Annotated in this window: 104 protein-coding genes and 1 pseudogene (1 of these 105 running past the window's edge); 47 read left to right on the plus strand and 58 right to left on the minus strand. The window is 40.9% G+C overall.

Translation table 11 applies throughout. The features are described 5' to 3' along the window. From C4F40_RS08010 to C4F40_RS08055, 10 genes are all read right to left on the minus strand, one after another. Nucleotides 1-1,082: the 5' portion of a RagB/SusD family nutrient uptake outer membrane protein gene (locus C4F40_RS08010; RefSeq protein ID WP_196938816.1), read on the minus strand. 535 nt of this gene lie to the left of the window's left edge; the window shows 1,082 of its 1,617 coding nt (coding positions 1-1,082); its start codon is at nt 1,080-1,082; its stop codon lies off the left edge, out of view. 60 nt (nt 1,083-1,142) lie between these two features. Then, a complete protein-coding gene (locus tag C4F40_RS08015; protein WP_196938817.1) occupies nt 1,143-4,088 on the minus strand; it encodes a SusC/RagA family TonB-linked outer membrane protein in 2,946 nt (981 codons plus the stop codon). A 1,070-nt stretch (nt 4,089-5,158) separates the two neighbouring features. Further along, nucleotides 5,159-7,393: a S9 family peptidase gene (locus C4F40_RS08020; RefSeq protein ID WP_196938818.1), complete on the minus strand. Its 2,235-nt coding sequence runs from the start codon at nt 7,391-7,393 to the stop codon at nt 5,159-5,161. Nucleotides 7,394-7,531: 138 nt separating this feature from the next. After that, nucleotides 7,532-8,950, minus strand: coding sequence for an APC family permease (locus tag C4F40_RS08025; protein WP_196938819.1), 1,419 nt, complete (start codon nt 8,948-8,950; stop codon nt 7,532-7,534). Between the two features lie 18 nt (nt 8,951-8,968). Further along, nucleotides 8,969-10,741 (minus strand): DUF885 family protein, encoded by a 1,773-nt coding sequence (locus tag C4F40_RS08030; RefSeq protein ID WP_231389963.1) that lies wholly within the window; start codon nt 10,739-10,741, stop codon nt 8,969-8,971. An 18-nt stretch (nt 10,742-10,759) separates the two neighbouring features. Beyond that, nucleotides 10,760-12,022 carry an NAD(P)/FAD-dependent oxidoreductase gene (locus C4F40_RS08035; RefSeq protein ID WP_196938820.1) on the minus strand — a complete coding sequence of 421 codons (1,263 nt, stop codon included), beginning with the start codon at nt 12,020-12,022 and terminating at the stop codon, nt 10,760-10,762. A gap of 18 nt (nt 12,023-12,040) precedes the next feature. Further along, complete coding sequence (locus C4F40_RS08040) at nt 12,041-13,042, minus strand: 4-hydroxyproline epimerase (RefSeq protein WP_196938821.1); 1,002 nt, start codon at nt 13,040-13,042, stop codon at nt 12,041-12,043. Between the two features lie 24 nt (nt 13,043-13,066). Next, complete coding sequence (locus tag C4F40_RS08045; RefSeq protein ID WP_196938822.1) at nt 13,067-14,551, minus strand: aldehyde dehydrogenase (NADP(+)); 1,485 nt, start codon at nt 14,549-14,551, stop codon at nt 13,067-13,069. A gap of 88 nt (nt 14,552-14,639) precedes the next feature. Then, entirely contained in the window at nt 14,640-15,542 is a 903-nt protein-coding gene (locus C4F40_RS08050) for a dihydrodipicolinate synthase family protein (protein WP_196938823.1), read from the minus strand. A gap of 127 nt (nt 15,543-15,669) precedes the next feature. Continuing rightward, complete coding sequence (locus C4F40_RS08055) at nt 15,670-16,533, minus strand: AraC family transcriptional regulator (protein WP_196938824.1); 864 nt, start codon at nt 16,531-16,533, stop codon at nt 15,670-15,672. Between the two features lie 287 nt (nt 16,534-16,820). Between C4F40_RS08055 and C4F40_RS08060 the strand changes: the two genes are divergently transcribed. The 9 genes from C4F40_RS08060 to rodA all read left to right on the plus strand — a co-directional run bounded on the left by C4F40_RS08060 (nt 16,821) and on the right by rodA (nt 30,725). After that, nucleotides 16,821-19,550 (plus strand): DUF5695 domain-containing protein, encoded by a 2,730-nt coding sequence (locus tag C4F40_RS08060; protein ID WP_196938825.1) that lies wholly within the window; start codon nt 16,821-16,823, stop codon nt 19,548-19,550. 89 nt (nt 19,551-19,639) lie between these two features. Further along, on the plus strand, nt 19,640-21,022 hold the full coding sequence (locus C4F40_RS08065) for an aminopeptidase P family protein (protein WP_196938826.1): 1,383 nt from the start codon (nt 19,640-19,642) through the stop codon (nt 21,020-21,022). A gap of 4 nt (nt 21,023-21,026) precedes the next feature. After that, nucleotides 21,027-23,195, plus strand: a complete 2,169-nt coding sequence (locus tag C4F40_RS08070; RefSeq protein WP_196938827.1) for a S9 family peptidase — start codon at nt 21,027-21,029, stop codon at nt 23,193-23,195. A gap of 5 nt (nt 23,196-23,200) precedes the next feature. Then, complete coding sequence (locus C4F40_RS08075) at nt 23,201-24,865, plus strand: M1 family metallopeptidase (RefSeq protein WP_196938828.1); 1,665 nt, start codon at nt 23,201-23,203, stop codon at nt 24,863-24,865. 147 nt (nt 24,866-25,012) lie between these two features. Next, complete coding sequence (locus C4F40_RS08080; RefSeq protein ID WP_196938829.1) at nt 25,013-26,035, plus strand: rod shape-determining protein; 1,023 nt, start codon at nt 25,013-25,015, stop codon at nt 26,033-26,035. 97 nt (nt 26,036-26,132) lie between these two features. After that, nucleotides 26,133-26,972, plus strand: coding sequence for a rod shape-determining protein MreC (gene mreC / locus C4F40_RS08085; protein ID WP_196938830.1), 840 nt, complete (start codon nt 26,133-26,135; stop codon nt 26,970-26,972). Nucleotides 26,973-27,000: 28 nt separating this feature from the next. Continuing rightward, nucleotides 27,001-27,489: a rod shape-determining protein MreD gene (mreD, locus tag C4F40_RS08090; protein WP_231389964.1), complete on the plus strand. Its 489-nt coding sequence runs from the start codon at nt 27,001-27,003 to the stop codon at nt 27,487-27,489. A gap of 7 nt (nt 27,490-27,496) precedes the next feature. Further along, a complete protein-coding gene (mrdA, locus tag C4F40_RS08095; protein WP_196938832.1) occupies nt 27,497-29,458 on the plus strand; it encodes a penicillin-binding protein 2 in 1,962 nt (653 codons plus the stop codon). Then, entirely contained in the window at nt 29,451-30,725 is a 1,275-nt protein-coding gene (gene rodA / locus C4F40_RS08100) for a rod shape-determining protein RodA (RefSeq protein WP_196938833.1), read from the plus strand. Before mrdA ends, rodA begins: the two co-directional genes overlap by 8 nt. Nucleotides 30,726-30,797: 72 nt before the next feature. Here the strand turns inward: rodA and C4F40_RS08105 are convergent, their stop codons facing one another. Further along, nucleotides 30,798-31,415, minus strand: a complete 618-nt coding sequence (locus tag C4F40_RS08105; protein WP_196938834.1) for an IMPACT family protein — start codon at nt 31,413-31,415, stop codon at nt 30,798-30,800. Continuing rightward, nucleotides 31,412-32,269: a DMT family transporter gene (locus tag C4F40_RS08110; RefSeq protein ID WP_196938835.1), complete on the minus strand. Its 858-nt coding sequence runs from the start codon at nt 32,267-32,269 to the stop codon at nt 31,412-31,414. The genes C4F40_RS08105 and C4F40_RS08110 overlap by 4 nt, the downstream gene beginning before the upstream one ends. Nucleotides 32,270-32,869: 600 nt before the next feature. Between C4F40_RS08110 and C4F40_RS08115 the strand changes: the two genes are divergently transcribed. From C4F40_RS08115 to C4F40_RS08135, 5 genes are all read left to right on the plus strand, one after another. After that, entirely contained in the window at nt 32,870-33,694 is an 825-nt protein-coding gene (locus C4F40_RS08115; RefSeq protein ID WP_196938836.1) for a prephenate dehydratase, read from the plus strand. Nucleotides 33,695-33,732: 38 nt separating this feature from the next. Continuing rightward, the gene (locus tag C4F40_RS08120; protein ID WP_196938837.1) at nt 33,733-34,839 is read left to right on the plus strand and encodes a chorismate mutase; all 1,107 of its coding nucleotides are present in this window, start codon (nt 33,733-33,735) and stop codon (nt 34,837-34,839) included. Then, nucleotides 34,839-36,089, plus strand: a complete 1,251-nt coding sequence (gene aroA, locus C4F40_RS08125) for a 3-phosphoshikimate 1-carboxyvinyltransferase (RefSeq protein WP_196938838.1) — start codon at nt 34,839-34,841, stop codon at nt 36,087-36,089. Before C4F40_RS08120 ends, aroA begins: the two co-directional genes overlap by 1 nt. A gap of 220 nt (nt 36,090-36,309) precedes the next feature. Continuing rightward, nucleotides 36,310-37,401, plus strand: coding sequence for a chorismate synthase (aroC, locus tag C4F40_RS08130; RefSeq protein WP_196938839.1), 1,092 nt, complete (start codon nt 36,310-36,312; stop codon nt 37,399-37,401). Beyond that, entirely contained in the window at nt 37,394-38,248 is an 855-nt protein-coding gene (locus C4F40_RS08135) for an ROK family protein (RefSeq protein WP_196938840.1), read from the plus strand. The genes aroC and C4F40_RS08135 overlap by 8 nt, the downstream gene beginning before the upstream one ends. 15 nt (nt 38,249-38,263) lie before the next feature. Here C4F40_RS08135 and C4F40_RS08140 read toward each other — a convergent pair whose 3' ends face one another. Beyond that, on the minus strand, nt 38,264-40,681 hold the full coding sequence (locus C4F40_RS08140) for an alpha-ketoacid dehydrogenase subunit alpha/beta (protein WP_196938841.1): 2,418 nt from the start codon (nt 40,679-40,681) through the stop codon (nt 38,264-38,266). A 122-nt stretch (nt 40,682-40,803) separates the two neighbouring features. Between C4F40_RS08140 and C4F40_RS08145 the strand changes: the two genes are divergently transcribed. Genes C4F40_RS08145 through C4F40_RS08155 form a run of 3 tightly spaced genes read left to right on the plus strand, consistent with a single transcriptional unit; the run spans nt 40,804 to nt 42,814 of the window. After that, nucleotides 40,804-41,544 carry a hypothetical protein gene (locus C4F40_RS08145; RefSeq protein ID WP_196938842.1) on the plus strand — a complete coding sequence of 247 codons (741 nt, stop codon included), beginning with the start codon at nt 40,804-40,806 and terminating at the stop codon, nt 41,542-41,544. A gap of 6 nt (nt 41,545-41,550) precedes the next feature. Continuing rightward, on the plus strand, nt 41,551-42,360 hold the full coding sequence (locus C4F40_RS08150; RefSeq protein ID WP_196938843.1) for a 3-keto-disaccharide hydrolase: 810 nt from the start codon (nt 41,551-41,553) through the stop codon (nt 42,358-42,360). Between the two features lie 4 nt (nt 42,361-42,364). Then, nucleotides 42,365-42,814 (plus strand): NUDIX domain-containing protein, encoded by a 450-nt coding sequence (locus C4F40_RS08155; RefSeq protein ID WP_196938844.1) that lies wholly within the window; start codon nt 42,365-42,367, stop codon nt 42,812-42,814. Nucleotides 42,815-43,013: 199 nt separating this feature from the next. Here C4F40_RS08155 and C4F40_RS21690 read toward each other — a convergent pair whose 3' ends face one another. Beyond that, nucleotides 43,014-43,142 (minus strand): hypothetical protein, encoded by a 129-nt coding sequence (locus tag C4F40_RS21690; protein WP_262894811.1) that lies wholly within the window; start codon nt 43,140-43,142, stop codon nt 43,014-43,016. A 55-nt stretch (nt 43,143-43,197) separates the two neighbouring features. Continuing rightward, nucleotides 43,198-43,671: a 23S rRNA (pseudouridine(1915)-N(3))-methyltransferase RlmH gene (rlmH, locus tag C4F40_RS08165; protein ID WP_196938846.1), complete on the minus strand. Its 474-nt coding sequence runs from the start codon at nt 43,669-43,671 to the stop codon at nt 43,198-43,200. Nucleotides 43,672-43,842: 171 nt separating this feature from the next. On the opposite strand from rlmH, the gene C4F40_RS08170 reads away from it, so the two are divergent. After that, the gene (locus C4F40_RS08170) at nt 43,843-44,730 is read left to right on the plus strand and encodes a DUF3078 domain-containing protein (RefSeq protein WP_196938847.1); all 888 of its coding nucleotides are present in this window, start codon (nt 43,843-43,845) and stop codon (nt 44,728-44,730) included. Between the two features lie 79 nt (nt 44,731-44,809). Here C4F40_RS08170 and C4F40_RS08175 read toward each other — a convergent pair whose 3' ends face one another. The 4 genes from C4F40_RS08175 to C4F40_RS08190 form a co-directional block, all read right to left on the minus strand. After that, nucleotides 44,810-45,439 carry a YceI family protein gene (locus tag C4F40_RS08175; RefSeq protein ID WP_196938848.1) on the minus strand — a complete coding sequence of 210 codons (630 nt, stop codon included), beginning with the start codon at nt 45,437-45,439 and terminating at the stop codon, nt 44,810-44,812. Between the two features lie 106 nt (nt 45,440-45,545). Then, nucleotides 45,546-46,871 carry a UDP-N-acetylglucosamine 1-carboxyvinyltransferase gene (murA, locus tag C4F40_RS08180; protein ID WP_196938849.1) on the minus strand — a complete coding sequence of 442 codons (1,326 nt, stop codon included), beginning with the start codon at nt 46,869-46,871 and terminating at the stop codon, nt 45,546-45,548. 171 nt (nt 46,872-47,042) lie between these two features. Beyond that, nucleotides 47,043-47,780, minus strand: coding sequence for a DUF4290 domain-containing protein (locus C4F40_RS08185; protein WP_196938850.1), 738 nt, complete (start codon nt 47,778-47,780; stop codon nt 47,043-47,045). A gap of 58 nt (nt 47,781-47,838) precedes the next feature. After that, nucleotides 47,839-50,106: an ATP-dependent helicase gene (locus C4F40_RS08190; protein WP_196938851.1), complete on the minus strand. Its 2,268-nt coding sequence runs from the start codon at nt 50,104-50,106 to the stop codon at nt 47,839-47,841. A 123-nt stretch (nt 50,107-50,229) separates the two neighbouring features. Here C4F40_RS08190 and C4F40_RS08195 point away from each other — a divergent pair, with 123 nt between their 5' ends. Beyond that, nucleotides 50,230-50,910 (plus strand): M15 family metallopeptidase, encoded by a 681-nt coding sequence (locus C4F40_RS08195; protein WP_196938852.1) that lies wholly within the window; start codon nt 50,230-50,232, stop codon nt 50,908-50,910. A 55-nt stretch (nt 50,911-50,965) separates the two neighbouring features. Here the strand turns inward: C4F40_RS08195 and dnaB are convergent, their stop codons facing one another. Continuing rightward, nucleotides 50,966-52,564, minus strand: coding sequence for a replicative DNA helicase (gene dnaB, locus C4F40_RS08200; protein ID WP_196938853.1), 1,599 nt, complete (start codon nt 52,562-52,564; stop codon nt 50,966-50,968). A gap of 689 nt (nt 52,565-53,253) precedes the next feature. Here dnaB and ubiE point away from each other — a divergent pair. The 5 genes from ubiE to C4F40_RS08225 all read left to right on the plus strand — a co-directional run bounded on the left by ubiE (nt 53,254) and on the right by C4F40_RS08225 (nt 56,588). Beyond that, entirely contained in the window at nt 53,254-53,994 is a 741-nt protein-coding gene (gene ubiE, locus C4F40_RS08205; protein ID WP_196938854.1) for a bifunctional demethylmenaquinone methyltransferase/2-methoxy-6-polyprenyl-1,4-benzoquinol methylase UbiE, read from the plus strand. Further along, nucleotides 53,991-54,812 (plus strand): PorT, encoded by an 822-nt coding sequence (locus C4F40_RS08210; RefSeq protein WP_196938855.1) that lies wholly within the window; start codon nt 53,991-53,993, stop codon nt 54,810-54,812. Before ubiE ends, C4F40_RS08210 begins: the two co-directional genes overlap by 4 nt. A gap of 13 nt (nt 54,813-54,825) precedes the next feature. Next, a complete protein-coding gene (locus tag C4F40_RS08215; protein ID WP_196938856.1) occupies nt 54,826-55,587 on the plus strand; it encodes an SDR family NAD(P)-dependent oxidoreductase in 762 nt (253 codons plus the stop codon). Between the two features lie 96 nt (nt 55,588-55,683). Then, nucleotides 55,684-56,133, plus strand: a complete 450-nt coding sequence (locus C4F40_RS08220) for a GatB/YqeY domain-containing protein (protein ID WP_196938857.1) — start codon at nt 55,684-55,686, stop codon at nt 56,131-56,133. Beyond that, entirely contained in the window at nt 56,133-56,588 is a 456-nt protein-coding gene (locus tag C4F40_RS08225; protein ID WP_196938858.1) for a GNAT family N-acetyltransferase, read from the plus strand. The genes C4F40_RS08220 and C4F40_RS08225 overlap by 1 nt, the downstream gene beginning before the upstream one ends. 4 nt (nt 56,589-56,592) lie before the next feature. Here the strand turns inward: C4F40_RS08225 and C4F40_RS08230 are convergent, their stop codons facing one another. Together C4F40_RS08230 and C4F40_RS08235 are read right to left on the minus strand one after the other, a co-directional pair. Continuing rightward, complete coding sequence (locus tag C4F40_RS08230) at nt 56,593-57,567, minus strand: GNAT family N-acetyltransferase (protein WP_196938859.1); 975 nt, start codon at nt 57,565-57,567, stop codon at nt 56,593-56,595. 3 nt (nt 57,568-57,570) lie between these two features. Further along, entirely contained in the window at nt 57,571-58,401 is an 831-nt protein-coding gene (locus C4F40_RS08235) for a 1-acyl-sn-glycerol-3-phosphate acyltransferase (RefSeq protein WP_196938860.1), read from the minus strand. Nucleotides 58,402-58,610: 209 nt separating this feature from the next. On the opposite strand from C4F40_RS08235, the gene C4F40_RS08240 reads away from it, so the two are divergent. The 7 genes from C4F40_RS08240 to C4F40_RS08270 all read left to right on the plus strand — a co-directional run bounded on the left by C4F40_RS08240 (nt 58,611) and on the right by C4F40_RS08270 (nt 65,882). Continuing rightward, on the plus strand, nt 58,611-59,270 hold the full coding sequence (locus tag C4F40_RS08240) for a CBS domain-containing protein (protein WP_196938861.1): 660 nt from the start codon (nt 58,611-58,613) through the stop codon (nt 59,268-59,270). 58 nt (nt 59,271-59,328) lie between these two features. Next, nucleotides 59,329-60,222, plus strand: coding sequence for an NAD kinase (locus C4F40_RS08245; RefSeq protein ID WP_313785235.1), 894 nt, complete (start codon nt 59,329-59,331; stop codon nt 60,220-60,222). Nucleotides 60,223-60,312: 90 nt separating this feature from the next. After that, nucleotides 60,313-61,122 carry a type IX secretion system protein PorG gene (gene porG, locus C4F40_RS08250; RefSeq protein ID WP_196938862.1) on the plus strand — a complete coding sequence of 270 codons (810 nt, stop codon included), beginning with the start codon at nt 60,313-60,315 and terminating at the stop codon, nt 61,120-61,122. A gap of 26 nt (nt 61,123-61,148) precedes the next feature. After that, on the plus strand, nt 61,149-61,886 hold the full coding sequence (locus tag C4F40_RS08255) for an isoprenyl transferase (RefSeq protein ID WP_196939296.1): 738 nt from the start codon (nt 61,149-61,151) through the stop codon (nt 61,884-61,886). A gap of 203 nt (nt 61,887-62,089) precedes the next feature. After that, nucleotides 62,090-64,669 carry an outer membrane protein assembly factor BamA gene (gene bamA, locus C4F40_RS08260; RefSeq protein WP_196938863.1) on the plus strand — a complete coding sequence of 860 codons (2,580 nt, stop codon included), beginning with the start codon at nt 62,090-62,092 and terminating at the stop codon, nt 64,667-64,669. 49 nt (nt 64,670-64,718) lie between these two features. Further along, a complete protein-coding gene (locus tag C4F40_RS08265; RefSeq protein ID WP_196938864.1) occupies nt 64,719-65,252 on the plus strand; it encodes an OmpH/Skp family outer membrane protein in 534 nt (177 codons plus the stop codon). 96 nt (nt 65,253-65,348) lie between these two features. After that, nucleotides 65,349-65,882, plus strand: a complete 534-nt coding sequence (locus C4F40_RS08270) for an OmpH/Skp family outer membrane protein (RefSeq protein WP_196938865.1) — start codon at nt 65,349-65,351, stop codon at nt 65,880-65,882. 116 nt (nt 65,883-65,998) lie between these two features. Here the strand turns inward: C4F40_RS08270 and C4F40_RS08275 are convergent, their stop codons facing one another. Then, nucleotides 65,999-66,220, minus strand: coding sequence for a hypothetical protein (locus C4F40_RS08275; protein WP_196938866.1), 222 nt, complete (start codon nt 66,218-66,220; stop codon nt 65,999-66,001). Between the two features lie 238 nt (nt 66,221-66,458). On the opposite strand from C4F40_RS08275, the gene C4F40_RS08280 reads away from it, so the two are divergent. Together C4F40_RS08280 and C4F40_RS08285 are read left to right on the plus strand one after the other, a co-directional pair. After that, nucleotides 66,459-67,091, plus strand: coding sequence for a hypothetical protein (locus C4F40_RS08280; RefSeq protein ID WP_196938867.1), 633 nt, complete (start codon nt 66,459-66,461; stop codon nt 67,089-67,091). Beyond that, on the plus strand, nt 67,084-67,740 hold the full coding sequence (locus C4F40_RS08285; protein ID WP_196938868.1) for a DUF6766 family protein: 657 nt from the start codon (nt 67,084-67,086) through the stop codon (nt 67,738-67,740). Before C4F40_RS08280 ends, C4F40_RS08285 begins: the two co-directional genes overlap by 8 nt. A 47-nt stretch (nt 67,741-67,787) precedes the next feature. On the opposite strand, the gene C4F40_RS08290 is transcribed toward C4F40_RS08285, so the two are convergent. After that, a complete protein-coding gene (locus tag C4F40_RS08290) occupies nt 67,788-68,375 on the minus strand; it encodes a DUF4142 domain-containing protein (protein WP_196938869.1) in 588 nt (195 codons plus the stop codon). A gap of 516 nt (nt 68,376-68,891) precedes the next feature. Here C4F40_RS08290 and C4F40_RS08295 point away from each other — a divergent pair. Continuing rightward, entirely contained in the window at nt 68,892-69,317 is a 426-nt protein-coding gene (locus tag C4F40_RS08295) for a hypothetical protein (RefSeq protein ID WP_196938870.1), read from the plus strand. A gap of 105 nt (nt 69,318-69,422) precedes the next feature. Here the strand turns inward: C4F40_RS08295 and C4F40_RS08300 are convergent, their stop codons facing one another. The 7 genes from C4F40_RS08300 to C4F40_RS08330 all read right to left on the minus strand — a co-directional run bounded on the left by C4F40_RS08300 (nt 69,423) and on the right by C4F40_RS08330 (nt 74,081). After that, nucleotides 69,423-70,211 carry an SDR family NAD(P)-dependent oxidoreductase gene (locus tag C4F40_RS08300; RefSeq protein ID WP_196938871.1) on the minus strand — a complete coding sequence of 263 codons (789 nt, stop codon included), beginning with the start codon at nt 70,209-70,211 and terminating at the stop codon, nt 69,423-69,425. A gap of 35 nt (nt 70,212-70,246) precedes the next feature. Further along, on the minus strand, nt 70,247-70,705 hold the full coding sequence (locus C4F40_RS08305) for a hypothetical protein (protein ID WP_196938872.1): 459 nt from the start codon (nt 70,703-70,705) through the stop codon (nt 70,247-70,249). Nucleotides 70,706-70,720: 15 nt separating this feature from the next. Then, entirely contained in the window at nt 70,721-71,209 is a 489-nt protein-coding gene (locus tag C4F40_RS08310) for a hypothetical protein (protein WP_231389965.1), read from the minus strand. A gap of 18 nt (nt 71,210-71,227) precedes the next feature. Beyond that, nucleotides 71,228-72,367 (minus strand): zinc-dependent alcohol dehydrogenase, encoded by a 1,140-nt coding sequence (locus tag C4F40_RS08315; RefSeq protein WP_231389966.1) that lies wholly within the window; start codon nt 72,365-72,367, stop codon nt 71,228-71,230. Between the two features lie 103 nt (nt 72,368-72,470). Next, nucleotides 72,471-72,839 carry an SPW repeat domain-containing protein gene (locus C4F40_RS08320; protein WP_196938874.1) on the minus strand — a complete coding sequence of 123 codons (369 nt, stop codon included), beginning with the start codon at nt 72,837-72,839 and terminating at the stop codon, nt 72,471-72,473. A 221-nt stretch (nt 72,840-73,060) separates the two neighbouring features. Next, nucleotides 73,061-73,744: a DUF421 domain-containing protein gene (locus C4F40_RS08325; RefSeq protein ID WP_196938875.1), complete on the minus strand. Its 684-nt coding sequence runs from the start codon at nt 73,742-73,744 to the stop codon at nt 73,061-73,063. 82 nt (nt 73,745-73,826) lie between these two features. Continuing rightward, nucleotides 73,827-74,081, minus strand: coding sequence for a hypothetical protein (locus tag C4F40_RS08330; protein ID WP_196938876.1), 255 nt, complete (start codon nt 74,079-74,081; stop codon nt 73,827-73,829). Nucleotides 74,082-74,303: 222 nt separating this feature from the next. On the opposite strand from C4F40_RS08330, the gene C4F40_RS08335 reads away from it, so the two are divergent. Continuing rightward, entirely contained in the window at nt 74,304-75,323 is a 1,020-nt protein-coding gene (locus C4F40_RS08335) for an ATP-grasp domain-containing protein (RefSeq protein ID WP_196938877.1), read from the plus strand. A 105-nt stretch (nt 75,324-75,428) separates the two neighbouring features. On the opposite strand, the gene C4F40_RS08340 is transcribed toward C4F40_RS08335, so the two are convergent. The 4 genes from C4F40_RS08340 to C4F40_RS08355 all read right to left on the minus strand — a co-directional run bounded on the left by C4F40_RS08340 (nt 75,429) and on the right by C4F40_RS08355 (nt 77,238). Next, nucleotides 75,429-75,665: a hypothetical protein gene (locus C4F40_RS08340; RefSeq protein WP_196938878.1), complete on the minus strand. Its 237-nt coding sequence runs from the start codon at nt 75,663-75,665 to the stop codon at nt 75,429-75,431. A gap of 187 nt (nt 75,666-75,852) precedes the next feature. Further along, entirely contained in the window at nt 75,853-76,251 is a 399-nt protein-coding gene (locus C4F40_RS08345; RefSeq protein ID WP_196938879.1) for a hypothetical protein, read from the minus strand. Between the two features lie 19 nt (nt 76,252-76,270). Continuing rightward, nucleotides 76,271-76,717, minus strand: a complete 447-nt coding sequence (locus tag C4F40_RS08350) for an adenylyltransferase/cytidyltransferase family protein (RefSeq protein ID WP_196938880.1) — start codon at nt 76,715-76,717, stop codon at nt 76,271-76,273. A 41-nt stretch (nt 76,718-76,758) separates the two neighbouring features. Continuing rightward, nucleotides 76,759-77,238: an adenylyltransferase/cytidyltransferase family protein gene (locus C4F40_RS08355; RefSeq protein ID WP_196938881.1), complete on the minus strand. Its 480-nt coding sequence runs from the start codon at nt 77,236-77,238 to the stop codon at nt 76,759-76,761. A gap of 342 nt (nt 77,239-77,580) precedes the next feature. Between C4F40_RS08355 and treY the strand changes: the two genes are divergently transcribed. From treY to C4F40_RS08375, 4 genes are all read left to right on the plus strand, one after another. Next, nucleotides 77,581-81,768 carry a malto-oligosyltrehalose synthase gene (gene treY / locus C4F40_RS08360; protein ID WP_196938882.1) on the plus strand — a complete coding sequence of 1,396 codons (4,188 nt, stop codon included), beginning with the start codon at nt 77,581-77,583 and terminating at the stop codon, nt 81,766-81,768. Between the two features lie 101 nt (nt 81,769-81,869). Beyond that, the gene (gene glgX / locus C4F40_RS08365) at nt 81,870-83,990 is read left to right on the plus strand and encodes a glycogen debranching protein GlgX (protein ID WP_196938883.1); all 2,121 of its coding nucleotides are present in this window, start codon (nt 81,870-81,872) and stop codon (nt 83,988-83,990) included. A gap of 38 nt (nt 83,991-84,028) precedes the next feature. After that, on the plus strand, nt 84,029-85,852 hold the full coding sequence (gene treZ, locus C4F40_RS08370) for a malto-oligosyltrehalose trehalohydrolase (RefSeq protein ID WP_196938884.1): 1,824 nt from the start codon (nt 84,029-84,031) through the stop codon (nt 85,850-85,852). A 134-nt stretch (nt 85,853-85,986) separates the two neighbouring features. After that, nucleotides 85,987-86,178: a cold-shock protein gene (locus tag C4F40_RS08375; RefSeq protein WP_196938885.1), complete on the plus strand. Its 192-nt coding sequence runs from the start codon at nt 85,987-85,989 to the stop codon at nt 86,176-86,178. 327 nt (nt 86,179-86,505) lie between these two features. Here C4F40_RS08375 and C4F40_RS08380 read toward each other — a convergent pair whose 3' ends face one another. The 14 genes from C4F40_RS08380 to C4F40_RS08445 all read right to left on the minus strand — a co-directional run bounded on the left by C4F40_RS08380 (nt 86,506) and on the right by C4F40_RS08445 (nt 101,059). Further along, nucleotides 86,506-88,533: a phosphodiester glycosidase family protein gene (locus C4F40_RS08380; protein ID WP_196938886.1), complete on the minus strand. Its 2,028-nt coding sequence runs from the start codon at nt 88,531-88,533 to the stop codon at nt 86,506-86,508. A gap of 17 nt (nt 88,534-88,550) precedes the next feature. Next, nucleotides 88,551-90,290, minus strand: coding sequence for a RagB/SusD family nutrient uptake outer membrane protein (locus tag C4F40_RS08385; protein ID WP_231389967.1), 1,740 nt, complete (start codon nt 90,288-90,290; stop codon nt 88,551-88,553). Between the two features lie 11 nt (nt 90,291-90,301). Then, the gene (locus C4F40_RS08390) at nt 90,302-93,826 is read right to left on the minus strand and encodes a SusC/RagA family TonB-linked outer membrane protein (RefSeq protein ID WP_196938887.1); all 3,525 of its coding nucleotides are present in this window, start codon (nt 93,824-93,826) and stop codon (nt 90,302-90,304) included. 185 nt (nt 93,827-94,011) lie between these two features. Continuing rightward, the gene (locus tag C4F40_RS08395; protein ID WP_196938888.1) at nt 94,012-95,220 is read right to left on the minus strand and encodes a FecR family protein; all 1,209 of its coding nucleotides are present in this window, start codon (nt 95,218-95,220) and stop codon (nt 94,012-94,014) included. Between the two features lie 54 nt (nt 95,221-95,274). Further along, the gene (locus C4F40_RS08400; RefSeq protein ID WP_196938889.1) at nt 95,275-95,859 is read right to left on the minus strand and encodes an RNA polymerase sigma factor; all 585 of its coding nucleotides are present in this window, start codon (nt 95,857-95,859) and stop codon (nt 95,275-95,277) included. A 370-nt stretch (nt 95,860-96,229) separates the two neighbouring features. Continuing rightward, nucleotides 96,230-96,490, minus strand: coding sequence for a hypothetical protein (locus tag C4F40_RS08405; protein WP_196938890.1), 261 nt, complete (start codon nt 96,488-96,490; stop codon nt 96,230-96,232). Between the two features lie 2 nt (nt 96,491-96,492). Further along, nucleotides 96,493-96,930, minus strand: coding sequence for a DUF5675 family protein (locus C4F40_RS08410; RefSeq protein ID WP_196938891.1), 438 nt, complete (start codon nt 96,928-96,930; stop codon nt 96,493-96,495). A gap of 177 nt (nt 96,931-97,107) precedes the next feature. After that, nucleotides 97,108-97,698: a hypothetical protein gene (locus C4F40_RS08415; protein ID WP_196938892.1), complete on the minus strand. Its 591-nt coding sequence runs from the start codon at nt 97,696-97,698 to the stop codon at nt 97,108-97,110. A gap of 496 nt (nt 97,699-98,194) precedes the next feature. Further along, on the minus strand, nt 98,195-98,515 hold the full coding sequence (locus C4F40_RS08420; RefSeq protein ID WP_196938893.1) for a hypothetical protein: 321 nt from the start codon (nt 98,513-98,515) through the stop codon (nt 98,195-98,197). 284 nt (nt 98,516-98,799) lie between these two features. Continuing rightward, entirely contained in the window at nt 98,800-99,141 is a 342-nt protein-coding gene (locus C4F40_RS08425; protein ID WP_196938894.1) for a hypothetical protein, read from the minus strand. Beyond that, entirely contained in the window at nt 99,134-99,319 is a 186-nt protein-coding gene (locus C4F40_RS08430; RefSeq protein ID WP_196938895.1) for a hypothetical protein, read from the minus strand. The genes C4F40_RS08425 and C4F40_RS08430 overlap by 8 nt, the downstream gene beginning before the upstream one ends. Before the next feature lie 233 nt (nt 99,320-99,552). Next, complete coding sequence (locus tag C4F40_RS08435) at nt 99,553-100,428, minus strand: IS3 family transposase (protein ID WP_313785378.1); 876 nt, start codon at nt 100,426-100,428, stop codon at nt 99,553-99,555. Next, nucleotides 100,413-100,703 (minus strand): transposase, encoded by a 291-nt coding sequence (locus C4F40_RS08440; RefSeq protein WP_196938896.1) that lies wholly within the window; start codon nt 100,701-100,703, stop codon nt 100,413-100,415. Before C4F40_RS08440 ends, C4F40_RS08435 begins: the two co-directional genes overlap by 16 nt. A 47-nt stretch (nt 100,704-100,750) precedes the next feature. Next, nucleotides 100,751-101,059 (minus strand): DUF6597 domain-containing transcriptional factor, encoded by a 309-nt coding sequence (locus tag C4F40_RS08445; RefSeq protein ID WP_196938897.1) that lies wholly within the window; start codon nt 101,057-101,059, stop codon nt 100,751-100,753. 277 nt (nt 101,060-101,336) lie between these two features. Here C4F40_RS08445 and mobC point away from each other — a divergent pair. The 6 genes and pseudogenes from mobC (at nt 101,337) to C4F40_RS08475 (ending at nt 107,098) form a co-directional block, all read left to right on the plus strand. Then, nucleotides 101,337-103,336: pseudogene (gene mobC / locus C4F40_RS08450) on the plus strand (conjugal transfer protein MobC). Nucleotides 103,337-103,553: 217 nt separating this feature from the next. Continuing rightward, nucleotides 103,554-104,333 (plus strand): phytanoyl-CoA dioxygenase family protein, encoded by a 780-nt coding sequence (locus tag C4F40_RS08455; protein ID WP_196938898.1) that lies wholly within the window; start codon nt 103,554-103,556, stop codon nt 104,331-104,333. A gap of 90 nt (nt 104,334-104,423) precedes the next feature. After that, entirely contained in the window at nt 104,424-105,206 is a 783-nt protein-coding gene (locus tag C4F40_RS08460) for a helix-turn-helix transcriptional regulator (protein WP_059136918.1), read from the plus strand. Nucleotides 105,207-105,275: 69 nt separating this feature from the next. Then, complete coding sequence (locus C4F40_RS08465; protein WP_059136919.1) at nt 105,276-105,641, plus strand: VOC family protein; 366 nt, start codon at nt 105,276-105,278, stop codon at nt 105,639-105,641. A gap of 15 nt (nt 105,642-105,656) precedes the next feature. Beyond that, complete coding sequence (locus tag C4F40_RS08470; protein WP_196938900.1) at nt 105,657-106,511, plus strand: SDR family oxidoreductase; 855 nt, start codon at nt 105,657-105,659, stop codon at nt 106,509-106,511. A gap of 2 nt (nt 106,512-106,513) precedes the next feature. Then, on the plus strand, nt 106,514-107,098 hold the full coding sequence (locus C4F40_RS08475) for an ASCH domain-containing protein (RefSeq protein WP_196938901.1): 585 nt from the start codon (nt 106,514-106,516) through the stop codon (nt 107,096-107,098). A 35-nt stretch (nt 107,099-107,133) separates the two neighbouring features. Here the strand turns inward: C4F40_RS08475 and C4F40_RS08480 are convergent, their stop codons facing one another. The 7 genes from C4F40_RS08480 to C4F40_RS08510 form a co-directional block, all read right to left on the minus strand. Then, nucleotides 107,134-107,565 (minus strand): GNAT family N-acetyltransferase, encoded by a 432-nt coding sequence (locus C4F40_RS08480; protein ID WP_196938902.1) that lies wholly within the window; start codon nt 107,563-107,565, stop codon nt 107,134-107,136. A 99-nt stretch (nt 107,566-107,664) separates the two neighbouring features. Continuing rightward, entirely contained in the window at nt 107,665-108,132 is a 468-nt protein-coding gene (locus tag C4F40_RS08485; protein ID WP_196938903.1) for an OsmC family protein, read from the minus strand. Nucleotides 108,133-108,158: 26 nt separating this feature from the next. After that, nucleotides 108,159-108,527 (minus strand): DUF4180 domain-containing protein, encoded by a 369-nt coding sequence (locus C4F40_RS08490; RefSeq protein WP_196938904.1) that lies wholly within the window; start codon nt 108,525-108,527, stop codon nt 108,159-108,161. Between the two features lie 88 nt (nt 108,528-108,615). Next, entirely contained in the window at nt 108,616-109,497 is an 882-nt protein-coding gene (locus tag C4F40_RS08495) for an SRPBCC family protein (protein WP_196938905.1), read from the minus strand. Next, nucleotides 109,487-109,927, minus strand: a complete 441-nt coding sequence (locus C4F40_RS08500) for a hypothetical protein (RefSeq protein ID WP_196938906.1) — start codon at nt 109,925-109,927, stop codon at nt 109,487-109,489. Before C4F40_RS08500 ends, C4F40_RS08495 begins: the two co-directional genes overlap by 11 nt. 4 nt (nt 109,928-109,931) lie before the next feature. Continuing rightward, entirely contained in the window at nt 109,932-110,426 is a 495-nt protein-coding gene (locus C4F40_RS08505) for a transposase (RefSeq protein ID WP_196938907.1), read from the minus strand. Between the two features lie 172 nt (nt 110,427-110,598). Then, nucleotides 110,599-111,084: a hypothetical protein gene (locus C4F40_RS08510; protein WP_196938908.1), complete on the minus strand. Its 486-nt coding sequence runs from the start codon at nt 111,082-111,084 to the stop codon at nt 110,599-110,601. A gap of 454 nt (nt 111,085-111,538) precedes the next feature. Between C4F40_RS08510 and C4F40_RS08515 the strand changes: the two genes are divergently transcribed. Together C4F40_RS08515 and C4F40_RS08520 are read left to right on the plus strand one after the other, a co-directional pair. After that, entirely contained in the window at nt 111,539-112,165 is a 627-nt protein-coding gene (locus C4F40_RS08515; RefSeq protein WP_196938909.1) for a CGNR zinc finger domain-containing protein, read from the plus strand. A 62-nt stretch (nt 112,166-112,227) separates the two neighbouring features. Continuing rightward, complete coding sequence (locus C4F40_RS08520; protein WP_449325341.1) at nt 112,228-113,028, plus strand: RteC domain-containing protein; 801 nt, start codon at nt 112,228-112,230, stop codon at nt 113,026-113,028. A gap of 12 nt (nt 113,029-113,040) precedes the next feature. Here C4F40_RS08520 and C4F40_RS08525 read toward each other — a convergent pair whose 3' ends face one another. Both C4F40_RS08525 and C4F40_RS08530 read right to left on the minus strand, forming a co-directional pair. Then, complete coding sequence (locus tag C4F40_RS08525; RefSeq protein WP_449325342.1) at nt 113,041-114,864, minus strand: helicase-related protein; 1,824 nt, start codon at nt 114,862-114,864, stop codon at nt 113,041-113,043. A gap of 22 nt (nt 114,865-114,886) precedes the next feature. After that, complete coding sequence (locus tag C4F40_RS08530) at nt 114,887-115,240, minus strand: helix-turn-helix domain-containing protein (protein ID WP_196938910.1); 354 nt, start codon at nt 115,238-115,240, stop codon at nt 114,887-114,889. Between the last annotated feature and the right edge of the window lie 103 nt (nt 115,241-115,343).

Raw genomic sequence — 115,343 nt, forward strand, 5'->3', positions numbered from 1 at the left:
ATACCTGGCACATGTTTCAAATAGTTGATTACTTCCACACCTGTGGACGCGTGGTATTGAGGTCCTTGTAGCCAGGAGTCATGCAATCGGCTATCGTCAGTATCGTACGTATCGATGAATTGAGGAACAGCACAGTTACCTCCCCAAGGTCCCGCCGCCATAGCATAAACCAATCGGCTCAGTGGGTCTAATGATTTCATGTGTAACTGATTGCCATGTCCATATATCTCATCATAGGGAACAGCAAATATAATTTCCGAAGAATTTTGATTGGTCGACGAAAAAACACTGCGGTAATTGTCGTCCAACCGATAATTGTTCGTCTTGATAATATCATCTGCTTCATCAATCACTTTCTGCCATTGGGCTGTCCCTGTATACACCTCTGCATTTAAGTATATTTTTGCTAACAAGGCCTTTGCTCCCCAACGGTTCAACCTACCGTACATCGAGGTTCCTACCTCTTCGGAAAGATTGGGTAAAACTTCCGTCAGCTCTTTGACGACAAAATCGTAAAGTTCCTTTCTTGTCTTCTGGTCAGGCAAACTATCATCACGGTAATCTGTCACAATCGGCACGTTGCCATGATTATCCAACAACAAATAATAAGCTAAAGCCCGTGCGGTTCTCAGCTCTGCCAAAGCCGCCTGCCCCACTTCCTCAGGCAAATTAAGTGTCCCATCCTCAATCTGCATAATCACCATATTGGCCTTCGTAATACTGGCATACGCCTGTTGCCAGGTGTTATAAGGTTGCCATTCCTCAGATGTCCACGTATGCTGGTGCATTCGTCGATACGTACCCGCATCGTCCCATCCATTAGGCCTTACCGGGGTAATGATATGGTCTGCGCTTTCTTCCTGCAGATCAAAATAACCTTGCCAACCAAACATCAATGACCGGAAAGATGCATAGGCCGGAGCCAAGATAAAAGGCAGATCCTTCTCTGTGGGATTGATCGAACTTCCCAACGCCTCCGAATAAACCTGCTCATGCAGGTCTGTACAACTTTGAAAAGAAAAAGTTGTCGTTCCTAAGAACGCACTTAATAATGCTATATGTTTAATTTTTCTTGTATTCATGACAAATTTGTTTTGCTTAGACAATTAGCTATGCTTTAGTTTCCTATTAGAATCTCTTCCTTAAAAAGTAACATTTAAACCACAAGTAAACGTACGTGTCGTAGGATAACGATCACGATGTTCAATACCTGGTGCAAACAGAAAATCTCCTTGATAGCTCGTGGCTTCCGGATCCAGACCTTTGTATCCGGTAATTGTCAACAAGTTCAATCCCGACATATAAAGTCGTAAGTAATTAATTCCTTTGACAAAATTCGGCTTAAATGTATATCCTAACGTCACATTGTCCAATTTCATAAAATCTCCATTTTCAATATAATGTGACACGTACACCAAATCATTATTCAAGGTCTTGCCATACACAGGATCGTAAGCTGTCTTCAACACATTGTATGCTTTATTTACGGGATTCTCATAATACAGTCTTGACATATTCAATATCTTATGGCCAAACGCCCCTCTGAAACTGAAACTAAAATCAATATTCTTGTACTGTATAGCATTATTCCATCCCAGATTAAAGTCCGGAATGCCGTTACCATAAAACTTTCTGTCCTCAACAGTAGCATCTTGGATAGGGATAATATCTCCATTTCTATCTTCTACAAGCCATTTACCATCATCGTCCAAACCCACCGTTTTTAACACATAAAAGTCTCCAATGCTACGCCCTACTTGAACACGATGTGTAAATGTCTGGATCGGCTCACCTGTGTAACCTGCGTCGAAGAATTCACGAGTCACCCCAAACTTATCATTGGAAAGATTAACCAACTTGTTTTTGTTTGTTGATAGTGTAAAACCTGTCTTCCATGAAAAGACCTCCTTCTTGACCACATCGGCATTGATCAATACTTCAAAACCTTGATTACTTAGTTCTCCGGCATTGATCATCATGTTACTGACCAGATAGGGCGGAACAGGCACCTCAAAATAGTACAAGAGATCCTTTACATTTCTGGTGTAGTAATCCAATGAACCGTAAATACGATTATTCGCCAGACTAAAATCTAAACCAACATTGAGCTCTTCTTTACGCTCCCAGCGCAAGTCCGGATTGAAATTTCTTGCCGGCACCAGCCCTGGTACCCAAGTACCGTTGATATAAGCACCTTGCTCCCGTAAATAGTTGTAACTGATCTGCGAGTTATATGGTGATCCGGCGATCGTACCGGTAACGCCAAATCCTGCACGTAACTTTAACTGGTTAATAGCTGGTACTTCTTGCAGAAATTCTTCTTTGGCCACATCCCATCCAACAGACACTGCCGGAAAACTTCCCCACTTGTTATTCTCACCAAATGTACTTGATCCTTCCCGGCGCAAACTCGCCATAGCCATATATTTATCTTTATAGCTATACGTAACACGTCCAAAAAAACCGATCAAGGTCTGCTCCTGCTTATGGCTTTCCATAACTGCCAACCCGCGCTGTAAAGCAGCTCCGGATTGCAAAAAGTTGTAACTATACTCGTCTGTAGGAAAATCAAAATTGTAGGCATAAAAATTCTCAAAACTATTCCTTTGCCAGCTGTACCCTGCTAATCCCGTAAATTTATGTCCATCGAATGATTTATTGTAATTTACCGTCAGTTCCATCAGATTTTCGACATTCGCTTGTGTCCATCTGCTCGCCGTTCCGTTCAAATTGTTTTTTGTCGTATTGACATGGTCAAATGAAGTTGATAATCCGTTCAAATCATTGGACTGCACACGCGAGAACAAGCCTTTTACACTGAGATCATCTATGGGACGATAGTCCAAAGAACCATTCATCCGTGTTTCGCGGAATATCCGGTCATTGACCGACTCATGTATCATACCCAATGGATTGTCATACATATAGGCATCGCTTTCCTGCCACTTTCCCTGGTCGTTCCTGATACGATCCGTCGGATTCCGTATCATCGCTTGTCTCCACATATATTCAGAACTACCTCCTTGAAGTGCTTTGATACTGCTATTGATAACCTGAACATGGCTTCTTAACTTTCCGTCAAACATCTCGTGATTCAGATCTGCTCTGATATTCAACCGATCTTGTCCACTTTTCAACAAGATACCATCCCAATCACGGTAATTGACAGATCCTGTAAAATTTGTTCGGGAATTCCCGCCAAATAACGTGAGGTTATGATTGTGGCTAAACGGATTTTGAGTCACCTCATCGATCCAGTCGGTAGCGTTTCCCAAATCTTCATAATTCTCGCCATCGGCTATCAAGCGTTGATAATCGGATGCAGTCATCAGATCAGGTTTGCGGAGTATCGTCTGAATACTTGCATAATTATTGTACTCTAACGTAGTACGGCTCTCTGCCGAACGATTTTGCCGTGTCGTAATAAAGATAACACCGCCGGTAGCCCGTGTTCCGTAGATTGCTGCCGCAGAACCATCTTTCATCACATCGATGGACTCAATATCCTCCGGAGCGACTGACGTCAATTGCCCCGGAATACCATCGATAATAACCAATGGATTGGTAGCCCCTTGTATTGAATTGAGACCACGTAGGTTAATCTGCGTCGAACTGTTTGGGTCTCCACTCGGTGTCGTCACCCGTAGACCGGCCACTTTGCCTTGGATCAGCTGCCCAGCATCTTTCACCGCTCCTTTGGTGAACTCTTCTGCCTTTACACTGGCCACAGAACTGGTGATTTCTCCTTTCTTTTGGGTTCCATAACCGACGACGACAACCTCGTTCAATTGTTCTACGGCCTCCTCTAACAATACGGTTATCGTTCGTTGATTTGTAATCGATAACGTAGTGGTTTTATAACGCAAAGAGGATACCGTCAACGTTATATCTCCTGTGTATTTCAATAAAAAAACACCGTTTTCATCTGTTGAATATTTCGAGGACTGATTACTGACTGAAACCGTAGCTCCGACAACAGGAGTGCCGTTAGCTTCCACCACTTTTCCGCTTAACTCAATTTGCTCTTGCGCGTGCAAAGTCCACATTGCACACCAAAATAGGATTAGTAAAAAATAGTTTTTGTTCATATGTGTTCAATTATTCATTGTTTATAAGATTGTAAAGACGCCGTATGGACGCTACCCATCACCCCGATTGCTAATAAAGGCGCTGTCATGACCTTCGTCATATCCATTAAGTTTATATGTACTAAATTAGTGACATACGACTTTACATTTAACACAGATATTGCCTAATGTTAACCAATTATTAACCTCAATATCGACTAAGAATGAGATCCGCTTTTGCCTTCATCGGTTAATTCAGCGTCTTGCAATGGCTATGCTTTAAATTGAGCTATCCGCTAAAGAAGCGATTTCGTTGAGACAGGTATACTTCTATATGTAAAACTGTCTATTGTATACCTCCTAAACACTCCGAAAAATGTGAACCCTTTTCGGGTAAAAGGGTTCACATTTTTTCCAAAAGGGTACCCTTTTGGAAAAAATGGGTTCACAGTTGGAATAAATACATATCACTTTAGAACAGAAGACTCCCCAGTTCGAATAAACTGACACCATTTTGGAACAAATGGATACAGAGCTGGGACAAACAGATATCAAGTTGGGTCAGAAGGGTTCGCAGTTCGACTAAAATGATACCATTTTGGAACAGATGGATACACAGTTGGATCAGAAGGGTTCACAGTTCGAATAAACTGACACCATTTTGGAACAGATGGATACACAATTGGATCAGATGTGTCCCCTTTTGGGACAAAGGCATCCCCTTTTACTCCAAAAGGGGATACAGTTCCCCAAAAAATGGTTCCTTTTTAACACAAACATAAGGACTAAATTACTTGGCTTGACGTTGTCATACCGGTGCTTGCCGAAATATCTGTTTGCCATATTGAGACGACATAGTTTACAGATCGTTATTCATTCGTGTTTGTTCTTAACGGTATGAATGAATGCTTCGCAATTCCGTTCGTCAGGATGACAAACGACGCTAACTTAACGACATTGGGCGCTGGTTCAATGTTGTTAAGTTAAGCCGATTTATACTGCAATTTTTCCCGCCGATGCTTGAAACGCTTTGACCTGGGGAAATGCACAATCAGAAAGTTAACATAACAAAAGGTATGGGTGTAACTGTGTCAATACTGATTCCAAGCCGGCGGATCCACACCTAGCAGATGTTTCACAAAGAAATCCCTGCGTTTCTTTTCGCCAAAGTCTCCTCCAGACGAATGCCCCATTCCCGGCACCATAATAAATTCGTGATCCTTTCCGTTTTTGATCAATTGGTTAACCAATTGATACGTTGACGAAGGATCTACGTTATCATCAAGCTCACCTACGATCAACATCAACTTACCTTCTAAGCGGGAAGCATTTTCCACATTTGAGCATTCTTCGTAGTGTTTATCAACAGTCCCCATCCATTGTTCATTCCACCAGATCTTATCCATACGATTATCATGGCAGCCACAAGATGAAACACCGACCTTATAGAACTCGGGGTGAAAAAGCAATGCTCCCGTAGAAGACTGTCCTCCTGCCGAAGTGCCGTAAATACCTACACGATCAATATCCATATAGGGATACACTTTAGCTGCTGCTTTCATCCAGGCTATTCGATCCGGAAAACCCGCATCTTTCAGATTTTTCCAAGCCACATCATGAAAAGCTTTCGAGCGATTAGACGTCCCCATCCCGTCGATCTGTACAACCACAAAACCTAACTCTGCCAATTCATACATACCCGACGGATTCGCATTAAAAGATTTCGGAACAAATGAACTGTGCGGACCGGCATAGATATATTCGATAACCGGGTACTTCTTTTCGGGATCGAAATTCTTTGGACGGATGATAATACCCCAAATATCCGTTTTACCATCCCTACCGGTAGAGGCAAATACTTCCGGTGCTTTCCAACCTGTAGCTTCTAAATCAGCAATGTCTGCACGTTCAAGATTCATGATCGTACGGCCATCTGTCGCCCGCAAAACCGCTTGAGGAGCTTGATCGATACGTGAAAATACATCGACAAAACGTGTATGATTTTTATTAAAGGTAGCTTGATGATTGGCAGCCTCGGGAGTCAATTCTTTCAGTCCTTTTCCATCAAGCCCTATCGTATAATAACGAATCAAGTAAGGATCTTCTCCTTTTTTCATACCGCTGGCTTCAAAAATTATCTTTCGATTTTCTTCATCGACATGTATGACCTTACGGACGACCCAATTTCCTTTTGTAACCTGATTTTTTAGTACGCCTGTACCCGCGTCAAAAAGATACAGATGATTCCAACCGTCGCGTTCGGATGCCCAAATGATTTCCGCTGTTTTATCCAGATCATTCCGGTATTTCTTCCCACTGTAGTCAATAAAAGTCGTGCTCACTTCGGAAATTATGGATTTGGTCTGTCCATTGATGGCATTAAGCTCCAGAATGTCGTAACGTTGGTGGCCACGTTGATTATATTCGAAGGTTATGGCGCTGTTATCCGAGCGCCAGGCTAAATTCGATAATGAAAATTGATTAGACACCTGCGCCCGATCGACCCGAATTACCCGTCCGTCCTCCACATGAATAACTACAGGATAGTACTGCGGTAGTGCATCTCCGGGTTTTACATAATCTCTTGTCTGCAACTTAGGCTGTAATTGGTCTATTGGAGAGGACTCTAACAGCGTCAGTTGTCTGATCTCGGTTTTACGGACTTTAGATACCGCGATTTTTTTAGAATCACCCGACCATTGGATACGGGCTGTATAATATTCTCCAGGACTTCCGTCAAAGGTCAATTGCTTTTCACTTTTGGGATCTCCTTTCTTAGCCATATATACGTTACTATTTTTGATATATGCTGTATATAATTTATCCGGCGATTCTACAGGTTCTCCTTTGCTATCATCGCCGCGCCCACCCCAGTATCCTCCTCTACGGTCAAAATTTTGACCAGTTGCGTCCCCGATTTTGGTAAGCTTGTTTTCTATTGTATTCCACTTCCACTTGCTGTTTCGCTCAACGAATTCTAATTCATTTGCATCCAACACATTCAGACCGCGATCCGGAACAGCTTGGAGCTTGACTTCTTCAGCTAGAATAGCAGACATTTGCTTAGCGACCTCCACCACGTCGACAGCTGTCTTGTTCTTGGCTACCGCATCGATCAAATACAAAACATCCTTATCTTCTTTAGAAGAGATACGATACGAAAAACTATTCCCGTCTTCAGACCAAACAATTTGTCGCGGTACTTGATATAACTGATTGAATGTGCTGCGGATTTCCTTTGCCCGCTTATAATCTTCTATGGTTCCTTGTGCCATGCCCGACAACTGGAAAAGCACCAATAGAACTCCCGTAAATCTTAACTTCATTTATTTTCTTTTTAATCGTTGATGAGCGCTCGATATAAATAATTATTGTCCAGTGTGTCAATTTATTTACATCTCGTTTTCATATCAACTTCGCTTTTATGGTGTAATTGTTTGTTCCAATAATTTGCACAGAGAACCTTATTCCTGGACATTTCTTTGTTTCACGAAATAATACAAGGGAATCCCCATCAGCGTGATAATAATCCCAGGCCAGGTAAACTGTGGTTTATATACGACTAGTAATACGATAAAAGATACCGCCGTCAAAATATATAGAGCCGGTATAATCGGATATCCGAAAGCCTTATATGGACGAGGTACATTTGGACGCTTGACCCGAAGAATAAATATACCTATTACACACAGCACATAAAATATAACGACTACACAGGTAATCATATCGAGCAAATCGCCATACCGCCCCGTTAAGCACCAGAGGGAGGCAATTATTCCCTGCAGCCACAATGCGTATCCCGGCACGGCATTCTTATTTAGATTTGCTGTTTTCTTAAAGAACAGCCCGTCTTGCGCCATTGAATAATAAATCCGTGCGCCGGCTAATATTAATCCATTATTACAACCGAAGGTACTGACCATAATCATGACGGCTAAAATACCAATCCCAAACGGACCAAAAATCTCCTGTGCCGCTACCATGGCTACACGATCTTTGGGTGCACTGGCCATGTCTTGCATGGTCAGCACACCGGTATACATTAAATTGGTCAACAGATAGATCACCGTAACGATAATAGTTCCCAACGCCAGACTTAATCCGATATTTCTTTGCGGATTTTTGATCTCTCCCGCTACAGCGGCAGATGCGTGCCACGAATCACTGCTAAATAACGCACCTACCAGAGCAGCCGATACAGCGCCCATAGCACCCAGAAAATGATAGTTATCTGTGGTACCATCTGCATTTAACCGTAAAAGACTCCACCTGTTTTCCACAGACCAATTCTGGTTCCAGACCGTACTGTCAAAAGCATAAAAACCGAATAATACCAACAGCACTAAACTCAAAATCTTGATTAAGGTCAATGCGGTTTGCAGTGTTTTACCATTTTGGACACCTCTTGTATTAATAAAAGTTAACAAAAGAATAACCGCAATAGCCAGTACTTGTGCAGAAGATATATGATAATCACCGACGGTCAATAAAAATACATCTTCATCCAATGAGGGAAATAAATAAGCGGTAAATTTAGAAAACGCAACCCCCACCGCTGCAATAGTAGCCGTCTGTATAACAGCAAAAAAAGTCCAGCCGAACGTAAAGCTAATCAAAGGGCCATAGGCCTCCTTTAGGTAAATATATTGACCTCCGGCTCGCGGGAACATCGCGCTTAGTTCTCCATAACTCAACGCCGCCGCCAAGGTCATAAAACCACTAATAAGCCACACGACCATCAACCATCCGGCTGACCCGGTATTACGAGCGATATCAGCCGAAACGATAAATATCCCGGATCCTATCATACTACCTGCCACTAGCATCGTGGCATCAAGTAAACCCAGCGATTTTTTAAATTCTTGATTATTAACCTTGTTCATAATTTAGGGTAATCTGAGTTAGTTAAAGTTGTAAAATTTCCATTTTGCCTGATGATTCGGTTCCAATTTTTGGTCGGTTAGGATTGCTCTCAGCATTTCCATCGGCATGTAATTTTCTTTAATTACACGGTCATGAAACTCCTCGTAAGTCATCTTCCCACTACCTACCAATTCGTCGCTGATACTCAACAATTGTAAACCGCCAATCATATACGCCAATTGGTACAATGGATCATAAGAGCCTTCGAACGAACGCTTAACTTCCCCGTGCGCATTCGCAGGTTCATGACCTACCTGGTCGACCAAATAATCTATACATTGTTGGGGTGTCCATTCCCCGGAATGGAACTTGATACTGAATATAATCCGTGCACAACGATGCATACGCCAGAATAGAACACCAATACGTTCTTCAGGTGTCTTTGCAAACCCCATCCTGTACAATAACAACTCCCAGTACAGCGTCCATCCCTCCGTCCAAAACGGTGTATTGAAGTTTTGTTCGCGGTATGGCTTATAACGCTGATTCATAAAATATTGTAGGTGATGCCCCGGATTTAGTTCATGTTGCACCGTTCCTAACGAAAAATGAGGATTATTACCACGCATACTCATCATCTTCTGATCGTAGGTCATCGTATTTGTCGGATATGAAATACTGATTTCACGCCCCCCTGTAAAGAAAGGATTCACCAGTTGTCGCTCTGGTGTCATCATGATCATGCCCCATGTCTCGTCGGCCAGAGATGGGATATTCATCAACCTATTGGCTTTGATAAAAGATTGTGCGCGGTCATAAAGTTCATTAATCAAGTCCGGTTGTTTTCCTTCGGGAACATAACTATTTTTCACGTTCTCCTGAGCCGCTTTCCAATCATCACCAAACCCCATCTCACGCGAGGCCTTTAACAACTCGGAAACACACCATTGCCATTCTTTATCAGCTATTTTCAACAGTTCATCTGTGTTGTATGCGATCATTTCATCACGCAGCATACTGTTCATGGCCTCCTTACCGATCGGCTGTCCACCTATATTACTTCCGTCATCAAACACTTTCCAGTTACTTTTCGCCTCAATAGCTGCTTTATATTGCACCAGATTTTCTTGAAGAGCCTCATAAGATGAGGGTACCCACCAAGTAAACATCGGATCGTAACCATTGTAAAAATCAAAGGAACTCGTTAATCGCTTTTGAAGTGATACAAGGAAATCAGCCAGATAGACTACATCATTTGCATCTATAGCAGGTTTTCCTTCCAAACCTGCTAATTCGCGTTTGATCAAAGCACTGGCCTGCTCGAATGAAGTGGCGACCTCTTTCCCTACTACAGCGTGACCTCTTCGACGTGTCTGCTCGAGTTTCAGAATAATTCCAGCAAAGGGCAGATAAGACTCCAGTCTATTGTAGGTGGCTAAGCTCTTTTTAAGCTCCTCCTGGTCTTTTTTTATTTTTCGGTTCAACAAGATGAAATCAACTTGTCCGTTTGTATGGAGCTTTTCATAATCAAATTCCTTTAATTTGGATATGTAGTCTTCGTTAACAGCTAATAACCGGTCGATCTGCTCGGGTGATGGTGTTGCATTTTCGCGAAAGTTCCAGCCCTTTGGCATAGGACCATAAAAATAATTAACAGCTTTCAGGTCACTAGCATACCTGATAATATAGGGCTCGATCGGTGTAGTGTGTTCGTATAAATCCATGTTTTGTCCGTTGGAAATTGAAGTCACCAAACAAAGTGTTCCAATTCCGATAAATGTCTTTACTTTTTGGTGTATACTATTCTTCATAATTTGGTTTCCTTTTGCTTATTGAAAACGGTCAGGGCTGTACTGCGAGATATCGACGGATATTTTTTGTTCGCTTGCAATCTCAGCAACGGTACGCCCGGCGACAGGGCCTAAGCTCAATCCCATCATACCGGTACCACCGGCGATGATTAAATTATTTAGTTTTTTTGTTGCTCCCAAATAGGGCAATCCATCCGGAGAACAAGGTCTATAACCATACCATATATTTTCGACCTTGGGAATATCCATCTTGAAATCGGGCAAGTAATCCGGGATAGCACGAACGATGCCTTCCACACGGTTTAGATTTACTTTATTGTTGAATGGTGCTAATTCCATGGTGCCCCCGAAGCGGATCTGTCCGTTCATCGGTGTGACTGCAACACGTGCTTCCAACAATAATGCCGAGTGAACCAGACCTTTTCTACTATCAACAGGTGTATGCATAAACGAATAACCCTTGCCCGGCATCAATGAAATACGTAGCCCCGCTTTCTTTGCCAATTGTGGCAACCAAGAACCGCCTGTCATAACAAACTTGTCGGCGGTAAACTTCTTGCCATTCGCAACAAGTGCTTTCACCTGACGATTAGCAACCTCTATCGCAGACACTGCATGTTGGGTATGAATCACCACGCCTTTGTTTTGTAAATACTGAATGAGATTAGCCATCAATTTTTGCGGATATAGGTGTCCGTCACATTTATAATGAACGGCGCCTAACACATCCAGTTCAGCATTGGGTTCTAAAGCTTGAGCGGCTTTTCGGTCCAACACCTCCACATCCAACCCCAATGCTTGCGCAGTATGGGCCAACTCAGCTTCTTCATGACCTAATTTCTCCGTTTTGAAAAACATCAAAATACCTTTTTGAGTCAATTCGAAATCAAAACCATCTAATGTAGCCCATTGGTTAAATAATTTGCTACTCGCCAGGTGCAAATCACGTAAATTTGCAGCGGAACGATCTACATGGGCCTGATTAGAGTGTTTTAAGAATTTCAGTCCCCAAGAGATACTGGCCAACGTAGGCCTGACGTAAAATGGGCTTTTGCTATCAAACATCCAACGGATACCTTGCACTACCACTCCCGGCGCCGCCAATGGCGTAAAATGACTAGGAACGATCATACCTGCATTGCCGTATGAAGTACTATTTCCTAAGTCATTTTGCTCTAGTATCTCTACTTGCCAGCCATCATTTACCAGGTAAAATGCCGAACTAAGTCCTGCAATACCTGCACCGATGACAATAATTTTTCCTTTGTTCTGTGTTGACACGTTGTCTTATGTTATAATTTACATCACTTGAAACCCTAACCAATAGGGGTCTTCATCGTCAATAATGATATGATTGTATCCGGTAATCCTTGCCCAGCCCTCAACCGAAGGAATAATTGCAGGCGTACCATTCACCTCACCTGCTGCAGATTCCACACGGCCAATGAACTGCGATCCGATATAGCTTTCGTGAATAAATTCCTCACCTTCTTTTAATTTCCCTTTGGCATACCACTGCGCCATACGCGCCGATGTACCTGTACCACAGGGTGACCGATCGAGTGCATTCTCGCCAACCAATACCGCATTTCTGCCGGTAGAATTTGCCTTTGCAGGCTTACCTGTCCATTGGATATGGCTCAGACCGTGGATATTCTCGTTTTCGGGATGAACAAACTCATACTTCTCATTCAATAAGGTGCGGATAAACTTTCCGCAATGAATGAGTTGACCGGCCGTAAGTTGACTAATGTCTTCAAAGTTTTTTTGCGGATCGATAATGGCGTAAAAATTTCCGCCATAGGCCACGTCGGCAATAATTTCACCCAGATCCGGACAGTTTACCGTCAGTCCCTCTTTATATAAAAAGGATTTGACGTTTGTTAATTTCACGGTTTTGACCTTCTGATTTTCTTGCACATAATCGATCAATACCAGCCCTGCTGGTGTCTCCAAACGAAGTTTACCCGGTACTTTCGGTATGACCAGCCCCTCTTCGATAGCAATGGTTACTGTGCCTATGGTACCATGACCACACATCGGGAGGCATCCACTTGTTTCAATATATAGTACCCCGGTGTCATTATTTGGATCCGTAGGTGGGTAAAGGATACTTCCGCTCATCATATCATGACCTCGAGGCTCAAACATCAGCCCTTTTCGAATCCAGTCGTACTCGGCCATAAAATGCAGACGGCGCTCCATCATGCTGTTACCGTTCAATACCGGACCTCCTCCTGCCACCAACCTTACGGGGCATCCGCAGGTGTGCGAGTCTATACAAAAAAATGTTTTCTTCATTTATTAATTGATGTACATAATCGATTAAATACTTTTAGTTGCAGAAACACCATCTACCATACGTGCTATACCGAGCGTATTCTCGTTTTTCAATTCTTCTGGCAAGAACTCATCTGGATAGTTTTGGAATGCCAAAGGGCGTACAAAACGCTTTACCGCATCAGGACCAACCGAAGTAAATCTCGGATCAGTACATGCTGGAAAAGGTCCTCCGTGTTGCATAGCATGCACCACTTCAACACCTGTAGGCATTCCGTTGAACAAAAGACGACCTGCTTTATCTTTAATAACATTGAAAATATCCTGATGCGCGCGCGCATCTTCTTTCGTACAGGCCATCGTAATCGTCAATTGTCCTTTCAGCTGTTGAGCAACAGCCAATACTTCCTCATAGTTTTCTGCTTCTACCACTACGCCAAACGGTCCGAAAACCTCTTCGCCCAATATAGGGTTAGCAATAAAGTTTTCTGCCGAAGTCGTGACAACTTTAGGACGACCCTGGCCATTGACGGCTTCCGTCACTGATTCTGAAAGAACGGCAACTTGATCCTGTGTACTTAATGTTGCTTTATTTTTTTCAAAAGCCGCGTAGATACCTGGATTCAGCATCGTTGCAGGTGCAATGTCAAAAATCTCTGCTTCTAATGCGTTTTTAAAACGGTCCATATCTTCGCTTTTGACACCGATAAAAATACCTGGATTTGTACAGAATTGCCCTACACCCATCGTCAGCGAAGTGGCATATTCCTTCGCCAATATTTCCGCCTTCTCCTTCAACACGTTTGTAAAAGCAAATACCGGATTGATACTTCCCATTTCTGCAAAGACCGGAATAGGCTCTTCACGTTGATTGGCAATATCAAACAACGCCTTTCCTCCCCTATATGACCCAGTAAAACCTACCGCCTTCACTGCCGGATGCGCTACCAGATAAGCCCCGACCTGGGTATCCGTACCTTCTACGTTATTGCCTAGAAAATGGCTAAATACGCCTTCGGGCCAACCAAAATCCTTTATCGTCGATATGATCGCATCTGCCATAATCGTCGATGTCTTTGTATGACCGGGATGTCCTTTGACGATTACGGAACAGCCGGCACCTATTGCGCTAGCGGTATCACCACCTGCTGTCGAAAAAGCAAAAGGAAAATTACTGGCACCAAAAACCACAACGGGTCCAATGCCTATACTTAATTTACGTATATCACTTTTGCCTTTTTCGAGATTCGGCAGATCGATGCGGGCTTCAATATAAGTTCCCGAAGCTACTGCATTGGCATAAGATCGCCACTGTCCTACTGTACGTGCCTTTTCGCCCGTAAGACGAGCAAACGGCAATGCTGTTTCGCGATGTGCGGCATCCAGTAAATCTTGTCCTAATCCTTCAATTTTATTCGCCACGGCATGCATAAAAGAAGCACGTTCGGCTATAGTTGTAGATTTTAAAAATTGAAACGCCTCACTGGCTAAGTTGACCAATCCTTCTAAATATGCTTTTGGTTGATTCATTATTATTTAGTTTATATTTAAAACGAGCTGTAGGCGACAAGTATCTACCAATCGCCTACAGCACCACAGATTATAGACCGTTAAGATCTTAACCTAATTTCGGGCGAGTGGCGATACCGTCAGCAATTATTTTATTAATCCGATCGGCCTCTTCACCGATCAACGGAAGGCGTGGCGCACGCACATGTGGTGTGCTTATGCCTTCAGCAGTAGCTGCCAACTTAATGTATTGGATCAACTTTGGATGAATATCTAGTTCAAGCAAAGGCATGAACCAACGGTAAATCTCGACAGCTTTGTCAATGTTCCCTGATTTGGAGTAATTATACAATGCAACGGTCTCATTCGGAAATGCATCTACTAAACCTGCAACCAAACCATCCGCACCTAAAAACAATGTTTCTAAACAAATGGTATCTACACCACCCAGTATCTTAAAACGGTTGCCGAAACGATTCTTCATACGGGTTACATTTGCCAGGTCGCGAGTAGATTCTTTTACAGCCTGAATGGTAGGGCATGATTTCATTTCTTCGAACATATCCAACGACACTAATGTACCGTAATCAACTGGATTGTTATAAATCAGAATAGGCAAATCAGTGGCGGCTGCAACAGACTTAAAATAAGCTACTACCTCGCGGTCATCTGCCCTATATCGCATTGGAGGCAGTAACATCAAACCATCAGCACCGAGCTCTTTTGCTTTCAAGGCAAAACTAACCGCATTTTTAGTGGTATTCTCTGCAATATTCAAAATCACCGGAACCCTGCCACCGGCTAGCTCTACTGCATAAGACAACAACTCAAATTTCTCTTCTGTCTCCAATACTGCTGCATCGCCTAACGAACCTGCTATGATAATACCGTGAATTCCTGCCGCAATCTGTGCTTCTGTATTTTTGGCAAACATTTCGTAATCAATATCACCATTCGCTGTAAAAGGGGTCAAAACAGCAGGATAAATTCCATTCCAGTCTAGTTTTTTCATATTTATTGTCAATTGTAATTTATAATTCAAATATAAATACAATCAAAACCATCATCTAACCACCTTTTAATAAGTAACAACAGTATTTTAACCTATTGCGCATCGTTCGAACCGCAAAACACCATACTTATTGGTACAACAATGTGATATACTTATTTATATATTCTTTGGGAGATTCACCAATTACGTTACGAAACACCCGATTAAAGTTAGTTATACTATTGAAACCACATAAGTATGCCACCGTAGATATACAGTCATGTGTACCCGTCCCCAAGAGACGACATGCCTCCCGAACGCGTATATCATTTAAATAGGACACAAAGGTTTTACCTGTACTTTTTTTAAAGAATCTACAAAATGCCTGGGGCGTCAGATGAGCCTGTTCAGCAACCTCACTCAGGGCGATATTATCTTTAAAATGTTCATCGATATACCGGCATAGTTTATTGATACGAATAGTGGCATGGGGTTCATTCTCTGAGAATGAAGCTCCGGAAAGCGGTTTCAGATGAGCTGACACGCTATTCAATGCCTTTAGTAAATAGAAAAAATTGATTAACTGATCCATATGATCAGATTTTTTCAAGATCTCAATCCTTCTTCGCACTTGGCTCAAGTAGGTATTGGGCACACGAAAACCCCTCTGACTATTACTAATAAAATCTAACAACACCCCTAGCTCCGGTAAATCAAGCATACCTGCCAGGCGCCCCTTCACATTGAAGAAAACAGACACAGACCGCACTAAACCACCAACTTGCTCATTCTTAAAAACGTGAGGCTGATTAGAGCCCAATAAAAAAATATCGTCTTTTCTAAAATTGTGCAAACTGTCGTCTACCATTAACTGACCGGTCCCCTCCACAATCCAGATCAACTGATATTCCTCATGTCTGTGCATGTGAGGGTAAAATCGCTCTAGAATATCTTCTTGTACAAACAGCGTCCTATCTTTAGGAACGGGTACATTATAATGAATAGGCTTCATAGTGTCGTCATTAGGTTTTATACAAATAGATCAAAATCTATGTCCAATATAATAATTAAATCGCGTCATATGCAAGACAAAATCAAAACATGCTAAAAAATGCACGTCTCTTGTTAAAATTGGGTAAATAAACTTTAGGTAATAAAAGCATCTTTGTAAAGTAACGACTAGTTGTTCATTATTCTTTTTCGCGCTACGGAACAACTAATGGTCTGATTGGAAGTCTTTCCAATTGGAAAAAATATGTAAATTAAACTATAACTAATCCGAGAAAAATTGTAACAGTTATGAAGAGACGAAGCAAGCTATCTATTATTTTACTGAGTGCCATCCTGTGTTGTACTTTTCACGTTGCCGCTCAACAAAATGAGCATCCGGTATGGACTGCGACAAAGAAGCAACCTGCAACCTTAGGCATCAATAAAGGAAAAAAAACCTTTAACCTGAATAGCCTAAAAATTGAAGTATTAAACAGTTCCCAAACGTTGGCATCATTTAAGCCGCTTAACGGAGACGATACATTCGACTATTCTGTTACCGAACTATTAGACAAAAGAGACCGAAATAAATTTTTCCATTTTGGAGATATTAATATACACATCAGGCCGACTTCATCCGAGAAATGGACGTTGTACTCTTCCGCGGAAAACCGACAAGATGTAACCGCGATCATCCCTAAAGGAAATACACTTTACTCGGCAGATATCACATCCACCATGAACGGAGCTCCTTTGCAAATTTTACGCTCCTGGGAAAATGAAAAAGGAGACCTAATCCTGAAATTTCAATTGGTCAACACGACTAATGAAGTTTACGAAATTGGTTCATTGGGTATCCCTTTACCTTTCAACAATAATATGGACTGGAAAAACCTGGAACAGGCGCACGCCCAAAACGTGTTTTATGACCCTTATATCGGTAAGGATGCCGGATATCTGCAAGTCAACCACCTACACGGCACAGGACCTAGTTTACTCGTATTACCAGAAAAAAACAGTGGTTTCGAAGCCTATAACCCTCTCCTTACGGATCCTACCCCGAAGAGCATCACGTTTGAAGGATTTCACGAATGGATGATCCACAGTAAGACCTATGCCGAGACGGACTGGAAAGGCGTAGAACAATGGAATACACCAACTTCCACAACACTAAAACCCGGAGAAACTAAAACCTATGCACTACGCTTCGTATTAGCACCGAGCATCAAAGAAATCGAACAGACCTTACTTGCACAAAACAGACCTGTAGCAATCGGAGCTCCCGGCTATTTGGTTCCTTTAGACGCTCCGGCCAAATTGTTCTTAAAACACACGCAAAAAATCACAAAAATATCTGTCTATCCCGACGGAGCCCTCACCATCAACAAGGGTAAAAGCACCAAAAACAAATGGTCTGCCTTTGAAGTAACAGGCAACAAATGGGGGCGTGCTCGCCTCACGCTAACCTACAAGGATGGTAGCGAACAGACCATTCACTACAAAGTAATCCAACCGGAAAAAGATGTGGTCAACAACCTAGGTAATTTTTTAACAACAGTACAGTGGTTTGATGATAAAAAAGATCCTTTTCATCGTGCTCCATCTGTAATCTCGTATGATTATGAGACAAAACAGCACCTTACCCAATCGCAAAATGCTTGGTTTTCGGGCTTGAGTGACGAAGCTGGAGCTGCCAGTTGGCTCGCTGCTATGATGAAGCAGATCATCCAACCTAACAAGGAAGAGGTAGATAAAATGAAGCGCTTTGTGCACGAGACCATGTATGGAAAGATCCAAAAAACAGAGGGTGACGCAAAATATGGTGTTGTTAAGAGTCTATTCTATTACGAACCCGATTCTATGCCTAAGGGAACATATAGTGATCGTATTAATTATAAAACTTGGGCAGCATGGCCTAAAAAAGAGGCCGATAATTTGGGGCGTTCTTATAATTACCCTCATGTGGCAGCAGCACACTGGGTAATGTATAGACTAGCTAGAAACTACAATCAACTGGTACAGGAAGAAAGCTGGCAAACTTACTTGGACAGGGCATTCCGAACGACCATAGCTATGATAGAAAAAGCGCCATATTACGCACAGTTCGGACAAATGGAAGGAAGTATATTTCTCCTTATTTTACAAGATCTAAAAAGAGAAGGTTTGACAAATGCAGCCTCACATTTAGAGGCAGAGATGTTAAAACGTGCACAACACTGGAAGGCTTTGAAATATCCATTCGGCAGCGAAATGCCTTGGGACTCCACAGGACAGGAAGAGGTATACATGTGGTCAAGGTACTTTGGAATTGATGAAAAAGCGGAAGTAACCTTAAATGCGATACTTGCATACGATCCGACGGTCCCGCATTGGGGTTACAATGGCAGTGCACGCCGTTATTGGGACTTCGTATACGGAGGTAAACTATCCCGTATTGAAAGACAGTTGCATCACTATGGCTCCGCTCTCAACGCGATCCCGGTACTGACAGCCTATCGCGACGCACCGACGGATTTTCATCTATTAAGGGTGGGTCATGCAGGCACTTTGGGTGCTTTAGCCAATGTCACCGAAGATGGATTTGCTCCGGGCGCATTTCATTCTTTCCCTTCGACATTGGCCAATGATGGTATATCGGGCGACTATGGCTGCGGATTCTACGGTTATGCGGTCAATTCGGGAACTTATATCATCAAACACCCTGAATTTGATTGGTTGGCTTTTAGCGGAAACCTCAAAAAGGTTAAAAATAAAATTGGAGTAGAAGTAAAAACAGCTTCCCGTGGACGTATATTCCTAGCAGAAGAGAACCTGTACACTACTTTGGACGCGGGAGAAATCACATATTTTTCTTATGACACCAAATCTAGAATGGTAGAATTGACCCTGAGTGACCAACAAGCAGAAATAGCTCCTTATACACTTATCAACCTCAATGAAGAAAGTGGGTATATCATAGAAGGATTTGAAAAAGACCAACTGGGACGGTACAAAATTCCGAGTTCTACCTTAAAAGTAATATTGAGTAAAAAAACATAATCGATCATCATAAATTGGTTTAATGTGGAGTTGATTTTCAACTTCGCATTTTTTTATTTAGCTTCAATCAGAAAATAAAATATAAAAAAATGTTTCCGTCACAAACTTATACTGAACGTCGAAATTTACTGAGCAGCTCAATAGAAAATGGCATGATTCTCCTCTTGGGAAATATTGAGAATCCGATCAATTTTGAGCACAATACCTATCCATTCAGACAAGACAGTACATTTTTGTACTATATCGGCATTCAGGCTCCGCGATTAGCTGCTATAATTGACATCGATGAGCGCAAGACCATCTTATTTGGCGATGAAATGACTATCGACGACATTGTATGGATGGGAAGACTGGCGACACTGCGAGAAAAGGCTGAGTTATCCGATATCACCGAAATTCAGCCTTTTGACAAACTGTATAGTCACATCCAAAAATCAAATCGCAGCATACATTACTTGCCTCCTTATCAATCGCATAACAAAATATTGCTACAAGACCTCTTGGGTATTCCTATACAACAATTAACTCCCTCTACAGTATTGTTGCGCACAGTTGCAACACAAAGAAACATCAAGCAGGATTTTGAACTTCAAGAGATTGAAAAAGCAGTAAATATAGCTGTAGACATGCACAGGATGGCGATAGAAATCACAAAGCCGGGTTTCAAAGAGTATGAAATCACCAATGCTATCCAATATTATGCACAAAATCAAGACACTATTTTTGCCTATCCACCGATCGTAACCAAACGGGGCGAGATATTGCACAATCATTATCAGCAAAACACCTTACAAATCGGGGATATGGTACTCAACGATTCGGGTGTTGAAACCCGACTTGGCTATTGTTCGGATTTAACACGGACTTACCCCGTTGATCGGCGATTTACAACCCTTCAGGAGGACATGTATCATATCGTATTAAATGCGCTAAAAAAAGGTGAAAGTTTACTCCAACCCGGTAAAAAGTTTATAGACATCTATTACGAGACCTGTGAAGAATTGGTGGACGGGCTGATACAACTTGGATTTATGAAAGGAAATCCAAAAGAAGCTGTTGCCAACAATGCACATACGTTGTTCTTCCAGTGCGGCCTAGGTCATATGATGGGACTGGATGTGCACGACATGGAAGACTTAGGTGAACAATACGTAGGCTATACAGACGACGAACCAAAGAATACAACGCTATTTGGATTAAAATCATTGCGTCTGGGCAAAGCCCTCGAACCCGGCAATGTACTTACAGTAGAACCGGGCATCTATATCATACCCGAACTGATCGATCAATGCAAAGCCAATAAAATGTTTACAGATTTTGTGAACTACGACAAATTAACGCAGCACCAAGATTTCGGAGGGATACGGATTGAAGACAACTACGTCATCACGCCTACCGGATACCGTAGAATAGGTAACTACCTGGAACGAGAAGTAAAAGAAATCTACACCCTTAGACAAAAATCCCTTTAAGAAAATGATAAAAGTCTCCCTATTTACATATATAGTATATCTTTTCATCGTTCCGCTTTCAACGATCGCACAGTTGCAATGGACCGAAGATGGAAACGGCATCTATCAGTTCTCCGAAGATAATGGCATTCAGGTATATGATGTCCGGTCAAAAAAGATAACAGATACTTTTTTGCCTGCTACATCATTAGTTCCACGAGGCGCTAACAAACCTTTGGACGTACAAAGTTTTCAGGTTTCGTCCGACGGAAAAAAAATATTGCTATTCACCAACACACAGCGTGTGTGGCGAGAGAATACGCGAGGAGATTATTGGATATTCGACAGAGGTGAAAAACAATTAAGCCAATTAGGGAGAGGACTTCCCACAGCTTCACTGATGTTTGCTAAATTTTCTCCTGATGGCACAAAGGTAGCCTATGTTTCCAAAAACAACATTTACATTGAAGATATTTCGTCATGGCAATACGAACAAGTCACAGATGATGGCACAGATCGTCTTATCAATGGCACCTTTGACTGGGTTTACGAAGAAGAATTCGGTACGAAGGACGGTTTTCGATGGTCTCCCGATGGGCAAAAAATTGCATATTGGAAACAAGACGCCCGCAAGACGCGTAATTTTTTGATGATCAACAATACAGACAGCCTGTATTCGTACACCATTCCCGTAGAATATCCCAAAGTAGGCCTTGATCCCTCGGGGACTACCATATGGCTTTACGATATCACACAGAAACGCGCAGTCAAAGCGAAGATAGAAGGCGACGAAGTTCAACATTATATTCCCCGAATGGAATGGGTATTAGATTCAAAATCGATCATACTCCAACAATTAAACCGAAAACAAAATAGCAGCAAGATTATTCTTGCAGACGCAACGACTGGAAAGGGCCATACGATACATACCGAAGAAGATCCGACCTGGATCGATATCAAGGCTAGATGGAATAATGGCGATCCAAGCGGATGGGATTGGATTGAGGACGGAAAATCATTTATATGGGTATCGGAAAAAGGTGGATATAGACAATTATACAAAATCAACCTAGAAGGAAAGGAAACATTGCTCAGCAAAGATGCTTTTGATCTTATTCAAATAGATTTTTTAGATGTTAAAAACAAAATGGTTTACTTTTCTGCGTCACCCGATAACGCTACACAGAAGTATTTATACCGGATAAACCTAAATGGCGGAAAAGCCTTCCGTGTTACACCAGCATCCTTTTCCGGAACAATGAGCTACGATATTTCGCCAAATGGAAAAATTGCACTATTTCAAAGTAGTTGCACGGCCTATATGACTACCGGTGCTGTCGTATCCTTACCTGAACACAACGAGATCGTACCCTCACAAAGATCTTTTGCTGCAGATCCCTTGGAATCTCAGGCGGAATTTTTCCGTGTTACGACTAGCGATGGTGTGGAACTGGATGGTTGGGTAGTGAAACCTAAAAACTTTGATCCAACAAAAAAATATCCCATTGTATTCTTTGTATACGGAGAACCGGCGATGCAGACTGTAACTGACAATTTCTATACCGGCAAAAATCGCCTGTACAGCGGAAGTATGCCAGATGACGGTTATCTATATGTGTCATTGGAAAATAGAGGTACACCTGCTCCCAAAGGACGCGAATGGCGTAAGTCTATTTACAAAAAGGTAGGCATCATCAATATCCGGGATCAGGCTATGGGCGCCAAGGAAGTATTCAAATGGGGCTATGTAGACACCACCCGTGTTGCTGTATGGGGATGGAGCGGAGGGGGAGCATCTACGCTTAACCTCTTGGGGCAGTATCCAGAAATTTATCAAACAGGTATATCTATTGCACCAGTTACCAACCAACTGCTTTATGACAATATCTATCAAGAGCGTTATATGGGGTTACCTCAAGAGAATAAAGCGGATTTCATAAACGGGTCTGCCCTTACCTATGCAAAAAATATCCAAGGAAATCTGTTATTAATCCACGGTACAGGAGATGACAACGTGCATTACCAAAACGCAGAAGTATATATTAATGAGCTCATCAAATACAACATCCCATTCCAGATGATGGCCTATCCTAATCGGAGCCATTCCATTAGTGAAGGAGAAGGTACCAGCGCGCATTTAAGTAACCTATTTACGACTTTCTTAAAACAACACTGCCCTCCAGGCGCTAGATAAAAACCATGAAGAGATTATTATACCTTACCCTGTCACTATGGATCTGCTACCTGGCTCCTGGTCAAGCGCAGTTTATGAAAGCGAAAGAAATCTTCAGCCGGGCCGATTCCTTGCGTGGTGAACTAACACCGCTACGTACCTGCTATGATATTCAATATTACCACTTAGATGTGAAGGTCGATATCGACAATAAATTCATTTCGGGTTCGAATTTATTCCAGTTTCGGGCAGTAGATGATTTCACCAAACTTCAGTTTGATTTGTTCGACAACTTGTCCGTTGATAAAGTAGAATATAAGGGGAAAGCACTACCTTTTAGTAGAGCATTCAATGCTGTATTTATAGAATTCCCAAGTACCATAGAAAAAGGTAAAGTAGACTCCTTTACCGTTTACTATTCCGGAAATCCCATTCAAGCCACGAGGGCACCCTGGGATGGCGGCTTTGACTGGAAAAAAGACAGCAACGGCAAGCCTTTCGTTGCTACAGCTTGCCAAGGCTTGGGAGCGAGTGTATGGTGGCCCAACAAGGATCATCAATCGGATGAAGTAGATAGCATGTTGATCTCGGTATCGGTACCAAAAGATCTTATCAATGTTTCAAATGGACGGTTGGTTGGCGTTGAAAACAGCTCCGATGGTTACAAAACGTATCACTGGAAAGTAATCAATCCCATCAACAATTATAATATTGCATTAAACATTGGCGATTATATACATTTCAGCGAAGTCTACACAGGTGAAAAGGGCAATTTGGATGTAGGCTATTATATTTTAAGAGAAAACAATCAAAAGGAAAAGATAGATCATCTGAAAAAGAATGTAAGAGAAACATTGCAGGCATTCGAGCATTGGTTTGGCCCCTACCCCTTTTACGAAGATGGGTATAAGATTGTCGAAACAGCACATTTGGGAATGGAGCATCAGAGTGCAATAGCGTATGGCAACAAATATCAAAATGGATATCTGGGACGCGACGGTTCAAATACAGGTTGGGGAAATAAATGGGATTTTATCGTTGTACATGAGTCGGGACACGAATGGTTTGGTAATAATATAACCTCGACAGATTTGGCGGACATGTGGATTCATGAAAGCTTCACAAATTATGCTGAAGCATTATTTATTGACTATTTTTACGGGAAAGAAGCTAGTCAGGCCTATGTACACGGCAATAGACCTGGAATACGAAATGACAAGCCTTTGCAAGGCCCGTATCATGTCAACAAAGAAGGTTCCGGAGATATGTACATTAAAGGAGGTGTATTGCATAACATGATTCGCACCATTGTCGATGACGACGAAAAATGGCGTAATATCCTAAGAGGTTTAAATAAGACCTTTTACCACAGTCAAGTCGACTATCAGGATATCGTAACCTACATTTCAACTGAAGCGGGTTTTGATTTTACGTCCGTATACGAGCAATACGTCAAAAAAACGGGTATCCCTACTTTAGAGATTGCTTTCGACCGTTCTGGTCAACCTCTAGGGCGGTGGATCAGCGAGGTCGAAGCGTTTAATATGCCGGTTCACATCGGTACAAAAGGGAATAAAAAGCAGCTGGTAAAACTCACGAATTCGTTCAAACCCATAAATGTCCCCGGTCTAACAAGGGAAAACGTAGAAATAGACACCTACAATTATTATATCGGTATTTTGATGCAATAAATAACCACGAAAAGCGTTATCAAACACAACCTGCAACCTGCTAAATAATTAGATAATTTATGTTGTTTTTTGTAGAGATACGCTATCATAAACGATTTTTTTTCATTAGGTTTGCATTAAATTACAATATAGAACAATTCTTAACAGATGGGATTATTTAACTGGTTTACGCAAGAAGTTGCAATCGACTTAGGGACGGCGAATACCTTAATTATTCATAATGATAAAGTAGTAGTGGATGAACCATCCATCGTTGCTTTTGATCGCACCACTAACAAAGTAATTGCGATAGGAAGGCAAGCCATGCAAATGGAAGGTAAAACACACGACAATATAAAAACAGTAAGGCCATTGCGCGATGGTGTGATTGCTGATTTTACCGCAGCAGAACATTTGATCCGTGGAATGGTTAAATTGGTAAATGGCGGTAAATCTTGGTTTTTTCCATCTCTTCGTATGGTGGTATGTATTCCTTCTGGAATTACGGAAGTGGAAAAACGTGCAGTGCGTGATTCCGCCGAAATTGCAGGAGCGAAAGAAGTTTATCTGATACATGAACCCATGGCAGCCGCGGTCGGTATTGGTATTGATGTAGAAGAGCCCGTAGGTAACATGATTATTGATATAGGTGGGGGAACAACCGAAATCGCGGTTATTGCTTTATCCGGTATCGTTTGTGATCAATCTATTCGCGTAGCTGGAGACAATTTTGACTCAGATATCGTTCAATATATTCGTCGTCAGCATAATATCATGATCGGTGACCGTACGGCAGAGAAGATTAAAATCGAAGTAGGCGCTGCTCTTCCTGAATTACAAGAACCACCTGAAGATTTTGCAGTTCAGGGCCGTGACTTAATGACGGGTATTCCAAAGCAAATAACCGTATCCTATACTGAAATTGCGCATTGTCTGGACAAATCAATTTCTAAAATTGAAGAAGCGATTTTGAAAGCTTTAGAAATAACTCCGCCGGAACTCTCAGCCGACATCTATCAAACTGGCATCTATTTGACTGGAGGAGGGGCTTTATTACGCGGATTAGATAGGCGTATACAGGCCAAAACAAAACTACCTGTTCACGTTGCTGAAGACCCTCTGCGCGCTGTAGTACGTGGCACTGGTATTGCATTAAAAAATATCGGCAGATTCAAATTTTTGATGCAATAATAGACTGAAGAATATAAATATGAGCGCGATATAGAAAAGCATTACTTCTTCTATATCGCGTACTTGTTAAATAACATAACGAAGTAGTAAACGAAACATGAGAAACCTATGGCTTTTCCTAGTTAGATATAATGCCTTTTTTTGGTTCATATTGTTTTTTGTGCTTTCCATTTTTTTAGTCGTCCGAAATAACAATTTTCAACGCACCTCCTTCGTAAATTCATCTAACGTGGTCATCGGTTCTTTTTATGAAAAAGTAAATTCTTGGAAAGGTTATCTCGCATTATCTTCAACCAACGAAGAATTAGCATCAGAGAACGCTAAATTACGCCAACAGTTAGAAAATTATATCGGTAAGGATACGCTGGATAGTGTACATTTGGTTGATGCTATAGATATCGGCAGATATGAATTTATCGTCGCCGCTGTTGTCAACAACAGCATTCATCAGAAAAGTAATTTTTTGACCTTGAACAAAGGCAGTAATGACGGCGTGGCACTTGGGATGGGAGTCATTACCTCTAACGGTGTTGTCGGATCAGTGTTAAATGTCTCAGCCCATTTTAGCACCGTGAAATCGCTCCTGCATCCAGACACAAAAATATCCGTCACCTTGGATAGCACTGCAGATGCTTTCGGTTCTTTGGTTTGGGGCAATAATACAGACCCGCGCTATGCAATGATCCGAGACATACCTAATCACATTAAAGTTCATACAGGACAGCCAGTCTTTACCTCTGGGTATTCTACATTATTTCCCAAAGGCATCAAAGTAGGTCATATTATTGAATCTGGCATTACATCTGGAGAAAGCTTTAAGGACATACGTATTTTATTAACAACAAAATTTTCAAACCTTAGTCATGTGTACATCGTAAAAGACAGGCTAGCCGTTGAGAAAATTGAGCTTGAAGCCGCAAACGAGGACAATGGGTAAAATTATAATTAATAATTTAATACGTTTTATGATATTAATAGTGCTACAGATAGCGCTGTTTAAAAACATGGGCTACTATAGCCTAGCAACACCGTTCCCTTATATTTTAATCCTATTTCTTCTTCCTATTGGCACGTCCAACCTCCTATTGTATATTTTTGCTTTCCTTACCGGGCTTACTATAGACGCATTTTACGATACGATCGGCGTCCACGCGGCAGCTTGTGTAGCACTTATATGGTTTAGGATATTTTTTCATAAGATTACCCTAGAAACGGATGTTATAAATTCATTCGAGACACCGACCTGGAGTGAGATGGGATTCAAATGGTACAGTACCTACGTCTTACTTGGAACCTTAGTACATCACCTTGTGCTGTATATCGTCGAAGTTTTCTCTTTCCAGAATATACTTTATACTTTAGCGAGTGTTGGGTTAAGTAGTATATTTACTATCGTAATAATTTTTATAATAGGCGTACTTACATACAAGCGCAGATCGCGTTTGGGAAATTAACAAATTCATGAATAGTTTTTTTGAGCGAAAATTTGTCATACAAGGAATATTTATTGCAATAGCATTAGTTATTGTCGCTCGACTATTTTATTTGCAAATTATTGATGACTCCTATTTGCTATCCGCAAACAATAATGTGTTACGTAAAGTAACCGTCTATCCCGCACGTGGTATTATTTTAGATAGAAATGGTAAGGTCATCGTTCAAAACGAGCCTGTATATGATCTTTTAGTCACTCCAAGAGAAGTAAAAGATATTGACACCGCATTATTATGCCAACTCATCAATATCGACATGGACGGTTTTAAAAGTCGTATGGCAAAAGCGCGCGCCCATTCTCCTTATCGTGCATCCCAGTTTGAGAAGCTAATTTCTTCCGAGACCTATGCACGTCTACAAGAACATTTGCACAAGTTTAGAGGCTTTTATGTCCAGAACCGGACGGTCCGAAGTTATCCAGACAGCATTGCTGCTCAATTTTTGGGGTACATCCAGGAAGTAAATGACAGGGATATCGAACGATCTAACGGTTTTTATAAACCAGGCGATTACATTGGAGCAAGTGGTGTTGAACGCTCATATGAAGAGTTGCTAAGAGGGAATCGAGGTGTCAAGAACCTGATGGTCGATGCGTTGAACAGACCTAAGGGTGTATTTATGGAAGGTAAATACGACACATTAGCTGTTACTGGAGATGGACTTGTATCCTCCTTAGATATTGATCTCCAAATATTAGCCGAGCAACTGATGAAAAACAAGCTCGGATCCGTAGTAGCTATCGAACCATCCACTGGAGAGATCCTGACATTCGTTAGTAGCCCTTCTTATGATCCTAACTTAATGGTGGGAAAGGATCGTGGCAACAACTACATGGACATGCTCAACGATCAGAACAAGCCTATGTTCATCCGGCCCATCCAGGCTTCCTACCCTCCAGGATCTGTTTTTAAGGTCGTAGCAGCCCTTACTGCCCAACAAGCCGGACTAATCGACCAACACACCATATTCAATTGCCCTGGTGGATATCGATATGGGAGAAACGCGATAATGAGATGCACGCATGTGGATGGCCCTACTAATCTGGTCAAATCCATACAGATGTCGTGTAACACCTATTATGGTTACGTTTACGCGAAGATGATCGATTCTAGAGGCCTCCCTGGACCAAAAGCGTATGATTTATGGCGCGAGGGGCTTTTAAAATTTGGTTTGGGACAGAGGCTCGGTATTGATCTCCCCGGTGAAAAAGGGGGGTTCGTTCCTGAGTCGAGCTTCTATACAAAAGGATACGGCAATGAGAAATGGAGATCCAGCTACAACATTTCCTTGTCTATCGGGCAAGGAGAATTAGGCATCACCCCATTACAGATGGCTAATGTTATGGCTATCGTAGCCAATAGAGGTTTTTACTATAGACCTCATTTGATAAAGGGTATTGGAGAAAAGAAAATCGTCAAAAAAGAGTTTACCGAAAAAATATCCGCCGGAGTTGATGCTAAATACTATGAGCCGGTGGTAGAGGGCATGAGTCGGGCTGTAAATATGGGAGGAACCGCAGCAAGTGTACGCATTCCTGGAATTGAGATGTGTGGAAAAACCGGAACAGTTCAGAATCCGCACGGTCAAAATCACGCTGTCTTTTTTGCATTCGCTCCTCGAGAAAATCCAAAGATAGCGATTGCCGTGTTCGTCGAAAACGCAGGATATGGCGGTACTTGGGCAGGCCCAATTGCCAGTATGCTCGTTGAAAAATACCTAAATGATACGATCACGTTGCCAAAGTATATCCAAGACCGCATATACAATGCCAACTTGCTGCCCAAGGTGGAGAAAAAAGTATCAGCAATAAAAAAGAATCCCACAATCATCAAAAAAGATACAATTAAAAGGCAAAAACAAATTGCACAAACCGTGGAAAAACAAGGCCTTTTAGTACACCATAGTCAGGTTAGAAGAACGCATGAATAAACTACAGAACAACAGCTTTCTTGGTCGAATAGATTGGATTACAATCGGTCTGTGGTTTCTATTATGTCTGATCGGGTGGTTTAACATTCATGCGGCTGTATTTGACCCCGAACATCCAGGTCTCTTCAACTTGGAGACAAATTATGGAAAACAGTCTCTTTTTATTTTCACAGCCGTCATTATCGGGTTTTGTGTTCTTATTATAGACTCCCGGTTCTTTATTTCCGTCACGCCTATACTTTACATCATCGTTATCCTATTATTGGTTACTGTATTAATTATTGGTCGAAATGTGGGCGGTAATCAAGCTTGGATAGCCATCGGAAGTTTTAGATTGCAACCCTCCGAATTTGGAAAATTAGTTACCTGCTTATTGTTGGCTTATTATCTAAATACACAGGCTAATAAAACACCAAATAAAAAAACATTATTCGTAGGCGCTTGTATCGTTCTATTTCCCGTCGCTTTGGTCATGCTCCAACCAGACACAGGCTCAGCACTAGCCTTTTTCTCGTTAATATTTGTCTTTTATAGAGAAGGCTTCGTTAGTAACCTTTTCTTAATTCTAGCTGCTCTAGCCATTCTACTTTTTGTATTAGCTCTACTGATAAATCAGTGGATATTGATCGGAATTATAGCATTAACGGCTGCTTTTTTTATTTTTTTATTCCGCAAACGACGAAAGAATATAATTAACATTGCTGTGTTATTTATCGCATCGTCCGTTTATATTCTGGGAGTCGATTTTGCGTATGAGCAAATACTGCAGCCACATCAACGGAATCGTATCGACATTATTTTGGGTAAAATGGATGATCCAAGAGGGCAAGGTTACAATTTAAACCAATCGAAGATAGCGATCGGATCAGGACAACTTTTCGGAAAAGGCTATCTGCAAGGAACGCAGACAAAATACAACTTCGTACCTGAACAAAGTACCGATTTCATTTTTTGTACGGTAGGCGAAGAATGGGGTTTTGCGGGATCTGTAGTTCTCATTTGCATTTATCTTATTCTTTTGCTTCGGATTGTCAACATTGCTGAAAGGCAGCGCACCAATTTTGCACGAATATACGCGTATGGTGTCGCCTCTATATTATTCTTCCACTTTTTCATCAACATAGGTATGACAATAGGCATAGTACCTGTAATCGGCATTCCCCTCCCCTTCATAAGTTATGGAGGATCGTCATTGTGGAGCTTCACCATACTATTATTTATTCTGCTCCGTTTCGATTCGACACGAAAGGGGCTCGGACAAATCTAACCCCTACTCAAGACCAAATGAATCGTATTAATACGCCCAGTCCCATTTAAAATATCAATTCTGAATCAGCTGTCATATCGTATACAAATAATTAGCTTTAACACCTTGCAAATTTGCTATTTTCTCCATCACGGTACCAACCTGCAATTTACGGATTTCTATATTTATCACACAACTATTATCGAAATCCTGTGCTAAAATCGTAAGCTGCTCTTCTTTTAAAACACGCATTACCTCATTCATCTGCGAATATTCGAACGACAGCTTGTACACATCATTAACCCTCTTCTCCACGATCTGGGAATTGGTCAACGCTTCTAACGTAGCCGTCTTATAGGCGTTTATCAGTCCGGGCACGCCCAATAGCGTACCACCAAAATAGCGCACGACCACAACCAAAATATTCGTAATATCTTTTGAAAGCAATACATTCAGTATCGGCCGCCCTGCTGTACCGGAAGGCTCACCATCATCATTTACGCGGAATACATTCCGATCAGGCGTAAGTCGATAGGCCCAGCAATGATGACGAGCTCTCGGGTGCAATGCTTTAAGTTCAGCTATGATGTCCTTCAACTTAGAAGCATCTTTGAAGGGATAAGCATACGCAATAAACTTACTTCCTTTGTCTCTAAATACGCCTTCATTCCTTGTTTCGATCGTATGGTACGTGTCTTCAAATAAACTCACAGATATGCAATTAACAAAACAGATATGACAGCTAAAAATAACCCAATTTGATTGATTTTACTTAATTTTTCTTTAAAAATCATCACTCCTACTACGCCACCTAATACAATAACGCCAATATTCATAGCGGTGAATACGATAGATGGATTATCTGGCAGCGCACGATGTGCCCTCATATAAAGATATATATTTCCAAAATTGAATACCCCCAACAGTAATCCCCATCCTATGGCATTTCTATCGAGGTTTCTCTTCAGGATTCTTACCTGATAACACAAGATTCCAAAAGCGACCAACATCGCAAGCACAAATACGATAAACATAGATGTAAGGTAAGGCACCTCCGTGTGCTGCGCTATTTGTTTAAACAGGACATCTATAATTCCCATCCCAACAAATACGACGAAGGGATAAATCCATACATTCTTCTGAGATTCTTCTACTTTTTTATTCCAGCTGATCGAACATATAATTGCGACTAACCCCACCCCGATTCCAATCATTTTAGTCCATACCATTTCTTCCCGAAATATGAGGAAAGAGGCAATCAAAGGAATGAATAAAGACAATCTCTGTGCGATATCAGTCTTGACAATACCACTGCTTCGAATAGCTAAAGCAATAAAAATAAACAAGGTTGGCAGTAATATCGCCAAAGGAATATAGATCACAAAAGGCCACTGCTGTGCCATACTATTTGATAAATCCGGTTTGAGGAGAAAGTAAGTCATTAAAACAGCGATGGGATAATTCCATAGTACCAATTGTTGCGTATCCACTTGTTTGGATCGGGCTACTTTGATTACAATAGAAACGGCTACGCTAAAAAGTACACTTAAGAATACGTATATCATCTACAAAATTATTAGGTTTCAATAGTACAAAAATTCTACAAATTAAGGAGGTTAATTATCCAATATCCCTTCTTTTTTCACGGATATATGTATTGCCGGCTTATCTAGTTAGTCACATCACCGCAAATAAACACATATATATACATAAAAATTGAACTAAAAAACAACGTATTTTTAGTTCAATTTTTAACAAAAAATAGCAACAAAAAAGTATAAAAAATACATATAAAACATAAAACAAAAACACAAATAAAATTATAATTTACTAATATTCAAATATTTAAAAAAAATAAATAAAACAAAAGACAACGAACAAATCAATAAAAAAAACATCAATTAAACACTAAAATTAAAGTAAAAAAAACAACATAAAACAACAAAATAATTAAATAAAAAAGTAAAAAAATTTGCATAATAATTTTATTGATACTACCTTTGGATTATCAAAAAATTAGAGACATGCATAACGCGACAACATATACATTCTTTTATTTCTTTTATCCTAGATAAAAGCAGGGACGAATATAATATTGTGAAAGCGCAAATATAGAAAGTCCCGAAATGAAGCGGGACTTTTCTTTTTTAAAGAACACACAGAAAATGAGTATAAAAATTGCAATCCAAGGCGTAAAAGCATCTTTTCATGAAGAGGCTGCATTTAAATATTTCGGACAAGACATCGAAACCATTGAATGCGAATCGTTCAAGAAAACCTGTGAGATGCTTAAACATGGGAAAGCAGATTATGTAGTGATGGCTATTGAAAATTCGATCGCTGGAAGTATCCTCCCAAATTACAACTTATTAAGAGATTATAGGTTTCATATTATCGGAGAAGTACACTTGAATATCCAGCAGAATCTGTTAGCCTTACCTGGAGTAAAACTCAGCGATATCAGAACCGTTGAATCCCATCCTATCGCTATCCGCCAATGCGATGAGTTCTTAAGCGACCACCCTGATTGGGCAATCCGTGAAGGAATGGATACTGCAGGTTGTGCAAAGCGGATAAAGGAAGAGAAATTAACAACCACTGCCGCCATTGCAAGCGAATTTGCGGCTAAAATTTACGGGTTAACTATTTTAGAAAAGCGTGTAGAGACGCACAAGAAAAATGCGACTCGCTTCCTCGTATTATCCAACGAAGTCGTCGAACAAAAGAATGTAAATAAAGCATCTTTATCATTCCAGACTGGAAACTCTGTAGGCTCATTGGCGAGTGTTTTACAGTGTTTTGCAGAGCAGAATGTAAATTTAAGCAAAATTCAATCGATGCCTGTTGTTGGCCGTCGAAACGAGTACGACTTCTATGTCGATGTAGAATGGAAAAAACAAGCCGATTATGATGCTGCTATCCGTAAAGTGCTTAAGCACACGGTAAATTTCAGCATAATGGGCGAATACATTAAAAACGAAAAGGTATAAGTAATTCATCATATTGTAAACAAAAAAACTCCAAATAAATGAAACATTCATTAGACATCCTTCCTTTAAAATCATGGATTGATACGGGTGACAAACCTTTAATCATTGCAGGACCTTGTAGCGCAGAAACTGAAGAACAATTGGTTTCCACTGCACACTTGTTAGCAAACACGGGCAAAGTAAATGTACTACGTGCAGGTATTTGGAAACCGCGTACGCGTCCTGGAGAATTTGAGGGTATCGGAAGTATCGGTTTAGAATGGTTAAAGAGGGCAAAAGAAGAAACGGGTTTGTTAACGGCTACAGAAGTCGCTACTGCAAAACATGTGGAAGAAGCGCTAGCAGCAGGTGTTGATATTTTATGGATCGGAGCACGTTCTACAGCCAATCCGTTCACCGTTCAAGAAATTGCTGATGCATTAAAAGGTGTTGACGTCCCTGTATTGATCAAGAACCCAGTTAATCCAGATTTATCGCTATGGTTAGGTGCCTTAGAACGCGTGAACCGTGCTGGTATTAAAAAAATTGGAGCTATTCACAGGGGCTTCTCTTCCTATGAAAAAACAGCTTTCCGTAATGAACCAATGTGGGATTTAGCCATTCAACTGAAAACCATTGCACCTGATCTTCCTATCATCAATGATCCAAGCCATATTTGTGGTAACCGTGAACTCATCCCATACATCACGCAAAAAGCCCTGGATATGGACATGCAAGGACTGATTATTGAATCACATATCGATCCGTCGGTAGCTTGGACAGATGCCAAACAACAAGTTACACCTGCGGCATTAGCAGATTTATTAGATCATGTCGCTGTACGTCGCGCAGAATCCAACAACCCTGCTTTTGAGGACAAACTAGCCGAATTACGTCAACAAATAGATAAATTGGATGACCAAATCATCAAACAGATTGGGGATCGTATGAAAATTGCGGAGAAAATTGGCGAATTCAAGCGTGATAATAATGTAACTATCTTACAAGTAAATCGCTGGGATGAAATCGTTCAAAAACGTGTCCAATTAGCAAAAGCATTAAGCATAAGTGAAGATTTCGCCGTAAAATACCTCGAATTACTTCACAATGAATCTATTCGTAAACAAAACGAAATTATGAACGCTAATTCACCAGCAGAGGCATAATGAATGAGATAAGCATTAAGCTTTCCCATCCAACAAAACAAGTAAGTGGCACGGTTCAACTCACTGGTTCTAAATCAGAGAGCAACCGTGCTCTTATTATACGGGCATTGAGTGAAAGCAAAGTAAAAGTTAAAAACCTTTCTGAAGCTGCTGATACAGTTATTTTGGAAAAGGTGTTAACACAAGCTCATGGAGAGGGATCAGGACAAAAAATTATAGACATCGGACCAGCAGGTACAGCGATGCGCTTTTTAACTTCATACCTTAATCTTCTCGAAGGAAATTTTATCCTTACGGGTACAGAACGTATGCAGCAACGTCCGATTGGTATCTTGGTAGATGCGTTAAAAAGTATAGGAGCAGAGATACATTACAAAAATAAGTCAGGCTTCCCTCCTCTTCATATTGAAGGGAAAATGTTTCAGGGCAAAGATAAAGTAACTATCAGGGGCAATGTAAGTAGTCAATATATTTCTTCTCTTCTTTTGGTTGCCTCTGCATTAAAAAAAGGACTAACCATTGAAATTGAAGGGGAACTAACATCCCGTCCCTATGTAACGATGACACTGGATATGTTAAAAGAAGCCGGTATATCGCACGAATGGACAGGTAATACGATTCGCATTGCCGCCCAAGAGCATCAAGAATCTGTACTGTATGTAGAACCTGATTGGAGTGCAGCTTCCTATTGGTATGCAATAGTAGCACTTTCCGAAAATGGCGAGGTCGTTCTTCCCGGTCTAAAACAGCACAGTTTACAGGGGGATATTGCGATTGCTGAAATCATGCGTCATTTCGGTGTTCAAACGACATTCACAGCCAAAGGCATACATCTTAAAAAAGTAGCAGTCGATTCAGAGAAGCAATTATTTGATTTTAAAGAGTGTCCGGATTTAGCACAAACTGTTGTTGTTGTAGCTGCTGCATTAAAGAGAGACGTTTCTTTTACGGGACTTGAAACATTAAAAATTAAAGAAACAGATCGTATTGTAGCACTTCAAAAAGAAATTTCAAAATTTGGAGCGAAGTTAATAGCAGAAGACGAAATCTACCATCTGATTACAGAATATGTTAAAGATCCAGGATCCGTATCATTCTCAACCTATGAAGATCACCGTATGGCAATGGCATTTGCTCCCCTTGCGTTGGTCTTCGATGAAATTACGATATTAGAACCTCAGGTTGTAGAGAAATCATATCCCGCATATTGGGAGCATCTTTCAAAGCAGGGTTTCCAAATTACGGATTAGCATAAATAGGCGATAACGCGGTAACTCATGCTGGTTTCCGCTACAAAAGTCCTTTAAGGATGGTAGAGGTCGCAAACTGCGAAGCGTTCATTCACACAGTAGAGCAGACAATCGTGAATGATTTGGTTTGCATATAAAAGCAAATTACGAGTCCATTTTTTTTCAATATGGTATTCGTGAATTCAAAGCATTTTATCTAAGTTTACGCAATATTTAAATTATGGCAGGAAATTCATTTGGTGACATCTTTAAAATCACGACTTTTGGCGAATCCCACGGGGCAGCTATCGGTGTTATTTTAGATGGTTGCCCTCCAAATATTGAGATTGATGAAGAATTCATTCAGTCAGAACTTGACAAGAGAAAACCAGGTCAATCCAAAATAACCACACAACGGAAAGAAAGCGATACAGCCCAATTTCTATCTGGCGTTTTCGAAGGAAAATCGACTGGGACCCCTATAGCAATTGTTATCCCGAACGAAGATCAGCGTTCAAAAGATTACTCGCATATTATGGATAAGTTTCGTCCATCGCATGCAGATTATACCTATCAAATGAAATACGGTATCCGTGATTATCGCGGAGGCGGCCGTTCTTCGGCACGCGAAACCGCAGCAAGGGTAGCCGCGGGTGCAATTGCAAAACTGTTCTTAAAGCAATACGGGATTAAAATTTTTGCCCACGTTTCCGGTGTCGGTACGATCGAGGCGCCTAATCTCGATAGCAAAGATTTAAAGACATTGCTCGAATTACGCGAAAGCAATATTGTCCGCTGTGCCGATCCCGCTACCGCCAATGAAATGATAGATTTTATTGACGGTGTCCGCAAGGATGGTGATACAGTAGGGGGACGAATTTCTACCATCATTCGCCACGTACCTGTGGGATTGGGTGAACCGGTGTTCGATAAATTGCATGCCGACCTAGCGAAGGCAATGATGGGAATTAATGCGGTACATGGATTTGAATATGGGTCAGGATTCAAAGGATCTCAGCTTAAAGGCTCGGAACATAATGATATATTTGCTCGCGAGAATGATAAAATTATCACGCAATCCAATTATTCCGGGGGTATACAGGGAGGCATTTCAAATGGCATGGATATTACGTTTAAAGTAGCGTTTAAACCTGTAGCAACGATCATGCGTGATCAACCTACATTGAATCACTCGCAAGAAGAAGCGACTATTTCCGGAAAAGGAAGACATGATCCGTGTGTCGTGCCACGTGCCGTTATTATCGTAGAGGCAATGGCTGCCTTAGTTATTGCGGACCACTTACTAAAGCAAAGATCATATAAGAATGTCTGATAATAAAAATTATATATTAGCATGCGATATCGGAGGTACACATATTACCTCCGCTATTGTAGTCGAGGGTACATGGGAAATCTTATCTAGTACAATCAAACGGGTATCTTTTAATTCGCAAGAAAATGCTAAATCGATTTTCCAGTATTGGGCAGATAACATACAGAATTGCCTTAACGAATTTAACGATGAAATAACACAAATAGGTATCGCTATGCCTGGCCCTTTTGATTATGAAAATGGGATCGCGTTGATGAAGGGACAAAACAAGTATGATAGCATTTATAAACTAAATACAACAGAAGGTATTTTAAATGCCCTGAAAGACAAGCACATGGAAATTCGCTATATCAACGACGCAGCTGCCTTTCTTCAAGGAGAAATATTTGCTTCTAAACGAAATAATGAAGACCGAATTTTAGGGATTACATTGGGAACCGGACTAGGAAGTGCCGTGTGGTCTAATAACGAAAAAGCTTACGATGCAGATCTTTGGAACAGCCCTTATAAACGTACAATTTTTGAAGAATATCTAGTTACGCGTTGGTTTGTCAATCGCTTTCTAGCATTATCGGGATCTAAAGAGCCTGGTTTCAAGGAGATTACTCAACATCACGAGAATACCGAAGCACTTGAACAATTGCTAGCCGAATACAGGAAAAATTTAAAAGATTTTCTTCATTTTTTTAGTGAAAAATACGAAAGTAAAAAATTTATTATTGGCGGGAATATTACCAAGGCATGGGATTTAATCAATAAGGACAGGTATTTCGAAGATTTTGAAATCAATCTTGGGAAATATGAAGAAAAAGCAGCAATTATAGGTGCTGCTTCGCTGTTCCAATAATTAGATCCTATTTTCTTAGTATATTTTCGGATATTGTTGCGGATTCACCTCAGTCATGATTTGGTAGGCTATTTCTACCACGTCATCTACTGAAGGCTTCGTAAAATAGTCACCGTCCGAACCGTAAGGAGGTCTGTGCGCCTTGGCAGTCAATGTACGTGGCTGGCTATCCAAATGAAAGTACCCCTCTTGTGTTTCCAATATCTGCTGTAGGATAAACGCAGATGCACCACCGGGTACATCTTCATCAACCACCAAAAGGCGATTTGTTTTCTGAAGAGATTGTGCGCAAATCTGTGTTCGATCAAAAGGTTGTAAGCACTGAATATCCACAATTTCAATAGAGATACCTATTTTTTCTAGCTCTAACGTAGCTTCCTGTACGATGCGTAAAGTAGAGCCGTAAGAAACAACCGTAATGTCTGATCCCGTGCGAATTACCTCTGCTATCCCCAGCGGAACGGAGAATTCCCCAACATTGTTTGGCATTTTTTCTTTTAAGCGATACCCGTTTAGACATTCAATTACCAAAGCTGGATCATCAGATTTTAAAAGCGCATTGTACATTCCCGCTGCCTGGGTCATATTTCGAGGCACACAAATATGCAGGCCGCGTAGTCCTCCTAATAAAAGTGACATAGGAGATCCTGAATGCCATATCCCTTCTAAACGATGGCCGCGTGTACGAATAATGAGCGGAGCTTTTTGCTGGCCTTTCGAACGATAGCTTAAAGAAGCTAAATCGTCACTCAAAACCGGCATGGCATATATCAAATAATCCAAATATTGTATTTCGGCAATAGGTTTGAGACCACGAAGAGCCAGACCAAGTCCTTTACCAATAATAGCTGATTCGCGAATTCCTGTATCAAAAATGCGCAGATTACCAAACTTTTCCTGCAAACCAGCGAAGCCTTGGTTTACGTCTCCTATTTTCCCGACATCTTCTCCAAATGCAATCAAACGATCGTCCTTTAAAAAATTTGCCTCGAAGCAAGCGTTCAATACCTCACGCCCATCTACGATTTTTGCATCCGCCTCGTATTCCGGCGATGATCCGGCGATGTTGAAGGCCGAATTTTGGTTCTCTATAAATAGGTTATCATTATACCGTTGTCGATTTACTTCCTGTTGCCTTGTATACCAGGTAATCAGTTCATCCTTTTCGGCAGAACTTGTAAAGCGCAATTCACGCAAAACGAGACGAACGGTAGAATAAATCTCTTTCAGGGAAGCTTCCGTTATCGATTGTAGTGTTTTAAGTGGCAACTCGACAATCTCGCTGCTCATTTTCGACAACAAAGCGACGGCCTCTTCGAAATCTCCTTGAATGGTTTTGCGGTAATCTGCCCAGGCTCTTTTTTGCTCTTCGCGAACGAATTTTTTCGCTTCAATTTCTATAGCTTCCAATTCTTCTGCCGATGCAATTTCTGAACCCACCAGCCAGTCGCGCATCTTCACGTTACAATCATATTCTTTTTCCCAATTCAGTCTTTCCTGAGATTTATATCGCTCATGCGAACCGGAGGAAGAATGCCCCAAAGGTTGTGTAAGCTCTGTGACATGTACAAAACAAGGTATATGTTGTTCTCGGGCTATTTTTGAAGCTTTTTCATATGTCTCGCAAAGAGCCGGGTAATCCCATCCTCTCACTTTAAAAATTTCAAACCCTTCACCGTTATGATCGCGTTGAAAACCTCTTAATGCTTCCGATATATCCGCCTTCGTAGTTTGTATTTCGTTGGGAACAGATATTCCGTATCCATCATCCCATACGGAAATAACAACAGGAATCTGTTTTACTCCCGCCGCGTTCATCGTTTCCCAGAATACACCTTCGGAAGTGGATGCGTTACCTACTGTACAAAAAACAACCTCGTTACCTTGGTTAGAAAAATACGTTAAATCAGAAAGATCAGTATTTGTTCTATACAATTTAGAGGCTAGTCCCAGTCCCAATATGCGGGACATCTGTCCACCAGTCGTTGAGATATCAGATACCGAATTTTTTTGTTGTGTTTGGTCTACCCAGTTTCCCTGTTTATCAACTAAGCTCTTCGAAAAATGTGCAACCATTTGTCGTCCTCCCGATGAAATATCTGCTTCTATAGTCGGGTTGGCATAGAGTTGCGAAAAGAAATGATAGATTGAACTGATTCCAGACGCAAATGCAAATGTCTGATCACGGTAGTAACCTGAACGCCAGTCACCATTTCGAAAAACCTTAGCCAAAGCAATCTGTGCTAATTCTTTACCATCGCCAAAAATCCCGAATTTTGCCTTACCTGTGAGGACTTCCTTTCTTCCTAATAAGCTAACATATCTGCTTTGTACGGCTAATTTATAATCCTCTAAAATAATATAACGAAAATCATCAAAGCTTAATTTTGACGATGACAAATCAGCTGGCACATTCAAATTCGTTCCTGACATTTCTTTTTCTGGTTTCCTACAAAAATACTAAAATTCCTTTTTACAATATAGTTAATAATTTATTAATATCCTTAAATAATACATCTTAATTATGTACTTTTAGGGCCTATTACATCGTATTTATGAGTGCTAATATTGTATCAAGGCCAGAAAAAGATGGCTCCGCTGGCTTAGGAGATTTAGAAAAAACCGTAATTCTCAACACGTTAATGTCTGTTCCCTTTTCAGAAAGAGATCAAAAATGGCGTGATGTTTTTTTAGATAGTTTACCCGAGGCCAACCTCAAGTTAGGAAATCCTGAGGTCGTCATAGCGGGCGATGGCTTTCCGTATGTTCAATTGGAAACCGTTAATCCGAATGAAAATTTCCAAGCATATGTTATTAGCAAACAATTACCCACGTTACTTTCACAAGGTTTCGGAATAATAATCAATCCGCAACATGATCGGTTAGATTGGGTTCTGTCGTATGGCGATATTGTCAATTACGAATTGAACGATTCATTTTATACGGACACGAGTATCTTTTCAAATAGCAAAGAAAATATAGCAGTTGGTAAGGATGAAAAGATATTAATAGGACAGCCCGCGGACAGTATTTTACCAAAATACCTACGGGCCCAATTAAAAGAGTATTTACTTCATATGGGGGTTAAGGTACCTAAGATCATGCTTATCGCTCGCAATTACGAAGATGAAAATTTGGTATCCCAAGATCTAATATTTAATCTTACACCTGTCCAGTTTAGAAGTGAGAAAGTATATCATGAGATCATGGCAGCGATCTCGTGGTTTTTACCTAAACACTATTCTTTTATGGGAGTGGATGAAATGGCAATTACAAATGGTTTTCAAGCATTATAAAAACAAATGAAGATTAACATAAACATACTGTACATCCTTGGACTGGGCCTTTTGACAAGTTCGTTTACACTATTATATCAAAAGCAACATGAGGATTGGAAACCCCTCTTTAACGGAAAAGATCTAGGCGGATGGACAGCTAAAATTTACCCATACGAAGTGGGGGAAAATTATGCCAATACATTCAGGGTAGAGGGTGATGTTATTCAGGTGAATTACGATGGATACGGAAAATCCTTTGATGATCGTTTTGGACATCTTTATTACGATGTTCCTTACTCTCATTATCATTTAAAGTTAGAATACAGATTTATCGGTGATCTATATCCCGGAGCACCAAGCTATACTTTACGAAATAGTGGCATCATGTTTCATGCTCAAGATCCGAAAACAATGCCTGCCAACCAAGATTGGCCAATATCTGTGGAAATGCAATTCCTCGGTGGGTTGGGCGATGGAAAAACACGCACTACGGGTAACATGTGTTCCCCTGGCACACATATCTATTACAAAGGTGAGTTGTTAGAAACGCACTGTATAAACTCCACCTCAAAAACTTACCATGGTGATCAATGGATAAAAGCCGAACTTATTGTATTAGGAGATTCAATTATTCACCATATCATTGAGGGAGATACCGTACTGAGTTATTCAAAACCACATATAGGTGGTGCTGTAGTCAATAATTTTGACCCACGAATTAAGATAGATGGTGCGGCACTAAAAAGAGGATTTATTGCACTGCAAAGTGAAGGCCAGCCTGTTGAATTTAGAAAAATTCTATTGAAAGACCTTTCTAACGGTACGAAACACTAAAAGAATGTTTTTATTTAACGTAAGAGTTTACGGAATACTTATTAATGAGAGACGACAAGTCCTCATAAGCGACGAGCGCACGCAGAATGTTTCTTTTACCAAATTCCCGGGAGGCGGCCTTGAGTTTGGAGAAGGACTTATAGATGCTTTAAAAAGAGAGTACCTGGAAGAGTGCAATGTTCATATTGACGTAATCAAACATATTTATACCACTGATTTTTTTGAAAAATCGAGTTTCAATGAAAGCCAGATTATTTCCATTTATTATCAGGTAAAACCTTTGGGACCAATTGGGATTAAAATTAAAGAAAAAGCATTTGATTTTGATGCAGACGGTATAATAGACAAAATCGAATCGTTTAGATTTATAGATATTAACGCCCTAAATTTAGCAGATTTGACGTTTAAAACCGACAAAGTAGCTTGGAAAAAATTTATCGAAATGAGTAAGTAACGAGATAAGGTTTTTTACATATTATTTGGTAATTCAGAAAATGCTTTATAATTTTAGGTTGTTGTCTAATAAACAGATGGTTAAATATCTTAAATTAGGACAATACATCGAATTGTAAAACACCTAGATCTATAGGAGTTTTTATTAATAGTTAGTGTGATTTTAAGGCGATATTCCCCATATCGCCTTATTTCTCATGTTACTTAAGGAAGTAAGCCAATAGCGCAACGATGACACCAACTGCAATAATGAGCCATTTAAAATTACCGCCATTATTTCCTTCATCACTCCTAAATCTGTAGTCTCTTTTATACTTGTTCATGTCCATATCTTGTCCCTTTTTAGTGTAGATAGTATACTTCAATTATTATTTTTTATTCACGCTACTCATGGTGGTAAGGCTCCCCTTTCATAATGGAAAATCCCCTATATATTTGCTCTATAAAAAATAGCCTCACCATCTGGTGTGAAAAGGTTAGCTTTGAAAGTGAGAGACTGGAATTAGCCCGTTGCTTTACCAAATCGGAAAATCCATAAGGCCCCCCAATAAGAAATACAAGATGCTGTGTACTTGACACCATTTTTTGCGCAAGAAAGGCAGACAATTCGACCGACCGCAGTTCTTTTCCAAACTCATCCAATAATATAACAAAGTCCTGCGATGTAATGTTTCTAAAAAAAAGCTCAGCTTCCTTTTCCTTCTGCTGTGCTTCTGATAAATTCTTAACATTCTTAATATCTGGCATAATGACTATTTGAAAAGATATATAATGTTTTAATCTTTTCAAGTACTTGTCTATACCTTCCTGGATATACTTGTCGTCTGTCTTTCCTATACACAATAATGTAATTTTCATCTATACGATCTATTTTTTAACGGAGATGAAGCTCACGATTTCGTGCATCCCCCTACCTCGTTTCGTCCTTCAAATTTGTTAAAAATATATTGATTTGAGTAATAGGATTAAACATATTTTATTATCTTCCCGTTATCAAATATCTTACTAACTAAAAAAAACAAAAAAGGCATGAAAAATTTCAAATCACTTGTATGTTCTTTGCTATTGGCTTCAACTTTACCAGCTTTAGCTCAAGAAGATCCTACTAAAGTTTGGACTATAAAGGGTGAAAATACCTTTTTAATCAATCAGAGTTCCTTCTCCAACTGGGCAGCTGGAGGAGTAAATTCCTTTGCCGGCAATTTAACATTAAATTACGACTTCAATTATAAAAAAAACAAATGGATATGGGACAATAAGGTTTTGGCAGCATATGGACAAACGTTCCAAAAAGAAACGGACTGGCGTAAAAATGATGATCGTTTTGTATTAAATAGTTTATTGGGATATGAGGCTACCGAAAAATGGCTATACACGTTCTTCTTAAATTTCAACACACAATTTGCAAAGGGATACACCTTTGAAAATGATGGCAATCGTTCACTAATTTCATCCGGTTTATCACCAGCTTATCTAAGTTTTGGACCGGGTATAGCATATAAAGAATCTGATAATTTCAAAGTAAATATTTCTCCAGCCGCTACACGATTCGTTTTTGTGACCAGTCCTGACATAGATGAAACAACTTTTGGATTAGATCCGGGGAAAAAATCGAGATTAGAATTTGGTGCTTCGCTAGATGCCCACTATAAGAAGGATATTATGGAGAATATAACGTTTGAAAACATCCTAAAGCTATATGCTAATTATTTGGAAGATCCGCAGAATGTAGATGTAGATTATACCGCAAATCTATTTATGAAAGTAAATAGATTCATTACAGTAAATGCAGGAGTTCAATTAATATATGACGACAACACAAAGATTCCAACAATAGAAAACGGCATAGAGACTGGAAGAGGGGCCAAACTACAGGTAAAACAAATTCTTGGTGCTGGGATAACCTATAAATTCTAATATTACAAAAAGAAGCTAGCGCTGTAACAAAAAACTCTCCACGCAGGTGGAGAGTTTAAATTATACTGTTAAAACGATACTACTTTTTAGCAACGATAGTCACTTTAAAGTTGATTTCTTTCGAAATCAAATCGTCTTCCTTACCTGAATAATTTACACCCCAATCTTCACGGGCGATGTTAAAATCTGAAGTAGTTTTTACCGTAGTATCTGTAATCTCATCAACTTTTGCATCAAAAGTGATGTTTTTAGAAATACCTTTGATCGTTAAATTACCGGAAATAACTGCATCACTAGCAGTAGCACCAGCTTTTACCTCAGTAATTACAAGTGAAGCCTCTGGATGCGCAGCTACAGCGAAAAAATCATCAGCTTTCAAGTGACCATCTAGTTTTTCTTTATATTCACCATCCAAATCAGTACTGCTGATAGAAGACATATCCAATACAAAACTTCCGCCTGTGATAGCTCCGTTATCGACATTAATCGAGCCAGATTTTATGTTTACCGTACCTGTATGCGCCCCAGTAACTTTAGTCCCTGTCCATACCAATGTAGATTCCGCAGGAACCACACTATATGCCTCACCAACTACTTGATCAACGGTTTCAACCGAATCTGCTGTTTCAGCCTTTTTACCTTCTGGATTGCCAGCACATGATGCTAAAACCATAGCAGCTGCTGCCGAGAATAAAACGATTTTTTTCATTTCAATATTTGGATTATATGTTTAAACTTGTAATTATACAAAATTAAAATTCTTATCACACTTATCTTTATCAAATTAATTTATTAACATTTAAAAGACATTTCTTTTAATGACCGGAAGGGAGTACATCTACTCTTTTAATATCCGCACCCAGCGTCTTTAGGCGTTCTTCAATGTCTTGGTAACCTCTTTCAATCTGGTCTATATTAAAAATTGTCGATTTACCCTGTGCAGATAAAGCGGCGATCAACAGAGAGACCCCTGCACGAATATCAGGTGACGACATGGAGATACCCCTTAGCTGTGTCTGCTTATTCAAACCAATCACCGTTGCTCTATGTGGATCACACAGGATGATCTGTGCGCCCATATCAATTAATTTATCTACAAAAAACAATCTACTTTCAAACATTTTTTGATGAATTAGTACATTTCCTTTTGCCTGGATAGCGGTTACCAATACGATACTTAACAAGTCAGGAGTAAATCCTGGCCAAGGAGCATCTGAAATCGTCAGGATAGACCCATCTATAAAGGTATCGATTTCATATGAACTCTGGGCGGGGATAAAAATATCATCTCCCCGCAGTTCCATTTTTACACCCAATCTTGCAAATACGGAGGGGATCATACCCAGCTCATTATAACACACATCTTTGATGGTAATTTCCGAACCCGTCATCGCGGCCAACCCGATAAAGGATCCGATCTCAATCATATCAGGCAGCATTCGATGCGCCGTGCCTCCCAGTTTTTTTACACCCTCTATTGTCAACAAGTTAGAGCCGATACCCGTTATCTTTGCTCCCATTCTGTTGAGCATTTTACAGAGCTGTTGTAAGTAAGGTTCGCAAGCAGCATTATAAATCGTTGTTGTACCTTCAGCGAGCACTGCTGCCATAACAATATTTGCAGTTCCAGTTACCGAAGCTTCGTCCAATAAAAGAAACGCACCTTTCAATGCAGTGGCATCGACGTTAAAAAAATGATTTTCAGCATCATAGACAAACTTTGCACCTAACTTCTCAAAACCCAAGAAATGGGTATCCAAACGACGGCGCCCTATTTTGTCACCCCCTGGTTTAGGGATAGCTGCTTTTCCAAATCTGGCTAGTAAAGGCCCCACGATCATAATTGATCCGCGCAACCCTCCGCCCTTTTGTTTAAAGTCGTCAGAAGCAAAATAATCAATATTAATCTCTTTTGCTTCAAACTCGTAGGTATCCTTATTCAATCGGTTAACGATTACCCCCAAAGAACCCAAAAGTTCGATAAGCTTGTTTACATCCTTGATATCAGGAATATTACTTATGGTAATTTTCTCTTCCGTCAGCAATACCGCCGACAATATTTGTAATGCTTCGTTTTTGGCTCCCTGAGGAACAATTTCACCCTTTAAAGGCTTTCCACCAATAATTTCAAAAGCGTTCATAGTTGGATTAAGTATCGAAAAATATTCTTAAAAACAAAACCTTCATGTCCGTAACATCAACCGTCATAAAGGTTCTTGATGACCATCGAACCGAACCGCCAGAAGGACGGGAACTCATCGATGTAGCTAAATATACGTTCTAGCTACTTACTACAAGTAACTTCGTATTCTTTACTTTTTATACGTATTACTCTGATAAGGCTTTCTATTATTGTTGTTGCTACTGCTACTGCCCATTTTTCGTCTGCCGCTATTATTATTGTTGTTATTGTTACTTTGTCTTTTACCATTCTGATTACTTTTCTGGTTACTTGACGCAGCGACTTGTGTTTTCCCCCTATTACCTGGAGGCGGGGTACGAAAATCTAATTTAGTAAGAACTGTATCTTGCGGAAGGCTTAAAGCTCCTTTTGAAAGCTCTTTTAAATCTTCAATAATCTGCAAGTCGTTTACCGAATCTTTATTCCAAGTAATGTAAGCCATTTTCATAAAGTTAGCTACGCTCAACGTCATCTGCTGCTTTACATCTTCATTCGTCACTCCTTTCGCCTTCTCAATCATCTGTTCCACGATGTGACCATAATGTTTGAAGCGTATTCTATTTTGAGGATACGGAATAGGTTGAGGCTTCACGTTCATATCCTCTTTTGTAGGGATAGGATAAGGAGAATCTACATCTATTTTAAAATCAGAAATGATATGAAGATGATCCCAAAGTTTATGTTTGAAATCAGAAACATCTCTTAAATGAGGATTAAGTACCCCCATCATATCTATAACGACTTGCGCTAATCTATTGCGCTCTTCTTTTTCGGGTATAGTACAAATATGGTCGACCATATTTTGTACATTTCTTCCATATTCCGCCAAAATTAAGTTTGAACGGGTACTGTTATAATCAAAATTCATATAGAACGGTTAAACGCTATAATAACGTTATTTATATTATTTTATTTTAAAAGTCCTACTATTGGACTATTCTTAGTTTTGCAAATTTAAGCAACAATTGTTTCTGTCCCAATTCTTTGAAAGAAATAGTTGCTTTCATATCCGGTTTATTTCCTTCCAGATTTACCACTTTTCCAAATCCGAACCGTTCGTGTTCCACTTCCATTCCTATTTGAAGGGTGCTCGTGTCGGATGGAGCGAATCCCGCGGTAGGGACATGTGCTTTTGGTAATATGGATGTCGTTTTCATAACCTTTGGCTTTGGTTTTGAAAAAGTATCCTTTTGCTGCCATGTAACACGCTCAGATTGAAAACCGTCATCCTCTTTAGTGGGCATTCGCGGCTTAAAGTCGAGCTCTAAACAAGCCGGATTAAGCTCGTCCAAGAATCTACTTGGTTCACAATTATTCAATGTACCCCATCGATAACGTGAAGTTGCATACGACAAATGTAGCTTTTTTTCCGCTCGCGTCACAGCAACATAAAATAGTCTTCGCTCCTCTTCCAATTCTGTTCTTGAATTAAGCGACAGCTGAGACGGAAAAAGATTCTCCTCTAATCCCACAATAAATACGTTCGGAAATTCCAAACCTTTGGACGAATGAATGGTCATTAAAGAAACCGTATCGGCATTCGGGTTCTTATCGTTATCGTCATTCGTCAACAGCGCTATATCCTGAAGGAATACATCTAATCCCTTTTCTTCGATATCTTCCCGTTCCGAAAACTCTTTGATCCCATTTAATAGCTCTTGAATATTTTCGTACCTATTTAAGCCTTCCACCGATTTGTCTTCGTACAGATCTTTCAATATTCCGGAATGCTGTGCAATATGCATTGCTGTTTCAAAAGCACTGTGGTTATTACCAACAGCCTGAAAACTTTGAATCATCAATGCAAAACCTGATACTGCGTTAAAACTTCTCCCATCAAGAAACATTTGCGCATTCACGACAACATCCCAGATACGGTATTGCTGCTGGTCTGCCGCCACAATTATTTTTTCGATTGTAGTATCCCCTATTCCCCGTCGTGGGTAGTTGATCACCCGCTTTAGTGCTTCTTCATCGTTCGGATTATACGTTAATCGAAAGTAAGCTATTAAATCTTTAATTTCTTTACGTTGGTAGAATGATGTACCACCATAAATTTTATAAGGTACATTTAATTTGCGAAGCGCCTCCTCCATAGCCCTAGACTGCGCATTGGTACGATACAGAATCGCAAAATCTTTATAATTATAGCTCTTGATAGATTTTTCCTGAATAATTGCTTCGGCAACAATTTTTCCTTCTTCGTTATCCGAGAACGCCCGAGCTACCTTTATCTTGTCTCCCTCCTCATTGTCAGAAAACACGTTTTTCTCCAGTTGATTTTTATTATTTGCGATGATACTATTTGCCGCATTAACGATCATCTTGGTTGATCGATAATTCTGTTCTAGTTTATAGACCTTCACATCTGGATAATCTTTTTGAAAATTCAAGATATTCTGAATGTTTGCACCACGAAACGCGTAAATACTTTGCGCATCGTCGCCCACTACACAAATATTCTCATTCACGGCAGCCAGCCGCTTAACAATCAGATATTGTGAAAAATTTGTATCCTGATATTCGTCAACCATTAAGTACTTAAACTGGTGCTGATATTTATGCAACACCTCCGGAAACTTGTTCAATAACACATTTGTTTTGAACAGTAGATCGTCAAAATCCATGGCTCCTGCACGATAGCACCGTTGCGCATAGGTCATATAGATTTCCCCGAGCTGTCCTCTTCCATTTTCACGATCCTCAGCCAGGATAGCTTCATTTTTGTTATACTCCTGAGGAGATATCAAATTATTCTTGGCAGACGAAATCCGTCCATATACATGATTGACATTGTATAGCTTATCGTCCAAATTCATCTCTTTGAGGATCGCACGCAATAAGCTTTTGGTATCATCGGTATCGTAAATGGTAAAATTCTTCGGGTAGCCAATGAGCTCCGCCTCCACCCGCAAAATACGTGCGAAGATAGAGTGAAATGTACCCATCCAAATATTTTTTGCTTCCGCCCCCACTACTTTCATGATACGCTCGCGCATCTCTTTAGCAGCCTTATTGGTAAAGGTCAAAACTAATATATTGAAGGGGTCAACACTTTTGTTGATTAAATGTGCTACGCGATACGTGATGACACGGGTTTTCCCCGAACCTGCTCCGGCCACAATCATTACCGGCCCTTCAGTCTGTTCTACGGCCGCGCGTTGTGAGGGGTTTAATCCTGCTAAATAATCCAAAATATTGTGAATTTTTTATCCGTTAGAAAATATGGTGTAAAGTTAATAAAAATCATTTTATATACCGGCAGACTCTTCTATAATAAAACAAAAAACGTAACTTCAATAATTATAGTAACCTTCATGAAAAAACTGTTAATCTTCACTGCACTGCTATCAATGCACTTTTCTAATGTACAATCACAGAAAAGTAAGATTCCAAAAGACTTTACATACCTACACGACGTAATACCGAATATCGAATATGACATCCGATATTACGGCAGCCACAATTTTGTCGGAAGTCCCATCGACGGATACGAATGTCCGACTGCAATTTTGTCCCTCCGGGCAGCTCAAGCTTTAGCAAAGGTTCAACAACAGCTTAATACCCGCGATTTAGGTTTGAAAATATTTGATGCCTATAGGCCTCAGCGTGCAGTCGATCATTTCATTAGATGGGCAAAAATGACACATGATACCGTTGCGAAATTCGAATTTTATCCTATGGTGGATAAAAAAGATCTTTTCAAGAAAGGATATATCGCCACCCGATCAGGACATAGCAGGGGAAGCACAGTAGACCTCACCATAATAGATTTAAATACAAGAAAAGAACTCGATATGGGAAGTCCCTTTGACTTCTTTGGCGAAAAATCCCATCACAATTCCGTGCATATTACCAATGAACAGAAGAAAAACAGGCAACTTCTTAAATCCGTGATGGAAAAACATGGCTTCAGATCGTATTCAGAAGAGTGGTGGCATTACACCTTAAACAACGAACCCTATAAAGAAACCTACTTTGATTTTCCAGTACAGTAGCCCCATAAAAAACCTACTGTTCGAGGAGTAAGCTATATTATTTTCCTGCCCTTAATTAAAATGGCGCGTCATCTGGCATATCATTCATCCGGGAAGGCATGGTGATACCACCACCTCCGCCAAAATTCTCAAAGGATGCAGAAGGCAGTATAGCCGAAGGTGCACCGAAAGGATTATCTCCACCCCCAGAGGCAAAGGAATCCCCCCCCATACCCGCGAAATCATCTTCCAAATCCACAAATTTCACATATTTACCTATAAATCGTAAAGGAACAATCCCTGTTTCTCCGTTACGGTGTTTTGCGATAATTACCTCTCCCACTCCCACAGTCGATCTTCCCTCTTCATCTTCGGTAAGACCATAATACTCCGGACGATACAGGAAGAGTACCATATCCGCATCCTGTTCGATAGATCCCGACTCCCTTAAATCCGAGAGCATAGGTCGTTTGCTATTACCTGGTCTAGATTCAACTGCGCGACTCAATTGAGATAGGGCCAATACCGGAATATTTAACTCTTTTGCGACAGATTTCAAAGCACGGGATATACTACCAATTTCCTGTTCCCGGTTTCCACCACCTTTGCCTTCAGCTTTACCATGCATCAATTGCAGGTAATCGACAATTACCATCTGGATATCATGTTGCGCTTTCAGACGTCTACATTTAGCCCTGAATTCAAATACATTCAGTGCAGGTGTGTCATCGATAATCAACGGTGCTTCGGTTAATCTTCCGATTCGGGAATGCAGTTGTTGCCATTCATGATCTGCTAAATTACCTTTTTTGAGTTTTTCTTGTTCTATTTCGGTTTCTCCGGCAATAAGGCGATTCACGAGTTGAACGGAAGACATCTCCAATGAGAATACTGCTACCGGCTTGTTGTGGTCTACCGCAGCATTGCGTGCGACGGACAATACAAAGGCTGTTTTACCCATTGCAGGACGGGCAGCTATAATAACCAAATCCGAAGGTTGCCATCCTGAAGTCATACGATCCAAGGCCGTCAAACCCGAAGGAACTCCCGTTAATCCATCTGTTCGATCCCGTAATAATTCCAAATTGGAGATTGCTTCCCGCATGATATCATCCATTTTCCGGGAATCCCTACGCAAGTTATTTTGAGCAATATCAAATAAACTCTTCTCCGCATGATCTAGTAGATCGAAGATATCACTGGTTTCATCATATGATGCATTGATAATTTCGGTCGAAACTTTTATTAACTCGCGCTGAATATATTTTTGGGAAATGATACGGGCATGATATTCAATATTAGCTGCAGAAACTACGCGGTCTGTAAGCTGTGTAATATAGTACGCTCCACCCACCATTTCCAAAGCCCCCATTTTACGCAACTCTACCGTTACGGTCAATAAGTCTATGGGAGACGTTTTTTGAAATAAACTAAAGATCGCTTCAAATATCTTCTGATGCGATTCTTTATAAAAAGAATCCGGTTTTAAAATATCAATTACTTCACTCAATGCATTCTTTTCCAACATCAATGCACCCAATACGGCCTCTTCCAAATCTACCGCTTGCGGAGGGAGTTTACCTAAACCACTTATTAAGTTATTTAGGTTAGTACGTTTCTTGTTAAAGTTGGTACGACCGGTATTAGACGACTGCGCAGAAAATTCTTGATCCATACTATATATTTTTAGGGCTTACCCGCCATTTTGAGTTCCGAATTTTACGGGATAACAAAAGTAACAAAAATACACCTACGTTTATTTTTAAGTTCTAAACATTATAAAAAAGTTGCATCAACAATTATAGAATTTTCGTTTGTAATTTCCATTCCTTTATCCACACAAAATGTTTAAAAAATGTTAACTATTTTTTAGACAATCTCACTATCAAAAAGTTACATACATGTTAATAACTTTAACGGATGTTAATAACTACAAAAGCAATACTGGCTCAACCTTTTAATAAGCTGTGATACGTTAACTTTTCATAATCAATACATTAAGCTAATATTTACAAAAAACAATCTTTTGATTTAATTTTCAGCTACATTTTAAGACACTATTTTTCACCCAAATAGATTATTTGTAAATGGAGACAAAACTTGCATGTGATAAATATTATCCATACCGAGCTTACACGTTCACCGTGGGCAAACCAGTAACCGCCTGGCGTTCATTCATACATTATGAGCATACACTAAAGAATAAAAATTGCAAATATCCATCTCATGTATAATCGCCGATAAAAGCAAATTACGAATAGTATTTTTCTGTCCGGTATATTCACCCGAGTTTAGCTTCAATGGCATACATAAGACCGCTACGCTAAGTTTGTGAATGCAAAGCATTTTATCTAAGTTTGCGTTATGTCAAATGATGCTTCTACACTAAAACCCTATAAGTCCAAAGACGGCGGAAAGAAAGAACAAGTAGCTGATATGTTTAATAATATATCCAAGACTTATGACCTTCTTAATCGGGTAATGACGATGGGTATTGATACCATATGGCGCAAAAAAGCAATCCGGTCTTTAAAGAATATTCAGCCACAGCTCATACTCGATGTTGCGACCGGCACCGGTGACTTCGCGATTGAATCCATCCGTATCCTTAATCCAAAAAAAATAATAGGTGTAGATATTTCCCAGGGCATGTTGGAGGTAGCAGCAGAAAAAATCAAGAAAAAAGGGCTACAAGATCAATTTGAAGTCCAATTGGGTGATTCTGAAAAGCTTCAATTTGACGACAACACATTTGACGCAGTTACGGTAGCTTTTGGGGTGCGTAATTTTGAGAACCTAGAGCAAGGACTTGCAGACATCTATCGGGTTTTAAGACCCGGAGGTAAAGCCGTGGTATTGGAACTTTCAAATCCGACGGCATTTCCGGTCAAACAATTGTATCACTTTTACTTTCATAAACTAACCCCTGCTTTGGGTAAATTGATTTCCAAAGATGCGAGTGCGTATTCTTACCTTCCAGAATCGGTTGCTAGATTTCCGGATGGAGAACGATTTGCAAAAATAACCAGCAAAGTAGGATTTAAGGAAACAATAGTCAGGCCGCAAACATTTGGATTTTGCACCATTTACGAAGCAACTAAATGAAAAAACTGTCCGCCCTCATCATATTTATATTTGCGGTAACGTTTAGTTACGGTCAGCGCGGCTTTTCACTTCCTTTTAGTTCGGTTTATGATGAAAACGCTCCTCTTCTATTGGGGTTGCAATACAATTATGTAAACCAAAATTACATACTAGGTCTAAAAAAAGGATGGCAGGGCGAATCCATTGATTACCCAGCTGACAACATCAATGATGTAGGCGAATTACAAGGCATAAGATCCAAAACGGGATCGGGATTTTCGGTGAGTATTCCAGTAGACTTCCGCGCTACTGAAAATCTCTACTTCACGTTTAGCCCCTCTTTCCTATTCATCAATAATCTGGGGATTGAGTACAGCAGCATGGATGAAACTAAAGAGCCCTTACTCCGGAAAACAAGGCATATTCAGACTTCCACTTCGGGATCCAACTTCAATGCATTCGAATTCCCTTTTAACATCAAATTCAGATCTGACGAGAAAACCCTTAAAAACAAATTCAATAGATACAGAGGCTATGTAACAGGAGGTGCACGCTATTCAAGATGGATCGGTATTAACGGAGAATACAATGCTTTACTTAAAGAATCTTCAGAAATCGCAGAATCCATTATCTTAAAACCCGGATATCTCTCCTGGGAATTTGGCATCGGCGCAGATATTTTCTTTCCTTATTTTAAGATGTCGCCCGAGATCAAGTTTAATCAAAGTTTTAAATCTGTATTAGACCATCAGCATCCATTAGCAGCGGGCAACCAATTTATGGCCCCCTTAGAGAAAGGTCTGATACGTAATATTTATTTGAGTGTCATTTTCCAATAAGCAATCGGTTACTATGAGAACGGTATTGATTACAGGTGCAAGTTCAGGAATCGGGGCAGCCTGTGCAGAAACATTAGCAGCAGAGAATTACAGACTAATATTATGTGCTCGAAGAGAAGATCGACTTGACGCACTAAAGCTCAGCATCTTACGCAAGTACCCTACCTGTGAAATTCACATTATGGTATTGGATGTGCGCGATTACGAAGGAACATCTTCGGCTATAGAAAGTCTCCCCGAAGCTTGGAAAAACATAGACATACTGATCAACAATGCCGGGTTGAGCCAGGGATTAGAGCCGATTCAAGACGGTGATATTGGCGATTGGGATCGAATGATCGACACCAATGTAAAAGGTTTGCTCTACGTCACCAAATCCGTAAGCCCTCTTCTCAAGAAAAGTAAGACCCCACATATTATCAATATCGGATCTATTGCGGGAAAAGAGGTATATCCCAATGGCAATGTGTATTGCGCTACTAAACATGCTGTAGATGCACTTAATAAAGCCATGCGGATTGATCTACTTCCTTTTGGCATAAAAGTTACGGCGGTTAATCCGGGAATGGTAGAAACAGAATTTTCGGAAGTTCGTTTTAAAGGTGATACAGAAAAAGCCAAAAGTGTATACATGGGGCTCACGCCATTAAATGGTTTTGATATTGCTGAGATTATCAGCTTTGTTTTATCAAGACCTACGCATGTCAACATCAATGACTTGCTGGTTATGCCTACAGCGCAGGCAAACGGAACAATAATCAACCGAAACAGCTAATTTGGAGAACAAGATTAAAACATCAAAGAACAATAACTTTTGAACCGAGCATGCGAGTTCATCTGTATATAATTTTCACTTATTACTCATTAAACTATGTCATTAGAACAACAAATCAATCAAGATATCAAGGCGGCGATGATCGCGAAAGACAATGCCAGATTAAGGGGGCTCCGCGCCGTAAAAGCCGCGATTTTATTAGCTAAGACTGAAAAAGGCGGCGGCGAAGAAGTTTCCGAGGAAACTGAGATCAAGGTATTACAAAAATTGGTTAAGCAGCGCAAAGAATCAGCTGAGATTTATAAAGCACAAGGGCGCGAAGATTTGTTACAGATCGAAGTAGAAGAACAAGAAGTTATCGAAGAGTATCTTCCAAAACAGCTGGATAGAAGTGCAATTGAGACTATCATTAAAGAAATTATTTCATCTACCGGTGCTTCGGGGATAAAAGATATGGGAAAGGTGATGGGCGCAGCCAATCAAAAGCTCGCAGGCCAAGCTGACGGAAAGACAATCTCTGAGGTAGTAAAATCTCTATTAGCGTAATGAACATCATCTGGAAGATAAAAGCATTTGAAAATTTGTCTCCCTACGAATTATACCAAATCCTGAAGTTGCGGATCAATGTCTTCATGCTCGAGCAGGAATGCTTATACGCAGAATGCGATGACAAAGATTTAAAAGCGGAGCACCTTTTTGGTTTCCATGAAAACAACATCATTGCGTATACGAGGTTACTTCCTCCGGGCATATCGTACAAAGAGTGTTCTATCGGTAGAGTAGTAACCGCTTCCGACTATAGAAAATTTGGAATTGGGAGAGCGTTAATGGAAAAAGCTATTGAGCGAATTGTATCCGAATTCCCCGGCAGTGGCATCCGTATAAGTGCGCAGGCCCATCTTCAAAACTTCTACGAAAGTTTGGGGTTTCAAAAAGAAACCGAGCCGTATTTAGAGGATAATATTCCCCATATCGAAATGGCTTTACATGTAAACAAGTAAAGGGCTACGATTGTCCCTCTACTTGTTTATTACGACTTCCGTATACTTTATCCCGCTCATAAGTGGCGATGTGCCTTTCCTTCTTTGCTGCGTAGATATCTTCTAACACGATCATTATACCCGTTTCTTCTACTTCTCCAAATTCGTCATTCAATGCTGTTCCGAAAGTCATCATCGATGGAGACAGATTCATGTATGTATTGATCAAGGGAGGGATATTCTCGCCGAGTTCCCTTACTTTGGTATTTACAATCTTATAACCTTCTTTATAAGATAAGCCTTCAAAAATACCCCTATACTTCGTAATATCTGTTTTATAGCCTAAGTTCAGATTTTCATAAGGTTTAACTAATCCTTTCTTATCCGGAAAATAAGATTCCATAAAATAAATCAACAGATCTCTCGCTTCCGCGTTAAAATGTGGATACATAGTTACTTTACCAAATAGGTATTTCACATCGGGTGTAATTTCCACTAATGCCCCCAAACCATCCCAAAGGTTATCAAGGGAGAATAGCCCCTTTCTGTTATCAATCGCGGGTTGATATTTAGGTTGTACCCAGGATCTACCGAGTTCAATCGTGTAAGGAAGGTATTCCTTTTTGAATTTATCTGAGAAATCAAAATAATGAGCCGTTGACAGGTGTATCTCGCCCTGCTGATCGATAGCGTCATCACATTTGATGACACGGTAACCGGCTATGATTTCTTCGTCGTCTGGATTCCAGGCTATTAATTGATCATAATTATGTGCCGAGGTGTCATTTTCGTCAATATCCAATGGCAACCCTGTCCCTCCACCGGCACTCCTAAATGTAACCTCTCTCAAACGTCCAATTTCGCGCATAATGTTAGGTGCATAGTGATAATTCACGACATACACTTCGTTATTGCCATTATTGGTATATCTCAAAAAAGCTTCTTTTGTTAATTCCGCTTTTATCAGGTCTCTCTCTACTGGAGGTATAATTTCTTGCATACACTATTTATTGTCCTTCGCCATTTCATAAACGAGCTGCTTAACATCTGCAGCCCACTGCCTCTCATTTTTTGCCGTATCAAAATATGAATACGGTATCTTTTTTCCAATTTTTATGGTTACCCGTTGCCCTCTTTGCGAAAACATTTCATCTGGTAAATATAACATCTCCATGTTAAACTTTACCCCTAATTTTTGTCTCCATCGAGAAAAATTATAAAAGAAATTAGAATTCTTTCCTTCAATAAAAACAGGAACTATATTTTTTTTATATTTTTTGGCTTTTGAAATAAAGCTTTTTTTCCATTCTAAATCAACAATTTCGCTATTGATTTTACGAGATACCAATCCTGCCGGAAACACCAGCAGAGCATGATCAGCAGCATATGCTTCATCTATAGCAGATATCGCGTTTTTATTTTGTCCGCCTACTTTATTCACCCCTATGAAAAGAGGTTCTAAGTTGCGGATATTGAGCAAAATATCGTTTACCAAAAACTTCACATCCCTGCGATAGCGTCCGATGGCATGCATAAATGCGATACCATCCAATCCACCAAGGGGATGATTAGAAGCAAAAATAACACTTTCATCAATAGGAATGTTATCTTCGCCTTCCAAAACAACTTCAACACCTAATTCATTAATCAATGCATCCACAAAATCCAACCCATACAAATCCTTGTATGTGGTCATTATATAATTTATTTCATCTTCGTGGATCGTACGTTTTAAATAACTAATTAATGGTTTAGGTATCCATTTGGCCAGTCTTGGACTTTTTTTATGTATAACTTCTCTTACTTGTATAAACTTATCTTGCTCAGTCGCCATGTGTTATGGTTGAATTCAAAATCTTCACGTGTCCCGTACCGTAAAAGTACATAAAATTATATTAAGTATATAAGAAAAATAATGAACTACTTAGGAATAATCAGTATGTTTGATAGGGATAACTGTCCTGAGAACGCGCATTTATCGAAGTTTAAGAATAACGATTAAACGTTTTGCTTTTTTTATTGTTTAACATATAAAAGATTACAATGTTCATTGGCCAATACATATCAGCTGATTTTCATGAAGTTCTACCAAAAGACTCTGTAGATTTTGTATTGAATAACATGAATGAATTTCAAGTCAAATATTTGCCTGTTGTAAGTAACGGCCGATATCACGGACTTATATCCGAGGATTTACTTTTAGAACAAATCGACGGCAATCTTCCGATAGAAGTACTATCGACTAAATTCAGACCAATTTATTTATTCGATTACCAACATATTTACGACGCGTTACAGCTTATTGCGTCTTACGATTATTGTATTATTCCCATTTTGAATAAAAATCATGAATATATTGGCATATTAACAAAGCAGCGCCTCTTGGTGGCACTGAACGAAACCCTAGGGTATCAGGAAGGCGCTATAATCGTTTTAGAATTAGGCATGCGAGACAATGCCCTTTCTCACATCGCGCGCCTCATCGAAGCCGAAAACACACTTATCCTGAGTACCGCGGTGCGTCCAATTGCAGAATCTTCAAAATTAGAGCTCACCATCAAAGTAAATAAAACGAATATTGCAGCTATTGTTTCTTCGCTGTGGCGTAATGACTACGTTGTAAAGGCGACTTTCAGAGATGGTGGAGACCAGTCGGATATCCAAGACCGATATGACCTTTTGATGAATTATTTAGATTTATAAGTATATCTTTTGCATTTTTGTGCAAAACATAAATTTGTCCAAAACATAAAACTTCGTCATGAGTAATATCGCTATAGCCATATACGGAAGAGCTTTTAATACATCTGTAAATACATTCGTAGAAGAGCTTTTCACTTTCCTTGCAGAAAAAGAGATAGACATATACTTATACGATGAGTTTTACACCTTCCTCAAAGCGAAAATTTCCTGTCCATACAATTTAAAAACATTTACATCGTATGCTGATCTTCCTACGCATATCAATTTTATGCTTAGTTTGGGCGGCGATGGCACCATGCTATCCGCAGTATCCATCATCAAAGACACGGGAATCCCGATCGCCGGTATAAACTTTGGCCGATTGGGATTTTTAGCAAATATTCAGAAAACCGAGATTAAGGAAGCTTTGCAAAAAATCTTGAATGGCGAATATACTATTCAACCCCGCGCATTGTTAGCGGTTGAGACAGAAGGGCATGATTTATTTGGCGGAGAAAATTTCGCACTTAATGACATCACGGTGTTCAGGTTTGATACTTCATCCATGATCACCATTAACACAACCATAAACGGAGAGCTGCTCAATTCCTATTGGGCAGACGGATTAATCATAGCTACCCCTACCGGATCTACCGCCTATTCCTTGAGCTGCGGTGGGCCAATTATTATGCCCGGAAGTGGAAATTTTGTCATTACCCCTATTTCTCCGCACAATCTAAACGTAAGGCCCATTGTTGTTTCTTCCGATATGGAATTGTGCCTCGAAATTGAAAGCAGAACGGAAAATTTCATTTTAAGTTGCGATTCCAGAAGTGAAACACTACCGACTTCCACTCGATTAACCGTAAAAAAGGCACCTTTTGGTATTAACTTAATACGATTAGAAAAAGATGCCTATTTCAGCACCTTACGCGAAAAGCTCCTTTGGGGAATTGATGTACGTAATTATTAGACCATCGAGCGCTATTCCTTACTATTTAACAAAATTTAAAGATAAAGTATTCTATTAAAAACTTTATCTTTACATCCAAAATCAATAAGATTGGTCTACTTCCGATATATCATTATTCTATTTATACTCTGTGCACAAGTAAAATCCTATGCACAGCAGTACGAATTTGGTATTACAGGATTTGGAACCGGTTATATGGGCGATATTAACCCTAACAATCCTTTTTATTACCAAAATATTGGCGGGGGTCTATCGGTAAAATACAATCTAAACTCCACATGGGGAATCAAGGCTGGATTTAACTATCTCGCGCTCCATGGAAGTGATTTGGATTCAAAATTCAGTGCGCAACAAGATCGAGGACTACAGTTTAACAACAACCTTAAAGAGCTTTCTATAACCGCAGAATTTAATTTTTTTAGATTTATTGCAGGCAGAGCGATCAATCGTTACACCCCCTATCTTCTCGCCGGTGTATCTGTTGCAAGGCACAATCCTTATGTTAGATTAGACGACACAACTATTAAGTTAAGGGAGTTGCAATTAGAGTATGATGCAGAACACAATCCTGACAAATATTCAAAAACTGCCTTTTCTATACCTTTTGGATTAGGGTTTAAATACAATATTAAAGGCCCTTGGAGCGTTGGTGCAGAAGTAATATATCGTACGACCTTCAATGACAACGTGGACAATGTGAGTAAAAATTACGCTACCTCTCGCCCGAGAACACCTACAGTACCCACAGAAACATGGGATTTCTTAGCCGATCCGAGTGGTCAGCTTGAAGCAAATGCGGGCAGAGCTAGGGGAAATGGGAAAAACTACGACGGCTATATGACTGCCGGATTTACATTAACGTACACCTTAATAAGTGCAAAATGTTATTGGTGGCAATAGGTTTATAGATTGTGAAGAAGAACATCATGACAATGAATGATAAACTAGACAAGAATAATATACCCCGGCATATTGCCATTATAATGGATGGTAATGGGCGTTGGGCTAAAGGTCTAGGCAAGCTGCGCGTATTTGGGCATCAAAACGGCGTGAGTGCTGTTAGAGAAACTTTAGAAGGAGCTGTTGAAATAGGTGTACAATATCTAACACTCTATGCTTTTTCCTCAGAAAACTGGAATCGTCCGAAAATAGAAGTCAAGGCGTTGATGGAATTGCTGGTTAACTCTTTGAGTAAAGAATTGAAGACTTTCCAGAAAAATGGTATTCGGTTGAATACCATTGGAAACATTAGCGATTTACCAGTTAATTGCCAAGAGAAGTTGAAAGAAACCATAGCAGCGACGCAATCAAATACCACGTGCACGCTCACACTCGCATTGAGTTATGGCTCCCGTAAAGAAATAGTGGATGCCACCAAAGCAATTGCCAGTCAAGTGAGGGATGGTCGTTTAAGTGTAGAAGATATCACCGAAGATATATTTCAGCAGCACCTTTACACCGCAGATCTGCCCGATCCCGATTTGATGATTAGAACCAGTGGAGAATATAGAATCAGTAATTATCTTCTATGGCAGCTGGCTTATACTGAGCTTTGGTTTACCCCAAAGATGTGGCCCGAATTTACAAGAAGTGATTTATTTGAGGCCATAGTTGATTTTCAGCAGAGGGAACGTCGATTTGGAAAAACAAGTGAACAGTTATAATGAAACCAGCATGGGCTACTGCTCAAAGAAGGAGATTGATTAAAAAAGCTCGTTGGAGCTTCAATGCTATTTAACAACGATTTATTATAATGAAAATATTACCTTTGTACCGGAAACGCTAAAAATTAACTAAGTAGACGTATTTTTCTTTTAACAAAAATTAACAACAGTTTGATGTACTTTAGCATCCATAATAACAAGTAATGAAGCAACTATATATACTGATAACAGCATTTTTTTTATTGAGCTGGACATCGACATTTTCGCAAATAGGCAAGAATCCAATTAATCTTTCAGATCCCAATGAAATAAATTATTTACAACCTAAAGATTACGTAATAGGTGGCATCACGGTATCTGGAGCTCAATATTTGGATTCAGAAGTATTGATTACGATCTCTAAGCTTGTGGTTGGTCAATATATAGAGGTTCCCGGAGAAGCTACTGCAAATGTTATTAAGAATTTGATGGGTCAAAATTTATTCGATGATGTGCAGTTGTGGGCAACACGAATTGAAGGAGAAAACATCTTTTTTGATATTCGTGTACAAGAGCGGCCACGCCTTACCCGGGTTGACATCAATGGACTCAGCAAATCACAAACAGAAGAAGTTCGCAAAAGACTAAATGAAGGTGCCGGTAAGATTGTTAATGAAAACCTATTGCAATCTACCCGATCCACCATACAGCGTTTCTTACGCGAAAAATCGTTCTTGTATCCCGATATAAAAATTGAAACCCTTAAAGATACTGCACAAGCTAACAATGAAATCGTAGTTGTTGATGTAGAAAAGAATAAAAAAATCAAAGTTCGCAAAGTTAACTTTACGGGCAATGAGATTTTTTCCAATAGTCAGATGTCAAAATTCTTAAAGGGCGTGAAACCACGTAAATGGTATAGAATTTTTGGCCCTGGTAAGTTTAAAGAAGACAAGTATCTCGAAGCGAAGGAAACATTGGTCTCAAAATTACAAGACAAGGGTTACCGTGATGCTCAGATTCTATCGGACAGTATCTATCGTTATGATGAAAATGAAGTTGCTATCGATATAGAAGTATATGAAGGTCCTAAATATTACGTTGGTAGTATTGACTGGACAGGTAATACGCGCTATAAAGATTCAGTATTGAATATGATATTAGGCATTGAAAAGGGAGATGTATACAGCGAAGAAAAAATGATCACCAAGTTGATGGGGCCTACCCGCAATAGTGATGATATCAGTGCGCTTTATCAAAATGACGGGTATTTAACATTTAGCATCAACCCAGTTATCAAGCGCATCAACCAAGATAGCGTAGATTTAGAAATCCAGGTAAGTGAGGGCAAGCAATACACGATCAATAATGTTATTGTAAAAGGTAACGATGTAACGAATGACCGTGTTGTATTACGTTCCATCTACACAAAACCAGGTCAGAAATATTCACGCGAGCTCATTATGAGAAGTATCCGCGAGATATCCCAACTGGGTATGTTTGATGAGCAAAAAATCACACCAGATATCCCTTCCTCATCGATGAATCACGAAGAAGGCACCACCGATGTTGTATTTAATGTCACCGAAAAACCTTCTGATCAAGTAGAACTATCGGGTGGTTATGGTGCCGGTCAAATCATCGGTACACTGGGTTTAACCTTCAACAACTTTTCGACGAGCAACTTATTCAAAAAAGACGCTTGGAAACCCCTTCCGCGTGGAGATGGCCAAAAGTTAAGTGTTCGGGGACAGACATCCGGTAAACGTTATCAATCTTATAGTTTTTCGTTCACTGAACCTTGGTTAGGCGGTAAAAAACCAGTTTACTTTGGTTTGAGTGCTTATACTTCAAACTCTTCATACGGCGGTTTTAATTACTACACGGGAGAGCAGATGGTACGAGATTCTGAATTGAACCGTATTTGGATGACCGGGGTTACCGCCTCATTAGGTAAGCGCCTACAGTGGCCCGATAACTATTTCCAAATCAATAGCTCATTATCTTTTCAGCGGTATAAATTACAGAATTACGGTAATTATTTCCTATTTTCTGATGGTACTGCCTATAATGTTAACTTTACCCAGGAGATTAGCCGTAACTCGGTAGATGCACCAATCTACCCCACATCCGGATCACACATCAAATTTTCCGTACAATTAACGCCTCCGTACTCTTTATTTAATAACATTAATTATGAGACTGCTGCGGACAACGTTAAATACAAATGGACGGAATACCACAAATGGAAATTTGATTCCCAATGGTACACCAAGGTCGTGGGCAAATTAGTTGTAAAAACCCAAGCTCAATTTGGGTATTTAGGAAGCTATTCGGATGAGACACCGACTTCTACCTTTGAGCGATTCAAATTAGGCGGTGATGGTATGCAAGGATTTGACTTCTTACAAGGTTCAGAGATTTTGGCAATGCGCGGTTATGCCAATGGTACTGTTATTCCCGAATCTACCGGTAATGGATTCCAACAAATTGCGATCAACTCAGGTAGTCCAATCTATGCTAAATATCAATTGGAACTACGTCATCCTGTAATGCTGAATGAACAAGCTACCGTATTTGTTTTAGCTTTTGCAGAAGCAGGTAATACCTGGAATAAATTCTCGGAGGTAAATCCATTTAAAGTAAGACGTGCTGCAGGTGTTGGCGCACGTATATTTTTACCTATATTTGGTATGCTTGGTATTGATTACGGTCATGCGTTTGATCCTATCCCAGGGATGAGTTCAAGCAATTGGAAACAAAATTTCACCTTTAGTATCATGCAAAACATGGGAGGTTTTTAATTAAACTTTTTATTCCTATAATTGTCTTACAAAAAAAGAAAGAAAGAAAATGAAAAAGATATTTGTTGTATTGGCCTTTTTAACGCTTGGTGTTACGGCTACTTTTGCCCAGCGTTTAGCATATGTAGATTCAGAGTATATTTTAAAACATATTCCTGAGTATGCATCTGCTCAGAAACATCTAGACGATCTTTCTGTACAATGGCAAGAAGAAGTAGATAAGCAATACGGCGAGATAGAGCGTCTGTATAAGGCTTACCAAAACGATCAGGTATTGTTAAATGATGACATGCGTAAACGACGTGAGGATGAGATCGTAAACAAAGAAAAGGCGGTAAAAGACTTCCAAAAAGAAAAATTTGGATATGAAGGCGAATTATATGAACAACGCATCCGACTGGTAAAACCGATCCAAGATCGCGTCGCGAAAGCTATACAAGATGTTGCGAATGCGCAGGGACTGGATCTTATTTTGGATAAAGGATCCGAAGTTACCTTCCTCTTTGCAAATCCGAAATTGGACAAAAGTAATGATATTATTACAAAATTAGGTTTTAAACCGAGTGCCGAACTTGCACAATAATTTATAATTAGTATAATTGCAGAATATATAATTAACAGAATACAATTTAAAACAAAAGAACAGACGATTCGTATCGAATAGACTAAAATGGAAAGAATGAAAAATTTATTAAAAGGAGCAGTATTAGTAGCGGGATTATTGATTTCAACTCAAGTTGTAAATGCACAACAAAAAATTGGACATATAAATTCAGGAGAAATTCTCCAATCTACAGCTGATTTTAAAACAGCAGCAGATCAGCTTAAAGTCTTAACAGAAACTAAGGAAAAGGAATTCCAAGGAATGGTGGCAGAATACACCAAAAAACAAACAGAATATAACGACAAACTAAGAAGCAGAAGTGAGGCAAACAAAGAGACTGTAGATACAGAATTGCAGGCTTTAGGTGAAGGTATGCGCCAAATAGAGAGTCGTATTCAAGAGATTCAAAAAGTATCTCAAGAAGAACTAGGTAAAAAAGAGCAAGAGTTATTCGCTCCTATACAACAAAAAGTAATGACAGCTATCAATGCCGTTGCGCAGGAAAAAGGCTACGCCTACGTATTGGACCTCGCTGCAGGAAGCGTAATCTATTTCCAAGGTGGTGAAGATGTTTCGGCTGATGTAAAGGCTAAATTAGGTGTAAAATAACATATTCCAATTTTTAGTAAATAAAAAAGGAGACTACATGATTAGTCTCCTTTTTTATTTAGTAGGTTTTCACATCCTCGTGCTATTCCCAAAAAAATGTATTGAACTGCTTCCCGCTATGGAACTATCGGTGCAGGTGGGATTGTCGTTGTGTTTGAATCCCTGAAATTAACATCACTCGTATCGTTCATCTGTGAGTTGTTTCCTGTATCTATTTCCGAATTCTCATCATATCGGGTGTCTGGCACATCGTTTCCATCACTATCCGCTCTATTTCCACAAGCGACCATTGCAGATAATGCAAAAACGCCCACAAAAATTTTAATTGACTTTTTCATAGCTATTCTAATTTAATTAAAACAATTAAATACATAACGTTAACAGCCGCGTTTCGTTCATTGTTAAATAATTTTTAAGTATTTACCCCCATAAAAACAAGTACTTAACTAGTTCGATTCATCTCCACATGGATTATGATTTTCGTTTCAGGTATTTTAACTTACGTTTTTACAGTATATTATCTCTCAACAAATTGCCAGACACGTTGTTCTATCCTAAAAAAAGAGGATAGACATTATGAAAAATAAAAATATAATTCCAGAACAAATTACCGGCAAGAAGTTGGATTGCTTTGAAACTGTTGAATTTACAGATGCGAGAGAAGCCGAAAATTTCTATGTGATTGCAAAAGACCGACTATTGGAGGTCAACAACTGGAGCGATGTTAGCGATATTCCTTTTGCATCCTTCTGTCTGGTCGACCAGTACAATCAAAAACTAAATAGATCGGCTCAGATCGATGATTATGTACGTATTGATATTCCAGGACCAGGGTTACCCAGCAGTGACGGCTATGATTGGGTTCGCGTCGAAAATATTATATCCGAAGAAACGGATAAATTTCGCCAGACGGTATTGAGTCTTCGTCCGTCTGCAGATCCTACTAACGAGAACGGAGATACCGCACATTTCTTTAAAAATCTAGCTACCTCTACTATTTTGGTGGAGCAGAACCATAATCAGGTATCTGCACGTTATGCCGGGCGTAACGAAATAATCAATACCGAAAACACGGCCTTTACAGACAATCTGCGTAACTTTTTAGTCGGACTTGGTGCTAAACTAGGTGCTTCATTTCCACAATGGAAGTCGCTAGTAGCCGGTATTGTAAAAATTGAAGATAACGAAGAAAAACAAAACCATGAATAAAGGATTCTTTTATAAAAATAGTCTTTCCATTGCGTTCTTAACACTCTTTATCATTGCTTTAGCAGGTCAGTATTACTTTGGTTGGAAAGAAAACAATGCAGAATTGCAAGAGATGGGAAACGAAGGTTTAGCTTTATTGGCCTATTTAAAATCGGGGCATTTTATTGCGGCTACATTTGAAAATTTTCAAAGCGAATTTCTACAAATGATGTTATACGTGGTGCTTACGATATCTCTCCGGCAAATCGGCTCCGCTGAATCTAAGAGTCTGACGGAGAAAGAAGAAGTAGACAGGGATCCAAAGCCGGGACCAGAAGCTCCGGCTCTCGTTAATAAAGGTGGTTGGCGGCTGAAATTATATCAGCATTCGTTAACCATTGCCTTTGCCCTACTTTTTCTAATCAGCTGGGGGATGCATTTATATGGCAGTTTTGAACAATTCAATCATGAGCGGATTATTAAACAGGAACTCCCGCTTACTTTAGCCAATTTTCTTCAAGAGCCGGAATTTTGGTTCGAATCTTTTCAGAATTGGCAGAGCGAATTTCTTTCTGTAGCGTCTATCGTCATTTTGAGTATATTTTTACGTCAAAAGGGGTCTCCTGAATCAAAACCAGTAGATGCTCCTCATACCGAGACCGGAAAGTAAAAACGTAAAAAGAGGGTGCTATCTCACGACCACACCCAAAACTTGAGTTATTTTACTTCTCTTGAGTTACCGTTCGGAGGCATGTTGTTATTCATCGTTCCGTTTTGATTTCCAGAAAGACCCTTGGCTTGATCTAAATGCGATCGTAAGCTCTCAACCCTTCCAGAGGCCCAGTTTTTCAAGTCTGCATCCCGCTCATTTGTTGCAGCTCCCTCAAAAAGCTTTATCGCATTTTCGTGAGAGGTTTGCATGAGTTCGGTGTACGCTCGTTCAAACTCTTCCCCATTGAGCGAACGAAGGCGGTCCAAATCGTTCTGTTGTTGTTCGGTTAAGTCGTTTGTTACTTGCCAGCCTTTTCTTGCGGCGAGGTCGGTTAACTCTTGGTTAACCTGTGCGTGATCTTTTTCCATCATCGACCCATAATCCCGAAAACGTACATTTTGTGTCTTCTCTCTCGCAATTTTACCCGCTTCGATTTCAAAACGCCCACTACTAGCTGCTGAATTCGCAAATGCGTTATTCGCATTGGTAGTTACTGTTTGTCCTGCCACCCGCGTGGTATCCACTTGCGCCTGTGCTTGATTGGTAATGGCAAAAGCGCTTGCCATAATTACCGAATAAACTAACTTTTTCATATATTTACTATTTAAAATTATCCATAACATGTTACTGCTATTGTGTTAGATCAACTTTAAAAGTCCGCAAAAAGTTTGTCCAAAATATACCCCAATTTCCTATTGTTAACACCTGTACTAGGTTCCGTATTATACACGGTAAGCGTACTTCTACCTCCTTGCAGGAGCATATGTGCTCTTTACAGGTCAATATGCTCTATTAGTCGGGTTAGCTCAGCGATCCTACACCCTTATCATTAAGAGTAAATGGATATTAGTTACCTCGAGCATGTAGATAACCGGCGCCTCCTAATTAGTAGCCGATCCCAATCTGTAATTTCAAGGTTTCTCATTCATTATCTAGTTGTATCAGTTTACTAGCGTATATATAAAGCCAAATTTTTATTAAGATATACCTGTAACGAAACGAAAAAACCTGATTTTAACCGTTCAAAATACGGACAGGTCGGACAAAATCGGGTATTAAACCGTTCAACATATGGCAATGTCAAGTGTTGATACTAGAAAGATATAGCTATGAACACAAAGACACAAATTGCGCTAGAAAAAAGACCAGGTCTCATAATAGCGATGATTACCCGAATTCCTGAAGGTGAAGACCAGCCATCAGATCATCCCGAAAAACGGGAGACCGATGAGCAATTTGGGGATCCAGAAAGCCAGAATATAAATAAAGATCCGATTATCGGCGGAGCAGATGATGTACATCGCGAAAACCCTTCCGACGACTTCCATGATTCAGACCTCGTTGACGATGAGCCCCTCCAAAGCGACAGCGACCGTGCCGACGGTGATTACGACGAATCTGGTTCCGATCAATCTGGCGATGAGGTCAGTACGCCGTACGACAGCGACGAGGAAGACACAGCGATCACCAACCTAGAGGATAACGAGGATCTGATGGACGAAGACTCAGCGATCGACAATGAAACTACCAGATAATGTCTTTTTAACGAGCACGCATCATTAACTAGACGCAAAAAATCAGGTGTAGACAATAAATTCTACACCTGATTCACTACAATTTATCTTTCTGTGGCCCGTGTCCTATTTTTTTGGTTCTTGCATCTTTTCCATTTGAGCCGCCGCCATTGTATCAGGCATTATATTATTTGCTGTCACCAGCATTTTGTTTTTAAATCCCGATATAATCTTGTCTTTTCCAGCCATAAGTGCATTATAGCCATCCTTTGCCACTTCTGCCGGATCGCTCATTTTGCTATCCGTAATTTTCGAATCTTGCATATCGGCTTTGTTGAAGAAATCGGTATCCGTAGCTCCGGGCTCCAGTACCGTTATCGTGACGTTGCTGTCCTTTATTTCCTGTCTAACACTTTCAGAAAATGACAGCACAAACGCTTTTGTAGCATGATACACCGCTTGCCACGGACCTGGTGTTTCCGAAGCTATTGATCCCAATTGCAATATTTTCCCTTTATCATGGGCGAGCATTTCCTTTAAAAACAAGTGTGTCAACGTGGTAAGCGAAATGACGTTCAGCTGGATAATTTCCAACAGGCGGTTCATATCTGATTCAGTAAACAATCCAAATTGGCCTTGTCCTGCATCGTTCACAAGAACATCAATAGCGATCTGCCTATCGCTTACCTGCTGATAGACTTCCCCCCCAGCATTCACCTGGCTTAGATCTTTGGCTATCGTTATTACTTCAATTCCAAATTCGCTTTCCAACTCTTGTTTGGTTGTGTCTAAGTCGCCTTCGCTACGGGCGACAATGATCAAGTTAAATCCATCGTCTGCAAATAATTTTGCAAGTTCTTTTCCTATGCCCGAAGTACCTCCGGTGATCAAAGCATATTTTATCCCGTTTTCCATCGCTTTATTATTAGTATCTAAACCTCTTACGTTCTTTACCTTCGTTGTCCGAGTCCGTCCTCCGTGATGGGGTTATTTTCTCCCCCGGTGTCGTCCTTCGTCGGATAGCCTTCCTCGTCAATACCCTCAGGCTGATCATCTCGGATCTGGGTAAGTACCTCGTCGACTTCGTCCAATTGCAGGGAGCCATCCTTTATTTCCTCATCCAAATCATCGAGTTCCCGTTCTGCCTCTTTCAACTTATCACGATATTCACTTGGGGTATATATATTTTCCTCGTCATATGTCGAATTGTTGTCCGCTCCCTGCGGGGCAGCTGTTTCATACGGCAAAGGATGTTGATACGGGTTGTTTTCGCTCTCCGCATCTAGTTCGAAGCTGTCTTCTGCGTCGTTAAATTGTAAATCTTCGCCGGTAGATTCCGGCGTTTCTTGGTTATCGCGCTCGTCCAGCCGTTCCGCTGGCGGATTGTTGTTGTCGTTTCTTGGTGCCATAATTCTTAAATATTTCTAACTCCTTTTCTTTAATTTACATAACGCAGCGATTACCCCCACTGCGACCGCGCCGACCGCTATCTTTCTCATCACTCCCAAGCGGTTGTATTTCCATTCCGCATTCCATCCCCTTTCAGCCATAATATTCGGAATTTTTCCATTACGCAGGTCGTCTGCTATTCCTTCCAACTCATTGATACGGTCAGCCAATAACAAGGGCAGCCAGTGTCCATAACTTGATTCACTGAACTGAAACGCATACCGCCGTAATTTTCCGCTCAGTCCGCTAGGTGGTAATGTCTCGCCAATCACCGCCGAATAGCCTGGTCGTTCGTTCGAATGCAAGACTTCGACGGTTGGCTGTTGCAACACTGGTCGATCCCAGTTTATTCGCTTATGATCGTCCTCCGTATAATTTTTTATCGGATAGGTAGGTTCGTTTTTTGGATCTGCATCTATCCCCCATCCATTTATGTGTTTATAGTTTTCTTGTTCAGCTATCATGATGGTAAAATTTTTAGTTTACGCCTTGCCGGTGATTAAGACCGGCTTAATACAGTTGTCCAACTTAGCGGAGAAAATATGGTATGCATCAGAAACCTCTTCCAACGGAATTCGATGCGTGATAATCTCTTTTGGATTCAGCCTACCTGCCTGGACGTGCTCTATCAACCGCGGAAGCAGGCGTTTTACAGAAGCCTGGTTCGCACGGATCGTAATGCCTTTATTGACCACATTACCGATAGGCACAAGGTTATCTGTGGGGCCATACACACCCACAATTGATACGATCCCTCCTTTTTTGACGGCATTTACTGCCCAATGTAGCGCTGTAGCTGCACCTGCCTGTAACATAAGCTTCTTACCAGTAATCGTATGCAATGCGCTTCCACAAGCATCGGATCCCACTGCGTCAATGCAAACATCAGCGCCAAACCAATCCGTAGTCTTTTTAATGAAAAGAACGGGATCCTCTAAGGATTTAAAATTATATGCTTCACATTGCGCGTAGCTACGTACAAACTCGAGTCGATACTCCAAATGGTCAATTACGATTACCCTTCCTGCGCCAAATAACCACGCGCATTTGGCGGCCATTATCCCTACAGGTCCCGCGCCGAATACAACTACTGTGTCTCCCATCTTTATACCTGCCATCTCTGCAGCCTGATAACCTGTTGGTACCACATCTGTTAGAAGCAACGCATCGTCATGATCCATACCCTCTGGGATGACAGTTGGACCCACATCTGCATAGGGCACACGTACATACTCCGCCTGCCCGCCATCAAAGCCTCCCGCGGTGTGGGAATAACCGAATATTCCTCCTACGGCAGTAGCCATTGAGTTGGATTCGTGACAATTACCATAGAGACCCTGCTTGCAAAATGCACACTGCCCGCAAGCGATATTAAACGGAACAAGTACCTGATCGCCTACCTTAAGATTTTGCACGGAAGGACCTATTTCCTCCACTACTCCGATGAACTCGTGTCCGAAAGTTGTACCAACTCTAGTGTCGGGCACCATGCCGTGATAGAGGTGAAGGTCGGATCCGCAGATACAAGATCTTGTTACCCGTACAACCGCATCGTTTGGATGAAGTATTTCCGGCGTTGGTTTATTTTCGATGCGGACCCGAAATGGCCCCCTATAATTCATAGCTTGCATATAAAAATCTCCTTTCTTTTATTGAATAATCTCGTTCCGTGTATACCATGGCGATAAACGACCGTCACTCTTCGCCACAACCTAATTCCAATCTTTAGCGCAACGCTAAGTTATCGCTCTTCACGTAGCGCTTCGTAAAAGCGCCCATGATAACAGACACCACCCCCATAAAGACGTGAAATAAGAATGTCTGATCGGCAAATCCCATTAACCAAGGTGATAAGACTAAGAACAAACCGATGACGATGTCCACTGCCAGATGCATACGCATGGGGATAATACGAAGTAAACCCGACTCATATCGGGTTAGTAGAGACATTAACAGTATCAATGCCCCAACAATAACGGAGGTCCATTTAGCGGCGGTCACATGATCAAACAAAAAGATCCAAGGAGCAACTAAGAATACAATTGCCGAACCATAATCTATAAATGCGTGGAATGTTGTTGGTATTGCTTTCATAACAAATGTATTAAACTTCACCATTATAAGCGTCCAGGTCCAGAAAATGTTCAATACAGTACTTAAAAAGCGTACCTAGAGCAGGAAGATAACGTATTTAGACGAGAATATCGGTAGTTCTACGACAGCTTGTGCGTAGATTTCGGACGTGTCGTACGAATATCCTGTAGGACCCCTAGCAAATATCTCAGCGCGCAGATCAGGAGCGCTAGCCAGGTTTATTACCCAATTCGCTTTGTCTTAATTGCTTTCGTCCACCTATCGCGTTTGCATCGTTCACATTTAAGTTCGCGCGCTGCAAAACCGTGCACGATCATTCCACAATACATGCAAGCAAAGGGTCCATGGCTAGCTGTTGGATCCGTTTCAATATATTTTGTGGGAAATAATGGAAGCCCGTACTGGATTTCTTCGTCACTATAGTACAACAGACTGAGTGTACCATCCACTTCTAATACGCCCAGTCGCACCTGTCCAAGGTGTTCCACCGACTGGTTACGCAACTCTGCAAAAAACTCCATTTTAGAATAGCTGTTGTCGTTTTCGTGTTTTACATCAAACAGGCCATCTTTAACTACGATCATGGCTTTCCCTTCCAAAAGATTGCCTACCACTACAAATCGTGAAGCTAGCAACGTAACCAGTTTATAGATGGCAATGACACAACTAAACACGACGACCGCGTACAGCACAGGAATGTCTTCCTGGAACATTGGGTCGCCCGCGGCCGAACCAAGTCCGATGATAATGGCCACTTCAAAAAGTGTCAATTGTCGCACCCCCCTTCGACCAGAAAGGCGTAGCACAACAAGTATGAGGACAAACATGACGGCACTACGTAGTACAATCTCAGCTACAAACTCCCATTCGGCACCCTGTAAAAAGATATTATCTAGATTATTCATACATTAATAGCATTGCATAATACACATAACACGGCGTACCGTTTAATGTTTTTATATCTGGGTGTAGGTGGCCCCACATTTATCATGGAGTTGCCTTACCTTTGTGTTCCCAATGATCCTTAATCACATGTCCGGAATCATCAATTTTAAGACGTCGGCTATACCGCTCGCCTTTGATATTTCCGTCGGCAGCCTTTGTCCCCATAAAAAGCAGTATAGGCCTACCCTGATCGTCTGTTTTAAACATCAGGTCATAACGACCAAACTTTAATTCAACCATTGTGGAAGGCGCGTATTGTTTCCCTAGAATCTTTAAAACAGGTTCTTTAAGCATCATAATATTGCATTTACTTCAGTTTATCCCTATAACCATCACAGCTCCGCAAAAGTTTATCGTGCACTACGAATAAGTATGTTATCTGTAAAAATACCTAACCCAGTTCTGTAAATACTGATTTTCTGCTGCGCCTGAGCAGCGAGGCAACCATTTAGCCAGAGGTTTGTTATAGTAACGACCGAGAAGGTATGTACATGCAATATCACATTATAAGTCGTATTTATGAAGATAGTATTTTTGATCAATCAGACACACAAGGAGGAAGACAACTGTACCACTTCGCTCCTGGCATTCAAAGCTTTACAACGGGGACATACCATATGGTATATCGGTGTAGCCGACTTTAGTAAAGGAATAGATGGTGGTATATCCGCGTACGCACGCATTATAGAACCTCATGTGAGTGTTGCCAATAACTTAGCAATGGTGGACTATTTACGTAATCAAGAAAAAATATACGCGTCCTTAGCAGATATAGACATACTCTGGGTACGATTCGACCCTACTGCCGATCAGGCTAACAGGCCCTGGGCTCCCGCAATGGGTTTGCAATTCGCTTCTCGTGTCAAAAAGATGGGAAAACTGGTCATAAACGATCCAGAAAGCTTAGCCTTTTATAGCAACAAACTTTATCTAGAAGACTTTCCCGAGCGCTTCCGCCCGCCATCCATAGTAACACGCCGCTATGAGGAAGTCCTTGAATTTATGCAGCGGTATCCCGCCATCGTCATCAAACCTTTGCAGGGATCGACCGGAAAAAACGTTTTCTTCGTAGACCGGGACCATCTGATCAATTTGCGCCAGACCGTAGAGGTGCTCGCGCAGGAAGGATATTTCGTTGTTCAGGAATATTTACCTGAGGCCCGTAATGGCGATATACGACTTTATCTTCTCGACGGACGTCCAATCCAAATCGATGAAAGCTTTGCCATTTTAAAGCGGATCCCAGCTGAAGATGACATCCGAAGTAACATTCATCAAGGCGGCATTGGTACGGCGGCAGATATCACTATTGATATGTGGAAAATTATTGATACCATAAGCCAAAAAATAATTGCGGACGGGATGTACTTTGTTGGGCTAGATATTGTTGGATCAAAATTATTAGAGATCAATGTCAACAGCGCAGGAGGTTTAGCGAAAACGAACGAGGTGCAGCAAAAAGATTTCACGACGCCGATTATCATACACTTAGAAGAAAAATACAACGATTTTATGCAGAAGAATAAGAATAGCATTTAAGCGGTTATACGACAAAAAAAAGGCCAGACGGCCCATTGAAGCGAGGAACGGCAGCCCGTAAAAAAATGGAAATTTACTTCTGCCGTCCTCGGATTAAAAAAAACATTAGTCGTGTCCTTCAGTCTTCACAATCTTATTGTAAATACCAAAAAGCAAAAAAGGAGTGGCCCACTGCCCAACAAAAAGCGCCGTGTGTTTGTGACCCAGGCATTTTAACGTTGCAGAAGCCGCCATCGCGGCCAGCGATATACACAAATACGTCTTAGATGAAATCTGGCCCGTGACATTCTCAATGCGTTTTGTCATTTCGCCTTCTTTAAAGTTCTCTTGATAATTTTCCATAGTGTTAATTTATAATATGTGATCCTTCAGTTATCACCAGAATAACAATCTCCACACATCATAGTTAATTTATAATTTCATTTTAGGTATTTTATAATTTGAATACGCAGGAATCGCGTAATTTATGAATTAATACCTACCAGTTCTGTCTTTAAAGGGTCTTTGAGAAGGCTCCTCAACGGAAAGACTAGCGTTCCACTTTCCTTCCGGTATTGTCTGCAAGCTGTTGCACCGTGGAAATAAGTTTTTGAGCACTACACGTTTTTTCGGTTACACCCTGCACAAATCTTTTCACCTTTCTTGCCAGATCTTGCGAAGCCTCATCTATTAACAACAAGACCTTACAATTTGGATACAATTGGCGCAGAAAAGAAAAAAACAGCGCTTTATTCTTATATACGACGCGCTCGTCTACGATAATAACATCAGGCTGTTTAGAGAGGCTAACGGGTGTATCGACATCCTGAAGCGAAATCTTGTCAAAAAGCACATCCACATGTTGTTCCGTGGCTTGTGATAGTAACATTTTATACGCGAAGCGCAATCTTCTATTGTTACTCAATATACCGACTTTAACATTTTCCATAGCTTAAAAAAATAAAACCCTAGTTACGTTTGATCTGAAAAGCAGCAACCTTTTGAAGCTCCTTCTCACTAACCGTGTTACGCACACTGTGGCTAGAAAAGCGGTGTCTGCGTTTTAAGTATTTCAGCTCGATACCTTCTTGGATGCAATATTCCTTTCCCGGAAAATTAAGTGGAGCTTTGTCTTCGCCCACGAAGTGTACATCAATAGCCAACGATTGTAAGATATCAATGATGTCATCATCGGATTCGTAAGGAACGATCTCATCCACGTACTGGCATCCCTCTAATTTAATAAAGCGTTCTACAACGGTCTGCGCAGGCTGCGTTTCGTCCTGTGCGGTTTCATGCGCATCTGCCTTAAGACCTACAATGAGGTAATCGCATTGGCGTCGAGCCTCCTCCAGCGTCACGATATGCCCTACGTGGAGCAGGTCGAACACACCAAAAATAATCCCTGTCTTCATGTTTATATTTTGTCTTCAAAAAGTTGATAAACCTCCAGTGGCTATGCCTTGGCACGCTGTAATGAATAATCCATGCTATCGCTCATATGAATGATAGCGCTTGGTTTTTCCTCCTGTTTAGCGGCGATAATCCGACGTAGCGAAGAACTTGAAAAGCGATTTTCACGTCTATTAAAATACAAGTCGATTCCTTTCTCCTCACAATACTCGCGGCCTGTGAAGCTCTTATGCATATATTCGTCACCTAATATACGTACGTGGATCTTAAAAGAACGTAAAATATCTTCCAGATCCTGTTCTGTGGCATACGGAATAATTTTGTCCACGTGCTTACACGCACGTAGCTGCATGTAACGCTCAAACACCGTTTGTGTGGGTTTGTTCTTTTCGGCCCGGTCCAATGTGGGATCGGTTTGCAGTCCACAGATTAAATAATCACATTGTTCCTTCGCATCCTCTAGCATTTTAATGTGTCCCGCATGCAGTAGATCGAATGCAGAAAAGGTAATTCCTATCCTCATAATAACTTGTTTTAAAAATGTTTGTATCCATAGGTTTCCAAATCAACAGACCTTTTCACGTCTGGACGAATCTGGAAGTTGACAGTTAAACGCAGGCCACCTTACTTTAGTTTTCATTGCACGAAAATCAAGTATTTGGGTATAACTAATTTGCGTCTTTTCGTTATCATTTCGTATTTCTACGGAGAAAGACGTATCTTTTCCAACTAACAGAAAAATCAGCGCCAAGCCCCTCCCGTATTTCGTTAAAAATTACAATTCGACGTCAGTAGAAGTTAAAAAATATGAACATATTTCATGTTATGCTGTTGAAGGTATATTACCAAAATAATGTATTCGTTTATGAACATCCCCCGCACGACCTACCGCGTTCAATTCCATAACGGGTTCAATTTTCACGATTTCGAACATTGTATTGATTACCTACGACAATTGGGCATCGATACCATTTATGCCTCACCTATACTTAAGGCCGTATCGGGAAGCACCCATGGGTACGATGGGACAGATACGCAGCTTATCAACCCCGAGCTGGGTACGATAGACCAATTACGTACATTGAAACAACGACTAAATCAACAGGAGATTAAATGGTTACAGGATATTGTTCCCAATCACATGGCGTATCACTCCGATAACACCTGGATGATGGATGTGTTGCTTTTCGGAGCACGCTCCAGGTATGCAACCTATTTTGACACGCTCTACAGTAACATCGCCTTTAAACAAGATAAACTGATGGTACCTATTCTTGGAACCTCTCTTGAAGAAACGATCCGTGCGCATGAGTTAACGGTCGTATTGCTCCAAGACGAATTTCAACTCGCTTATTTCGACAACAGGCTTCCCATTCGCCCGTCTTCCTTGCTGTTTATGCTACACGACCTTTTACCTTCCCTCACACCGGATCCGGACGAGCTTTGCAGGCGCATTGCTACGTTGGAGGCCAACGGCGATACAGACGGATGGAAGACTTTGCAAAGCGAGCTAATCTCCAGACTATCCTCCAGGCATACCAAGGCAAAGCTACGTCGGCAAATCGCCATGATAAACGCGTCCGAGGAGCTGATAACTGAGCTCCTTGCGCAACAGCACTACCGACCTTGCCACTGGCAGGAGACGGATCAGCAGATAAATTTCAGACGTTTCTTCACCGTTAATGGATTGATCTGTTTAAATATTCAGGACAGAACGGTATTCCGTGAAACCCATCAGCTCGTCAAAGAACTGTTGCAAGAGGAAATCATTGACGGTCTGCGGATCGATCATATTGACGGATTGCACAATCCGAGAGCATATCTGAGCGATTTACGGAGATTATGCGGACCGGACACATACATTGTAGCCGAAAAAATACTAGAGCACCATGAAAAGCTACCAAAAGACTGGCCCATTCAGGGTACCACAGGTTATGATTTTTTAGCGCTCTGCAATAATGTCTGCACAGACCGAAAAAGCAAAAAGCTACTCACAGACTATTACCAAAGGCAGACAGGGAACAAGGATTCGATTAAACAGCAGCAATTGCAAAAGAAAACAGCGGTTTTGGCGAATCACATGCAGGGAGAAGTAGATAACCTTTGTACCCTATTCTCGCAGTTGTCTCTTTCTAAAGTTGGCACTACCATCCAGCAGAATCGTATGCGCGAGACCATTCAAGCTTTTCTCGCTAACTTTCCCGTATACCGGCTTTATGATGATCGCTTTCCACTGGCGAAGAAAAGCTATCAAATGATTGTGTCAGTTTTCGAGACGATGTCAGAAAATCAACGCAAACTGCGACAAGAAATTAAAATCTTAAAGAAAATCGTTCAAAAGGCACAAAGCGGTATCGACGAAAACTATAGTGAGAAAGTACTGTCATTTCTAATGCGTTGCATGCAGTTCACTGGCCCAGCGATGGCGAAGGGCGTCGAAGACACTTTAATGTATACCTACAACCGATTTATCGGCCACAACGAAGTGGGCGATCATCCGGCCTATTTCGGCATCCGCAAATCAGCTTTTCATCGCGCGATGCGAAAAAGACAAGAACAGTGGCCGCTAAGCTTGAACGCCAGTGCAACCCACGATACAAAACGAGGCGAGGATGTACGAAGCCGGTTGCACGTACTTACAGCCTGGCCGAAAGGCTGGATAACGCAAGTCGATAAGTGGCAAGCCATTGTTCAGCAGCAATACGAAAAAGAATTGCCCCATCCAAACGATGTCTATTTTATATACCAGGCGTTGATCGGATCCTATCCCATGCCGGGTACACCCGTTGCAGGATTCGAGGGACGGTTTCATGCGTACCTTTCCAAATACCTTAGGGAAGGAAAAGAGCGGTCGGACTGGGCATTACCAAACGAAGCATACGAAGCACGTTTACAGCATTTCGCCAGCTTTCTACTGGATCAAAACGGCGCATTTCATACTGCATTTTACCCCTTTTTCGAACAGGTAGCCGACTTTGGCATAATGAATTCCTTAACGCAGCAGGTATTAAAATTCACCTGTCCGGGCGTACCCGATGTGTATCAGGGAACCGAATTGTGGGATCTGAGTTTCGTTGATCCCGATAATCGGCGCGCGGTCGACTATGCAACGCGGGCGAGCTATCTGACAGAAATTGACGCACTGGATGCAGACGTGGTTGCACCCATGCTCTGGGCCGAACGCTATAACGGAAAGATCAAGCTTTGGCTTATCCGAAAACTGGTTGCTTTAAGGCAGGAGTCCTCAGCCCTCTTTACGCATGGCGAATATATTCCGCTTGAGGTAAAAGGAGCTTACCGCCGACACGTACTCGCTTTTGCACGTAGATATGGACGAACCTGGATTGTTATCGCTGTTCCGTTGCACCTTGCCGGCATTCCCGCACTGCGTGAAGATCTGCTCTCCGGTTTAGATTGGGGCAATACACGTATCATCCTACCATGTACAGAAGCCTTAAAATGGGAACACCTCCTTACATCCGAGACCGGAGAAAGCGCCGAAATCAGATTAGATGCCGTTTTTAACAAACTGCCACTTGCCATTCTGAAAGGAGAAGAAGCATCTAAGCCCCGCGGTGCAGGTATATTGATGCACATTAGCTCCCTGCCATCAAAGTTTGGCATGGGCGATCTGGGTAAAAACGCCTTTCAATTCGCGCGTCATCTACGGGTAAGCGGACAACGCTGGTGGCAGGTTTTACCACTAGCCCCCCTTTCAAAAGAGCAATACTATTCGCCCTACAGCACGTTCAGTGCCCTGGCAGGAAACCCTTTGTTTATCGATTTAGAAGCATTGGCGCAGGACGGCCTACTCCGCAAAAAGGAACTAAAAAAAGGAATGGTCAAACCGTCCGGCCGGGTCAATTATCCCCTTGTCGAATCCCTGAAAACAGCGCTTCTCGATAAAGCCTTTGAGCGTGTTAATCTGGAAAGCATTCCCGCTTTTCAGCAATTCTGTGAAGACGAACAGCACTGGCTACAAGATTATGCATTATTTACTGCGTTACGCAAAAAACACCTAGGTACCCCCTGGTATACCTGGCCATCGTCATTTAAAGCCCGGGAAACGGAGGCACTCCACGCGTTTGAGATAGCGCACGAGCGGGAGATCCAAAAACAAAAATGGTTCCAATACATTTTTTTCAAGCAGTGGCATGAGCTACGACAGCATTGCCATAGCTTAGGTATACAGTTTTTAGGCGACGTGCCCATTTACGTAGGTCACGATTCCGCTGATGTCTGGGCTCACCCCCATCTGTTTTCACTAGAAACGGATGGCAGCCTAAAAGCGGTAGCAGGCGTACCTCCCGATTATTTCAATGCCGACGGCCAGCTGTGGGGGATGCCTGTATTTGACTGGCAGGCGCTTAAGCGGGAAGGCTACCAGTGGTGGATCGACCGGCTTGCACATAACCGTAGACTTTATGACAAGGTGAGGTTGGACCACTTCCGCGCTTTTGCAGCATATTGGGAGGTGTCGGCCAAGGAGGCAACTGCAAAAAATGGCATTTGGCAAGAAGCGCCCGGATCCGATTTCTTTAACATGGTACAATCTGCACTAGGCGAGATGCCATTTATTGCCGAAGATTTGGGCGATATCGACGATGCCGTGTACCGTCTCCGGGATGCGCACGGCCTTCCCGGCATGAAAGTATTGCAATTCGCATTTGGCGAGGATATAGCACATTCGCCACATGTTCCGCATAATTATAACAAAAATTATGTTGTCTATACGGGTACGCACGACAACAATACCCTGCAAGGCTGGTTTCAGGACGAACTGGACGAGGCCTCCAAAGGTCGATTGTCGCAGTACGTTGCATTCCCACTACAGAAAACGACTATTAATGACACGCTGATCCGAATGGCTTATGCCTCCGTTGCCGATACCGCCATCGTACCGATGCAGGATATCCTTGCACTTGATGGATCGCACCGCATGAACAGCCCGGCCAGTATCTCGGGCAATTGGGGCTGGCGGATGCTTCCCGATGCCTTCGATAAACATATACGTAAAAAACTAAAGCAGTTTGCACACTTATACGGCCGGTAAGAAAATCATGCAGCGGCAAAATTTATGTGCGTACAAAACCTAGAAGCTATTTACGTTGTTGTCCTTTTAACAACTTACACCATTGAATTATTAAATACACTATGGATACAAAGATATTTGCGGGATCACCTTATCCCCTAGGCGCTACGTACGATGGAAAAGGTGTTAATTTTTCCATCTACGCGGAGAACGCGGAAGGCGTCGACCTTTGCCTCTTCAACAAATCCGAGGATGATGCCGAACCCTTAAAAATCCGGATTAAAGAGCGGACACATCAGGTCTGGCACGTGTACGTTCCCCATATTGGTCCTGGCCAATTATATGGCTACCGCGTTTATGGGCCATACGATCCCGAAAACGGCCATCGATTCAATCCGCATAAGCTGTTGATTGATCCCTATGCAAAAGCAATAGCAGGCACTTTACAATGGGATGATTCCTTATTCGGCTATGAAGTAGGTCATCCAGACAAAGATCTTAGCTTCAGCACCGAAGACAGTGCACCTTATTTACCAAAGTGTGTTGTTGTCGATCAATCATTCGATTGGGAAGGTGACAAACCGCTCCGTACGCCCATGCATAAAAGTGTCATCTACGAAGCGCACGTCAAAGGGTTCACAGCGCGGCATCCAGATATACCCGAAGAAATTCGGGGAAGTTATTCTGGATTAGCTCATCCCACTACCATTTCCTATTTACAGGATTTAGGTGTGACCGCTGTTGAACTTATGCCCATCCATCATTTTATCACGGATCGGCATCTTCAAGAAAGAGGACTTGTCAATTATTGGGGTTACAATACCATTGGATTCTTTGCTCCTGACGTGCGCTATGCATCAAAGGGGATAGAAGGGCAGCAAGTCAACGAGTTTAAAGAAATGGTCAAGGCGCTACATCGTGCCGGTATCGAAGTTATTTTGGACGTCGTATACAATCATACCGGAGAAGGCAATGAAATGGGACCTACCCTGTCCTTTCGTGGTGTCGACAATGCCGCGTATTATCGGCTAACAGAAGAAAGCCGGTATTACATGGACTTTACAGGGACAGGTAATACACTCAATGCCCGATTGCCGAATGTCCTTCGTTTAATTATGGATAGCCTACGCTACTGGATACAGGAAATGCATGTAGATGGGTTCCGGTTTGACCTGGCCTCTGCCCTCGCCCGGGAACTGCATGAAGTCGATAAGTTAAGTTCCTTTTTCGACGTAATTCATCAGGACCCCGTAATTTCACAGGTAAAATTAATCGCCGAACCCTGGGACATTGGCGAAGGCGGCTACCAAGTGGGGAAGTTCCCTCCGGGCTGGGCCGAATGGAACGGGAAGTACCGGGATTGTATACGCGATTATTGGATTGGAGCCGATAGCATGCTTGGTGAATTCGCAGATCGGCTGACTGGCTCGTCCGACCTTTACCAGGATGATTACCGTAAACCCACAGCAAGTATTAATTTCGTAACGGCTCATGATGGATTCACGCTGCATGATCTGGTTTCTTACAATGAAAAGCACAATGAGGCCAACGGAGAAGACAACAATGATGGCGATAGCCATAATCGTTCGTGGAATTGCGGGGCAGAAGGCCCTACCGACGATGAAGCCATCAATAGACTACGTGCCCGCCAAAAAAGGAATCTGCTCACGACACTTTTCCTTTCGCAGGGCGTACCCATGCTTGTTGCGGGCGATGAGTTTGGCCGTACACAGCAAGGCAACAATAATGCCTACTGCCAAGACAACGAAATATCCTGGCTTGATTGGGCAGGAAAAGATGAAAATCTCCTAAATTTCACCCGACAGCTGGTTGCATTTCGTAAAGCACATCCCATTTTCTGTCGCCGAAAATGGTTTCAAGGGTTACCGATCAAAGGCATTGGATTAGAAGATATCGCCTGGTTTCTACCTGATGGTATCGAAATGGACGATTCACATTGGGACAACGACTTTGCCCGCTCACTCGCTGTTTTTTTAAATGGTCACGGGATACGGTCGTTAGATGACGACGGTTCCAAAATCATAGACCGAAGTTTCTATATTATGTTTAACGCGTATTGGGAACCGATCAACTACACCCTCCCTTCCGAAAAATACAGTGTGCGCTGGGTCAAGACGCTAGATACAAGTTTAGATACGATCGGTACACATGAAGAGTTTGACGCAGCAGATACCCTGACGTTACAAGGGCGTTCTATTGTGGTATTGATGTCTACGCGTTAAAAATATAAATTTCGTCATACTTCAATCAACTACATCATATGGATCAAGTAGCAGAAATAAAGCAATTGGGTGTAACGTTTAACGATACGAAAGCGAAGATAACGGTATGGGCGCCGCACGCAAAGCGCGTCGTGTGCCATACGTACGAACCGGAAATGCATCTGCCTTTAACGGCCCAGAACTATGGCTATTGGTATGCGGAAAGTGATTGTATTAGAGCTGGGCAGCTGTATCGTATTGCAATCGACGACGAGGAATTCCCCGATCCCGTGTCGCGTTCGCAGCCTGAGGGCGTGCATGGGCCATCTGCCGTCGTTGATCTGCGTTTTGACTGGACAGATCAGCATTATCAGGCTCCTTTGATGCGTGATCTGATTATTTATGAGCTACATGTCGGCACATTTACGCCCAGCGGTAATTTTGAGGGTGTCATTGCGCGCCTACCCTATTTGAAGACACTGGGTATTAATGCGATAGAGATCATGCCAGTGGGGCAGTTTCCCGGTACGCGCAACTGGGGTTACGATGGCGTATTCAGTTTCGCGGTCCAACACAGCTATGGAGGGGCACGAGGTCTTCAGAAATTAGTAAACTCCTGCCATCAAGAAGGCATAGCGGTGATCTTAGATGTGGTGTACAATCACTTCGGTCCCGAAGGCAATTATCTTCCACATTACGGTCCTTATTTTACGGATAAATACCAAACACCTTGGGGACAGGCTGTCAATTTTGATGATGCGTGGAACAACGGCGCCCGCGATTTCGTATTGGCCAACGTGCATATGTGGTTGAGCGAATTTCATATTGACGGGCTCCGGCTGGATGCCGTACATGCCATCAAGGATTTTAGTCCAAAACATATCCTGCAGGAGATTCGGCAGATTACGGATCGTGTAATCCAACGCAGCGGAAGGATCCGTCACCTCATTGCGGAGTGCGATCTCAATGACCGGCGATTTTTAGAACCCTTAGAAAAGAATGGTTTTGGCATGGATGCCCAATGGCTGGATGAATTTCATCATTCGCTTCGCGTAGCTGCCGGCGAAAAGAGAACGGGTTATTACAGCGAGTTTGAAGGCGCAAAACATTTAGCAAAAGCCTATCGCGGAGCCTATGTATTTGACGGCGACTTTTCTCCGCACCGCCAGAAATTTTTCGGCAGCAGCGCAAGGGATCTTCCCGATCATCAATTTGTTGTATTCTCGCAAAACCATGATCAAGTAGGCAACCGCATGTTGGGCGAACGCAGCAATATCCTTTACGGGCCTGATATACAACGACTCATGACCATGGCGGTCATGATCTCTTCGTATACGCCAATGTTGTTTATGGGCGAAGAGTGGGCATCAACAAAGCCCTTTTTATATTTTGTAAGCCATGAGGATAAAGATCTAATACAAGCTGTGCGGGATGGAAGACGTCGTGAATTTGCCGACTTCCACGACGACGGCGAGGTACCTGATCCCCAAGCCGCCGAAACGTTTGATCGATCGGTATTGGACTGGGATGAAAAGGAAGAAGAAGAGCATCGGTACATGCTGGCCTATTACCGGTCACTTATTGGTTTACGGAAAAGCCATCCGTTACTGCAGCAACGCGATCGACACCAATTTGAGGTAATACACTATCAAAATGAGGGTATGATCATCATCACTATAGTCCACGAAAAGGCACGGCTCGTATGCATTCTTAATTTTTCGATGTCGACACATCGCGTGCCACTGAATGACAGCTCGGAATGGCAGAAAATTTGGGACACCAATGCCCCAAAATGGGGAGGAAATTCGGTTACGGATGAACGGGTCTGCCAAGAAGTAGTTGTTGGTGCAAAATCCGGAACTATCTTGGAACAAATGGTTTAACTACCCAAAAAAGTAAAATTTCATTTTTTTTATCTATTAATTGATTTACCTACGGTCTAAAAGCATTTTTGGCACAATAATAGCGCTAACTATTCTGTATACAAACAATTCATTTACAATATATACCTAATACAATGCAAGAAGGAACAGTAAAATTCTTTAACGTTACCAAAGGTTTCGGTTTTATTACACCATCAAATGGTGGTCAAGATGTTTTCGTACATTCATCCGGTTTAATTCATGATATACGTGAAAACGACACCGTAACTTATGATGTAGAGAACGGCAAAAAAGGTCTTAGTGCAGTAAACGTACGCGTAGTATAACCTACGAAGGAAGATATCCACTTCTTTGACAAGTAGCAGATAGCGTTAGCGTTTATCTGCTTTTTTTTGCTAATATTAGGCGTTGATTGAATACGTTCGACGCAAGAAGCCTGTCTTTCCCGCAAGTAGCGATAAAGCGAGTTACAGGCAGTGACAATAGAAATCAACGGTACGTTTCGTCTGATTAAAAAAGGTAGCGCCCCCCTCCGACCACTCTAGATGAATTTAAGGATTAATAAGCGGTCAGCTCTCCGTAAAACAAGGGTTATTTTTGTTCAAAAAATTGCCCGATACGTTGATGTACCGAGCAATCTTTTTTTCTAAGATTTAATAGAAGCTCTCGTAATCGCCGCGCAGGAACAGCCATTGCAAAATAGGTGCCCCCTTGGTATTTGTCGTCGATGCCCAGGGATTATATGGGCCCAACTGCCATCCCAACACCGTATTGTAGTTCACCATGTTTGTCAAAAACAGTTTAGTTTTCGTCTCTCCATCAAAAGCCGTTTCACGCACCGTGACTTCTCCAGTTACATAGCTTGACGATGGTACGGGTGTTCCACTCTTGGTTACCACCACTTCTTCAGAAGCCCAGCAGTTTTCACACTGTGCTATCACACCGCTTACTAACCCCATAGCAGCAGATATTCTTCCTGCGGTACCATTGCCTGCATTTGTAATTCCTTCATTTAGTGCGACCAGCCCCTTTACCTTAGCATCCGTCCAGCCGATTATACCTCCTGCACCTTTACCCGAAACCGTATTAGACATTATTTTTCCGGCAGAAAAGCAATTTTCGAGCACACCACCGTCGTAAACTATACCTACTAAGCCACCCGCTCTACTATTGCTAGAACCAGAATTAGTAGCCGTTACATCTGCAGTCGAAAAACTATTTCTTACCACACTTGAAGCATTTCCATGGGGCTTGCCTACATTTCCGATCAATCCGCCCACCGCATCCGTTCCAACGACCTTACCCGTCGAGAAGCAGTTTTCTATAATCCCTACTTTCACCGGCTTGTCTGGCGAACGAAGGCCCAGATATCCCCCAAAAGCTCCGGCACCATTGGAAGATTCCACATCTACATTTACCAGTCCTAAGTTTTTACACGATCCAAACAACACACCAAAGAAACTACCATAGGATGATTTGGCTACCGTTAGGTTTTTGATCACATGCCCATCACCATCAAAATGAACGTAGCGCGCATATGGATCCACATTATTGAGTGGTACCCACGTGCGTCCCACCATGTCAATGTCAGCCGTTAGCCGAAAGTGGTAAGGATTCGTCTCCGTGTCAGCCCAGTTAAGTCCATGCATATTCTGTAAATGATCTGCATTTGCAATCAAATACGGATTTTGTTCGGTACCATCTCCACCGGCAAACTGTGCGCCGGCGTTCTTCTTTTTGACTAGAATAAACGTACGTAACAACCGTTGGCCATAATGGTTACGCACACCATTATCAGTCGGATAATTTACAATACCGTTTACGCCCTTATTCTGTATGTAAAGCGTAGAAGAACCTCCTCCATCCATGTTCAAGGCATTTTGCGGTGCAAAATACGTCGCCATAAATTGTGTCACTTCTTTCGCTGTCATACCCGCAGATTCCGTAAACCGTCCATCGATCGTCACCATAAGCAGCTTCTTATCCTCCGTTAGTGCCATTACAGTTCGCGGATGCCGTACACCCTGATGACGCCGATAATCTTCGTAATCCAAACCATTCAGATTTATACCGCTTACATCACCAATAAAATCTTCACCTACCCTTTGATAGTCGCTGATTAACATCGGCGAACCAGAAAAAACATTCAGGTAAGGCGACAGCATATAAGACTCTTTCGTACCGTACTCCATTTTCATGTCTTGCGATCCGTTATGGAAGATAGCACCTTCATGCTTCCAGAACCGCAGGTGTCCGCTGTTGAGTGTAACGGGCGACACGACGTTGCCATTTGCTTTTATAAAGCTTGCATCCGCTTCGTAAGTAGCATTGATACCAATTACAGCAAGCCGCTCATCCGCCACGGACGACAAGCTATCGAGCGCGGGCAAGGTCACGAATTCCAATTCATAATCCGGATTCGTTAGATCCAGTTCCACGACATTGATAAACTGGTTAGCCGTTTGTGTCTGGATATATTGTTCAAATTGATAATGAATTAGGCCGTTGTCCAGCGTATCCATGATCCAGCCCTCTTTGTTTTTGAGAGTCTCGTTTGATACCGGTGGGATGGGTTCCTGAATTTCAGGCAGCAGGTGATCGTAGCCTGCATTATCCAATAATGTTTTACTGCAGCTTCCTAATACGGTCGCAGCAATCAAAAACATGGTGTATAAACTCATACTATACATTTTCATAGTTATTTCCAGTTAGGATTTTGTACTAAAATATCGTTTGATAAATTGATTTCCTCTGATGGTATAGGGTATAAATAGTCTTTGTTTTCATCAAAAACCCGATTAATATTCCGGTGCACAATAATGTTCCCTTTGTTTCCTTCCGTCAGTTCGATATCCGTGCCTACCTCCAAAAACAGCGAAGCCGGCGAGCTTGGTCTAGTTCCTTGGTACAAGCAGAGGTCTATTGAACCATTGTTATCCAAGTCGTAATTACCCAATCCTGCAAAATACATCCCTAGCATTGGTTTTTCGAATAATTTCCCCGCCTTCCAGCGCATTACATCGTAGTATCGATGGCCTTCCATCGCTAATTCCACGGCCCTTTCCCTCCTTATTTCAAGGATAACTCCCTTGTTTGTGCCCGATACATTGGTATACCCGGTTTCCGCGCTCCCCAGATAAGGATCAGGATTCGCATTCGCATTCAGCATATTAAGCCCCGGCATATTCACGCGGGCGCGCAACAGATTTATCGACTTATCGAGGTCAGCCTGCGTAAGTTCATCCAGTTCAGCCTTGGCTTCAGCAAGGTTTAAATAGATCTCTGCAATCCGGAAAACGGGTATATCGGTCTCGCTTTTATCAAAGGGATCCGCTGCAGTACCCATCGTGTACTTGATCAAATGATATCCTGTTGTAGAATAGGATAAATTAGGGGCAACACGTACCGTAGAATTGATACGCGTATAACCCGGTGTACGGATCGTCTGTGCCAGTCTAGGATCGCGGTTTTGGGTCTCTTCCACAAATTCTTTCAGTTGGTAATTGGGCAAATCCGTAAACCTCCCACCAGAAGAAGTTAAGTAGCTATTTACCATCGTTTTTGAAAGACCTGGCCGTCCAGTGGTACTCGAATTCGTGTAATTTTGTACGTTGTGAAGCAGATTTAGCGATTCCTGGTAGTCCCTAGCCAGGATTACTTCCTGCGAAGTGATATTCGTCGTAGCAAAAAGATCACGATAAGGCGTAGACCCTGTACGGTAAAGCGTGTAACCACCTTCGTCCATTAATCTCTCAGAAGCTTCTACACATAATCGCAAATAGTTGTCTGCATCAGCTACACTATGGTATTTACGAAATGTACCTTCAAAAAGCGTCGCCCTGGATTTCAAGGCCAGCGCCGCCCATTTATTGACCCGATAAACCTGCTTGTTAGCAGGAAGGTGTTCGATCGCATAATCCAAATCCCGGACGATGGAATCGATGATGAGACTTCTGGAATCCCTCGGTTTAAAGAGCAATTCATCCGTCGATTCGATCACGGTATTAAACCAAGGCACTTCTCCAAAGCGTTTTAATTTTTCAAAATAGAAGTATGCTCTGAAGAACTTAGCCAGCGCATTATATTGGTTCCGAACGGTGACATCATCCGTCTGATGCGAATTTTGCAATAGGTAATTTACCCTACGCAACGCATCCCAAGACCATCCCGAACCTGTCGCTGGTATCATACGCTGACCCGACACCGCATCATTTAGTGGGCTAATGATTATCGCGTCCGCGTTATCACTGTAAATGTTCGGCCCTGTAAGCAAAATATCGGGGTAGAATTTGTTGCTATATAGCTCAAGCTCCTTTTCATTTGAGAAATACGTATCAGGTGACAAAGTTGCTAGTGGAGTTTTATTCAAATCACATGACGCCAGGAAGAAAAGACATCCTCCGAGGTACAACATGATGTAGCTTATTTTATTTTTCATGACTGCAATGATTAAAGACTAATGTCCAAACCGAACATAAATGTTTTCGCCCAAGGATATGTCCTTGCGGTGCTTGTTGATACATTGTGTGAATTTAATGTCGACGCTTGCTCAGGGTCGATATACCTGCTTTCAAGCTTTGTAAAAGTCAATAAATTCTCTCCGCTAAAATATACACGTAAGCGAGACAGGCCAGCTTTAGACGCTACCGAAGCGGGCAAGGAATATCCTACCGTTACATTTTTCAGGCGCAGATACATCAAATTCTGTACGTACTTTGTATTGGCGACGCCCAGCGAGCGGTTGGTATTATTAAGCGCGACGTAACCGCGGGGCCTTGGAAAATAGGCATCGGGATTGTCCTCGCTCCACACCTTACTTAAAAAATCCGAAGCAACAAAGCTCGAATATGGTCTAGAATATGGCCCCCAAAATTGGGACGCATCCGTTCCTGGATACCAATGCTGCCTTCCGATCCCGTGTACGAACACGGAAAGATCGATATTATTCCAATCTCCACCGAGGTTCACGTTAAAATTATACCGCGGCAATGCGTTTCCGATAATTCTCCGGTCTCCGGGATTATCCAATGTATTATCGCCGCGTGAAATGATTTTATCTCCGTTTAAATCCTCAAACTTCAGATCGCCGGCACGTAGACCCTGATCCACCGCCGATGAATTAATAATCGTGTTTACCGCGCGCTGATCCACGTCATAATTTGCTGCCTCTTCGTCCGATTTAAAAAAGCCGTTCACTTCATAGCCCCATATCGCACCCAGATCCTGTCCTTCATAAAAATTCGCTAAATTTTTGTTCGGATTGTCAAACCGTGTAATCTTGGTCGTATTATCCCCCATACCTGCGCCGATAAAATAGTTAAAATCTTTATGTCCGAGCTGAATTCTATCTTTCCAGTTTAGGCTAAATTCCCAGCCTTTGGTCATCAGATCAGATGCATTTTCTCTTGGTATATCGGCGCCATAATATGCCGGTATTGTTTTCCCTGCTGTAAGCATGTTCAATGTTTCGCGCCAATAGATATCACCGGTAAATGAAAATCTAGATTTGAATAGGGCTACATCCAAACCAAAATTCGTTGTATTAACCGTCTCCCAGGTCAGTGCGCTCGAGTTTGGTGCGCTCTCGGTTGCAAACGGAGCCCGTGCCCCCTCTCCAAATGAGTATTCCAAATTACCGCCTGCATTAATTGTCTGCAGGTAGTCATAGTATCCAACCTGCTGGTTGCCCAAGGAGCCATAGGATGCCCTGATCTTAAATCCATTTAGAACTTGTTGATCAATAGCTTGGAAAAAGTCTTCCTGATCTAACCGCCAGCCCGCAGAAAAAGAGGGGAAGAATCCAAACCGGTTTCCTTCGGAAAATCGAGAGGTCCCGTCATAGCGTCCAGCAGCTTCAAACAGGTACTTGTCTTTATACCCATAATTTGCGCGGTAAAAGGTTCCAAATATGGCGTATTCATTCTGTCCGCCATTGATTTCCAATACATCCCCTGTGGCAATCTCGAAATCGTCCAGCTGTGTACTCAGTAAGCCATCACGCGCCACTTTAATATCCTTTAGGTACTTGGTCTCGTAGTTATAACCTCCCATCAATTTTAAGTCGTGTGCACCATTGATCCTTGTCTCATAGGTGGCGTACGTATTTACGGCTTGGTATTCATGGTTCGTTTGGATTTCGTACAGCCTATTGTTACCTATTCCGGAGACGATATTTAATACTTCGCCCGGATATTTTGAATATTCCACATTTGCCGACCGATTCATTGTTTGGTAGTTGTAATGAATAAACCGGTAGCTGGATCGGAGCTCAAAACCCTTAAATGGGTGGATCACCGCCTCGATTGTTGGCGAGAATTCGCCCACCTTATCCATGTTTCGATGTAAGCCCTGAGAAAGCATAGCGGAATAACCGTCCATCACGTTGTAGTTGCTTATTGACGTACCGTATACATAGGTACCGTCCGGGTTTACCGGTACGATACTGGCCAGCGCATGATTTGATGAATTATCGAACGTTTTTTCTACACCACCCGGTCCGGGATATGCGTAGGCAGACTTAAAATAAGAGATGTTGGTATTTACATCCAACCATTTGTTAACGTTAAAATCTACCTTTGACCGCATATTGTATCGGGTAATATTGTCCGTATTCTGGCGAAAGATACCATCCTGCTTGTATAGATTACCCGACAGACTATATTGGATCTTATCCGAACTTCCATTCAGACTGATATTGTGCGTCTGCATTGGTCTGCGCAGGTTGTACAAGTGATTATACCAATCCGTATTACCATAATATACATAGCTATCCCGTCCGTCTCTATTTTCGACCACTACCCAGGGCCGTTCGGGATTTTCTGTTTTATCGTTTCTTCTGATCCACAATTGGTACATATCATCATCTGTGTAGCGTGTATAGTTGGAGCCCGCATAGTTCGAAAAAAACAGATCATTGATCGCGGCAGAATAAAAGCCTCTCGTTTCATAATCCGTATCCGTGGTAGACGCACTGATGGAGGTCTGTCCAGCATAAGAGATCGAAGCCCCGCCTTTTTTACCGCTCTTGGTCGTAACCAATATCACACCATACGAAGCCCTTGCGCCGTACACGGCAGCCGAAGAAGCATCCTTCAGTACAGTTACCGATTCCACATCGCTGGGATTGATGCGATTAATATCCCCCTCAAAACCGTCGATAATCACCAGCGGCGAGGCATTGTTCGAAATCGAATTCACACCGCGGATATTAAAACTCCCCGTTGCACCCGGTCTACCTGTCTCGAACCGCACTTGCAGATTAGGAACGGTACCTTGCAACAGCGAGGACACATTGGCCGCCGGCCTACTTTGCAAAAGTTTGGAATCCACAACAGTGGTTGCCCCCGTTAAGTTTTCTTTTCTTTGCGTACCATAGCCCACCACCACGACATTGTCTATTTCAGCTATAGCGAGTTGCATGCTAACCACAACATTATTTTCATCACCGACTTTCATCTCCCTCTTTTCATACCCCAAAGAAGTAAATTGTAGTGTAGGATCATTTCCCTGCACGACCATTGAAAAATGACCTGTGTCGTTGGTGATAGCTACGCTTTGGTATCCGATCTCCCTTACTGTGACGCCCGACAAGGGATTACCGCCGACATCAGATACTGTACCCGATATACGACGCTCCTGCTCTACTTGAGCCGAAAGCTCCGTTGGGGACCTACGTTTCATTTTTGATAGGATAATATTCTTATCTACTATCTTGTAATCCAGCTGGTATTTATTTGATAGATCCTTCATTACCTCTTCTACCTTAGCTTTTTTATAAGCTACACGGATTGCCTGACTATCAGGAACTACCGATTCATTATAAAAGACGTTATACCCAGTCTGGCGCTGCAGTTCGTTAAAGAGTTGCGCCATGTTAAGATTATTCCGTTTTAATGTAAAGGTTTGGCCGAATGTACTTGCGCAAAGCTGCAGATTGGCTACCAAAAATAAAGGAATAGTTAATGACAATTTCATTAAAATTGTGATTTTATGTGGAAAACACCGTCGTTGCAGTAAATACTTCCACGTTTTTTTTTCATACATTTGTAGTTGATTGATTATTAATTATTAACAGGTTATTTTCAATCCTAGGTCAAATTGACAAAAGCAGGGGCGGTCGCAACGCTCCTGTATTTTTGCATCTTTGATTTATTTTAATATTATTCTAGTACCAGCACCCTCCTTCCTTCGATTTTAAAGTGTATGGTTTCCGTTAGTTCTATTGTTCTGAGCAGTTTATGTATATCTTCGAAACGCGACAGCGTACCCGTAAAATAAGTGTCTTCAAAGTCACCTTTAAATACGACCTCAACATCATACCATCGGGCTATGCTTTCCAGCACTTCATGGATAGATGCTCTCTGAAAGGCAAAGTTCCCCTTCGTCCAGGCCATGGCATATAAGGGATCCACGTCATGCACTTCAAAAGCATGATCATTAAATATGGATTGCTGGTTAGGTTTTAAGATTACAGGTTGGTGTCCATCCGTCAGCGACTCCAAGCTTACTTTCCCTTCTATCAGCGTTGTTTTTACGTATTTGTCATAGCTATTGATATTGAATTCCGTACCTAGCACCTGTAGTCTTTGGTTGCCTGCATGCACGACAAAAGGAATAGATTTACCATCTCTATGACTTTTAGCCACATCAAAATACCCCTCACCCACCAGTTCGACGATGCGTTCATCGTCTTCAAAATAGACCGGATATTTAAGACTACTTTCTGCATTCAGCGATACCTGCGTACCATCAGGAAGTGCTATTCTGTATTGCCCTCCTTTTGGCGTTACAATGGTATTGTATACGGTTTGTTGTATAGGTTTGTCTTGTTTGTCATATTGGTAGTACACCTCGCCGTCTTTACTTTTCACGATCGAAAATCCTTCCCGATAAATTACCGTATCACCTTGAATCTGGTCAAGATTGACTATCGTGCCATCTTCCAGAAGGATGTGGGCCTTATCTCCACCTGGCGTAATAGCTAAATGTAATTGTGCGGATTCATCTGGTGTTACTGACCTATCTGGTCCAAACATATAATAAATGGAGGGTACTAAGAGCAGCAGGACAACAGCGGCCGCAGCAGCCCAAGACCAGGCTCTAAATGGTATTATTTTATGGGGGTTAGGTTTTGAACCGATTTGTTTTGCGATACGCGGGTCGTTTACAATACGGCGTAAAAGCTGGTCTTTTCCTGCCTTTAACGCATCATCTACCGTTACTTCATCGAGTTCGTCATAGACATCTTCTAATAGCGCCTGCTTTGTATGATTTGATAACAGTTCTTTGAGGATCTCGAGTTCCTCGGCGGTACACTTGCCCTGGTGGTATCTTTCTATTATTTCTTTGACCCGATGTTGATTACGCATAGTAGACATTTGCTTCTATCTATATACACGTTTTGAACATCAAATCGTACTAGCTCAAAATAAATTTTTTAATATAAAAAGTAACACAATCAGGTTACTGAGCTTAAAACGCACTATTTTCGTAGCGCTAGCGATGTGATTACGCACTGTATTTTTTGACAAACCGATATCGCGTGCTATTTCATCGTAAGATTTGTCTTCAAATTTATTCATTTTATAGACTAGTCGCTGTTGTTTCGGCAATTGCTCGATCACCTGCGTCAACATCTTATTCAAGTCTTTGGCGTCGATGTTGTGTTGGCATTCATCCGTCTGCTCCTTCCAATCAAGCGAGAATTGTTCTTGAAATTGTGTTTTGATCACTTGTTTCCTAAAGTGAGAAATAGCTAATCTTTTGGTGACGACATAGATATAAGGATAAATACCCGCTGCATCGATCAGCTTCGTCTTATTCAGAAATAGCTGAACAAACGCTTCGTGGACAATATCTTCCGTAGCTTCCATATCCCGGCATAGCCGATATACTTTCTGAACGATCACATCGTAGTAACGACTATAAATCTCTTCAAAGATGTGTTCATCGCCCGATTGAAAACGTAAAAATTCATCTGATGACAACTGATTTTCAATAAATTTCATCTATAAATCTTTGATCGGGTAAATATATTAGTCCAATTTTAACCTAATGTTAAGGATAAATAAAATTTTCAAAGTTTGCGTCATATCAAAATTAGAACTGGTTAAACGAAGATAATCAAAATAATATGATTTCCATCAATCTGTCGTTAAACCCATTCGTTCTTATCACAAAATCGCCCTACCTTTTACAGTAGGGCGTTATGATTTTGGCTAGCGCCTCTTTTTTCGCGGCAGTAATCTCGACAGCAAGTAGCTTACCACTGTGCCGACCGCAGCGAGTATGATCGTCTGGATCAAATCCGTCCAGGGGATTAAGCCCATGATGCTGCAACAACTCCCGCCCAATACTGGAAACCAACCGCCGCCATGGCTATTCATCGCGTTCCTCCTCTTTATCGGTTTCCTTTTCATTTTCTTCGCCAACATCGATGGAACCAATAATCACTTTTTCGCTTTTATCCTGTTGGTCTTCGCCTTCTGTATCGCGCTTTTCCTCATCGAGGACTGATTCCAAGATTCCGAGCCCGACGGCTACGTATTTTACGATATTGAGCGCCTTACCCGGCAATTTAATTGGAGCCAGCAGTACCACCTGTAGTGCCCGGCTGATTTTCTTTATAATGTTTTTCATTTCTACTTTGCGGATTCGCGAATTTGCCTATCTGCGTATTCGCCTATTACCAAAAACACTTCTGCTTCCATATCCCATAGGCTGTACACCAGTTCTTTCAACTTCTCGAGTGCCTTACGGCTGTGGTCGCCTGTACCTTCCCCCGTGAGCGTCGTAACCGGAGCGATGCAGCCATGTAACTCTTTCATCGCGTTATTGGCTGGATGGATCAGGATCGCTTCGCGCCCCAGAACAGCAGGGATTCCGATCTGCTCCCCGTGCTTATAGTACTTTGTCTTCTGCAGTTTGTATCTTCCTTCGGGGATGCAGCTCAGCCTTTGTGTATTGTTCCGCCATGGCAATTCGATCGTATGGCAAATTTGTTCACCTTTATAGGTGATGGTTCCGTTCGTTCCCTTCTCTCCGTATGTCCGTCGGAGATAGAGTGTGTGTGTATTCATTTAGTATTAAGTATTGAGTAGTGAGTATTAAGACCTAGCTATAGGTTGAGATCTGGAAGCCGGAACCAGGTAACCGAATCCAGCTACCTGATTCCCTGCTTCTAGACACCAGTCACTGATCACCAGTTACTAGTCACTAATCAGTAGCCACCTAACTCCCGGTCATGCTAACCTAGGCTATGGCTCCATGTCCTCACCGTATGCTTTGATCACCGTTGTAATGTTTTTCGGTGTATCCAGCATGGTGATCCGATAGATCACATTTTCATAGTCTGCGTTTGCCACAGTAGCCGTATAGCTCCACTCGACGTTATCGGCATCGAGGGGAACTGCCAGTCCGGATTCGATCAGGACTTCACTTTGATCCAGGATCTCGATATTGATCTCTGTGACCTTCATGATATCTTTGATCAGGAAATTGAGCTCATCGCCTACCGCGCCTTTGTAGTTGATGTCGTTGAGCCGGCGCACCTGGGGAGCCGTAAAATAGTCCTTGAATGCTACGTTGTATGCCGACTGGTTGATGTTCGCTTTTGCGGCATACGCAGCTTTCAGCTCCTCGTCCTTGATCGCCTTCTTTGCATATAGTGATGCATCCAAGAAGCGGTTCTGCACTCTCAGCTGCTTTTCGCTAACCGGTCTGTCGACCGCTGCGGCTCTGGGTCTTTTTGCGATAATCGTCTGATCGCCTTTTTGACGGAAGACTAGATTTCTTCCTACTTTACCTGATGCTCCCTGCATCACCACATTGTCTTTTGACTTTGCCATTTTTTTAGTTTTTATTACTGTTAAAAAATTTGTTCAGATAAGCTTTTCGGGGTACCCTTTCGATCGGCTTACTGAAACAAAGGTTTATAAAATATTTCATAAATAAATGACAATCAACTTATTGTGAATGATTACGAACGAATATGAACGATTACGAATGATTATGATGTGGATCGGGAATATATTGCATTTTGCCAGTCGTGTCTTGGTCATTTCTTGGGAGTTTCTTGTTTATAGACAGGGTATAGGCTGTACTGCGGTAGGCTCTGGCTAGGGTGATCCTTGGGTTGCGCTAGGCTTGTTGTTGTATTGCGCTAGGCTTGTTCTTTGGTTGGACTAGGCTCAGGCTAGGGTGACTGTAAGGTGAAGTTGGTGGATAAGATCGCCACACCTTCGTGCCTCAGGTTCGCGATGACGACGATGTTATTATCGCGATGACGGGATAACTCACTCGATACTAGACAACTCGTCGATGGTGATCATATATATGACGGTGCTATGGACCGTCATTTTTTGGCTGGCTATTATTTGAAAGCGTGCGGTACTTTCTAATTGTTTCGAGTACTTCATCTGCCAGGTAGAAATCCGTTGAATCGAGTTCATAAGTGTCGAMRAGMTTTTTCATCCGGAAGAATTTGGTATTTCCAGATTTAAACAAGTCTTTGAGATCCGTATTGTCCATGAGCATTTTTTTAAGCATTTCTTTATCTACGGGGATCTTCATCGAAACCAGTTTGGCGATAAGGTTATTTTGTTTTTTGGTAAGTTTGATGTTCTTTTTCTGTTGTTCAATTAAAATTTGTAGTAAGTTTTCCATGTAGTTTTACATTGTGCTTCTTCTTTATCCAGGCCTCAGATGCACGTATTACTACTTCTACGGCCCGTTCACATAATTGCGAAGCCAGTCCGGCCGATACGAATTCTATCGAAAAACACATGCAAACCCTCCTCACGAAGCGGTTAAAAAATTGGTTAGCTATCTTATCCCTGTAAAGTCGGGAGTCAGCCTTTAAGATCCGGCACCTCCCTTCGCGTTGATCTGTTCGAGCCTACGTAATATCCCTCTTATTGGCTTTTCTAGACGTTCAAAACTTTTGTCCGTCATCGCGCTGTATTTACGACGCAAGCTCGCCGCCGAAATGTTGATCTGTCCCTGACCGAAAAATACAGACTCACCCTATTAAATGCTGCCCCCAGCTGGTCAACCTCTATCAGGTCAACTTCCTGCATGAGCCGTAAAAGCATAAGCATTTCATCGACTGTGAGGTTAAACCTGACTTTGTCTTCGACATGTGATACCAACCAATGCTCCAGACAAGCTTGATAAAACCGGAACAGATCATCCAGAAACATGGCGAGCGCACCCGCATCCAATTTTTCCTTCTCCATGTAGATCTCCAACAGTTCACGGCGAAAGCTAAGCTGCTGCACCGTGTCAGCCATCGCTGACGTGCAGGCTATGAATGCTGTTTCGACCTGCTGTTGCAACCTTAGCAGTTCGTCTTTTTCCAGCTTTACTCCCTGTGCCCCTTCCCGGGCCTTGTCCTGTAGACCAAAAATAAGCTGCCGCAGTCGCGTCAGTTCGGTTTGCCACTGTTGCCCTGTCATGCGTCTTTGCCAAAAACGTGTGCTAATACAGCCGGTTTAAACGTGTTGGATACCTTCAACTCCTCGTGGTTGCCGCGGAGCTGGAGATACTGCCCTTGAATACCGCGGATACGATTACGGGCTACAATCCCCGACTGCGAAATTTGTATGAAACGGTGGGGTGGAATTGCAATAGTATACTAGAGATTTTTTTTCGTCAGATATTTTTTTTGAGATGCATTTATTTAGATTCCTTTTGGATGCAAATTATGCGGCTCTTTTTCTGTTCATTATCGTTTTTTCAACCTCTAAGGGAGTCAAATAACCTAATGAGGAATGGATTCTTTTCCTGTTGTACCAAACCTCTATGTATTCAAATATAGCCAGGTATGCCTGTTTCTTAGTTTTGAAAGTTCTTTGATAAACCATCTCAGTTTTCATTGTTTTAAAGAAACTCTCTGCAACTGCATTATCCCAACAGTTTCCTTTCCTGCTCATACTCTGAATTATTGGTAATCCCATCAACTGCTGCCTAAACTCCAAGCAAGCATACTGAACTCCCTGATCAGAGTGGAATATTAGTTTATCCCCAATTCCCCTGTATGCTATTGCCATCCGGAATGCGCTAACCGTTGTGTTTCTGGCTTCCATACTATCACTTAGTGACCAGCCAATTACCTTTCTATCCGCAAGGTCGATAACCGTTGTCAAGTAAACCCATCCAGCACCTGTGCGTATATAAGTAAGGTCCGATACCCATTTTTCTCCTAACCCTGTAGCCGAAAAATCTCTGTCAAGGACGTTTGCTGCCACAGGATGCACATGATCTGAGTCCGTTGTTTTCACCCATTTCTTGCGTATAACACTTTGAATCCCTGCCTTCCGCATTATCCTGGCTACTCTTGGCCTGGATGCTTGGATACCTTTTTCAGCGAGCTTTGCAGTAATCCTTGGACTCCCGTAAACTTTTTTGCTCTCGCTATGTATCTCACTGATTTCTTTTAACAGAAAGACATTTTCAACTTGACGTTTGCCCTTGGGGTGATTTAACCAATAATAGAAACCACTGTTGCTTACCCGAAACACTCTACACATCATTTCAACTGGAAATATTCTTCGGTGCTCTCTTATAAATCCGAATATCTCCCGTCTCCCTTGGAAAAGATGCCGACCGCCTTTTTTAAAATATCGCGTTCCATTTGGGCATCTTTTAGCTCTTTTTGAAGTTTTTTGATCAGCTTCTGGTCTTCAGTCAATTCTGCTACTCCTTGACTGGACTCTGATTCCCGTTGTCTCCATTTACTCAAAATAGTCTGGCTGATGCCTAATTCATCAGCTACTTCTTTTACAGATCCTTTGGTGTAAGAAAGCTCTATAGCCATCTTTCTGAAGGATTCATCAAACACTCGTCTGCCCATATATTCAAATTTAAAAGTTTCTTTCTAAATCTGACGACTAAATCCCTCTAGTCAAATGTAGCAACTCCAAATCCAATAGGATAGAAACAGATTGCGAACGTGTCAACCTTACCTGTGGGCAGTATATCGAATGACTTTGTCCGCTGCCCCATTATCATTGCAGTGTCCTGAAGGATAGATTCGGTGTCAGAAGTATATTTTTTAATCTTGTCTGCAAAATTGAAAGTCATTTCTATACAGCCATCTGGTATGATTTTTTGCTTCTGATTCTTTGGGTCAAAAGGCACTTGTAGAGTCCAATAGAACTTGACTAATGAATCTAAATCAGAGTGTGGTTGAAATGTCTTATAATCCATATATACGCTGTATTTTAAAAGTATTTGTGAATGTTAGATAGTTAGCGGAGCTTCACAATCTGACAAATGCTTTGATTATTACTAAAATCAAGGTTTGTTTGCACTGGACTTAGTTGAAAATACCAAAGTTTAAGATATTCAAATTTTAAAAAAAAACACCTTGGGTATTGATAGAAGTTATGGACAAATACTGCCACCCACTGCCTTATACTGTCACATTCTCATAGCCACTCCACTTAGCCTTTAAATTCACGCTCGAACATTAAAACTTAAGATAATGCAGGGCGAAGATGATTTAAGAGGGCTTGCCAAGATAATGGCATTTATGCGGGCAGTCAGTATTCTTTTGGTGCTGATGCACCTTTATTGGTTCTGCTACGGATTCTTTTTAGAACGTGGCTGGACGTTGGAAGTAATCAATAAAATATTAGGGAATTTCGACAGAACAGCCGGTTTGTTTACGCATACCCTGTACACCAAAGTATTTGCTTTGGTGTTGCTGGCTTTAAGCTGTTTGGGTACAAGGGGCGTAAAGAATGAGAAGATAACTTGTTCTAAGATTTATGTGGCTTTGGGAATTGGCTTTGTGCTGTTTTTTCTGAATACGCCATTGCTAAAGCTATCTCCGATAATAGGCACTTTTCTATATATCCTTACAATCTCATTAGGATATATTGCCTTACTGATGGCTGGCGTATGGATGGGCCGATTGCTTCGCACCAATTTAATGGACGATGTTTTCAATAATGAAAATGAAAGTTTCCAGCAGGAAACTAAATTGATGGAAAACGAATATTCTGTCAATCTCCCCACGAAGTTTTATTACAAAGGAAAGTGGAACAATGGCTGGATTAACATAGTCAATCCTTTTCGAGCCTCGATTGTGTTGGGTACTCCGGGTTCAGGAAAATCTTATGCAATAGTAAACAATTACATCAAGCAACAGATTGAGAAAGGCTTCTCAATGTACATCTACGATTTCAAGTTTGACGACCTATCTACCATTGCATACAACCATTTATTGAAGCATCGGGATAAATACAAGGTTCAACCCAAATTTTACGTCATCAATTTTGACGATCCACGCAAGAGCCACCGTTGCAATCCGCTAAATCCTGATTTTATGACGGATATTTCAGATGCGTATGAAGCGGCATATACTATCATGCTAAACCTCAACAGGTCTTGGATACAAAAACAAGGTGATTTTTTTGTGGAAAGTCCCATCATATTGCTTGCAGCCATTATTTGGTATCTAAAAATCTATGAAAATGGCAAGTATTGCACATTCCCGCACGCTATCGAATTGTTGAACAAAAAGTATTCAGATGTATTCACGATTTTAACCTCATATCCTGATTTGGAAAATTATTTGTCGCCCTTTATGGATGCGTGGCAGGTGGCGCACAAGACCAGTTACAGGGACAAATAGCATCGGCAAAAATTCCGTTATCAAGAATGATTAGCCCGCAACTGTACTGGGTAATGACAGGTGATGACTTTACGCTTGACATCAATAACCCGAAAGAACCCAAGATTTTATGCGTAGGAAATAATCCCGACCGTCAAAATATCTATTCGGCAGCTTTGGGCTTATATAATTCACGGATTGTAAAGCTGATTAACAAAAAAGGACAATTGAAAAGTTCGGTTATCATAGATGAGTTACCCACGATTTATTTCAGGGGACTGGATAACCTTATCGCAACGGCGAGAAGTAATAAGGTAGCAGTATGTTTGGGCTTTCAGGATTTTTCGCAATTAACAAGGGATTACGGCGACAAAGAAAGCAAGGTCATTCAGAACACCGTCGGTAATATATTTAGTGGCCAGGTTGTTGGTGAGACGGCAAAAAGCCTATCGGAACGTTTCGGTAAAGTGTTGCAGAAACGTCAGAGTATGACGATTAACCGCAATGATAAATCTACCTCTATTTCCACACAGTTAGACAGCCTTATACCTGCATCGAAAATCTCAACTTTAACACAGGGTATGTTTGTAGGTTCGGTATCGGATAACTTTGATGAACGTATCGAGCAGAAGATATTTCACGCCGAAATTGTGGTGGACAATGAAAAGGTAGCTATGGAAACCAAAGCCTATCAGAAGATACCTCAAATTCTGTCTTTTGTAGATGAACAAGTAGAGGATAGAATGAAACAGGAAATTGAAAACAACTACCGGCAGATTAAGTCTGACATTCTGCATATTGTTGAAAGCGAAATGGAGCGGATAAAGAATGATCCTGATTTACAGCATTTGATGAAACAAATATGAGTCATAAATGCTTTGTAAAAGCCAAAAAAATATTTAAATTTGTCACATGAGAATGACTGTAATGTTATAATATCCTTTTTTTAGCTTAGTTCTTAAGCGATATGCCGTGTATTCTCTACACGGTGTGGTATTCTATTTATAAAATTTTATTAATAACCTAAACTAATTGATCAACAAGTGATTGTTGCTCGTTATTAGTTTTTTATCTCAAAAAATTATGTCAGAAATACTAAGTAAAAAGGAAATAGAACAGTTCATTCACAATGGTTTTGTTCGCATTGAAAATGCATTTTCCAAAGAAATTGCAGATGCAGCTTTAGATATATTATGGAATGACCTTCCTTGCGATAGATCTAATCCCTCCACTTGGACTGAGCCTGTTATACGGCTTGGCATGTATACGCAGCAACCATTTATCGAGTCGCTAAATAGCAAAAAAATGCATTCGATATTTGACCAATTGATTGGTAAGGATAGATGGATACCTTGCCGAAGTGTTGGCACATTTCCTGTCAGATTCCCTTCAGATCAGGAGCCGAACGATACAGGTAAACATGTTGATGTGAGTTTTCCTGGAAATGATCCTGACAATTATTTTGAATGGAGATCCAATTTAAAATCAAAGTTCAGAGCTTTATTGATGCTCGTATTGTATTCGGATGTCAGCGAAAATGATGCGCCAACGGTTATTTATGAAGGCTCGCACATTGATATAGCGAAGCTATTGATGAACGAAGGTGATGCGGGTCTTTCATTCATGGAAATTACAAATAAGCTAGACACACTGCCTGAAAGGAAACAGGTATATGCCACAGGTAAAGCAGGTACAGTTTATTTATGTCACCCTTTTTTAGTTCATTCGGGTCAAGCTCATAGAGGAGCTGTTCCTAAGTTTATGGCCCAACCACCATTGCTATTGAAAGGAGAATTGTCTGTTTCAGATTCTACTGATGGTTATGCTCCGGTTGAAGAGGCTATTCGGTTAGCTTTAGAATAATCAGCGGTGAATTCTACATTAAGAGGTTGCTTTGTGCAGCCTCTTTTTTTTAATTTTGTATTATTTGTAGTTAATTATTTTTTATACACAATGTATTATCAGAAGATTATTCCAATAAGACCTTTACAGGATTATATCCGGTATTTTTGGGTATTGGAAGATATTGGAGATAAAACTTTCAAAATTATACCAGACGGATTGCCGGGGCTCATATTTCAAGAAGAAGCAAACCTATTTCTTAACAACGAGCAGCAAATTTTGCCACAGATGTTCCTGTATGGTCAAACAACCTGCCATGGTGAGCAAAAAGCAACTGCGAGTTTCAGAAGCATTGGTGTATATCTACAACCGACAGCACTAAAAGCCATTTTCAATATAGACGCTTTCGAGCTGACTAACCAACATATTCCAATTGACTGCATTACTGCAGACCCAATTCTGGAGCAACTTGCAAATGCAGCTTCTATATCTGAGAAAATAGAAATTATCTCAAATTTCTTTCTCGAGCGGATACAACAAGTAAAGGTTTATGCTGCAAAAGCAGATTTTGCAACCCTGCTTTTAAACAACGGAAAAACTTTGAAAGACGTTCAAATGGAAATGAATTTGTCTGAGCGATCTTTGGAAAGATTGCTAAAGCAATATGTCGGAATCTCCCCAAAGGTATTTTCAAGGATTGTCCGTTTTCAGTCGGGCTTGCAAGCATTACGACAAAATGATTTCAATAATCTTACAGGGATAGTATATCAAAATGATTATTTTGATCAATCTCACTATATAAGAGAATTTAAAGAATTCACGGGAATGAACCCAAAACAGTTCATTCATCAAACCAATGAAAAGGTAGAAAACTTTCCCGAATGGAAAATATAATCCCTGTCGGTTTTATCCAATTTTGATCTTTCAAGTCACCATAATTTTGTTCCATCACAAAAATTAAAAATGATGAACAACATAATTACCTGGTTTGAACTGCCTGTCAACGATTTTGACAGGGCGAGGAAGTTCTATGAGAATGTATTGGAAATTTCATTAACACAAATGGAAAATGAGGGTTTTAAATCCTTGGCTTTTCCATTTGACGGAAGTAATGTCTCTGGCTCATTGGTGCAAAATCTGGGCAACGGCCAGAATAACTCCATAATGTTATATTTTAATGCTGGTCAAAAATTAAGCCCTGCTCTTGAAAGAGTGAAAGTCAACAACGGTAAAATTATAATGGAGACAATGCGGATAAAATCGGGGGTCATAGCACAGGTTTTGGACAGTGAGGGCAACAAGATTGCGTTATTTGCATTAGAAGCTTAAACCAAACATAAAGTTATGATAGCCATTACAGGAGCAAACGGAAATCTAGGCAAAGCGACTATTCATTTTTTATTAAAGAAAGTCCCTCCAACAGATATTATTGCCATTGTCAGGAATCCTGAAAAGTTAACCGGTTCGCATATTGAGAATGTAAAGATCCGCAAGGCAGACTATAATAACCGGGTGGAATTAGAGAAAGCATTAAAAGGAGTTACGACGTTGCTTCAAATATCTGCCACAAGCACTGGCGAAACGGGAAGGCAACAAGAAAAAAATGTGGTGCTGGCAGCAAAAGCAGCGGGTGTAAAACGCATAGTCTATACAAGCAGCCTCAAACCTAAATCTAACGCTCATTTTCTGGCTACGCATCAGGCAATGGCGACCGAACAGGAAATTCTTCAATCAGGTTTAGCTTATATTTTTTTAAGAAACAGTCTATATATGGAAGTCATTCCGGGGCTGATTGGAAGTACTATCGAAACTAAAGAAATCCGTTATCCATCTGGTGACGGAAGAGTGAGTTTTGTTTCGCGACTAGACATAGCGGAAGCCCTTGCAAGCATACTTATAGGATGTGAGCATGATAATCAAATCTATGAGATAACGGGAGATACTGCTTATTCATTTGCTGAATTGGCACAACTGATAACAGAAGAAAAGAGCGACATAAAAATAAATCATACTGATATTTCAGAAAAAATTTTCAGAGAAGAGTTGACGAACTACCAAATGCCTAGTGATGTGGTCGATTTGCTGGCAAGCATGGCCAGCGGTATTAAATATAATGAATTTTCTTATACAGATAAGACACTAGAAAGAATACTTCATAGAAAACCATTAGCATTGGCTGAATATATTAAAAGCTTGTAGTTATGTTATTTAAGGAGATACATCTACAAGGTATTAAATCGGGGAAAATCAATTTGGCTTTTCGCAAGTGGCAAAAGGCTTCTGTAAAAATCGGGAGCCTTCTGCATACCTCAGTTGGTCTGGTTGAAATCCTTAATATCGAAGTGGTCAACGAAATTGATGTAACCGACAATGACGCTTCAGATGCTGGTTTTGCCGACAAGAAGCAATTGCTTAAATCATTTACATCCAGCAGCACAGGAAAAATTTTCAAAATATCTGTTAGTTATCATTCCGCAGACCCGAGAATTAAGCTGAGACAACAAACGGAGCTATTAGAACAACAATTTGAAAACCTGAGAAAGAAATTGGAAAGGCTTGATAACTACAGCAAGCAAGGATACTGGACTGGAAAGATATTATTAACGATAAAACACAATCCCAATTTACACGCCGTAGGAATTGCGAAATTAACGGGTTTTAAAAAAGAATGGCTTAAGCTGAACATCCGTAAATTAAAAAATATGGGCTTGACCATAAGCCATAATATTGGTTACGAAATATCTCCTTTAGGAGAACACTTCTTATCAAGGTCGAGTAAGGACTAATCTATACTTTACCATTTCACATACAAAGAGATTATCTATTCTGAGCGTTTATGATAAATGCTATTTCTTTTGATTTCCATTATCATTTCGGGATTTTCAAATACGTCAAAACCAATTTTTTTATAAAGGAAATGTGCGTCTAAAGTGACTAACAGTATTCTTCGCAGCTTTTGTGTCCATTCTAAATTAAAAAGATAATCCATGAGTAGATTTGATAGCCCTTTTCCCCGGTGCTTATCCAGTATATAGACATCGGCAAGATAAGCGAAGGTTGCGTAATCTGTGATCAGTCTTGCAAAACCTACTTGATTGTCGCTTTCAAATATTCCGACACAAAATGAATTTCTTAACGATGCTTCGACAGTATCAATTGATATACCGGATGCCCAATAGCTTTGGATTAAAAACGAATGTATAGCCTTTACATCCATGTTTTCAAAACCTTGCTTTATAAAGTAATTTTCCATAATTGCTATATGCTGTTGGTTTTCACTTTCCGATTATGCCCGTCTATAAGAACCACACTCATCAAAAACTCGAAATCGTGTAATACCATTTTTCCTTCCCTAAATGCCAATAGTAGGTTTATGATGAACAGGAAAATTGCATGATTTTGCGATGTAACACATTTCATTCGCCTTTTTGTGCAAATCAATTGCAGTCTCGATCATCGATGTCTCGCTTACCGTTACAACGGGGTTTAAAGTGACATCCCTGAAAAAACCACTTCCATCCTCAGTTTCCTGCATTACTCCGCTTGCATTCTCTTCATATTTTAGAACTACGACCCCGGCCTCAGCACACAAGTGAAGATACCAAAGCATATGACACGCCGAAAGCGAAGCTACCAATAGCTCTTCAGGATTATAACGCCTTTTATCGCCCCTAAATGCAGGGTCAGATGATCCCGGGATTGTAGGTTTATCTGTCCCAGATATATCAAAATCTCTCTTATAAGCGCTGTAGCTACTGGTGCCGGTACCAATGTTACCGATCCAATTCATTTCTACATTATAAAAGTGTTCTTTTCTCATCAATTCGTTTTTTGTTTAGTATTAAATCACCGGCCAGTATTAGCAAAATGCTGTAACGCCTCTTCTCTGGAAACACCGAAATAGTTGTATCCGACTTTATTGGTTTCGTAAATAAATTCGTTTAAACTATTACTTTGATATTTTGAAAAGTCTCCGATGATACCAATGGGCATTCGGTATTGCGCAAATTTCTGAAGAATGTCTCCAGCTATTTTTGTTTTCAGATCAAAAAAAGAGGGAATAATATTCTCTTCATGTAAGATGATTTCATCAAACCCCTGATAATAAACATTTCCCAACAAATCCAACGCGGATTCTGTATCCTGAATAAGGACCTCATCTGAGATGATCTCGGCAATTCTTATGTCGTTTGTGTTGTGTTCTTTAATTTCCATAATATAGTAGGATGTACACCGATGTAAAATAATGATGTATTAATTATTAAATCAGCGGTATATATCTTCGCTTCGCAGCGATGTTATGTTAAGCCTTAAACGGCATTCCTTCTCCGGTTTCTGCAAAAGCTTTTAAACTATTGATAAATTGAGCCCAACCAGCTTGGCAAATGTCATAGCACTCGACATGGGGAGTTAAGCCAATGTGAGTCAGTTTTAACAATGTTGAATCGTTTATATACTCAATTTCCCAGTTTATAGTTGTTCCAATCCATTCGGTTTTATTTTGAAGTTCCGGAATATCGATTACCGAGTCCCTCACTAGCCAGACAACCTTTTTATCGGGTTGCAGTTGTGTTACCTCAAATGTTTTATAAATGCTGTCCCCGAACCTTACTGTATAGGTGCTGCCTTCTTTATCACTTGCACCCTCAAAATGCGCTGACCACCATTTGGGAATAAACTTCGTCAATGCCTGATAAACTGATTCAGGCCTCGCGTTTACATTAATTTCATTTTTGTAATTTTCCATTTTATAATTTTTAGTGTTTATAACTCGATTTCGACCAGCTTTTATGCCTGCTCGGATCATATCGCCATAACCGTCGTTTGCAAGATGAGTGGCGTAATTTTGTGCTGCATTATAGCTGTTCAGCGCAGACGATACATCACCCATATCTTCATGACATTTACCAATGTTAAGATATAACGAAGGCAAAATAGCCTTGATTGTTTCATTATCAATTTCTAATGCATGGTTTAATGCGGTTTGATCCCATAATAGCTTGTCCGCCACGGATTCTTGATGCCGGGCAATGTAATGAGCAGCAGTAAATTTCTCAAAATCGTTTGAGGCAATATCCCAGGCTTGCTTAAAAAGTTCGAAAGCATCTAAGTTTTTTGCTGCGCCCTCTAACTCCATACCCTTAGCACATAGTTTTACCACTGGATTGTTCTGGTCAAAATTCATTTTTATTATATGTTTTAGGATGTTTTCCGTAGCTATTATGGTACTCTTTGCCGGGTTTTGGAAAAGTGAATTTTAAAGCAGACCATATATCATTTATACTCATACAAGTACTTTCTACCAGAACATGATCGTATCCGATCCTGATAACTTCCGTCAAATCCAAGTCGGTTCCTAACTGCTTAGCTTTTGGCCATGAAACCCATAATGTACCTTGCGGATGTAAATGAGCTTTCATCCTGTCAAACTCTTTTTCGAGCATCGTTTTTTGGGTTACAAAAAGATGGATATAATCAAACCCACCGTCCAGATTTTCCGTATAGAAGCTTTCTGGTAATCCCATTTCCGGCAGTGGTTCTGAGCTTTTATTTAATACGATTCCCTTATCAGAAGTGGAAAGTCTAAGTTTTTGCGCTATTGTTTTCGTTGACATATTTTTATAAAGCCTTAAGTTTAATCACCTTGAATAATAATGGCAGAAAGCCTAGTGAAATCGTGATATAAAGTGCTACTCTAACCAGATTTAATTGTTTCCAAAGTCTTACTTTTTCAACAAGCTCGTGTCCCGACCTAATTTCAGTTGCACCACTTTGGAACGATATAATGTTAGGCGCAAAGTAAATCAGTGTCCAGACTCTAATTATAATATGAAAAATCAGCAACAATAGCAGCCAATTACGGACTGCGTCGATTTTCCAGCATAATGCGATAGCTGCAATGAAAGTGATCTCATGAATTGAATGGGTTATTATCCAGAAAGTCTTTAGGTTAATACCTTTTAATAATCCAAGGGAGAATGGTGGGTTAGAAGTCCACTTCGGAACGATAACTGCTGTCTCAAAAATTTGCGCACCGTTTAAAAGAAAATAAGCCAGAATGGTAATTACCAATGCCCATTCTGATCGTTCTAAATATTGCTGATTGATATCCATTGTAATCGTATTATTTATAATTATGGATTAACTTAGTTTTTTCAAGAGTTCCAAAATAGAGAATGGCAGTCCCCCTTACGGCGTGTATAGAACTTTAATGTATTAGGGCTAACAAACGAGGTCATGATGGAATTTATCATTCCGGTTCCTGACCTTATTTAACAGATCCGTATTATTTATAAACAATAGAGCCATTTGTTCCTAACGACACGTCTTCCTTCTTAGATCCATTAGCAACATTAATGATGAAATTCTGTGGGTTATGAGAGCCAAGTATCTTCGCCAAATTTACTTTGACGTTCAATTGTTCTTGCGTATCACAATCATCTGCTCCATCATTGTATAAAACAAGGTTTATCTGACCAGGACTAGAAAACATGACTGATCCGTCCCAAACCACGTTAAAATCCTCTTCTTTGCAACCGCCTTTAACAGTTATGGTTAATATGTTGCCTGATCTTGACAGGTTTTCAATTTCAAAACTACCTTGTTTCGCTTCTCTCTCCGAAATCAAGGCGTCATATTTTTGAGCACTTTTCAGAAGATTTGCATCTAAAGTAGAATCAGCGTTGTCAGTAGATTTTTTACATGAGGAAACTGAGAATCCTAATAGCGCTATTAAAGCGCAATAAATCAATTTGGTCTGTAATCTTTTCATTTTTTATATCTTTTTAAATTTTATATCAGATACGTCGTAACTGAAACTTCCGCTACATCCGTACAAAAAAATATTTACCATCTATTTTTGTTTAGATGGTAAATATATAACGTTTTGTTTTTAAAATCAAAATCATATTCTGAAAATTTCCATTAGCATTGCTTTTTTAATTCGATGATGTATACAGTATTAGCGCAAGTGAAGTCTATTGTATATTGCGATATCTAATACTATCGTTATCAATCAAACACGACCCTAACGTTTCTTAAATAAATCCATGTGCTTAAATTTAGTTCGTGGGATCCATCACGTAAGATTAATTGTAACAAAAAAGTCAACGGATAAGCACAAATACAATATTTACTACCAAACTGTATATTGAAGGTAAATTTAGTACTTTTACAAAGTAATTTTTCAGTAGTGATGCCGAAAGTAACTAAAAACGGAACTTGATATGGGTAAAACACGAAGTATAAACTCACTGAATATTGACAGTACAGTGTTGTGCTGCAATTTCGTCAATACCCAAAGTTCGTGGACTAGTGCCGATAGATATGATTATTTCCAAACGTATGATGATTTTATCGAGTGGTGTTTGAAGGTTAATATTTCGAGCCGTGAACAGCTACAAGGACTTCGGGAATTTGCTGCAGAGCAGTGGGAAGATGCGGAAGCTGCACTCAATCGTATTAAAGAGATAAGATCCATTTTACACGGGTTAATTTCCGCTGTTGCGAAAAATAGTGAAGAAGAACTGCTTCATTTCTTGCCCACCTTTAATCTACTATTGCGTGTAGATGCCGTATCACGACAGAGATTGGTCTATAGAGATAAAAAGTTTACCATAGATCAGATTAATATTTCGGGAGATCTAACTGCCCCTGTATGGCTTGCAGTTGAATCATTGGCTACTCTTCTGGCTGAAAGTGACCTGGCAAGAATCAAAGAATGTCCTAAATGCGGTTGGGTTTTTCTAGATGAGACGAAAAATGGCAAAAGAAAATGGTGCAATCCGAAGTACTGTGGTACAAGTGACAAAATGAAACGTTATAATGACCGGAAAAAAAATACCACAGAGTGATTATTTGATTAATCGAATATTAATATTGGAACAATTGCATGGAGAAATGTTACAATGACATATTGTTTAAATTGGAAGTTGCCATCAATGATCTAGAAATTGAAACTGATTATTCTATTCAGAGAATCGAAACCGCTATAAAATATATAATCAGTTCTCTATCCGAATTGAAACAATTTGTGATCAAAAAGGACTTTAAAAGCATACAGGAAGAAATATATTTTTTTAAGCACCAAAAACCCGTTATTGTTTCAAAACTCATCTACTATAATGCCATTTATAAAATTGAAACAAAAAAGCCATACGGGACTAAGTGCATAAGGAAATATTTTACCAAAGAACTAAAAAAGCTAAAGAGGTTCTTTGATAATAATCTTGATTTCTACAAATATTATAGAAGCCATAATTCATTTCTTGACGAGAATTTTTTTGTACGTGAAAAACACGATATAAGACTGTGGCTAGACACATTTTATTTTGAGGCAGATCATCGATTTTCTACTTCACACGATTATAAGGTTGCTAAAATAATAGCCAATGACCTTATACAGGTTTACATTGAAGATCAACTCAATAGTATAAACAAGCAAAGAAAAATCGAGAGTTCAATGTTGACGTGGACAGCTAGTAAAACTGATTTAACTGAGCTTATTTACGCTCTCTATGCACAAGGTGTATTTGGGAACGGCAAGGCAGATATAAAATTAATTGTGAAAAGCTTTGAAAGTTTCTGCAATATCGATCTCGGTGATTTCTACCGTACTTATCTGGAATTGAAAAACAGGAAACTTAATCGGACGAAATTTTTGGATACCATGCATGAAAGTCTTTTAAAAAAGATGGATGAACAAGATGAGAGGTAACTATTTTCAAAATCACAATCGTATAGACGATCGCTCTTTATTTGTAGCTTTATCAATAATTGGCGTTGGTGCATCCTCTGAAGGTTCTGGAGTGATTGACAATTGTATTTTTCGTTCTACAGAAGCCAACTCCGTTTTGAGTTCGCTCAACCGCATCTCCTTACTCCAAGTACCGTTTACTACTTCCTGAAGGATAGGCAGATCTTTTTGTATTTCAGCAATTTTCTTTTGTTCTTGTTCAATGTAAACTGGTAGTTTTTCCAATGCGTTGAGAAAATTCATTGATGCCAATTTTTCATCTTTGGCTATAATACCGTTATTGTAGGTATATTTAATATTTCCCTCTCCCTGAATCAGAAAACGGTTTACCCGAATATCCACACCGTCTTTTTGAGACATTTCCGTTTTTACTAAAAGCTGAAAACCGTAAAGGCTTCCGATTTCTTCATAACTCCCACCTGTACGCGATTTATCGGCAAGCTGGTTCAGTTTTGTGCCGATTTGCTTGATGTCGGCATTAGGCGGTAAACCGTCTAGCATAATAGGGTTGGCAACAGTACCATCCGACCGCTTTTGTATGCGTTGCTGCAAATTGTCCCAGTCGAGGCTCATGCGATCAAAGCGGGATTTGGCTTTGTCAAGTTCTGCCGAATAGTCTTCCAGCTTATACTTGGCACTGAATTTAGAACGATTAAAAGCCTGCTTTTCGCTTTCCAATCCGGCAATCTGCTTTTCTAGTTTGGCTTTATCCAGTAGATCTGTATTTCCTGACAGGATAGCCACATATTCCGAAAAGTTCATTCCTGATTTTTCGTCCATGCTACCCTCATCAATAGTTCGCTTGCCAAGGTTGTTGGTTTTTAATTGGTCTATAAATAGTTGCTTATTGTATAACAGATTAAACTTATAGCTGTCCAATGATTTTTCTACTGCATAGATAATTACATCTACTTTATTTTCTGCAAAAAACTTGGCGATCTCATTGCCTTTACGAACAGCTCTGCCGTCCCTTTGGGCAAGGTCGCTTGGTCGCCACGGCGTATCGAGATGATGAACGGCGACGGCTCTTTTTTGTGCATTCACACCAGTACCCAACATACTGGTTGAACCGAACAGTACACGGATTTTGCCTTCGTTCATCCCTTTGATAAGCTCCTTGCGTTGCTTATCATTTTTTGCTTCTTGTATAAAGCGGACTTCATGAGCCGGAATGCCGTGGTCTTCCACAAGCTTGCGTTTGATTTCGGAATACACATTCCATTCACCTGGCTTGTAGGTTCCCAAATCAGAAAAAACAAACTGCGTTCCTTTTTGTGCGTTGTATTGGTTGTAGTACTTAGCAATGTTTACTGCACAATGAGAACCTTTGTTGTCGGGGTGGTCATCATACGCACCGCTTACCATACGCATATCCAAAGACATCTTACGGGCATAGTCGGTAGCGATGAGCATTTTTGCCTTTTCTTCTGACGGAGATAAAGGAGCTCTTCCTAATAAAGAAGCATTTCCCGATTTGGCAAATTCCATTAGTTTTTGAATAAACACTTCCTGGTCGGGCGTAGGCGGTATGTTGTACAGTACTTCGTTCTTTTCAGGACGGTCAATGCCTATATCTTTTGCTGTCCGGTAATCCGTGATTTCGGAATAGAATTGTGCCAGTTCCGGCACTTTGATAAAATAGCGGAAACGTTCTTTTGCAACAATATTGTTGGCAACCGAAAATTCATAATCGGTCGTTTTCCTTGCGTAAATAGCAGCCCAGGAATCAAAGGAATGAATAAGACGTTCTAAAATACTCTCCATCCACGCTATAAATTCAATTCTGTCGATATTCATATTTATATGTTTAATGGTAGTCTTATTGCTTGCCAGTATTCAACTTTCTGCCTTTTTCGATATAGCTTTTGCCTCTTGCCATCAGCTCTTTTACATACTCGTCACTGGTTTGTACAGCATTGGCATTTAGCATATCCTTGATAGCCCCTATGGTATAGAAATATTGTCCATAAAGCTTTGAATAAGCTATCTCACCCTTGCTACGCATTCGCCATAGGGTTTTTTCGCTGATATGCAGATATTGGCATACCTCATGGTTATTCAACCATAGCTCATCGTAGATATTTTCCTCCTGTCTTTTAAGGTAATCGGCAATGGCATTGATACGGTTGTTCAACTGTTTCCATGCCTCTTCTTCAATTGTTATAATTTTCATTGCACAACTCTTTAATGTCACTTATGCAAATTTGAGAAGTTTGGCAGGGTTTGTCTGCCAAGCCTTACCAATTGGTTTGGCTGTTTTTTAGAAATTTTCACAA

Origin of the sequence: Sphingobacterium pedocola, from assembly GCF_015209965.1 — a bacterium.
GTDB classification, from domain to species: domain Bacteria; phylum Bacteroidota; class Bacteroidia; order Sphingobacteriales; family Sphingobacteriaceae; genus Sphingobacterium; species Sphingobacterium pedocola.

Bases quoted from the DNA above. Each gene is read 5' to 3' on its own strand.
- C4F40_RS08015 (WP_196938817.1), bottom strand. From the start codon at position 4,088: ATGAACAAAAACTATTTTTTACTAATCCTATTTTGGTGTGCAATGTGG.
- C4F40_RS08020 (WP_196938818.1), bottom strand. From the start codon at position 7,393: ATGAAGTTAAGATTTACGGGAGTTCTATTGGTGCTTTTCCAGTTGTCG.
- C4F40_RS08025 (WP_196938819.1), bottom strand. From the start codon at position 8,950: ATGAACAAGGTTAATAATCAAGAATTTAAAAAATCGCTGGGTTTACTT.
- C4F40_RS08030 (WP_231389963.1), bottom strand. From the start codon at position 10,741: ATGAAGAATAGTATACACCAAAAAGTAAAGACATTTATCGGAATTGGA.
- C4F40_RS08040 (WP_196938821.1), bottom strand. From the start codon at position 13,042: ATGAAGAAAACATTTTTTTGTATAGACTCGCACACCTGCGGATGCCCC.
- C4F40_RS08045 (WP_196938822.1), bottom strand. From the start codon at position 14,551: ATGAATCAACCAAAAGCATATTTAGAAGGATTGGTCAACTTAGCCAGT.
- C4F40_RS08050 (WP_196938823.1), bottom strand. From the start codon at position 15,542: ATGAAAAAACTAGACTGGAATGGAATTTATCCTGCTGTTTTGACCCCT.
- C4F40_RS08055 (WP_196938824.1), bottom strand. From the start codon at position 16,533: ATGAAGCCTATTCATTATAATGTACCCGTTCCTAAAGATAGGACGCTG.
- C4F40_RS08060 (WP_196938825.1), top strand. From the start codon at position 16,821: ATGAAGAGACGAAGCAAGCTATCTATTATTTTACTGAGTGCCATCCTG.
- C4F40_RS08065 (WP_196938826.1), top strand. From the start codon at position 19,640: ATGTTTCCGTCACAAACTTATACTGAACGTCGAAATTTACTGAGCAGC.
- C4F40_RS08070 (WP_196938827.1), top strand. From the start codon at position 21,027: ATGATAAAAGTCTCCCTATTTACATATATAGTATATCTTTTCATCGTT.
- C4F40_RS08075 (WP_196938828.1), top strand. From the start codon at position 23,201: ATGAAGAGATTATTATACCTTACCCTGTCACTATGGATCTGCTACCTG.
- C4F40_RS08080 (WP_196938829.1), top strand. From the start codon at position 25,013: ATGGGATTATTTAACTGGTTTACGCAAGAAGTTGCAATCGACTTAGGG.
- mreC (WP_196938830.1), top strand. From the start codon at position 26,133: ATGAGAAACCTATGGCTTTTCCTAGTTAGATATAATGCCTTTTTTTGG.
- mreD (WP_231389964.1), top strand. From the start codon at position 27,001: ATGATATTAATAGTGCTACAGATAGCGCTGTTTAAAAACATGGGCTAC.
- mrdA (WP_196938832.1), top strand. From the start codon at position 27,497: ATGAATAGTTTTTTTGAGCGAAAATTTGTCATACAAGGAATATTTATT.
- rodA (WP_196938833.1), top strand. From the start codon at position 29,451: ATGAATAAACTACAGAACAACAGCTTTCTTGGTCGAATAGATTGGATT.
- C4F40_RS08110 (WP_196938835.1), bottom strand. From the start codon at position 32,269: ATGATATACGTATTCTTAAGTGTACTTTTTAGCGTAGCCGTTTCTATT.
- C4F40_RS08115 (WP_196938836.1), top strand. From the start codon at position 32,870: ATGAGTATAAAAATTGCAATCCAAGGCGTAAAAGCATCTTTTCATGAA.
- C4F40_RS08120 (WP_196938837.1), top strand. From the start codon at position 33,733: ATGAAACATTCATTAGACATCCTTCCTTTAAAATCATGGATTGATACG.
- aroA (WP_196938838.1), top strand. From the start codon at position 34,839: ATGAATGAGATAAGCATTAAGCTTTCCCATCCAACAAAACAAGTAAGT.
- aroC (WP_196938839.1), top strand. From the start codon at position 36,310: ATGGCAGGAAATTCATTTGGTGACATCTTTAAAATCACGACTTTTGGC.
- C4F40_RS08135 (WP_196938840.1), top strand. From the start codon at position 37,394: ATGTCTGATAATAAAAATTATATATTAGCATGCGATATCGGAGGTACA.
- C4F40_RS08140 (WP_196938841.1), bottom strand. From the start codon at position 40,681: ATGTCAGGAACGAATTTGAATGTGCCAGCTGATTTGTCATCGTCAAAA.
- C4F40_RS08145 (WP_196938842.1), top strand. From the start codon at position 40,804: ATGAGTGCTAATATTGTATCAAGGCCAGAAAAAGATGGCTCCGCTGGC.
- C4F40_RS08150 (WP_196938843.1), top strand. From the start codon at position 41,551: ATGAAGATTAACATAAACATACTGTACATCCTTGGACTGGGCCTTTTG.
- C4F40_RS08155 (WP_196938844.1), top strand. From the start codon at position 42,365: ATGTTTTTATTTAACGTAAGAGTTTACGGAATACTTATTAATGAGAGA.
- C4F40_RS21690 (WP_262894811.1), bottom strand. From the start codon at position 43,142: ATGGACATGAACAAGTATAAAAGAGACTACAGATTTAGGAGTGATGAA.
- rlmH (WP_196938846.1), bottom strand. From the start codon at position 43,671: ATGAAAATTACATTATTGTGTATAGGAAAGACAGACGACAAGTATATC.
- C4F40_RS08170 (WP_196938847.1), top strand. From the start codon at position 43,843: ATGAAAAATTTCAAATCACTTGTATGTTCTTTGCTATTGGCTTCAACT.
- C4F40_RS08175 (WP_196938848.1), bottom strand. From the start codon at position 45,439: ATGAAAAAAATCGTTTTATTCTCGGCAGCAGCTGCTATGGTTTTAGCA.
- murA (WP_196938849.1), bottom strand. From the start codon at position 46,871: ATGAACGCTTTTGAAATTATTGGTGGAAAGCCTTTAAAGGGTGAAATT.
- C4F40_RS08185 (WP_196938850.1), bottom strand. From the start codon at position 47,780: ATGAATTTTGATTATAACAGTACCCGTTCAAACTTAATTTTGGCGGAA.
- C4F40_RS08195 (WP_196938852.1), top strand. From the start codon at position 50,230: ATGAAAAAACTGTTAATCTTCACTGCACTGCTATCAATGCACTTTTCT.
- dnaB (WP_196938853.1), bottom strand. From the start codon at position 52,564: ATGGATCAAGAATTTTCTGCGCAGTCGTCTAATACCGGTCGTACCAAC.
- ubiE (WP_196938854.1), top strand. From the start codon at position 53,254: ATGTCAAATGATGCTTCTACACTAAAACCCTATAAGTCCAAAGACGGC.
- C4F40_RS08210 (WP_196938855.1), top strand. From the start codon at position 53,991: ATGAAAAAACTGTCCGCCCTCATCATATTTATATTTGCGGTAACGTTT.
- C4F40_RS08215 (WP_196938856.1), top strand. From the start codon at position 54,826: ATGAGAACGGTATTGATTACAGGTGCAAGTTCAGGAATCGGGGCAGCC.
- C4F40_RS08220 (WP_196938857.1), top strand. From the start codon at position 55,684: ATGTCATTAGAACAACAAATCAATCAAGATATCAAGGCGGCGATGATC.
- C4F40_RS08225 (WP_196938858.1), top strand. From the start codon at position 56,133: ATGAACATCATCTGGAAGATAAAAGCATTTGAAAATTTGTCTCCCTAC.
- C4F40_RS08230 (WP_196938859.1), bottom strand. From the start codon at position 57,567: ATGCAAGAAATTATACCTCCAGTAGAGAGAGACCTGATAAAAGCGGAA.
- C4F40_RS08235 (WP_196938860.1), bottom strand. From the start codon at position 58,401: ATGGCGACTGAGCAAGATAAGTTTATACAAGTAAGAGAAGTTATACAT.
- C4F40_RS08240 (WP_196938861.1), top strand. From the start codon at position 58,611: ATGTTCATTGGCCAATACATATCAGCTGATTTTCATGAAGTTCTACCA.
- C4F40_RS08245 (WP_313785235.1), top strand. From the start codon at position 59,329: ATGAGTAATATCGCTATAGCCATATACGGAAGAGCTTTTAATACATCT.
- C4F40_RS08255 (WP_196939296.1), top strand. From the start codon at position 61,149: ATGACAATGAATGATAAACTAGACAAGAATAATATACCCCGGCATATT.
- bamA (WP_196938863.1), top strand. From the start codon at position 62,090: ATGAAGCAACTATATATACTGATAACAGCATTTTTTTTATTGAGCTGG.
- C4F40_RS08265 (WP_196938864.1), top strand. From the start codon at position 64,719: ATGAAAAAGATATTTGTTGTATTGGCCTTTTTAACGCTTGGTGTTACG.
- C4F40_RS08270 (WP_196938865.1), top strand. From the start codon at position 65,349: ATGAAAAATTTATTAAAAGGAGCAGTATTAGTAGCGGGATTATTGATT.
- C4F40_RS08275 (WP_196938866.1), bottom strand. From the start codon at position 66,220: ATGAAAAAGTCAATTAAAATTTTTGTGGGCGTTTTTGCATTATCTGCA.
- C4F40_RS08280 (WP_196938867.1), top strand. From the start codon at position 66,459: ATGAAAAATAAAAATATAATTCCAGAACAAATTACCGGCAAGAAGTTG.
- C4F40_RS08285 (WP_196938868.1), top strand. From the start codon at position 67,084: ATGAATAAAGGATTCTTTTATAAAAATAGTCTTTCCATTGCGTTCTTA.
- C4F40_RS08290 (WP_196938869.1), bottom strand. From the start codon at position 68,375: ATGAAAAAGTTAGTTTATTCGGTAATTATGGCAAGCGCTTTTGCCATT.
- C4F40_RS08295 (WP_196938870.1), top strand. From the start codon at position 68,892: ATGAACACAAAGACACAAATTGCGCTAGAAAAAAGACCAGGTCTCATA.
- C4F40_RS08300 (WP_196938871.1), bottom strand. From the start codon at position 70,211: ATGGAAAACGGGATAAAATATGCTTTGATCACCGGAGGTACTTCGGGC.
- C4F40_RS08305 (WP_196938872.1), bottom strand. From the start codon at position 70,705: ATGGCACCAAGAAACGACAACAACAATCCGCCAGCGGAACGGCTGGAC.
- C4F40_RS08310 (WP_231389965.1), bottom strand. From the start codon at position 71,209: ATGATAGCTGAACAAGAAAACTATAAACACATAAATGGATGGGGGATA.
- C4F40_RS08315 (WP_231389966.1), bottom strand. From the start codon at position 72,367: ATGAATTATAGGGGGCCATTTCGGGTCCGCATCGAAAATAAACCAACG.
- C4F40_RS08320 (WP_196938874.1), bottom strand. From the start codon at position 72,839: ATGAAAGCAATACCAACAACATTCCACGCATTTATAGATTATGGTTCG.
- C4F40_RS08325 (WP_196938875.1), bottom strand. From the start codon at position 73,744: ATGAATAATCTAGATAATATCTTTTTACAGGGTGCCGAATGGGAGTTT.
- C4F40_RS08330 (WP_196938876.1), bottom strand. From the start codon at position 74,081: ATGATGCTTAAAGAACCTGTTTTAAAGATTCTAGGGAAACAATACGCG.
- C4F40_RS08335 (WP_196938877.1), top strand. From the start codon at position 74,304: ATGAAGATAGTATTTTTGATCAATCAGACACACAAGGAGGAAGACAAC.
- C4F40_RS08340 (WP_196938878.1), bottom strand. From the start codon at position 75,665: ATGGAAAATTATCAAGAGAACTTTAAAGAAGGCGAAATGACAAAACGC.
- C4F40_RS08345 (WP_196938879.1), bottom strand. From the start codon at position 76,251: ATGGAAAATGTTAAAGTCGGTATATTGAGTAACAATAGAAGATTGCGC.
- C4F40_RS08350 (WP_196938880.1), bottom strand. From the start codon at position 76,717: ATGAAGACAGGGATTATTTTTGGTGTGTTCGACCTGCTCCACGTAGGG.
- C4F40_RS08355 (WP_196938881.1), bottom strand. From the start codon at position 77,238: ATGAGGATAGGAATTACCTTTTCTGCATTCGATCTACTGCATGCGGGA.
- treY (WP_196938882.1), top strand. From the start codon at position 77,581: ATGAACATCCCCCGCACGACCTACCGCGTTCAATTCCATAACGGGTTC.
- glgX (WP_196938883.1), top strand. From the start codon at position 81,870: ATGGATACAAAGATATTTGCGGGATCACCTTATCCCCTAGGCGCTACG.
- treZ (WP_196938884.1), top strand. From the start codon at position 84,029: ATGGATCAAGTAGCAGAAATAAAGCAATTGGGTGTAACGTTTAACGAT.
- C4F40_RS08375 (WP_196938885.1), top strand. From the start codon at position 85,987: ATGCAAGAAGGAACAGTAAAATTCTTTAACGTTACCAAAGGTTTCGGT.
- C4F40_RS08380 (WP_196938886.1), bottom strand. From the start codon at position 88,533: ATGAGTTTATACACCATGTTTTTGATTGCTGCGACCGTATTAGGAAGC.
- C4F40_RS08385 (WP_231389967.1), bottom strand. From the start codon at position 90,290: ATGAAAAATAAAATAAGCTACATCATGTTGTACCTCGGAGGATGTCTT.
- C4F40_RS08390 (WP_196938887.1), bottom strand. From the start codon at position 93,826: ATGAAATTGTCATTAACTATTCCTTTATTTTTGGTAGCCAATCTGCAG.
- C4F40_RS08395 (WP_196938888.1), bottom strand. From the start codon at position 95,220: ATGCGTAATCAACATCGGGTCAAAGAAATAATAGAAAGATACCACCAG.
- C4F40_RS08400 (WP_196938889.1), bottom strand. From the start codon at position 95,859: ATGAAATTTATTGAAAATCAGTTGTCATCAGATGAATTTTTACGTTTT.
- C4F40_RS08405 (WP_196938890.1), bottom strand. From the start codon at position 96,490: ATGAAAAACATTATAAAGAAAATCAGCCGGGCACTACAGGTGGTACTG.
- C4F40_RS08410 (WP_196938891.1), bottom strand. From the start codon at position 96,930: ATGAATACACACACACTCTATCTCCGACGGACATACGGAGAGAAGGGA.
- C4F40_RS08415 (WP_196938892.1), bottom strand. From the start codon at position 97,698: ATGGCAAAGTCAAAAGACAATGTGGTGATGCAGGGAGCATCAGGTAAA.
- C4F40_RS08425 (WP_196938894.1), bottom strand. From the start codon at position 99,141: ATGGCTGACACGGTGCAGCAGCTTAGCTTTCGCCGTGAACTGTTGGAG.
- C4F40_RS08440 (WP_196938896.1), bottom strand. From the start codon at position 100,703: ATGGGCAGACGAGTGTTTGATGAATCCTTCAGAAAGATGGCTATAGAG.
- C4F40_RS08445 (WP_196938897.1), bottom strand. From the start codon at position 101,059: ATGGATTATAAGACATTTCAACCACACTCTGATTTAGATTCATTAGTC.
- C4F40_RS08455 (WP_196938898.1), top strand. From the start codon at position 103,554: ATGTCAGAAATACTAAGTAAAAAGGAAATAGAACAGTTCATTCACAAT.
- C4F40_RS08460 (WP_059136918.1), top strand. From the start codon at position 104,424: ATGTATTATCAGAAGATTATTCCAATAAGACCTTTACAGGATTATATC.
- C4F40_RS08465 (WP_059136919.1), top strand. From the start codon at position 105,276: ATGATGAACAACATAATTACCTGGTTTGAACTGCCTGTCAACGATTTT.
- C4F40_RS08470 (WP_196938900.1), top strand. From the start codon at position 105,657: ATGATAGCCATTACAGGAGCAAACGGAAATCTAGGCAAAGCGACTATT.
- C4F40_RS08475 (WP_196938901.1), top strand. From the start codon at position 106,514: ATGTTATTTAAGGAGATACATCTACAAGGTATTAAATCGGGGAAAATC.
- C4F40_RS08480 (WP_196938902.1), bottom strand. From the start codon at position 107,565: ATGGAAAATTACTTTATAAAGCAAGGTTTTGAAAACATGGATGTAAAG.
- C4F40_RS08485 (WP_196938903.1), bottom strand. From the start codon at position 108,132: ATGAGAAAAGAACACTTTTATAATGTAGAAATGAATTGGATCGGTAAC.
- C4F40_RS08490 (WP_196938904.1), bottom strand. From the start codon at position 108,527: ATGGAAATTAAAGAACACAACACAAACGACATAAGAATTGCCGAGATC.
- C4F40_RS08495 (WP_196938905.1), bottom strand. From the start codon at position 109,497: ATGAATTTTGACCAGAACAATCCAGTGGTAAAACTATGTGCTAAGGGT.
- C4F40_RS08500 (WP_196938906.1), bottom strand. From the start codon at position 109,927: ATGTCAACGAAAACAATAGCGCAAAAACTTAGACTTTCCACTTCTGAT.
- C4F40_RS08505 (WP_196938907.1), bottom strand. From the start codon at position 110,426: ATGGATATCAATCAGCAATATTTAGAACGATCAGAATGGGCATTGGTA.
- C4F40_RS08510 (WP_196938908.1), bottom strand. From the start codon at position 111,084: ATGAAAAGATTACAGACCAAATTGATTTATTGCGCTTTAATAGCGCTA.
- C4F40_RS08515 (WP_196938909.1), top strand. From the start codon at position 111,539: ATGGGTAAAACACGAAGTATAAACTCACTGAATATTGACAGTACAGTG.
- C4F40_RS08525 (WP_449325342.1), bottom strand. From the start codon at position 114,864: ATGAATATCGACAGAATTGAATTTATAGCGTGGATGGAGAGTATTTTA.
- C4F40_RS08530 (WP_196938910.1), bottom strand. From the start codon at position 115,240: ATGAAAATTATAACAATTGAAGAAGAGGCATGGAAACAGTTGAACAAC.